This is a genomic window from Streptomyces sparsogenes (assembly GCF_001704635.1).
GTDB classification, from domain to species: Bacteria; Actinomycetota; Actinomycetes; order Streptomycetales; family Streptomycetaceae; genus Streptomyces; species Streptomyces sparsogenes.
In genome coordinates this window covers 1-111,004 of record NZ_MAXF01000084.1, presented here as the reverse complement: position 1 = coordinate 111,004, position 111,004 = coordinate 1, and the positions used below count along the sequence as shown (strand labels likewise).

111 protein-coding genes and 1 pseudogene (1 of these 112 cut by a window edge) are annotated in these 111,004 nt (G+C 71.0%); 28 read left to right on the top strand and 84 right to left on the bottom strand.

Annotated features, from left to right (window positions below; all coding sequences use genetic code 11):
- The 3 genes in view from BBH68_RS16675 to BBH68_RS16665 are tightly spaced (at most 37 nt apart) and all read right to left on the bottom strand, a layout consistent with a single transcriptional unit that may run on beyond the window.
- Positions 1-545, bottom strand: partial view of an aldehyde dehydrogenase family protein gene (locus tag BBH68_RS16675; protein ID WP_245738082.1) — the 5' portion only. Its footprint begins 1,003 nt before the window's first position; the window shows 545 of its 1,548 coding nt (coding positions 1-545); its start codon is at positions 543-545; its stop codon lies off the left edge, out of view.
- Complete coding sequence (locus BBH68_RS16670) at positions 542-1,696, bottom strand: acyl-CoA dehydrogenase family protein (protein WP_065963159.1); 1,155 nt, start codon at positions 1,694-1,696, stop codon at positions 542-544. The genes BBH68_RS16675 and BBH68_RS16670 overlap by 4 nt, the downstream gene beginning before the upstream one ends.
- A 37-nt stretch (positions 1,697-1,733) precedes the next feature.
- Positions 1,734-2,645 carry an SDR family oxidoreductase gene (locus BBH68_RS16665; protein ID WP_065963156.1) on the bottom strand — a complete coding sequence of 304 codons (912 nt, stop codon included), beginning with the start codon at positions 2,643-2,645 and terminating at the stop codon, positions 1,734-1,736.
- Positions 2,646-2,755: 110 nt separating this feature from the next.
- Here BBH68_RS16665 and BBH68_RS16660 point away from each other — a divergent pair, with 110 nt between their 5' ends.
- Positions 2,756-3,682 carry a cyclase family protein gene (locus BBH68_RS16660; RefSeq protein ID WP_065963153.1) on the top strand — a complete coding sequence of 309 codons (927 nt, stop codon included), beginning with the start codon at positions 2,756-2,758 and terminating at the stop codon, positions 3,680-3,682.
- Positions 3,683-3,927: 245 nt separating this feature from the next.
- On the opposite strand, the gene BBH68_RS16655 is transcribed toward BBH68_RS16660, so the two are convergent.
- From BBH68_RS16655 to BBH68_RS16645, 3 genes are all read right to left on the bottom strand, one after another.
- On the bottom strand, positions 3,928-4,491 hold the full coding sequence (locus BBH68_RS16655) for an ATP-binding protein (RefSeq protein ID WP_065963151.1): 564 nt from the start codon (positions 4,489-4,491) through the stop codon (positions 3,928-3,930).
- Positions 4,492-4,943: 452 nt separating this feature from the next.
- The gene (locus BBH68_RS16650) at positions 4,944-6,005 is read right to left on the bottom strand and encodes an acyl-CoA dehydrogenase family protein (protein ID WP_065963150.1); all 1,062 of its coding nucleotides are present in this window, start codon (positions 6,003-6,005) and stop codon (positions 4,944-4,946) included.
- A gap of 8 nt (positions 6,006-6,013) precedes the next feature.
- Positions 6,014-7,177: an acyl-CoA dehydrogenase family protein gene (locus tag BBH68_RS16645; protein WP_065963148.1), complete on the bottom strand. Its 1,164-nt coding sequence runs from the start codon at positions 7,175-7,177 to the stop codon at positions 6,014-6,016.
- Positions 7,178-7,353: 176 nt separating this feature from the next.
- On the opposite strand from BBH68_RS16645, the gene BBH68_RS16640 reads away from it, so the two are divergent.
- The gene (locus tag BBH68_RS16640) at positions 7,354-8,958 is read left to right on the top strand and encodes an AMP-binding protein (RefSeq protein WP_065963145.1); all 1,605 of its coding nucleotides are present in this window, start codon (positions 7,354-7,356) and stop codon (positions 8,956-8,958) included.
- A gap of 26 nt (positions 8,959-8,984) precedes the next feature.
- Here BBH68_RS16640 and BBH68_RS16635 read toward each other — a convergent pair whose 3' ends face one another.
- Together BBH68_RS16635 and BBH68_RS16630 are read right to left on the bottom strand one after the other, a co-directional pair.
- Positions 8,985-12,239, bottom strand: a complete 3,255-nt coding sequence (locus tag BBH68_RS16635; protein WP_065963143.1) for a protein kinase — start codon at positions 12,237-12,239, stop codon at positions 8,985-8,987.
- A 145-nt stretch (positions 12,240-12,384) separates the two neighbouring features.
- Positions 12,385-14,376 carry a serine/threonine-protein kinase gene (locus BBH68_RS16630; RefSeq protein WP_065963140.1) on the bottom strand — a complete coding sequence of 664 codons (1,992 nt, stop codon included), beginning with the start codon at positions 14,374-14,376 and terminating at the stop codon, positions 12,385-12,387.
- A gap of 162 nt (positions 14,377-14,538) precedes the next feature.
- Between BBH68_RS16630 and BBH68_RS16625 the strand changes: the two genes are divergently transcribed.
- Positions 14,539-15,816, top strand: a complete 1,278-nt coding sequence (locus BBH68_RS16625; protein WP_065963139.1) for a serine hydrolase domain-containing protein — start codon at positions 14,539-14,541, stop codon at positions 15,814-15,816.
- A gap of 54 nt (positions 15,817-15,870) precedes the next feature.
- Here BBH68_RS16625 and BBH68_RS16620 read toward each other — a convergent pair whose 3' ends face one another.
- Positions 15,871-17,577: a glycerol-3-phosphate dehydrogenase/oxidase gene (locus BBH68_RS16620; protein ID WP_065963138.1), complete on the bottom strand. Its 1,707-nt coding sequence runs from the start codon at positions 17,575-17,577 to the stop codon at positions 15,871-15,873.
- A gap of 235 nt (positions 17,578-17,812) precedes the next feature.
- On the opposite strand from BBH68_RS16620, the gene BBH68_RS16615 reads away from it, so the two are divergent.
- Positions 17,813-19,141, top strand: coding sequence for a nucleotide sugar dehydrogenase (locus BBH68_RS16615; RefSeq protein WP_065963137.1), 1,329 nt, complete (start codon positions 17,813-17,815; stop codon positions 19,139-19,141).
- 64 nt (positions 19,142-19,205) lie between these two features.
- Here the strand turns inward: BBH68_RS16615 and BBH68_RS16610 are convergent, their stop codons facing one another.
- Positions 19,206-21,602, bottom strand: a complete 2,397-nt coding sequence (locus BBH68_RS16610) for a DUF6049 family protein (RefSeq protein ID WP_104531316.1) — start codon at positions 21,600-21,602, stop codon at positions 19,206-19,208.
- Between the two features lie 164 nt (positions 21,603-21,766).
- Positions 21,767-23,011 carry a rod shape-determining protein gene (locus BBH68_RS16605; protein ID WP_065963134.1) on the bottom strand — a complete coding sequence of 415 codons (1,245 nt, stop codon included), beginning with the start codon at positions 23,009-23,011 and terminating at the stop codon, positions 21,767-21,769.
- A 340-nt stretch (positions 23,012-23,351) separates the two neighbouring features.
- On the opposite strand from BBH68_RS16605, the gene BBH68_RS16600 reads away from it, so the two are divergent.
- Positions 23,352-23,984 carry a hypothetical protein gene (locus tag BBH68_RS16600; RefSeq protein ID WP_065963132.1) on the top strand — a complete coding sequence of 211 codons (633 nt, stop codon included), beginning with the start codon at positions 23,352-23,354 and terminating at the stop codon, positions 23,982-23,984.
- Positions 23,985-24,057: 73 nt separating this feature from the next.
- On the opposite strand, the gene BBH68_RS16595 is transcribed toward BBH68_RS16600, so the two are convergent.
- The 4 genes from BBH68_RS16595 to BBH68_RS16580 form a co-directional block, all read right to left on the bottom strand.
- A complete protein-coding gene (locus BBH68_RS16595; RefSeq protein ID WP_065963129.1) occupies positions 24,058-25,185 on the bottom strand; it encodes a GuaB3 family IMP dehydrogenase-related protein in 1,128 nt (375 codons plus the stop codon).
- Positions 25,186-25,254: 69 nt separating this feature from the next.
- Positions 25,255-26,757: an IMP dehydrogenase gene (gene guaB, locus BBH68_RS16590; protein ID WP_065963127.1), complete on the bottom strand. Its 1,503-nt coding sequence runs from the start codon at positions 26,755-26,757 to the stop codon at positions 25,255-25,257.
- A gap of 160 nt (positions 26,758-26,917) precedes the next feature.
- Positions 26,918-27,529, bottom strand: coding sequence for a sigma-70 family RNA polymerase sigma factor (locus tag BBH68_RS16585; RefSeq protein WP_065963126.1), 612 nt, complete (start codon positions 27,527-27,529; stop codon positions 26,918-26,920).
- Positions 27,530-27,823: 294 nt separating this feature from the next.
- A complete protein-coding gene (locus BBH68_RS16580; RefSeq protein WP_003948568.1) occupies positions 27,824-28,435 on the bottom strand; it encodes a response regulator transcription factor in 612 nt (203 codons plus the stop codon).
- Between the two features lie 386 nt (positions 28,436-28,821).
- On the opposite strand from BBH68_RS16580, the gene BBH68_RS16575 reads away from it, so the two are divergent.
- Complete coding sequence (locus BBH68_RS16575) at positions 28,822-29,142, top strand: WhiB family transcriptional regulator (protein ID WP_065963122.1); 321 nt, start codon at positions 28,822-28,824, stop codon at positions 29,140-29,142.
- 143 nt (positions 29,143-29,285) lie between these two features.
- Here BBH68_RS16575 and BBH68_RS16570 read toward each other — a convergent pair whose 3' ends face one another.
- On the bottom strand, positions 29,286-30,281 hold the full coding sequence (locus BBH68_RS16570; protein WP_065963118.1) for a LysR family transcriptional regulator: 996 nt from the start codon (positions 30,279-30,281) through the stop codon (positions 29,286-29,288).
- Positions 30,282-30,362: 81 nt separating this feature from the next.
- On the opposite strand from BBH68_RS16570, the gene BBH68_RS16565 reads away from it, so the two are divergent.
- Complete coding sequence (locus BBH68_RS16565) at positions 30,363-31,091, top strand: MOSC domain-containing protein (RefSeq protein ID WP_065963116.1); 729 nt, start codon at positions 30,363-30,365, stop codon at positions 31,089-31,091.
- An 81-nt stretch (positions 31,092-31,172) separates the two neighbouring features.
- On the top strand, positions 31,173-31,946 hold the full coding sequence (locus BBH68_RS16560; protein ID WP_065963113.1) for an SDR family NAD(P)-dependent oxidoreductase: 774 nt from the start codon (positions 31,173-31,175) through the stop codon (positions 31,944-31,946).
- 133 nt (positions 31,947-32,079) lie between these two features.
- Here the strand turns inward: BBH68_RS16560 and groL are convergent, their stop codons facing one another.
- The 3 genes from groL to BBH68_RS16545 all read right to left on the bottom strand — a co-directional run bounded on the left by groL (position 32,080) and on the right by BBH68_RS16545 (position 35,240).
- Positions 32,080-33,702 (bottom strand): chaperonin GroEL, encoded by a 1,623-nt coding sequence (gene groL, locus BBH68_RS16555; RefSeq protein ID WP_065963110.1) that lies wholly within the window; start codon positions 33,700-33,702, stop codon positions 32,080-32,082.
- 91 nt (positions 33,703-33,793) lie between these two features.
- Positions 33,794-34,102, bottom strand: a complete 309-nt coding sequence (gene groES / locus BBH68_RS16550) for a co-chaperone GroES (RefSeq protein WP_003974211.1) — start codon at positions 34,100-34,102, stop codon at positions 33,794-33,796.
- Positions 34,103-34,298: 196 nt separating this feature from the next.
- A complete protein-coding gene (locus BBH68_RS16545; protein WP_076970843.1) occupies positions 34,299-35,240 on the bottom strand; it encodes a polysaccharide deacetylase family protein in 942 nt (313 codons plus the stop codon).
- 54 nt (positions 35,241-35,294) lie between these two features.
- Between BBH68_RS16545 and BBH68_RS16540 the strand changes: the two genes are divergently transcribed.
- Positions 35,295-36,485, top strand: a complete 1,191-nt coding sequence (locus BBH68_RS16540; RefSeq protein WP_065963105.1) for a class I SAM-dependent methyltransferase — start codon at positions 35,295-35,297, stop codon at positions 36,483-36,485.
- Here the strand turns inward: BBH68_RS16540 and BBH68_RS16535 are convergent.
- Positions 36,482-36,946, bottom strand: a complete 465-nt coding sequence (locus BBH68_RS16535) for an ATP-binding protein (protein ID WP_065963104.1) — start codon at positions 36,944-36,946, stop codon at positions 36,482-36,484. The two genes, BBH68_RS16540 and BBH68_RS16535, sit on opposite strands and share 4 nt — an antisense overlap.
- A gap of 163 nt (positions 36,947-37,109) precedes the next feature.
- Here BBH68_RS16535 and BBH68_RS16530 point away from each other — a divergent pair, with 163 nt between their 5' ends.
- From BBH68_RS16530 to BBH68_RS16515, 4 genes are all read left to right on the top strand, one after another.
- The gene (locus BBH68_RS16530; protein WP_065963103.1) at positions 37,110-37,961 is read left to right on the top strand and encodes a Scr1 family TA system antitoxin-like transcriptional regulator; all 852 of its coding nucleotides are present in this window, start codon (positions 37,110-37,112) and stop codon (positions 37,959-37,961) included.
- Positions 37,962-37,996: 35 nt separating this feature from the next.
- Positions 37,997-38,200 carry a DUF397 domain-containing protein gene (locus tag BBH68_RS16525; protein WP_065963101.1) on the top strand — a complete coding sequence of 68 codons (204 nt, stop codon included), beginning with the start codon at positions 37,997-37,999 and terminating at the stop codon, positions 38,198-38,200.
- Positions 38,201-38,228: 28 nt separating this feature from the next.
- The gene (locus tag BBH68_RS16520; protein WP_065963100.1) at positions 38,229-39,077 is read left to right on the top strand and encodes an arylamine N-acetyltransferase family protein; all 849 of its coding nucleotides are present in this window, start codon (positions 38,229-38,231) and stop codon (positions 39,075-39,077) included.
- A 79-nt stretch (positions 39,078-39,156) separates the two neighbouring features.
- The gene (locus BBH68_RS16515) at positions 39,157-39,534 is read left to right on the top strand and encodes a hypothetical protein (RefSeq protein ID WP_065963098.1); all 378 of its coding nucleotides are present in this window, start codon (positions 39,157-39,159) and stop codon (positions 39,532-39,534) included.
- A 59-nt stretch (positions 39,535-39,593) separates the two neighbouring features.
- Here the strand turns inward: BBH68_RS16515 and BBH68_RS16510 are convergent, their stop codons facing one another.
- Positions 39,594-40,247 carry a hypothetical protein gene (locus BBH68_RS16510; protein WP_211301790.1) on the bottom strand — a complete coding sequence of 218 codons (654 nt, stop codon included), beginning with the start codon at positions 40,245-40,247 and terminating at the stop codon, positions 39,594-39,596.
- 149 nt (positions 40,248-40,396) lie between these two features.
- Between BBH68_RS16510 and BBH68_RS16505 the strand changes: the two genes are divergently transcribed.
- Entirely contained in the window at positions 40,397-41,593 is a 1,197-nt protein-coding gene (locus tag BBH68_RS16505) for an RNA-guided endonuclease InsQ/TnpB family protein (protein ID WP_065963096.1), read from the top strand.
- Between the two features lie 260 nt (positions 41,594-41,853).
- Here the strand turns inward: BBH68_RS16505 and BBH68_RS16500 are convergent.
- The 5 genes and pseudogenes from BBH68_RS16500 to tsaB form a co-directional block, all read right to left on the bottom strand.
- Positions 41,854-42,285, bottom strand: a pseudogene (locus BBH68_RS16500) (SDR family NAD(P)-dependent oxidoreductase); the annotation flags it as partial.
- 47 nt (positions 42,286-42,332) lie between these two features.
- Positions 42,333-42,587, bottom strand: a complete 255-nt coding sequence (locus BBH68_RS16495; protein ID WP_065963094.1) for a hypothetical protein — start codon at positions 42,585-42,587, stop codon at positions 42,333-42,335.
- A complete protein-coding gene (gene tsaD / locus BBH68_RS16490; RefSeq protein WP_065963092.1) occupies positions 42,584-43,723 on the bottom strand; it encodes a tRNA (adenosine(37)-N6)-threonylcarbamoyltransferase complex transferase subunit TsaD in 1,140 nt (379 codons plus the stop codon). Before tsaD ends, BBH68_RS16495 begins: the two co-directional genes overlap by 4 nt.
- Positions 43,716-44,315 (bottom strand): ribosomal protein S18-alanine N-acetyltransferase, encoded by a 600-nt coding sequence (rimI, locus tag BBH68_RS16485; RefSeq protein ID WP_079151023.1) that lies wholly within the window; start codon positions 44,313-44,315, stop codon positions 43,716-43,718. The genes tsaD and rimI overlap by 8 nt, the downstream gene beginning before the upstream one ends.
- Before the next feature lie 59 nt (positions 44,316-44,374).
- Complete coding sequence (gene tsaB, locus BBH68_RS16480) at positions 44,375-45,043, bottom strand: tRNA (adenosine(37)-N6)-threonylcarbamoyltransferase complex dimerization subunit type 1 TsaB (protein WP_065963089.1); 669 nt, start codon at positions 45,041-45,043, stop codon at positions 44,375-44,377.
- A gap of 200 nt (positions 45,044-45,243) precedes the next feature.
- On the opposite strand from tsaB, the gene BBH68_RS16475 reads away from it, so the two are divergent.
- Positions 45,244-45,807 (top strand): L,D-transpeptidase, encoded by a 564-nt coding sequence (locus BBH68_RS16475; protein ID WP_174589033.1) that lies wholly within the window; start codon positions 45,244-45,246, stop codon positions 45,805-45,807.
- A 56-nt stretch (positions 45,808-45,863) separates the two neighbouring features.
- Here the strand turns inward: BBH68_RS16475 and BBH68_RS39390 are convergent, their stop codons facing one another.
- The 4 genes from BBH68_RS39390 to alr all read right to left on the bottom strand — a co-directional run bounded on the left by BBH68_RS39390 (position 45,864) and on the right by alr (position 49,428).
- The gene (locus tag BBH68_RS39390) at positions 45,864-46,103 is read right to left on the bottom strand and encodes a hypothetical protein (protein WP_076970845.1); all 240 of its coding nucleotides are present in this window, start codon (positions 46,101-46,103) and stop codon (positions 45,864-45,866) included.
- Between the two features lie 149 nt (positions 46,104-46,252).
- Positions 46,253-46,825, bottom strand: a complete 573-nt coding sequence (tsaE, locus tag BBH68_RS16470; protein ID WP_065963086.1) for a tRNA (adenosine(37)-N6)-threonylcarbamoyltransferase complex ATPase subunit type 1 TsaE — start codon at positions 46,823-46,825, stop codon at positions 46,253-46,255.
- Positions 46,826-47,047: 222 nt separating this feature from the next.
- A complete protein-coding gene (locus BBH68_RS16465; RefSeq protein WP_065963084.1) occupies positions 47,048-48,271 on the bottom strand; it encodes an alpha/beta fold hydrolase in 1,224 nt (407 codons plus the stop codon).
- A 2-nt stretch (positions 48,272-48,273) separates the two neighbouring features.
- On the bottom strand, positions 48,274-49,428 hold the full coding sequence (gene alr, locus BBH68_RS16460) for an alanine racemase (RefSeq protein WP_065963082.1): 1,155 nt from the start codon (positions 49,426-49,428) through the stop codon (positions 48,274-48,276).
- Between the two features lie 84 nt (positions 49,429-49,512).
- On the opposite strand from alr, the gene BBH68_RS16455 reads away from it, so the two are divergent.
- The gene (locus BBH68_RS16455) at positions 49,513-50,970 is read left to right on the top strand and encodes a bifunctional ADP-dependent NAD(P)H-hydrate dehydratase/NAD(P)H-hydrate epimerase (RefSeq protein ID WP_065963178.1); all 1,458 of its coding nucleotides are present in this window, start codon (positions 49,513-49,515) and stop codon (positions 50,968-50,970) included.
- 11 nt (positions 50,971-50,981) lie between these two features.
- On the opposite strand, the gene BBH68_RS16450 is transcribed toward BBH68_RS16455, so the two are convergent.
- On the bottom strand, positions 50,982-51,548 hold the full coding sequence (locus tag BBH68_RS16450) for a GNAT family N-acetyltransferase (RefSeq protein ID WP_065963080.1): 567 nt from the start codon (positions 51,546-51,548) through the stop codon (positions 50,982-50,984).
- Positions 51,545-52,831, bottom strand: a complete 1,287-nt coding sequence (locus tag BBH68_RS16445; protein ID WP_065963078.1) for an NsdA family TPR-like regulatory protein — start codon at positions 52,829-52,831, stop codon at positions 51,545-51,547. Before BBH68_RS16445 ends, BBH68_RS16450 begins: the two co-directional genes overlap by 4 nt.
- A gap of 298 nt (positions 52,832-53,129) precedes the next feature.
- On the opposite strand from BBH68_RS16445, the gene BBH68_RS16440 reads away from it, so the two are divergent.
- A complete protein-coding gene (locus BBH68_RS16440) occupies positions 53,130-53,447 on the top strand; it encodes a hypothetical protein (RefSeq protein ID WP_065963076.1) in 318 nt (105 codons plus the stop codon).
- A 100-nt stretch (positions 53,448-53,547) separates the two neighbouring features.
- On the opposite strand, the gene BBH68_RS16435 is transcribed toward BBH68_RS16440, so the two are convergent.
- Positions 53,548-53,751 (bottom strand): hypothetical protein, encoded by a 204-nt coding sequence (locus BBH68_RS16435; RefSeq protein ID WP_141713008.1) that lies wholly within the window; start codon positions 53,749-53,751, stop codon positions 53,548-53,550.
- A 79-nt stretch (positions 53,752-53,830) separates the two neighbouring features.
- Between BBH68_RS16435 and BBH68_RS16430 the strand changes: the two genes are divergently transcribed.
- Positions 53,831-54,079, top strand: a complete 249-nt coding sequence (locus BBH68_RS16430; RefSeq protein WP_065963073.1) for a hypothetical protein — start codon at positions 53,831-53,833, stop codon at positions 54,077-54,079.
- Between the two features lie 7 nt (positions 54,080-54,086).
- Here the strand turns inward: BBH68_RS16430 and BBH68_RS16425 are convergent, their stop codons facing one another.
- Together BBH68_RS16425 and BBH68_RS16420 are read right to left on the bottom strand one after the other, a co-directional pair.
- Entirely contained in the window at positions 54,087-54,986 is a 900-nt protein-coding gene (locus BBH68_RS16425; RefSeq protein WP_065963071.1) for a serine hydrolase, read from the bottom strand.
- The gene (locus BBH68_RS16420; protein ID WP_065963068.1) at positions 54,983-55,864 is read right to left on the bottom strand and encodes a LysR family transcriptional regulator; all 882 of its coding nucleotides are present in this window, start codon (positions 55,862-55,864) and stop codon (positions 54,983-54,985) included. The genes BBH68_RS16425 and BBH68_RS16420 overlap by 4 nt, the downstream gene beginning before the upstream one ends.
- A gap of 120 nt (positions 55,865-55,984) precedes the next feature.
- Between BBH68_RS16420 and bla the strand changes: the two genes are divergently transcribed.
- On the top strand, positions 55,985-56,914 hold the full coding sequence (gene bla / locus BBH68_RS16415; RefSeq protein WP_065963066.1) for a class A beta-lactamase: 930 nt from the start codon (positions 55,985-55,987) through the stop codon (positions 56,912-56,914).
- A gap of 95 nt (positions 56,915-57,009) precedes the next feature.
- On the opposite strand, the gene BBH68_RS16410 is transcribed toward bla, so the two are convergent.
- Both BBH68_RS16410 and glmS read right to left on the bottom strand, forming a co-directional pair.
- Entirely contained in the window at positions 57,010-57,378 is a 369-nt protein-coding gene (locus tag BBH68_RS16410) for a holo-ACP synthase (RefSeq protein WP_065963064.1), read from the bottom strand.
- Between the two features lie 4 nt (positions 57,379-57,382).
- A complete protein-coding gene (gene glmS / locus BBH68_RS16405) occupies positions 57,383-59,230 on the bottom strand; it encodes a glutamine--fructose-6-phosphate transaminase (isomerizing) (protein WP_065963062.1) in 1,848 nt (615 codons plus the stop codon).
- Between the two features lie 169 nt (positions 59,231-59,399).
- Here glmS and coaA point away from each other — a divergent pair, with 169 nt between their 5' ends.
- On the top strand, positions 59,400-60,503 hold the full coding sequence (coaA, locus tag BBH68_RS16400; RefSeq protein ID WP_076970847.1) for a type I pantothenate kinase: 1,104 nt from the start codon (positions 59,400-59,402) through the stop codon (positions 60,501-60,503).
- 21 nt (positions 60,504-60,524) lie between these two features.
- Positions 60,525-61,466: a DUF389 domain-containing protein gene (locus BBH68_RS16395; protein ID WP_065963061.1), complete on the top strand. Its 942-nt coding sequence runs from the start codon at positions 60,525-60,527 to the stop codon at positions 61,464-61,466.
- A 95-nt stretch (positions 61,467-61,561) separates the two neighbouring features.
- Here the strand turns inward: BBH68_RS16395 and glmM are convergent, their stop codons facing one another.
- From glmM to rplM, 3 genes are all read right to left on the bottom strand, one after another.
- Complete coding sequence (gene glmM, locus BBH68_RS16390) at positions 61,562-62,920, bottom strand: phosphoglucosamine mutase (protein ID WP_065963059.1); 1,359 nt, start codon at positions 62,918-62,920, stop codon at positions 61,562-61,564.
- A gap of 155 nt (positions 62,921-63,075) precedes the next feature.
- Entirely contained in the window at positions 63,076-63,579 is a 504-nt protein-coding gene (rpsI, locus tag BBH68_RS16385) for a 30S ribosomal protein S9 (RefSeq protein WP_065963057.1), read from the bottom strand.
- Between the two features lie 41 nt (positions 63,580-63,620).
- Positions 63,621-64,064, bottom strand: a complete 444-nt coding sequence (rplM, locus tag BBH68_RS16380; protein WP_065963056.1) for a 50S ribosomal protein L13 — start codon at positions 64,062-64,064, stop codon at positions 63,621-63,623.
- 368 nt (positions 64,065-64,432) lie between these two features.
- Between rplM and BBH68_RS16375 the strand changes: the two genes are divergently transcribed.
- Positions 64,433-65,278, top strand: coding sequence for a hypothetical protein (locus tag BBH68_RS16375; RefSeq protein ID WP_065963174.1), 846 nt, complete (start codon positions 64,433-64,435; stop codon positions 65,276-65,278).
- A 57-nt stretch (positions 65,279-65,335) separates the two neighbouring features.
- Here the strand turns inward: BBH68_RS16375 and BBH68_RS16370 are convergent, their stop codons facing one another.
- Positions 65,336-66,109, bottom strand: a complete 774-nt coding sequence (locus tag BBH68_RS16370) for a hypothetical protein (RefSeq protein ID WP_245738081.1) — start codon at positions 66,107-66,109, stop codon at positions 65,336-65,338.
- A 484-nt stretch (positions 66,110-66,593) separates the two neighbouring features.
- Here BBH68_RS16370 and BBH68_RS16365 point away from each other — a divergent pair, with 484 nt between their 5' ends.
- Positions 66,594-68,678 carry a glycosyltransferase family 4 protein gene (locus BBH68_RS16365; protein ID WP_065963053.1) on the top strand — a complete coding sequence of 695 codons (2,085 nt, stop codon included), beginning with the start codon at positions 66,594-66,596 and terminating at the stop codon, positions 68,676-68,678.
- Here BBH68_RS16365 and BBH68_RS16360 read toward each other — a convergent pair.
- Positions 68,662-69,201, bottom strand: coding sequence for a CGNR zinc finger domain-containing protein (locus tag BBH68_RS16360; protein ID WP_065963052.1), 540 nt, complete (start codon positions 69,199-69,201; stop codon positions 68,662-68,664). The two genes, BBH68_RS16365 and BBH68_RS16360, sit on opposite strands and share 17 nt — an antisense overlap.
- Positions 69,202-69,227: 26 nt before the next feature.
- Between BBH68_RS16360 and BBH68_RS16355 the strand changes: the two genes are divergently transcribed.
- Entirely contained in the window at positions 69,228-70,337 is a 1,110-nt protein-coding gene (locus BBH68_RS16355) for an EamA family transporter (protein ID WP_079151018.1), read from the top strand.
- Positions 70,338-70,404: 67 nt separating this feature from the next.
- Here the strand turns inward: BBH68_RS16355 and BBH68_RS16350 are convergent, their stop codons facing one another.
- From BBH68_RS16350 to BBH68_RS16325, 6 genes are all read right to left on the bottom strand, one after another.
- Entirely contained in the window at positions 70,405-71,085 is a 681-nt protein-coding gene (locus BBH68_RS16350) for a hypothetical protein (RefSeq protein WP_141713007.1), read from the bottom strand.
- Between the two features lie 54 nt (positions 71,086-71,139).
- The gene (locus tag BBH68_RS16345; RefSeq protein WP_065963048.1) at positions 71,140-71,397 is read right to left on the bottom strand and encodes a hypothetical protein; all 258 of its coding nucleotides are present in this window, start codon (positions 71,395-71,397) and stop codon (positions 71,140-71,142) included.
- Positions 71,398-71,571: 174 nt separating this feature from the next.
- Positions 71,572-72,102: an Imm21 family immunity protein gene (locus BBH68_RS39385; RefSeq protein ID WP_076970848.1), complete on the bottom strand. Its 531-nt coding sequence runs from the start codon at positions 72,100-72,102 to the stop codon at positions 71,572-71,574.
- 17 nt (positions 72,103-72,119) lie between these two features.
- Positions 72,120-78,851 (bottom strand): polymorphic toxin-type HINT domain-containing protein, encoded by a 6,732-nt coding sequence (locus BBH68_RS16335; protein WP_141713006.1) that lies wholly within the window; start codon positions 78,849-78,851, stop codon positions 72,120-72,122.
- Positions 78,852-79,046: 195 nt separating this feature from the next.
- Entirely contained in the window at positions 79,047-82,679 is a 3,633-nt protein-coding gene (locus tag BBH68_RS16330; protein WP_245738080.1) for a LamG-like jellyroll fold domain-containing protein, read from the bottom strand.
- Positions 82,680-82,714: 35 nt separating this feature from the next.
- Positions 82,715-84,148: a hypothetical protein gene (locus tag BBH68_RS16325; protein WP_245738079.1), complete on the bottom strand. Its 1,434-nt coding sequence runs from the start codon at positions 84,146-84,148 to the stop codon at positions 82,715-82,717.
- 485 nt (positions 84,149-84,633) lie between these two features.
- On the opposite strand from BBH68_RS16325, the gene BBH68_RS16320 reads away from it, so the two are divergent.
- Together BBH68_RS16320 and BBH68_RS16315 are read left to right on the top strand one after the other, a co-directional pair.
- Entirely contained in the window at positions 84,634-86,754 is a 2,121-nt protein-coding gene (locus BBH68_RS16320; protein WP_065963040.1) for a glycosyltransferase family 4 protein, read from the top strand.
- On the top strand, positions 86,751-87,665 hold the full coding sequence (locus BBH68_RS16315) for an alpha/beta hydrolase (protein ID WP_065963038.1): 915 nt from the start codon (positions 86,751-86,753) through the stop codon (positions 87,663-87,665). Before BBH68_RS16320 ends, BBH68_RS16315 begins: the two co-directional genes overlap by 4 nt.
- A gap of 3 nt (positions 87,666-87,668) precedes the next feature.
- Here the strand turns inward: BBH68_RS16315 and truA are convergent, their stop codons facing one another.
- The 32 genes from truA to rpsJ form a co-directional block, all read right to left on the bottom strand.
- Entirely contained in the window at positions 87,669-88,544 is an 876-nt protein-coding gene (gene truA, locus BBH68_RS16310) for a tRNA pseudouridine(38-40) synthase TruA (RefSeq protein ID WP_065963036.1), read from the bottom strand.
- Between the two features lie 118 nt (positions 88,545-88,662).
- Positions 88,663-89,196, bottom strand: a complete 534-nt coding sequence (gene rplQ / locus BBH68_RS16305) for a 50S ribosomal protein L17 (protein WP_065963033.1) — start codon at positions 89,194-89,196, stop codon at positions 88,663-88,665.
- A gap of 125 nt (positions 89,197-89,321) precedes the next feature.
- Positions 89,322-90,344: a DNA-directed RNA polymerase subunit alpha gene (locus BBH68_RS16300; RefSeq protein WP_065963030.1), complete on the bottom strand. Its 1,023-nt coding sequence runs from the start codon at positions 90,342-90,344 to the stop codon at positions 89,322-89,324.
- Positions 90,345-90,480: 136 nt separating this feature from the next.
- Positions 90,481-91,107 carry a 30S ribosomal protein S4 gene (gene rpsD / locus BBH68_RS16295; RefSeq protein WP_065963028.1) on the bottom strand — a complete coding sequence of 209 codons (627 nt, stop codon included), beginning with the start codon at positions 91,105-91,107 and terminating at the stop codon, positions 90,481-90,483.
- A 28-nt stretch (positions 91,108-91,135) separates the two neighbouring features.
- On the bottom strand, positions 91,136-91,540 hold the full coding sequence (gene rpsK / locus BBH68_RS16290; protein WP_009715860.1) for a 30S ribosomal protein S11: 405 nt from the start codon (positions 91,538-91,540) through the stop codon (positions 91,136-91,138).
- A gap of 66 nt (positions 91,541-91,606) precedes the next feature.
- Positions 91,607-91,987 (bottom strand): 30S ribosomal protein S13, encoded by a 381-nt coding sequence (gene rpsM / locus BBH68_RS16285; protein WP_060945198.1) that lies wholly within the window; start codon positions 91,985-91,987, stop codon positions 91,607-91,609.
- Positions 91,988-92,181: 194 nt separating this feature from the next.
- Complete coding sequence (rpmJ, locus tag BBH68_RS16280) at positions 92,182-92,295, bottom strand: 50S ribosomal protein L36 (RefSeq protein ID WP_003956441.1); 114 nt, start codon at positions 92,293-92,295, stop codon at positions 92,182-92,184.
- A gap of 29 nt (positions 92,296-92,324) precedes the next feature.
- Positions 92,325-92,546: a translation initiation factor IF-1 gene (gene infA, locus BBH68_RS16275; protein WP_003956442.1), complete on the bottom strand. Its 222-nt coding sequence runs from the start codon at positions 92,544-92,546 to the stop codon at positions 92,325-92,327.
- Between the two features lie 185 nt (positions 92,547-92,731).
- Positions 92,732-93,568 (bottom strand): type I methionyl aminopeptidase, encoded by an 837-nt coding sequence (gene map / locus BBH68_RS16270; protein ID WP_065963026.1) that lies wholly within the window; start codon positions 93,566-93,568, stop codon positions 92,732-92,734.
- A 132-nt stretch (positions 93,569-93,700) separates the two neighbouring features.
- Complete coding sequence (locus tag BBH68_RS16265; RefSeq protein WP_065963023.1) at positions 93,701-94,357, bottom strand: adenylate kinase; 657 nt, start codon at positions 94,355-94,357, stop codon at positions 93,701-93,703.
- A complete protein-coding gene (gene secY / locus BBH68_RS16260; protein WP_065963021.1) occupies positions 94,357-95,670 on the bottom strand; it encodes a preprotein translocase subunit SecY in 1,314 nt (437 codons plus the stop codon). Before secY ends, BBH68_RS16265 begins: the two co-directional genes overlap by 1 nt.
- A 205-nt stretch (positions 95,671-95,875) precedes the next feature.
- On the bottom strand, positions 95,876-96,331 hold the full coding sequence (rplO, locus tag BBH68_RS16255; protein ID WP_065963019.1) for a 50S ribosomal protein L15: 456 nt from the start codon (positions 96,329-96,331) through the stop codon (positions 95,876-95,878).
- Position 96,332: 1 nt separating this feature from the next.
- Complete coding sequence (rpmD, locus tag BBH68_RS16250; protein ID WP_065963017.1) at positions 96,333-96,515, bottom strand: 50S ribosomal protein L30; 183 nt, start codon at positions 96,513-96,515, stop codon at positions 96,333-96,335.
- 2 nt (positions 96,516-96,517) lie between these two features.
- A complete protein-coding gene (rpsE, locus tag BBH68_RS16245) occupies positions 96,518-97,123 on the bottom strand; it encodes a 30S ribosomal protein S5 (protein ID WP_030835127.1) in 606 nt (201 codons plus the stop codon).
- Positions 97,124-97,169: 46 nt separating this feature from the next.
- Positions 97,170-97,553, bottom strand: a complete 384-nt coding sequence (rplR, locus tag BBH68_RS16240; RefSeq protein ID WP_065963014.1) for a 50S ribosomal protein L18 — start codon at positions 97,551-97,553, stop codon at positions 97,170-97,172.
- Between the two features lie 3 nt (positions 97,554-97,556).
- Positions 97,557-98,096: a 50S ribosomal protein L6 gene (gene rplF, locus BBH68_RS16235; RefSeq protein ID WP_065963012.1), complete on the bottom strand. Its 540-nt coding sequence runs from the start codon at positions 98,094-98,096 to the stop codon at positions 97,557-97,559.
- A gap of 21 nt (positions 98,097-98,117) precedes the next feature.
- Complete coding sequence (gene rpsH, locus BBH68_RS16230; RefSeq protein WP_065963010.1) at positions 98,118-98,516, bottom strand: 30S ribosomal protein S8; 399 nt, start codon at positions 98,514-98,516, stop codon at positions 98,118-98,120.
- A gap of 211 nt (positions 98,517-98,727) precedes the next feature.
- The gene (locus BBH68_RS16225) at positions 98,728-98,913 is read right to left on the bottom strand and encodes a type Z 30S ribosomal protein S14 (RefSeq protein WP_003948630.1); all 186 of its coding nucleotides are present in this window, start codon (positions 98,911-98,913) and stop codon (positions 98,728-98,730) included.
- Positions 98,914-98,915: 2 nt separating this feature from the next.
- Entirely contained in the window at positions 98,916-99,476 is a 561-nt protein-coding gene (rplE, locus tag BBH68_RS16220; RefSeq protein WP_065963009.1) for a 50S ribosomal protein L5, read from the bottom strand.
- Positions 99,476-99,799, bottom strand: coding sequence for a 50S ribosomal protein L24 (rplX, locus tag BBH68_RS16215; RefSeq protein WP_065963007.1), 324 nt, complete (start codon positions 99,797-99,799; stop codon positions 99,476-99,478). Before rplX ends, rplE begins: the two co-directional genes overlap by 1 nt.
- 3 nt (positions 99,800-99,802) lie before the next feature.
- Complete coding sequence (gene rplN / locus BBH68_RS16210) at positions 99,803-100,171, bottom strand: 50S ribosomal protein L14 (protein WP_003998823.1); 369 nt, start codon at positions 100,169-100,171, stop codon at positions 99,803-99,805.
- A gap of 95 nt (positions 100,172-100,266) precedes the next feature.
- Positions 100,267-100,551 carry a 30S ribosomal protein S17 gene (gene rpsQ / locus BBH68_RS16205; protein ID WP_065963004.1) on the bottom strand — a complete coding sequence of 95 codons (285 nt, stop codon included), beginning with the start codon at positions 100,549-100,551 and terminating at the stop codon, positions 100,267-100,269.
- On the bottom strand, positions 100,551-100,775 hold the full coding sequence (gene rpmC / locus BBH68_RS16200) for a 50S ribosomal protein L29 (protein ID WP_065963002.1): 225 nt from the start codon (positions 100,773-100,775) through the stop codon (positions 100,551-100,553). The genes rpsQ and rpmC overlap by 1 nt, the downstream gene beginning before the upstream one ends.
- On the bottom strand, positions 100,775-101,194 hold the full coding sequence (gene rplP, locus BBH68_RS16195; RefSeq protein WP_065963000.1) for a 50S ribosomal protein L16: 420 nt from the start codon (positions 101,192-101,194) through the stop codon (positions 100,775-100,777). Before rplP ends, rpmC begins: the two co-directional genes overlap by 1 nt.
- 5 nt (positions 101,195-101,199) lie before the next feature.
- Complete coding sequence (gene rpsC / locus BBH68_RS16190; protein ID WP_065962998.1) at positions 101,200-102,030, bottom strand: 30S ribosomal protein S3; 831 nt, start codon at positions 102,028-102,030, stop codon at positions 101,200-101,202.
- The gene (gene rplV, locus BBH68_RS16185; protein WP_030835105.1) at positions 102,030-102,377 is read right to left on the bottom strand and encodes a 50S ribosomal protein L22; all 348 of its coding nucleotides are present in this window, start codon (positions 102,375-102,377) and stop codon (positions 102,030-102,032) included. The genes rpsC and rplV overlap by 1 nt, the downstream gene beginning before the upstream one ends.
- 46 nt (positions 102,378-102,423) lie before the next feature.
- Complete coding sequence (gene rpsS / locus BBH68_RS16180) at positions 102,424-102,705, bottom strand: 30S ribosomal protein S19 (RefSeq protein ID WP_014178772.1); 282 nt, start codon at positions 102,703-102,705, stop codon at positions 102,424-102,426.
- Positions 102,706-102,717: 12 nt separating this feature from the next.
- A complete protein-coding gene (rplB, locus tag BBH68_RS16175) occupies positions 102,718-103,554 on the bottom strand; it encodes a 50S ribosomal protein L2 (protein WP_065962996.1) in 837 nt (278 codons plus the stop codon).
- 47 nt (positions 103,555-103,601) lie between these two features.
- Entirely contained in the window at positions 103,602-103,928 is a 327-nt protein-coding gene (gene rplW, locus BBH68_RS16170; RefSeq protein WP_065962994.1) for a 50S ribosomal protein L23, read from the bottom strand.
- Positions 103,928-104,581: a 50S ribosomal protein L4 gene (gene rplD, locus BBH68_RS16165; RefSeq protein ID WP_065962992.1), complete on the bottom strand. Its 654-nt coding sequence runs from the start codon at positions 104,579-104,581 to the stop codon at positions 103,928-103,930. The genes rplW and rplD overlap by 1 nt, the downstream gene beginning before the upstream one ends.
- A gap of 8 nt (positions 104,582-104,589) precedes the next feature.
- Entirely contained in the window at positions 104,590-105,234 is a 645-nt protein-coding gene (rplC, locus tag BBH68_RS16160) for a 50S ribosomal protein L3 (RefSeq protein WP_065963171.1), read from the bottom strand.
- 13 nt (positions 105,235-105,247) lie between these two features.
- On the bottom strand, positions 105,248-105,556 hold the full coding sequence (gene rpsJ, locus BBH68_RS16155; protein WP_003948644.1) for a 30S ribosomal protein S10: 309 nt from the start codon (positions 105,554-105,556) through the stop codon (positions 105,248-105,250).
- 575 nt (positions 105,557-106,131) lie between these two features.
- Here rpsJ and BBH68_RS16150 point away from each other — a divergent pair.
- Positions 106,132-106,887 (top strand): DUF3152 domain-containing protein, encoded by a 756-nt coding sequence (locus BBH68_RS16150; RefSeq protein ID WP_065962990.1) that lies wholly within the window; start codon positions 106,132-106,134, stop codon positions 106,885-106,887.
- Between the two features lie 3 nt (positions 106,888-106,890).
- Here the strand turns inward: BBH68_RS16150 and BBH68_RS16145 are convergent, their stop codons facing one another.
- Together BBH68_RS16145 and BBH68_RS16140 are read right to left on the bottom strand one after the other, a co-directional pair.
- Positions 106,891-107,478: a Uma2 family endonuclease gene (locus tag BBH68_RS16145; RefSeq protein WP_065962988.1), complete on the bottom strand. Its 588-nt coding sequence runs from the start codon at positions 107,476-107,478 to the stop codon at positions 106,891-106,893.
- A 231-nt stretch (positions 107,479-107,709) separates the two neighbouring features.
- Positions 107,710-108,294 carry a TetR/AcrR family transcriptional regulator gene (locus tag BBH68_RS16140; protein ID WP_065962986.1) on the bottom strand — a complete coding sequence of 195 codons (585 nt, stop codon included), beginning with the start codon at positions 108,292-108,294 and terminating at the stop codon, positions 107,710-107,712.
- Positions 108,295-108,412: 118 nt separating this feature from the next.
- Here BBH68_RS16140 and BBH68_RS16135 point away from each other — a divergent pair, with 118 nt between their 5' ends.
- The gene (locus BBH68_RS16135; protein WP_065962984.1) at positions 108,413-109,300 is read left to right on the top strand and encodes an NAD(P)-dependent oxidoreductase; all 888 of its coding nucleotides are present in this window, start codon (positions 108,413-108,415) and stop codon (positions 109,298-109,300) included.
- Positions 109,301-109,374: 74 nt separating this feature from the next.
- Here BBH68_RS16135 and BBH68_RS39375 read toward each other — a convergent pair whose 3' ends face one another.
- Both BBH68_RS39375 and BBH68_RS16130 read right to left on the bottom strand, forming a co-directional pair.
- Complete coding sequence (locus tag BBH68_RS39375; protein WP_076970851.1) at positions 109,375-109,563, bottom strand: DUF397 domain-containing protein; 189 nt, start codon at positions 109,561-109,563, stop codon at positions 109,375-109,377.
- Positions 109,560-110,390 carry a helix-turn-helix domain-containing protein gene (locus BBH68_RS16130; RefSeq protein ID WP_065962981.1) on the bottom strand — a complete coding sequence of 277 codons (831 nt, stop codon included), beginning with the start codon at positions 110,388-110,390 and terminating at the stop codon, positions 109,560-109,562. Before BBH68_RS16130 ends, BBH68_RS39375 begins: the two co-directional genes overlap by 4 nt.
- Positions 110,391-111,004 lie beyond the last annotated feature (614 nt).

The following is a 111,004-nucleotide window of genomic DNA, read 5'->3' as shown; positions in this document are numbered from 1 at the left end:
CAGCCCACCACACCCATGGGGCGGCGGATCGCGGCCGCGCCGATGAGCCCGCCGGGAGCCAGCGGCGTGGCGGCCACGGGCACGGGAGCGAGCGGGACCGTGTCGGGCTCGACGGCGCCGCGCGCGTACCTGCGGAAGCGGTCGGCGGCCGGGGGCACCTGCATGGCCCTGGCGACGCGCAGGGTCGCACCGGTCTCGGCCTGGGCGAGCGGGACCAGGTCGGGGGCGTGTTCGGCGATCAGGGCGGCGGCGCGGTCGAGCACGGCGGCGCGCTCACGGGGGGCGGTGCGCGCCCACCCCTCGTAGGCGTCCCGTGCCGCGCTCACGGCGGCGTCGACGTCGGCCGCGTCGGCCTCCGGGGCGTGGCCGACGGTCTGCTCGGTGGCGGGGTTGGTGACCGGATAGTGGCCCGGTCCTGGCCGCCGCCAGCCGCCGCCGATCCAGTGCCCGTACGCCGCCCGGCCCTGCCCCGCCCGCTCCTGCGCCGCCCGTCCCCGCCCCGCTCGCGCGGGCGCGCTGTCCGTCTTCGGCCCGTCCGTGTTCATCCGCGTGATTCCTTAGGGAGGTTGAGAACGCGCTCGGCGATGATGTTCCGCTGGATCTCGTCCGAGCCGCCGTAGATGGTGTCGGCGCGGGAGAAGAGGAAGAGGCGCTGCGCGTCGTCGAGTGCGTACGGCCGGTCGGCGGTCCACCGCTCGGGACCGAGCGCGGCCGCGGCGCCCCTCACCCGCACGGCCAGTTCACCAAGCCGCTGGTGCCAGCCGCCCCACAGCAGCTTGGCGACGCTGGGCGCGCCGGGGTCCTGCGCCCCGCCCAGGGTCCGCAGCGCGTTCCAGCGCATGGTCTTCAGCTCGGCCCACTGACGGGTGAGCCGATCGCGCAGCACGGGGTCGGCGGCGGCACCGGTGCGCAGGGCCAGCCGCACGACCCGGTCGAGCTCCCGGGCGAAGCCGATCTGCTGGGCGAGGGTGGAGACGCCGCGCTCCGTGGCGAGCAGACCCATGGCGACGCGCCAGCCCTGGCCGGCGCCGCCGACGAGGTGTTCGGCGCGTGCCACCGCGCCGTCGAAGAAGACCTCGTTGAACTCGGCGTCACCGGTCAGCTGCCGGATCGGGCGCACCTCGACCCGGCCGGGCTGGTCCATCGGTACGAGAAGAAAGGAGAGACCGTGATGGCGGTGTGAGTCTTCCTCGGTGCGCGCCAGGACGAAGCACCAGTCGGCCTCGTGGGCCAGGGAGGTCCAGATCTTCTGTCCGGTGACGCGGTAGGTGCCGTCGCCCGGGTCGCGGACGGCGCGGGTCCGCACCCCGGCGAGGTCCGATCCGGCCCCGGGCTCGCTGTAGCCCTGGCACCACAGCTCCTCGCCACGGGCCACGGGGGGCAGGAAGCGGGCGCGCTGGGCGTCGTCACCGTGGGCGAGCAGGGTCGGGGCGAGGAGGTTCTCGCCAATGTGGCCGAGCCGGGCGGGGGCCCCGGCACGGGCGTACTCCTCGGCCCAGACGACCTGCTGGGTCAGGGTGGCGGGCCGGTTGCCGTAGGTGCCGTGCGTACGGTCCCAGCCGAGCCCGATCCAGCCGTCGGCGCCCAGCTGCCGCTCCCAGGCGCGGCGGTCCGCCGATCCGTTGGCGTGCTCGCCGAGCCAGTCGCGGGCGCGGGTGCGAAAGCGTTCGTCGTCCGGTCCGAAATCGAAGTCCACGGCTTCTCCCGTCTCCGTCCCGCGCCCGCGGGGCCGGTCACGCGTTGGGGCGTTGGCCCTCGGCCGCGGCCTTGGCCATGGCGTCGAGCTGCGCGAGCATCGGCATGGGGTCGGTCCCGACCGTGCCCGGGAGGAAGTCGGCGATCTTCTCCGGGGTCCAGGCGCCTTCCGCGTATCCGGCGCGCAGCTCCCGGGGCTGGGCCCAGACCGCGATCTTGGGCCCCGCGATCGTGTAGACCTGTCCGGTGATCTTCTCGTCCCGGGCCCGGTCGCTCAGCAGATAGACGACCAGCGCCGCGACGTCCTCCGGCTCGCCGATCTCCTTGAGCTCCATGGGCACGTTGGCCGACATCCGGGTCCGGGCGACCGGCGCGACGCAGTTCGCGGTCACCCCGTACTTGTGGAGGCCCAGCGCGGCGCTGCGCACCAGGGAGATGATCCCGCCCTTGGCGGAGGCGTAGTTGGCCTGCGCCACGCTGCCCTGGTGGTTGCCGCTGGTGAAGCCGATCAGGGTGCCGGAGCGCTGGGCGCGCATCACCGCGGAGGCCGCCCGGAAGACCGTGAAGGTGCCCTTGAGGTGGGTGGCGACGACGGGGTCCCACTCCTCCTCGGTCATGTTGAAGAGCATCCGCTCGCGCAGGATCCCGGCGACGCACACCACGCCGTCGAGCCGCCCGTAGTGCTGGAGCGCGGTGTCGACGATCCGCTGCCCGCCCGCCATGGTGGAGACGTCGTCGGCGACGGCCACCGCCGTGCCGCCCGCCGCCTCGATCTCCTTGACGGCCGCCTCGGCGACCTCGCTGCTGGGTTCGCCGCCCTCGATCGAGACCCCGTAGTCGTTGACGACGACCTGGGCTCCTTCGGCCGCGCACGCCATAGCCACGGCCCGGCCGATGCCGCGCCCGGCCCCGGTGACGGCGACCACCTTGCCGGCCAAGAAGTTCCCCACGCCGCGTCCCCTCCCGGAGTATCTGACGGTTCGTTAGATTTTTGAGCAGACGCGGCCCGAGTACAAGCCCCCGGCGAAAACCCGACCGGAAGCCGAACCGAGGAGGTTCCATGGCCCTGCCGCCCGAATTCCACGACATCGCCAAGCGCGTCAACAACTGGGGCCGCTGGGGGGAGGCGGACGAGATCGGCACGCTCAACCTGATCACCGACGAGGTGGTCAGGGACGCCGCGGCGACCATACGCAGCGGCCGCCGCATCCCGCTCGCGGTGCCGCTCCAGCAGGACGGGGTGCAGACCGGGGTCATCCCGGGCCGGGTCAACCCGCTGCACACCATGGTCGCCGTCAACCTGGAGATGTTCGGCCCGGGCACCGTGGCCACCAGCGACGACGCGGTGACGATGGGCCTTCAGGCGGGCACCCACTGGGACGGGCTGACCCATGTCTCGCACTCGGGCCGGATCTACAACGGCCGCCCCGCCGGCTCCGTCACCGCCCACGGCCGCGCCGCCTTCAGCGGCATCGACAAGGCGCGGCACATCGTCTCGCGCGGGGTACTCCTCGACGTCGCCCGCGCCAACGGGCTCGACCGGCTCCCCGACGGCCACGCCGTCACACCCGAGGACCTGGAAGCCGCCGAGGCGCTGGCGAGGACCACCGTCCGCCCCGGCGACATCGTGCTGGTGCGCACCGGCCAGATCCGGCGCTATCTCGCGGGCGAGAAGGAGGCGTACGCCTTCCCGTCCCCCGGACTGTCCCTGCGCACCCCGGAGTGGTTCCACGCCCGGGACGTGGCCGCGGTCGCCAACGACACCCTCACCTTCGAGATCTTCCCCCCGGAGATAGAGAACCTGTGGCTGCCGGTCCACGCCCTGGATCTCGTCGAGATGGGGATGCAGCAGGGTCAGAACTGGAATCTGGAGGGGCTGTCGGAGGCCTGCGCGGAGGAGGGGCGCTACACGTTTCTGCTGTCGGCCACGCCCGAGCCGTTCGTCGGCGGCGCGGGGAGCCCCGTCGCACCCGTGGCGGTCCTGTAGTCCCGCCGAGAGTTCGGGTACGGGGGCGAGGGACGGGTCTGTCGGGCGGCGGCGCGCTCATGCGCACCCCGAGCACGGCACCGCGCACCGCCACCCGGCTCCGGCGCCGATGCCCTGTCACGCGCCGGGCAGCGACCCGCACTCGCCGAGGAACCGGCCCGGGAGCACACGGCCCCCAGGAGCCCCGGAGTCCTCGACGTCCCCTCGCGACGAATCGCCGATCCTAGAGTGATCAAGCAACCACATCACGTCAACACCTGGTCTGGACTTTGTCGACTACGCCCGATTTGTGACGGCGCATGGGGGCTCGTGCGCCCCGTCAGGGCCACGTCCTCATGAGTTCCGTACGCCCCAAGTCCCCCACGGGCACCTCGGTCCACCTCGCACCAGATGCGCTTGCCCGCGCCCTCCGGATGCCAGCCCCACCGGTCCGCCAGACCGTCGACCAGCTCCAGGCCGCGCCCATTGGTGGCGTCCTCGCTCGCGCACCGCCGCCGCGGCGCCCGGTCGCTGGTGTCGGCGACCTCGACCCGGACCGTGCCGCAGCCCGGCCCACGACCGCCCCGGCCGCCCGCGCCTGGGCCGCCGCCCTCACCCTGCGCGGGGAAGAGCATGCGCAGCACCGCAGGGCAGCCCGTGTGCACCACGGCGTTGGTCACGAGCTCCGAAATCAGCAGGATCAGCGTCTCGGCAAGCGGCTCGTCCACCCCTATCCCGGACCCGGCGAGCCGCGAACGCGCCCACCGACGGGCACGACTCACCTCCGCGGGGTCGGGCCGGACCTCCATCTGCACCTGAAGCACCTGCACCGCTCACACCATCCGAACCGGCGGACACATCGCCTCGTACCTCCAAGAGGTCACGGAACGTGACTCCCCTGCGAGACAGCATGGTTGACGTACAGTCACCCCAACAAGCGCTTCGGTCATATTCCAGCGCCAAGGAGTATGCATGCGGCATACTGTGCGACGCGCGCTGCTGGGAGTCGAACACCGGGGCGCCAGGACGGCACACCCCGTGTGAGCGGGGCACATCGGCATGCCCGGAGTCGCCCCACGGGCCACACCGGGATCGCCGCACCTCAAAACCGCTCGCACGCAACGGAGAGTACCGGAGCGCGGGCCCGACTCCCTCGTGTGACGAGTCACGCCTAGGAAACAACCCGGTATCAACGCTCGGTCACCTCTAGACCCTGGGGATTCCCCCAGGAATCGCGACATCTGAACAATTCAGGCGTTTCCACGAAGTCGGGCGACAAACCTCATGCACCGAAGCGCAGCAGCCCGGCCGCCAGTTCCTCCTCGGCATCGGCCGCCCTCTGCCACTGTTCGGCCCGCACCCAGGCCCGCTTGAGGTGCAGATGGACATCGGCCTCCCAGGTGAAGCCCATCCCTCCATGGACCTGTAGGCAGTCCCGGGCGTTATGGACCGCGGCCTCGTCGGCGAGCAGCTTGGCGGCGGCCACTTCACCCGCGTCTTCTGTGACCGCGGCGGCGTAAACCACGCTTCTGGCCGTTTCCGCGCGCACCAGCATCCCGGCGCACAGGTGCTGCACGGCCTGGAAGGCGCCGATCGGGCGGCCGAACTGGAAGCGCTCCCGGGCGTGGCGCACGGCCATCTCGACCGTACGGGCGGCGCTGCCCAGTTGCAGGGCGGCGGTCAGCAGCACCGCCTCCCGGCGGTACCGGCCGGCGGACCGGGGCCCGGCCGGCCGGGCCGAGGCGGCCAGTCGGCCCGGGCAAGCCACGCGGCCCGGGTGGGGCACGCGGTCCGGGTGGGGCACGCGGTCCGGGTTGGGCACGCGATGCAGCGGGGTCGCCGGGTCCACGGACCGTACCGGCCGCGCCGCGCGGGCGAGTCCGGCGGCGGGCAGCGCCTCGACGTCGCCGTCGCCGGGGGCGCCGATCGCCAGCACGGCGTCGGCGGACGCCAGATGCTCGACCAAGGCCCCCGCCCCGTCCCCCACCCCGACCCCGTCCCCCGCCGTGTCCAGCGCCGTGACCACGGCCCGGCCCTCGGCCGCACCCTCCACCACCCCGGCCGCCAGGTGCGTGGCGACCAGCGGCCCGGGCAGCAGCGCCCGGCCGGCCTCCTCGAAGGCCAGCACCGCCTCCGGCAGGCCGAGCCCCACCCCGCCGTCCGCCTCCCGCAGCCGCAGGGCGAAGAACCCGGCGCCGCCCAGCTCCCGCCACAGCGCCCGGTCCACGACGGGCGGCCCGCCGTCCACGGCCGCCCGGAGCCGCTCCCGGGGAAACCGCCCCTCCAGCAGTTCGCGGACGCCCGCCCGCAGCGCCCGCTGGTCGTCCGTGAGCCGGAAGTCCACGCGCTGGCTCACCGTCCCTTCGGCAGGCCGAGGATGCGCTCGGCGACGATGTTGTGCTGGATCTGGGAGGTGCCCGCCGCGATGGTGTACGAGAGCGAGGACAGCCGGTCCGCCACCCACGGGTGGCCCGCGTCCAGCGCCCCGGCGCCCAGCACCTCGGCGGCCGCGTCGTACAGTTCCTGCCGCGCGTGCGAATAGCGCAGCTTGAAGACCGAGCCGCCGGTCCCCGGCACCCCGCCGGCGCGCTGCGCCTCGCTCACGTTCCACTGGGTGAGCCGCCACAGCGCGGCGAACTCGGCCGCGAGCCGCCCCAGCCGGCGGCGCAGCACCGGGTCGTCCCACCGCCCGCCCGCCTTCGCCTCGCGCGCGAGGGCCGCCAGCACCCGGCGGCAGGCCACCACCTCGCCCACGAACGCCGTGCCGCGCTCGAAGGAGAGGGTCACCATCGTCACCCGCCAGCCGTCGTTCTCCGCCCCGATCCGATGGGCGACCGGCACCCGCACCTCGTCCAGGAACACCTCGGCGAACTCCGCGGTGCCGGCGAGCGTGCGCAGCGGCCGCACGGTGACCCCCGGCGCGTCCATGGGCATCGCCAGCCAGGAGATGCCGCGGTGCGGGGGCGCCCCGTCGCCGGCCGGCGCGGTGCGGACCAGCAGTTCGCACCAGTCGGCGACCTCGGCGTGCGAGGTCCAGATCTTGCTGCCGGTGACGACGTAGGAGTCGCCGTCCCGCACCGCCCTGGTGCGCAGCGAGGCCAGGTCGGAGCCGGCCTCCGGCTCCGAGAAGCCCTGGCACCAGACCTCGTCCCCGCGCAGGATCGGCGGCAGCCAGCGGGCCCGCTGCTCGGCGTCGCCCTCGGCGGCGATGGTGGGGCCCGCGTGGAGCAGCCCGACAAAATTGGCGCCCACGTAGGGCGCTCCGGCCCGTTCGGTCTCCTCCAGGAAGATCAGGTGCTGAGTGGGGGTCGCCCCCTGGCCTCCGGCGTCCTCGGGCCAGTGCAGCCCGGCGTAGCCCGCGTCGTACAGCATGCGCTGCCAGCCGCAGTCGTACGCGCGGCGGGCGGGCCAGTCGGCGGGGTCCGGCGGGTCGGGCAGCTTGGGCAGGACCTCGGCGAGCCAGGCGCGCAGCCGCCGCCGGAAGTCCTCCTCCGCCTCCGTGCAGTCGAGATCCATCCGAGCCCCCTCACCCTCCACGGATCTACCCGGATCCGGATCTGACTGATCGTCAGATTCATCGCAAGACTAACCGCGTGAGCCCTGGACCGACAAGGCGCCGGGTCCTACGCTCGAACGATCTGACTAGTCGTCAGATACGTCAGCCCCAATGGCGCGCGCCCCGGGAGGCCGGCATGACCGACACCGCCCAGGAAACCGACACGGCGCACCAAACCGACATCGCGCGGCAGCTCGGCACATCGGCAACGCTGTGGGAACTGGTCGAGCGGCGCGCCGCGCTCACCCCCGACGCCCCCGCCCTGCTGCAGGCCGCCGCCTCCGCCCGCGACGACCGGCGGGTGACCTTCCGCGCGCTGCGCACCCGCGCCGAGCGCACCGCCGCCGGGCTGTACGGGCTGGGGGTGCGCCCCGGCAGCCGCGTCGCCTGGCAGCTGCCCACCCGCGTCGAAACGGTCGTCCTCGCCCTGGCCCTGGCCCGTCTGGGCGCCCTGCAGACCCCGCTCATCCCGTTCTACCGCGACCGGGAGGTCGGCTTCGCGCTGCGCGCCTCGGGCGCCCGCTTCCTCGCCGTCCCCGGCCGCTGGCGAGGCTTCGACCACACCGCGATGGCCCACCGCCTCGCCGCGGCGCTGCCCGACCCGCCCCTGGTCTTCGAGGCGTACGACACCCTCCCGGAGGCCGACCCGGCGGCCGTGCCGCTGCCCCCGCCGCCCGCCGACGGGACCGCCGTCCGCTGGATCTACTGGACCTCCGGCACCACCTCCGAACCCAAGGGCGTGCTGCACACCGACCGCAGTCTGATCGCGGCCGGGGCCTGCCTGGCCCACGCGCTGCGGCTGCGCCCCGACGACGTCGGCTCCATGGCCTTCCCGTACGCCCATGTGGCCGGGCCCGACTACACCGTGATGCTGCTGATGTACGGCTTCCCCGCCGTGTTGCTGGAGCACTTCGCGCTGCCCGACTCGCTCGCCGCCTACCGGCGGCACAAGGTCACGGTCGCGGGCGGCAGCACCGCCTTCTACTCGATGTTCCTCGCCGAACAGCGCAAGGACCCCTCCCGCAGGATCGTCCCCACCCTGCGGCTGCTGGCCGGGGGCGGCGCCCCCAAGCCGCCCGAGCTGTACTACGAGGTCGTCCGCGAGCTGGGCTGCCGGCTCACCCACGGCTACGGCATGACCGAAGCCCCCATGATCACCATGGGCGCGCCGGACGACACCCCCCACCACCTCGCGACCACCGAAGGGCGACCGCCGGCGGCCATGGAAATCCGCATCGTGGACGGGGACGGACGCCCGCTGCCGCCAGGGGTCGACGGAGAGGTACGGCTGCGCGGCGAGGCCGTCTGCGCCGGTTATCTGGACGAGTCCCAGACCCGGGCGGCGTTCGACGCCGACGGCTTCCTCATCACCGGCGACCTTGGCCACCTCACCCAGGAGGGCTATCTCGTCCTCACCGGCCGCGCCAAGGACGTCATCATCCGCAAGGGCGAGAACATCTCCGCCCAGGAGGTCGAGCAACTCCTCTACGAGCACCCCGGCGTCGGCGATGTCGCCGTGATCGGCCTGCCCGACGCAGAGCGCGGCGAGCTGGTGTGCGCCGTCGTCGAACAGCCCGCCGGCGCGGAACCGCTCACCCTTGAGGACGCGGTCTCGTATCTGCGCGCCCAAGGGCTGTCCGTGCACAAGCTGCCCGAACGGCTCGAAATCGTCGATGCGCTGCCGCGCAACGACACCCTCCGCAAGGTGCTCAAGTACAAGCTGCGGGAACGGTTCGGCTGACCGGCGCCAGGGGCCCCGCCGCTCGGTCAGCCGCTCGTCGTGCTGTACGTCGCCGTGGCCTGCTCGAAGTAGCGGGCCACCGCGCGGCGCTCGTCGGCCGGTCCGATGACCAGCACGACGTGGTACCGGCCGCCGATGAGCATCGCCAGATTGCGCGCGTACACATCGCGGCCGCTGCTGTCCCGCCAGCTGAACTCGCCCTCGGCCATCGCCGTCCGCCCCACGTCTATCCGGCGCAGCCCGGAGGACGACGCCCAGGAGGAGGCGCGGAACGCCGCCAGCTCGGGCTCCTTGTTCTGCTGGTACGCCATGGGGTCCGCGCCGAACTCGGACGCCTTGTCCCGCCCCGCCACCACCAGCAGCTCGAAGTCGCCGCCGACATAGCGGATCTGGCCGCGGGTGTTCTCCCCGCGCCGGGTCCAGGACTCGTCCACCGCGACCTTGAACCCCTTCGGGTCGTTGCGGACCACGAAGCCCTTCGCCAGCCCGGCGGGCGGCGTGGACTGCGGCTGCTGGTCGTCCGGGGAGGAGGTGCCCGAACCCGCCCCGTCCCCGCTCGGCTTTCCGGCCGACGGCTCCCGCGAGGCGCTGGGCGCGTCGCTCCGGGAGCCCGCCGTGCCCGTACGGTCCTGGCCGTTCTTCTCGCCGTCCTTCGGCATGAACAGCATCGCGTACAGCACCGCCGCCGCCAACGCCAGCAGTATCAGCGTGAGCAGCACCCGCCCCAGCCGGCGCGGGCGGCGCTCACGCGTCTGCTTGCCGCGCTTGTGCCGGCCGTGCGCGGCGACCGGCGCCGCCGCCCGGCCCCGGCGCACCAGCCAGCCGCGGCGGCGCACGATGGGCAGCCGCCGAGGGTCGGACGCACCGCCCGGCCCCGTGGACGGCACCGTGACCGTGCTGCTGCCGACGTCCGGCTCCGGCGCCGACCGGATCAGCGACCGCAGCCAGCCCCGCAGCTCCTCGAAGTCCGGCCGCTCGGTGGGGTCCTGGCGCATCAGCGACTCGACCACCGGGCGCAGCGGGCCGCACTCCTCCGCGTACGCGGGCGCCTCGGAGCACACCAGCTGCACCAGCTCTGCGGCGCTCTCCTCGGGGTACGGGGCGTGGCCCTGCACCGCGCGGAACAGCAGCACGCCCACCGCCCACAGGTCGGCCGCCGGGCCGACGGGCGGCGCGAGCCGCCAGTTCTCGTGCACCGGAACCGCCTGTTCGGGCGCCCACCGCTCGGTGACGGCCCCGACCACGACGATCCGCGCCTGCCGCGCGCGCTCGGCGGCGAGCGCCGTCGCGGGCCCGCGCCGCGCGCCCTGACCGCCCGCCGCGTCGTCGTCCCACGAGCCCGCGCGACCGGGGGTCCGGTCGGCGCCGCCCCGATCAGCCCCCGGCACTCCGGGCCACGAGCCGCCGGCGGGGGCGATGTCCGGGACGCCGTACGACGCCTGGGACGGCTGTCGGCTCGGGTCGGCGTAAGGCGCCGGGACCGCCCGCCGGTCCGGGGCCGGGGTCCCGTTGGGGGCGGCCGGTCGGCCTGGGTCGATGTACAGCGCCCGGCCCCTGTCCGGGTGCCGGTCGGCCCGGCGCGGGGCCGGGCTCGCGCTGCGGTCTGCCTGAGCGCCCGGATCGGCCTGAGCACCCGGATCGGCCTGCCGGTTCGGACCGGCGTACGGGTCCAGGTCGGCGTACGGCACCGGGGCGGCGTACGGGCTCCGGTCGGCCTGGCTGTTCGGCGCCGGGCCCGCGTCCCGGTCATTCCGCCGGCCCGCGTCGGCGTAGGGGTCCGAGGCGGCGGCGCCGTGGGTGTCGGGCGTGGGGCGCGGCGCGCCTTCCGCACGCTCGGACGCGGGGCCGCTCCGGCCGTCGGCCGCGCCGGGGCGCGCGATATGGGGCGCGGGGCCCTCGACATGCGCCCGCGCGGCGGCGCGGGCGCCCGCCGCATAGGCGGCGATCGCGCTGGCACGTACGGCGCGCGCGGCGGTGCCCTGCGGGTCGCCGGGCGCCGGGGCGACTGGGTGGCCCTCAGAGGCCGGTTCACCCGACCGGGCCCCGGGTACGCCCCGGCCGGCGCCCTGCGTGCTGTCCGGGTCGTCCGGAGTGCTCACGCCGGTCGGGCCGTCCGGCCGCCCGTCTTCGACGCGCTCGGCGGGCCGCCACTCCGACCCCGGGGGGAGCCGCAACGCGGGTCCGGGGGAGGGCTGTTCGAGCGCACCGCGCGGCCCGGGGAGCACGCCCGCCGGGCCGCCCTGTGGGCCGGGGCGCGACTCGTCCTCACCCGGCGCCGTATTCCAAACACCCGAAGCGCCAGGCGCACCCGAAGCACCAAGCGCGCCAGGCGCATCCGCCGCGCCCGGCGCCCCGCTCGCACCGGGTTCGCGCGGGGCGGGGAAGCCGTCCACCGCGATCTGGTCGCGGTAGAGCGGCCCTGTCACCCGGCGGGGGAAGCCGCCCGGCAGCGAGGCATCGCCCTCCCCGGAAAGCTCCTCGCCGGCCGCGCCGATCCCGCCGACCGCGTCGCCCGCGCCCCCGGCACCGTCCGCGCCGTCGTACGCGCCCTCGTCCGCCTCCGCCGGGGCGGAAGGCCCGCCCCGCACAGGCCAGTCGGCCGCGTCAGCCGGGTCGTCCTGGTGAGCCGCCTCGACCGCGTCGGCCGCGTCGACCGGGCCGGCCGGCGGCCGGGGCACCGGGTCGTAGCCGCACAGGGCCTCCTCCGCCGCGCCCGCCGCGAGCCCGGTGAGCATGGCACGCCCGTCGTCGCAGACCAGGACGGTCCGGGCGGTGATGTTGCGGTGGATCCAGCCGTCGGCGTGCAGGGCGCGCAGCGCGGTGAGGATGTCGTGGGCGAGTTCGGCGGCCCGGTACGGGGACAGCGGCCGCTCCGCGAGCAGCGCGGCCAGCGGCCGGCCCGCGACCAGTTCGCTGACGATCCACAGGCTCCCGGCCTCTACGAAGACGTGGAAGACCTGGTCGAGCCGTGGGTGGTCGGGCACCCGCGCGGCCGCCGTCGCGGCCTCGACGGCGCGGCGCACCGCCGGGTCGGCGCCGCCGCGGCCGCCCCGCCCCATGCCGTACGCGCCGGTCCCGCGCCCCGGAGCGGCGCCCGGGTAGCGCCCGTCGTCGCCGACGACCTCCGCCTCGACGGTCTCCGGGAGCGGTATCTGCCTGAGGTGGACTTCCTGTCCGCTGTAGGTGTCGAAGGCGCGGGTCTCGACAAGCTCGTACTCATCGGCCGGCGGCAGGGGCAGGCGATAGCGGTCGGCGAGAACCCGACCCGCGTATTCGTCCACGACGCCTCCCCGAGCACGCGCTGCACACCCTCATCCGCACCGCACCACACCGTCAACCATAGGGGTTTTGCCCGCCCTTGCCGCTGCGCACGGTCCACGGCCTCTCACGATACGTGCCCGGGGCGCGCCGTGCCGACCGGAGTGCTCAGTCCGTGACGTCGAAGGTGTCGAACGCCGTGTCGCGCAGCGTCTTGCACTCCTTGTCGTCCCACTTGCTCTTCTCGCAGGTGATCATGATGGCGAAGCCATGGCTGCCGTCCACCCGGAAGCCGCGGTTGAGCACCCGGACCCGCTTGCCGCCCTTGTCGCGCTCGAACTGCCAGTCGGCGACCGTCGGGTAGCCGTGCCACTTGACCGACTCGATGCCGATGAGCCTGTAGCCGGGCGTGGTCCTGCCCACCTGGCCCTCGCTCTTGCGCCACTCCGCCGCCGCGTCGGACTTCGGGGAGTCGGTGAAGTCGACCTGGATCCGCGGGACCTCGGGCCCGCCGTAGTAGATCTTGCTGCCGCCGTAGGTACCGGCGTGAACCTTCCACCCCTTGGGCATCGCCATGGTGAACGGGAAGTCGGAGCTCTTGACGGTCTCGTACCCGCCCGGCAGCGAGCCCTTGCCGCCGCTGTCGTCACCGCCCTTGCCGCCGCTCCCGTCGGCGTCCCCGTTCCCGTCCTTGTCCTCGTCCTTGTCCGAGCTTCCGGAGCCGCCCTTGGTCGCGTCGTCCGTCGGCTTCTCGCCGGAGGTCTGGGCGTCCGGGGACCGGCCGGACTGGCCGCCGGAGTCCTTGGTGTCGCCGCCCGCGCCGGCCGAAGCCGTCGGCCGGTCACCGGACTTGCCCTGGTCACCGCCGTCGTCGCCGCTCAGCGCGATCGCGAGCACCGTGCCGAGGACCGCGAGCGCCACGACCACCGCGATGATCACCAGCGTGCGCTTGGGCACCACGTCCGTGATCGGGGCGCGCGGCGGCTGCGGGGCGGGCGGGATCTCGGAGCCCGCGGCGGGGGTCGCCGCCTTGGCGGGCCTGCCGCCCGACGACGAGGACTTCTTGCCGCCGGACGCACCGGACGCGCCCGACGCACCGGACGCGCCGGACGCGGCCGAGCCCGCCGGGGCCGCCGACCCGCCCGATCCGCCCGATCCGGTGGCGGCGGCCGCCGCCGAGGCTTTCCGTACGGACCGCAGCGCGCCCCGCACCCGCTCCGCGGCGGCGTCGGAGGCCGCGGGGGCGTCCTGGGCCGGGGCGGGCGGCAGGGACATGGTGCGGGTCGCGTCGGCGGCCGCGGGCTTCGACCGCCCCTCGTCGGGGGCGTCCAGCGCCTGGTTCAGCAGCGCCCGCGCGCCGGCGTCGTCGAGCCGCCGCTCGGGGTCCTTGGTGAGCAGCCCGTAGATGACCTCCTCCAGCGCGCCCGCGTTCTTCGGCGGCTCGACGGGCTCGGTCATCACGGCGGTGAGCGTCGCTATGGCGGTGCTCTTGTCGTACGGCGGCACGCCCTCCACCGCCGCGTACAGCAGTCCGCCCAGCGACCACAGGTCGGCCGGCGGGCCGGGCTTGTGGCCGCGGGCGCGCTCGGGCGAGATGTAGGAGGGGGCGCCGACGAGCATGCCGGTGGAGGTGACGGAGGGGTCGCCTTCGACCTGCGCGATGCCGAAGTCGGTGAGCACGACGCGGCCGTCGTCGGAGATCAGGACGTTGGAGGGCTTCACGTCGCGGTGCAGGATGCCCGCCTGGTGGGCGGCGCGCAGCACGTCGAGCACGGCGAGCCCCACCTCGGCGGCGCGGCGCGGGGTCAGCGGGCCGTCGTCCCGTACGACATCGGCGAGCGAACGGCCCTCGATCAGCTCCATGACGATCCAGGGACGGTCGTCCTCGTCGACCACGTCGTAGACGGTGACCGCGCCGTTGCTGCGGATGCGGGCGATCGCTTTCGCCTCGCGCAGCGTGCGGGTGATGAGCCGTCTCTTCTCGTCCTCGTCGACGCTCGACGGGAAGCGCAGCTCCTTGACCGCGACCGTACGGCCCAACGTCTCGTCGCTCGCCCGCCAGACCGTGCCCATCCCGCCCTGGCCGAGAACTTCTCCGAGCCGGTACCGCCCGGCGAGGAGGCGTCCGGTCGAGCCCTGCGTCCGCTCCGCCTCCGACATGCGTCCCCTCTGCAAATCAACCCGCCCTGAACCCACCCTGGGAGAGCACCCATTGTCTCTCATCCGCGGACCGGTGGAAGTCCGGGGTCCGGGGCCGGGCGTGGCGACCTCGGCCACACCTGCGAACATCTGGGTCCACCACCTGACGAAAGGCCCTCCGACATGCCGATCCGCGCCCGGTGGCGGAAGTGGCCCGGCCGCGTGACGGCCCGGGCGCTCGCGCTGGCGGCGCTCCTGGGCGCCGCCGTTCCAGGCTGCGGCGCCCCGGCGGCTCCCGGCGCGGCGGCCCCCACACCCGGCGCGGCCCACACGCGCGGCGTCGCCGCGGCGGCCCCGCGCGCCGGCGGGGGGAACACCGAGGACGAGCTGCGCGCGGCCGTACGGCGACTGGTGGCCGGGGGCGGCGCGCCGGGCGCCGCCGCGCTCGCCCGGGACGGCGCCGGGACGCGCTTCGCCTCGGCCGGGTTCGCGGATCTGCGCACCGGGCGGCGCATTCACAAAAGCGATCGTTTCCGCGCGGGCAGCGTCACCAAGACCTTCGTCGCGACGGTGGTCCTCCAACTGGCCGGGGAGCGGAGGCTCGCCCTGGACGACACCGTGGACACCTACCTCCCCGGGCTGGTACGCGGCCACGGCAACGACGGCCGGAAGATCACCCTCCGGCAGCTTCTCACCCACACCAGCGGCCTGTTCGACTTCGCCGCCGACCAGCGGGTGGCCCGCCGGCTGTCCGGACCGCCGCCCGGCTCCGGCCTGACGCCGCGCCGGCTGGTGCGCACCGCCGTCGCCCACCGGCCGTGGTTCGCCCCGGGCGCCGGCTGGTGCTACTCCAACACCAATTACGTCCTGCTGGGCCTGGTCGTCGAGCGCGTCACCGGCCGCCCCTACGCCACCGAGACCGAGCGCCGGGTGCTGGGCCCGCTCGCCCTGCGCGGCACGTCCTTCCCCGGCACCCGCGCCACCCTCCCCGCCCCGCACGGCCGCGCCTACACCGTCCACCCCGGCGACCCCCGCACCGGCAGCCCCCGCGACCCCCGCCACCCCCGCCCCGCCGACCTCCGTGACGTCACCGGCCTCCGCGATGTCACCGACCTCGACCCGTCCGCGGCGGGCGCCGCCGGGGAGGCCGTCTCCACCCTGGACGACCTGGCCCGCTTCTACGGCACGCTGCTGCGCGGCGGCCTGCTGCCACCGGCGGCGCTGCGGCGGATGCGCGACACGACCGCGTCGGACGGGCGGTACGGGATGGGCCTCTTCCCGGTGCGGCTGTCCTGCGGGGTGACGCTGTGGGGCCACAACGGCCGGATCAACGGCTCGTACGTCCAGGTCGTCGCCACCCCCGGCGGCCGCCATGTCCTGGCGTACCGCCTCAACAGCGACGCCGACCCGGCCCCCTCCGCGGAGCGGCGCCTCCTGACGGCCGAGTTCTGCCGGGGCTGACTGCTCGCGCCCCTCCCGTACCCGCCCCGGCCTCAGAGGGGCCTCAGAGGGGCCTCAGAGCGGGACGATGTCCGGCGCCCCCAGCCGGGCCGCGTCCGCCGTCAGGTCGTCCGGCTGGCGCTGCGACTCGCGCTCCGCCTCGACGCGCTTCTCGTAGTGCTGGACCTCCTTGTCGACCTGCTCCTGTCCCCAGCCCAGCACCGGCGCCATCAGCTCGGCGGCCTCGCGGGCGCAGCGGGTGCCGCGGTCGAACGTCTCGATGGAGATGCGGGTGCGCCGCGTCAGGACGTCGTCCAGGTGCCGGGCGCCCTCGTGGGAGGCGGCGTAGACGATCTCCGCGCGCAGATAGTCGTCGGCGTGCGTGAGCGGTTCGCCCAGGGAGGGGTCCTCGGCGATCCGCTCCAGGATCTCCTCGGCGAGCGAGCCATAGCGGTTCAGCAGGTGCTCGACGCGGGCGACGTGCAACCCGGCGCGCTGGGCGATGCGCGCCCGCGCGTTCCACAGCGCCTTGTAGCCCACGGCGCCGGCCAGCGGCACCTCCTCGGTGACGCAGGGGGCGACCCGCTGGTCGAGGCCGTGCACCGCCGCGTCCGTGGCGTCCTTGGCCATGACCCGGTAGGTGGTGTACTTGCCGCCCGCCACGACCACCAGCCCCGGGGTCACATGCGCGACCGTGTGCTCGCGCGACAGCTTGCTGGTCGCCTCCGACTCGCCGGCCAGCAGCGGGCGCAGCCCGGCGTACACGCCCTCCACGTCGTCGCGGGTGAGCGGCACCGCGAGCACCTCGTTGACGTGCTCCAGCAGATAGTCGATGTCGGCGCTGGAGGCGGCGGGGTGGGCCTTGTCGAGGTCCCAGTCCGTGTCGGTGGTGCCGACGATCCAGTGCCTGCCCCACGGGATGACGAACAGCACGCTCTTCTCGGTGCGCAGGATCAGCCCGGTCGTGGAGTGGATGCGGTCCTTGGGCACGACCAGGTGGATGCCCTTGGAGGCGCGCACGTGGAACTGGCCCCGCTCCGCGATCAGCGCCTGGGTCTCGTCCGTCCACACCCCGCTGGCGTTCACCACCTGGCGGGCGCGCACCTCGAAGTCGCCGCCCTGCTCCAGGTCGTGGACGCGGGCGCCGACGACGCGCTCCCCCTCCCGCAGGAAGCCCACCACCCGCGCCCGGTTGGCGACATGGGCGCCGTACGAGGCGGCGGTGCGCACCAGCGTGGTGACGAAGCGCGCGTCGTCCACCTGAGCGTCGTAGTACTGCAACGCCCCGACCAGCGCGTCCTTGCGCAGACAGGGGGCGACCCGCAGGGCCCCGCGCCGGGTCAGATGGCGGTGCGCCGGCAGCCCGCGGCCGTGCCCGGAGGAGATCGACATGCCGTCGTACAGTGCCACGCCGCTGCCCGCGTACAGCCGCTCCCAGCCGCGGTGCTTGAGCGGGTAGAGGAACGGCACCGGCTTGACCAGGTGCGGGGCGAGCCGCTCCAGCAGCAGGCCGCGTTCCTTCAGCGCCTCCCGTACGAGGGCGAAATCCAGCATCTCCAGATAGCGCAGGCCGCCGTGGATCAGCTTGCTGGACCGGCTGGAGGTGCCGGCCGCCCAGTCCCGCGCCTCCACCAGGCCGGTCGCGAGGCCCCGCGTGGCGGCGTCCAGGGCGGTGCCGGCCCCGACCACCCCGCCGCCCACGACCAGCACGTCCAGCTCCTGGTCCGCCATCCGGGCCAGCGCCTCGCCGCGCTCGGCCGGCCCCAGTGTCGGTGTCCTCACCGCTGCCTCCCGTGGTGATCGAGACGGTGATCGAGATCACACGTTCTTGATTGATTTTCCTGGCTTTCCGCTCGTGACGCCATGCCGGAGCGCGCACCGGGGCCTCGCCCGGGGTCTCGACACCCGCACCTCAACACCCCGCCTCAATACTGAATACGAGTCATATTTCCGCTTAGTCTTCATTCACCTCATTTCGCGCCCTCCGAAATCACCTCGGGAAGGACGGCACGAAGTCATGCCCGCAGATCTCGCCGTCATCGGACTCGGCCACCTCGGCATCCCCCTCGTCCGGGCCGCCACCGCCGTCGGCGTCCGCACCCTCGGCTACGACCCCGATCCCCGCGCCGCCGCCGACCTGCGCGCCGGAAGGCTGCCCTCCGGGGCCTGGGACGGCGCGCTCACGGCCGCCGACCTGCGCAGGATGGCCGCCGGCGGCTTCCGGACCACCACCGACCCCACCCAGCTCGGCCGGGTGCACACCGCCGTGATCTGCGCCCCCACCCCGCTCGGCGAGGACGGTACGGCCGCCCTGGCGGCGGTGGGCGAGGCCGCCCGCGCGCTGGCCGCGCACCTGCGCCCGCACACCACCGTCGTGCTGGAATCCGCCGTGTACCCCGGCACCACCGAGGAATTCCTGCGGCCGATCCTGGAGGACGGATCCGGGCTGCGGGCCGGGCGCGACTTCCACCTCGCCTACTCCCCCGGCCGCCTCGACCCCGGCAACCGCACCTACGGCTACGCCAACACCCCCAAGGTCATCGGCGGGCTGACCCCCGCCTGCACCGAGGCGGCCGCCGCCTTCTACGGCCGGCTCACCGAGAAGGTCGTACGGGCCCGGGGCCCGCGCGAGGCCGAGACCGTCAAGGTCCTGGAGACCAACTACCGGCACGTCAACATCGCCCTGGTCAACGAGATGGCGGTGTTCTGCCGGGACCTCGGCGTCGATCTGTGGGACGTGATCCGCTGCGCCGAGACCAAGCCCTTCGGCTTCCAGGCCTTCCGGCCGGGGCCAGGCGTCGGCGGCCACGGCGTGCCGATGGCCCACGCCCCCTCGGGAAGCGACGCGCCGTCCCGCGAGGACCGCCCCGGGCCTCCCGGCCGCCCTGGCCGCTCCGGCCGCTCCGGCCGCCCCGGCCGCCCGCTGGCCATGGTGGAGCTGGCGCAGCAGGTCAACGGGCGGATGCCGGGCTATGTCACCCGCCGCTGCGCGGCCCTGCTCAACGAGCACGGGAAGTCGGCGCGCGGCGCCCGGGTGCTGCTGCTGGGGGTGAGCTACAAGCCCGACGTGGGCGACCAGGAGGGCGCGCCGGCGGGCGAGATCGCCTCGCGGCTGATGGACCTGGGCGCCCAGGTCAGTTTCCACGATCCGTTCGTGGCGCGGTGGCAGGTGCTCGGCCGGCCGGTGCCGCGCGCGGACGCGCTGTACGAGGCGGCGGCCGATGCCGACCTGACCGTGCTGCTGCAGCACCACCGCACCTATGACCTCCAGGGCCTGGCCGTGAAGGCGCAGCTGTTGCTGGACACGCGCGGGGCGAGCCCGGCGGGCACGGCGTACCGGCTCTGAGCTGCCGCGCCCGTAAACCCGTCTCACCCCCGCACGCCCGGCGCCCCGCCACGTCACCCCCTGGTCACCCTCCCGCGTCCGGCGCCCCGCCGTCCCGCGCCCGCGCGCGGCGCAGCCGGAAGGTCGCGGCCAGGGCGATCAGCCCCACGCCGCCCGCCACGAACGCGACCGCCCCCGAGGGCACCGAGCGGACCTCGGCCGTGAAGGTGATCGGGCGGCCCCAGGGCTTGCCGTCGGCGCTGGTGTGGAGCCGGGCGGTGAGCCGTACCGGCCCGTTGGCATGGGCGCGCACCCGGACCCGCACCGTACGGCTGACCGCCCTGGACGCCCGCACCCCCACCGCCCGGTCCACCGCGTCGAGGCGTTCCGGCCGGCTGGAGGAGACCCGCAGCTCCACGCCGGTCAGATCCTGCTGGAGCCCGTTGTCGACCGTGACCGGGATGGTCGCGGACTGCCCGGCGACCGTCACCGTCGATTTGGGCACCAGCCGCACCGAGTCGATCGAGGCGGACAGATAGCGGCTCACGCCGCGCCGGTACGAGCGCGCCGCCGCCGGGTCCCCGCGCCAGCTCGTGGACAGCGCGCGGACCATCGCGGCGTGCGCGGAGGCGGCGGTGCCACCCGGGTCGGACAGCACCTTCGAGAGGGTGCGCAGCCGCCGCTCGTCCCGGGCGACCGCCGCGAGCGTACGGGCGGGCAGCTCGGAGGCGCGCAGCGCGACCGGGTAGCCGGTGGCGTCGCGCAGCTGCCCCGGCTCCGGGTCCTGGGCCGCCGCCTCCAGCCGGGACGGCTCCAGCCAGCCCGCCTTCCGCCCCTCGGACACCGCCTCGGCCAGCGCCCGCGCCGCCCCGGCCGACATCCGGCGCGGCGGGACGACCACCAGCGCGCGCGGGGCGTACGGCAGCTCCCGCACGGCCGTCAGGCTCTCGGCGAGCAGCCGCTGCCGCAGCGCCAGCCGGCCCGGCGCGCCCGCCGCGCCGGTGCCCGGCCGGCTCCGCGCCAGCAGCGAGGCGATGGTCGTGTCGTGCGTCAGGGCGGTCAGCCGCGCGCCGAGTGTGGCCGCGCCGTCGTCCGTGGCACCGGCGGTGAGCAGCGCGCCGGAGGAGCGGCGCACCCCGTCTCCGGAGGCCAGCACCGTCTCCAGGCCGAGCCGCTCGGCGTAGGCGGCGATCCCGGCGTCCACCGCGCCACCCGCCGGCCAGGCCACATCCGCGCGGGCGTCGACGTGCAGCTCCCGGTCCACCACGTCCTTGCCCGCCCGGGACGCCCGGCGCAGCAGCCCGGCCAGCGCCTCGCCGCCGTCGCCGGCGCGGGCGAGCGAGGCCAGGTCGGGGTCCGCGTACGGCAGCGCGATGACGTCACGCCCGCGCACCGCGCGCTTGAGCGCGGCCAGCCAGTCCGCCGCCGCCCGCCCGCCCCGGCCGGCGGTGGTGTGGCGCGGATCGGTGGCGCCGGGGGTGCGGGCGACCCGGTAGCCGTCCGCCATCGCCCTCGCCTGTGCCACCAGGTCGGGGTCCACCATCCAGGTCACCGGCTGCCGCGCGCCCGTCTCGACCAGCCGCCGCAGCCGCCCGCCCTCGGCGAACGCGGCGGCCAGCGCGTCGTCGCGGAAGACCGGCCGCACGCTGCCGGGGGTGCGCAGGGTCAGCGCCTCCATGTGCGGGGTGTCGGTCACCGGCCACAGCACGGCGGTGCGCAGCGGCTCGAACGCCGTACCGTCCGGATACACCGGCAGAAAGGTGCGGGCCAGCCCGAGGACGGCCCCGTCCACGCGGGCCACGTGCACCGTCAGCCCGTACGCTCCCGCTCCGCCGAGCCGCAGGTCCGCCACCGGCACCCGCAGCCGGAAGTCGCGGGCGGCGCCGGGCGGGAGGGAGGGGAGCCGGTGGGTGTGGTGGGGGATCTCCTCGCCGTCGGCGCGGACGAGGGCGGTGCGCCCGGCCGTGAGCGCGAGTCCGCTGCGGGTGCCGAGCGCCGCCGGCCCGGTCCGCACACCCACCCGCGCGCCGGTGACACGGTGCCGCGAGGTGTTGACCACGGTTCCGCTGAGCGTCAGCTCACCGTCCGGGCGCCGCAGCACGGCGGGGCCCAGCGACGCCAGCCGGACGGCCACGGCGTACGAACCCCGGTGGCGGGGGCCTTGGCTGATGCCGTGGCGGGTGTCCTGGCTGATGCCTTGGCGCGCGCCTTGGGGCGTGCCCTGGCGGGTGTCCTGGCCGGGACCGTGGCGGGGGCGGTCGCGGGGACCGTGGCCGGACGGGGCCGGGGGCGAGTCCCCGTACGACGGCAGGGCGGGCCCGTACGAGGGGGCGGCCGCCGCGTACGACGGCAGAGCGGGCCCGCGAGCCGCCCCGGACGCCGGGACGGCCGCCGCCGGCAGTCGCATCGGCGCGAGCAGCACCGCGCTCAGGGCCACGAGCGTCGCGACGACCGCTCGCGCACATCTCCCGTCGCGTGCCACTGCCCGCCACCTCGACGTCGGTTCGTGCCGCCCCCTCCCGCCCCCGTGGACGGACGCGGTGTCACCAGACCACCACGGCCCGGCCCGTCCCGCATGTCCAAGGGCCCCACCCGGGCGGGCCCGCGCCCCCGCCCCCGCCCAGGCGGCGAGGGGCGGGCCCGGCGTCAGATCCGCGCGCCGGCCAGCCCGCGGGGCCGGGCGTCCAGCACGGTCCGCAGCGACTCGAAGTCCTCGACGCACCGGCCGGTGCCGAGGGCCACGCAGTCCAGCGGGTCGTCGGCCACCAGCACCGGGATGTCCAGCTCACGGCTGAGCCGCACATCGAGGCCGCGCAGCAGCGCCCCGCCGCCGGTCAGCACGATGCCCCGGTCCATGATGTCGCCCGCCAGCTCCGGCGGGGTCTCGTCCAGCGTGGCGCGCACCGCCGCGACGATGCTGTCCACGGGCTCGGCCAGCGCGTGCCGCACCTCGTCCGCCGTCAGCTCCAGGACCTTCGGCAGCCCGGTGACCTGGTCCCGGCCGCGAATGGTGCAGCGGTCGGGCGGCAGCAGCGTCTGGGTCCGCTCGGGGTCCTCGCCCGTGCCGAGCCTGTCGCCCGTGGCGAGCACGCCGAGCGTGTCGGCCTGCTCGGGCGTGTCGCCCTTGTCGAGCGACAGACCCTCGCCGCTCCGCGCGGTGGACACCACCTCCACATTCCGCTCCGACAGCCGGGCGGGCGTCCCGCCGGGCGCGGACCAGGCCCCGACCGGTACGGCGGACCCGATGCTCACCTTGATCTCCTCGGCGGTCCGCTCCCCGATCGCCAGCGCGTAACGCTTCTTCACATGCGCGGTGATCGCGGCGTCCATCGCGTCGCCCGCCATGCGCACGGACCGGGCGGTGACCATCCCGCCCAGCGAGACCACGGCCACCTCCGTCGTCCCGCCGCCCACGTCGACCACCATGCAGCCGGTCGGCTCGCTCACCGGCAGCCCCGCGCCGATCGCCGCCGCCATCGGCTCCTCGATGAGGTGGACTTGGCGGGCCCCGGCCTGGGAGGCGGCCTCCATGACCGCCCGCCGCTCGACGCCCGTGATGCCCGAGGGCACACACACCACGACGCGGGGGCGGGCGAGCCGGCGGTTGCCGGTGACCTTCTTGATGAAGTGCCGCAGCATCCGCTCGGCGATCTCGAAGTCGGCGATGACCCCGTCCCGCAACGGGCGGACCGCGACAATGTTGGAAGGTGTACGCCCTATGGTCTCCTTCGCCTCGGAGCCCACCGCGAGCACGCTGCCGTCGGTCGTGCTGACCGCGACGACCGACGGTTCGTTGAGCACGATCCCCCTGCCCCGTACGTACACCAGGGTGTTGGCCGTGCCGAGGTCGATGCCGATATCACGTCCCGTGAAAGTCTTGTTCTGCGCCATAAGTTGACATTATTGCTTATGCCGGATTCCCATTCGGCACTGACGTCGGCCGCGCCCCGCATTGGCCGACGGCTGCTACCTTTTCGATCATGATCCCCAGGTCACGACAGGGCCCGAGAGTTACCTGACCACCCGACAGGTCACGGAATGAGGGGTGTCAAATCCACATAAGGGCGGACAGGTTGTCTCCGTCCGGTCGCAGGCGTGTTACGGACGACAGACACGACTTGTCTGATTGTCATGCCCGACTGTTAGTTTTATGGCTCGAACTCTTCGTCCGCGCTCCCAGCAGCACATGTCCCCGGAGCACGGACCATCACCTCATCCCCGGGGGATCTCCATGAGCCAGAACTGGCAGCAGCCTCAGCAGCCGCAGCCGCCCCAGCAGCCCGGTGGCTACGGCTACCCGCAGGGCCAGCCGCAGCAGCCGCAGTTCGGCGGCCCGCAGCAGCCGCAGTTCGCCGGCGGCTTCCCGCCGCCCGCGCCGCCGGTCGGACGCCCGGGCAACCCCGCCCTCGCCGTCCTCGCCGCCGTCGTCGCCGCCTTCGTGGGCGGGCTGCTCTACGCCTTCCTGCTGAGCGCGTTCGCTGACACGGACGGCCAGGAGCCCAAGGTCACCCAGTTCGCCTACGCCGGTGTCGTCGTCGGCGCGCTCGTGGGTTTCGTCATCGCCAAGCTGGGCGGCCGCAACCCCGCGCTGTGGGTGGTCGGCGCCGTGCTGGCCCTGGCGGCGGTGTGGTTCGGTGAGCTGTACGGCTACGCCATGATCGCGTCGGACTACGTCAGCAACCTCGCCGACAAGTACGGCAACGTCGGCAACGTCGACCTGCCGACCGCGAACGACTACTTCTTCGACCACTTCAGCGACCTCTTCGACGGCTGGAAAGAGGACTCGGACGCCCTGACCTACATCTTCATGGCGCTTTCCCCGGTGGCGGCCGTCTCCACCGCCTACCGCCTCAGCAACCGCTGACGCAGCCGGCACACCAACGGGTTGGGCCCCGACCGCATCGCGGTCGGGGCCCAACCCGTTTGCGTCTGCGCGCTCAGCGCTTGTCGTGCTGCGAGGGGGCGACCGTCACCTCGACCCGCTGGAACTCCTTCAGCTCCGAGTAGCCCGTCGTGGCCATGGCCCGGCGCAGGGCGCCGAAGAAGTTCATCGAGCCGTCGGGGGTGTGGGAGGGGCCCAGCAGGATCTCCTCCGTGGTGCCCACGGTGCCCAGGTTCATCCGCTTGCCGCGCGGCACCTCGTCGTGCACGGCCTCCATGCCCCAGTGGTGGCCCCGGCCCGGCGCGTCCGTGGCGCGGGCCAGCGGCGAGCCCATCATCACCGCGTCCGCGCCGCAGGCGATGGCCTTCGGCAGGTCGCCGCTCCAGCCGACGCCGCCGTCCGCGATCACATGCACATAGCGGCCGCCGGACTCGTCCATGTAGTCCCGGCGGGCGGCGGCGACATCGGCGACGGCCGTCGCCATCGGCACCTGGATGCCCAGCACATTGCGCGTGGTGTGGGCGGCGCCGCCACCGAACCCGACCAGCACCCCGGCCGCGCCCGTCCGCATCAGGTGGAGCGCGGCGGTGTAGGTGGCACAGCCGCCCACGATGACCGGGACGTCCAGCTCGTAGATGAACTGCTTCAGGTTCAGCGGCTCGGCGGCACCGGAGACATGCTCGGCCGAGACCGTGGTGCCCCGGATCACGAAGATGTCGACCCCGGCGTCCACCACGGCCTTGGAGAACTGCGCGGTGCGCTGCGGGGAGAGCGCGGCGGCCGTCACCACGCCCGAGTCGCGCACCTCCTTCAGACGCTGCCCGATCAGCTCTTCCTTGATCGGCTCCGCGTAGATCTCCTGCATGCGCCGGGTCGCGGTCCGCTCGTCCAGCTCGGCGATCTCCGCCAGCAGCGGCTCCGGGTCCTCGTACCGGGTCCACAGGCCCTCGAGGTTGAGCACCCCGAGACCGCCCAGCTCACCGATGCGGATCGCGGTCCTCGGAGAGACCACCGAATCCATCGGGGCGGCCAGGAACGGCAGGTCGAAGCGGTATGCGTCGATCTGCCAGGCGATCGAGACCTCCTTCGGGTCCCGGGTACGACGACTCGGCACAACGGCGATGTCGTCGAACGCGTACGCCCTGCGGCCGCGCTTGCCGCGCCCGATCTCGATCTCAGTCACGTGGGTGCCTTTCGCTCTTCAGGTCTGCCGTCCCAGTATCCCTGCCCCTTCGCCGCCGCTTCGTACTGGCTAGCGGGCGGAGTAGTTCGGCGCCTCGGTCGTCATCTGGATGTCGTGCGGGTGGCTCTCCTTGAGGCCGGCCGCCGAGATCCGCACAAAGCGGCCCTTCTCCTTGAGCTCCGCCACGTTCGCCGAGCCGACATAGCCCATCGACGCCCGCAGACCGCCCACGAGCTGGTGGGCGACCGAGGCGAGCGGGCCACGGTAGGGCACCTGGCCCTCGATGCCCTCGGGCACCAGCTTGTCCTCGGAGAGGACGTTGTCCTGGAAGTAGCGGTCCTTGGAGTACGAGCGGGCCTGGCCGCGCGACTGCATCGCGCCCAGCGAGCCCATGCCCCGGTAGGACTTGAACTGCTTGCCGTTGATGAACACCATCTCGCCCGGCGACTCCTCGCACCCGGCCAGCAGGCTGCCCAGCATGACGGTGTCCGCGCCGGCCGCGATCGCCTTCGCGATGTCGCCCGAGTACTGCAGACCGCCGTCGCCGATCAGCGGCACCCCGGCCGCGTGGCACGCCTGCGCGGCCTCGTAGATCGCCGTGACCTGCGGAACGCCGATGCCCGCGACCACTCGGGTGGTGCAGATCGAGCCCGGGCCGACGCCGACCTTGACCCCGTCCACACCGGCGTCGATCAACGCCTGGGCGCCGTCGCGGGTGGCGACATTGCCGCCGACCACATCGACCGAGATGTTGGACTTGACCTTGGCGATCATGTCGAGGATGCCCCGGCTGTGGCCGTGTGCGCTGTCGACCACCAGAAAGTCGGCCCCGGCCTCGACCAGCGCCTGCGCCCGCTCGTACGCCTCGTCGCCGACGCCGACCGCCGCGCCGACGATCAGCCGCCCGTCGGCGTCCTTGGCCGCGTACGGATACTTCTCGGCCTTCACGAAGTCCTTGACGGTGATCAGGCCCTTGAGCACGCCCGCGTCATCGACCAGCGGCAGCTTCTCGATCTTGTGGCGGCGGAGCAGCTGCATCGCGTCCTCGCCGGAGATCCCGACCTTGCCGGTGACCAGCGGCATCGGGGTCATGACCTCGCGGACCTGGCGCCCCCGGTCCGTCTCGAAGGCCATGTCGCGGTTGGTGACGATGCCCAGCAGCTTGCCCGCCGCGTCCGTGACCGGCACACCGCTGATCCGGAACTTCCCGCACAGCGCGTCCGCCTCGGCCAGCGTGGCGTCCGGCCGGACCGTGATCGGGTCGGTCACCATGCCGGACTCGGACCGCTTGACCAGGTCGACCTGGTTGGCCTGGTCCTCGATCGACAGATTGCGGTGCAGCACACCGGCGCCGCCCTGGCGGGCCATGGCGATGGCCATCCGGGACTCGGTGACCTTGTCCATGGCGGCGGACAGCAACGGCACGTTCACCCGGACGTTGCGAGAGACCCGGGACGAGGTGTCGACCGCGTTCGGCAGCACCTCGGAGGCGCCCGGCAGCAGCAGCACATCGTCGTACGTCAGCCCGAGCATCGCGAATTTCTCAGGCACTCCGTCGACGTTGACAGTCATGACACCCTTCCAATGGTCTTGCCCCAGCGCGGACTCCCATGCTAACGGGCTCCACAGGTGTCCCATTCCTCCCTGTGGAAAACCACGGGGAGCCGCGGAAAGCCGCGGAAAGCCGCGGGAAGCAGCGGCGAGCCGCAAGAAGCAGGCCGATGCCGGGCGGCTACTGCTCGGCGAGCGCGCGGAGCCGGCTCAGGGCCCGGTGCTGGGCCACCCGCACGGCGCCCGGCGACATCCCGAGCATCTGCCCGGTCTCCTCCGCCGTCAGTCCGACCGCGACCCGCAGCAGCACCAGCTCGCGCTGGTTCTCCGGGAGATTCGCCAGCAGCTTCTTGGCCCACTCGGCGTCGCTGCTGAGCAGCGCCTGCTCCTCGGGCCCGAGCGAGTCGTCCGGCTGCTCCGGCATCTCGTCCGAGGGCACGGCCGTGCTGCCCGGGTGGCGCATGGCGGCGCGCTGCAGATCCGCGACCTTGTGCGCGGCGATCGCCACGACGAAGGCCTCGAAGGGCCGGCCCGTGTCGCGGTAGCGCGGCAGCGCGCACAGCACCGCGAGGCAGACCTCCTGCGCCAGGTCGTCCACGAAATGGCGGGCGTCGCCCGGCAGCCTGGACAGCCGCGTGCGGCAATAGCGCAGGGCGAGCGGGTGAACATGGGCGAGCAGGTCGTGGGTGGCCCGCTCGTCCCCCTCGGCGGCGCGCCGGACGAGGGCTCCGATGGCCCCCTGGGTCCCTGGGCCGCCGGCCTTCGGGGACCCCTGGGTCTCGTCGTCGCGCATCCGTCCATGGTGCCTTGGCGGCGTGGCTTCCGCGGCACCGCGTCCGTAGTTGTGCGCTGAAGCGTTATGAGCAGGTGCGCCGGCTGTCGTCACGTCCTGCGCTCTCCCCTCACGCCCGACCGACTTGTCCCCGAGGAACTCCACACCTTCAAGGATGCGGCATCGCCCGGCGAAGTGACATAAGCCGCTACCGCGGCGGGGACATAAGCCGCTACCAGCCGCCGCCCCTCGCCCCGCCCGTCACCTGACGGGCGGGGACCGTCGGCCCCCGTCAGGGCGATCGTGGACCCGGGTCTAGCGGACCAGGCCCCAGCGGAAGCCGAGCGCCACCGCGTGTGCCCGGTCCGAGGCGCCGAGCTTCTTGAACAGCCGCCGGGCGTGCGTCTTCACCGTGTCCTCGGACAGGAACAGCTCGCGGCCGATCTCCGCGTTGGACCGGCCGTGGCTCATGCCCTCGAGCACCTGGATCTCGCGGGCGGTGAGCGTGGGGGCCGCGCCCATCTCGGCGGAGCGCAGCCGGCGCGGGGCGAGCCGCCAGGTGGGGTCCGCCAGCGCCTGGGTCACGGTCGCGCGCAGCTCGGCGCGCGAGGCGTCCTTGTGCAGATAGCCACGGGCGCCGGCGGCCACGGCCAGCGCGACGCCGTCCAGGTCCTCGGCGACCGTGAGCATGATGATCCGGGCGCCGGGGTCGGCCGACAGCAGCCGCCGCACGGTCTCGACGCCACCGAGGCCGGGCATCCGCACGTCCATCAGAATCAGATCCGAACGGTCGGCCCCCCAGCGGCGGAGGACTTCCTCGCCGTTGGCCGCCGTCGTCACACGCTCGACGCCGGGCACGGTCGCCACCGCGCGGCGCAGCGCCTCTCGGGCAAGCGGGGAGTCGTCGCAGACGAGGACGGAAGTCATGGCCGCCCTCCGCAGCTGATGCGCGTCACCTTGAGCCTCCAGGCTGGTACATATCGTCACCTGTGCGATTGACAGCCTCGGACACTTGCCCGAGAGCTTTACCCATCAACCGCCTCCGCACTCTCAACGACGGTCACCCGAAAGAGTTACGGGGTCCCGCGGCCACCTTCGACACTCTACGTGAGGGCTCGGACACGGAGCTGCTTCATCGCGCTCGCCGCGCCCATTCCCGCCCCCGCCCTCTCGGTGGTATTTGGCGACCTTGCTTCCAATTTGGGGGTCTCTGTGGCTAGATTCGCAATGAGTCATATTTACATCTACTTACACAGTAGGTGCACGACCCAGGACACAGCGTCCGCACCAGATCGCTTCGAGGAGATAAGGCAATGGCAGATTTCTCCCGTCTTCCCGGTCCGAACGCCGACCTGTGGGACTGGCAGCTCCTGGCCGCGTGTCGCGGGGTCGACAGCTCGCTCTTCTTCCACCCGGAGGGCGAGCGCGGCGCTGCCCGCAGCGCACGCGAGATGTCAGCCAAAGAGGTGTGCATGCGATGCCCCGTACGCGCCGAGTGCGCGGCGCACGCGCTGGCCGTGCGGGAGCCCTACGGCGTGTGGGGCGGACTGACCGAGGACGAGCGCGAGGAGCTCATGGGGCGGGCACGCCACCGGACCGTGGCCACCTCGGGCGCCGGCGCTCCCGGCGCCTGATCCAGCCGCGCGCCAGAAGCGGAGAAGTACCGCAGAAACGTTAAAGCAGAAATATCGAAGCAGAGCGCGGAGTACCGACCGTGACCCCCGCGCGGCCGCCGCCGTCGGCCGATTCCCGGCCGACGCCGTTCAGCGGCCGCAGGTCACGGCCTTGGTGCGCGCCGCGCCGCCGACTCCAGCCGGTCCAGCGTCGCCGCCACCGCCGGGACCCGCGCGAGGTCCGGCAGGGTGAGGGCGACGACCTCCCGCCGCACGGCCGGCTCCACCTCCACCGTCGCGGTCCCCTTCGCCCGTACGGACTCCAGCGCCAGCTCCGGCAGCACCGCCACCCCGAGCCCGGCCGCGACCAGCCCGATCACCGCCGGGTAGTCGTCCGTGGCGAAGTCGATCCGGGGCGTGAAGCCCGCCGCCTCGCACACGTCGACCAGATGCCTGCGGCAGCGCGGGCACCCCGCGATCCACGGCTCCCCGGCCAGCTCCCCGATGCCCACCGCCCCGGCGCCCGCCAGCCGGTGCCCCTCCGGCACCACGCCCACCAGCCGGTCGCTCAGCAGCGGCCGTACGACCAGGTCGTCCTTGCCCCACGAACCCTCGGCCGTGCCCTCGGCCGGGGCACCCGGCCCCTCCGCGTCCACCGCCGCCCCGACGCCCGCCACCGCCCCGGCGCCCGCCGCCCGCTGGACCTCCGGGTAGCGGAAGGCCACGGCGATCTCGCAGTCGCCCGCGCGCAGCATCTCGACCGAGCGCGGCGGCTCGGCCTCCACCAGCGAGACCCGGGTCCCGGGGAAGGACTCGCGCAGCTCGGCGAGGGCCGTCGGCACCAGGGTCGAACTGCCGCTGGGGAAGGACACCAGCCGCACCCGGCCGGCCCGCAGCCCGGCGATCGCCGCGACCTCCTCCTCGGCGGCGGTCAGCCCGGCCAGGATCCCGGCCGCGTGGCGCACCAGCGCCTCCCCCGCCTGCGTCAGCCGCATCTCCCGGCCGGTGCGGACCAGCAGCGGAGTGCCCGAGGACTGTTCGAGGGCCTTCATCTGCTGGCTGACGGCGGGCTGTGTGCAGCCCAGCTCACGGGCGGCGGCGGAGAAGGAGCCGGTGGCGGCCACGGCGCGCAACACCCTCAGATGGCGAGGCTCGATCATGCTTCGAGCATAAGCGACCCTTGGGTGAGGCCCGGTTTATCGCGATCGACGCTTTGAACCGCCGTCGTCTAGCGTGCCGCCATGACGCGTATCTCCGAGGCCGGGTCTCCGCACCCGCCGACCGTGCTCACCGTGAACCTCGGCCGCCTGAAGCGGGTCGACTACACCGACGCCCCCTCGGGGGGCACCGGCATCGACAAGCGCCCCGCCGACGGGCCGGTGCGGGTGGTGGCCCCGGGCCCCAAGGGCGAGGGCGGGAGCGGGCTCGTCGGCGACACCGTCAGCGACACCCGCCACCACGGCGGGAACGACCAGGCGGTCTACGCCTACGCGCGGGAGGACCTCGACGCCTGGGAGCGCGAGCTCGGCCGCGAGCTGCCGAACGGCGTCTTCGGCGAGAACCTCACCACCAGGGGCCTGGACGTCACCGGCGCCCGGATCGGCGAGCGCTGGCGGATCGGCCCCGACCTGCTGCTCGAAGTGGCCTCCGCGCGCATCCCCTGCCGGACCTTCGCGGCCTGGCTGGGCGAGGAGCGCTGGGTGAAGCGGTTCACCCGGGCCGCCGTCCCGGGCGCCTATCTGCGGGTGCTCGAACCGGGCGAGATACGCGCCGGGGACCGGGTCGAGATCGTGCGCCGGCCCGACCACGAGGTGACCGTCGGATTCTCCTTCCGCGCCGCCACGACCGAACGGGCGCTGCTGCCCCGGGTGCTCGCGGCGGGCGAGGCGCTCCACCCCGAGCTGCGGGAATCGGCGCTCTCGTATTCCGGGACCCTCTCCGTCGCGCTGGAGAACCGATCCGGGAACTGATCCGGGAACTGACCCGCGAATCCGGACAACTGATCCGGACGACTGCGCTCCGACCCCCGCCGTGGCCGCTAACGTGCGCGTATGACGACTGCGTTGATTACGGGATCCACGGCGGGCATCGGCGCCGCCTTCGCGAGCCGGCTCGCCGCGGACGGGCACAACCTGGTGCTCGTGGCGCGGGACGAGAAGCGGCTGCGCGAGCAGGCCGCCGACCTCCACGACCGGCACGGGGTGGAGGCGGAGGTGTTGCGGGCCGACCTGTCCGAGGACGATGGCATCGCGGCGGTCGAGGCGCGGCTGTCCGACCGCAAGCACCCGGTCGATCTGCTCGTCAACAACGCCGGCTTCGGCAACAAGGGCCGCTATCTCGAGGTGCCCCTGGCCGACGAACTGCGGATGATGAAGGTGCACTGCGAGGCGGTCCTGCGGCTGACCACCGCCGCCGCCGAGACCATGCGGGCCCGGGGGCGCGGCGGGGTGATCAACGTGGCCTCGATCGCGGCGTTCTTCCCGCGCGGCACGTACGGGGCCAGCAAGGCGTGGGTCGTGCAGTTCACCCAGGGCGCCGCGAAGGACCTGGCGAGTGCCGGGGTGCGGCTGATGGCGCTGTGCCCCGGGTTCGTACGGACCGAGTTCCACGCGCGGGCCGGGATCAAGCCGGACAGCGTGCCGAGCTGGATGTGGCTGGACGCGGACAAGCTGGTGACGGCGGCGCTCAAGGACTTCGCGCGGGGCAAGGCGCTGTCGATTCCCGACCCTCGCTACAAGGCGATGACGGGACTGGCGAAGCTGGCGCCCCGGGCGGCCGTCTCGGTCGTCTCCTCGAACGTGGGCCGGCCGCCCAGGAAGCGCTGAGCCCGGCGCCGGTCCGGCCTCCGGGGGACGCGCGCCGGCCCGGGCCGCCCGGAGAACGCGCGAGGCGCGGCCACCCCCGCGAAGGGGTGACCGCGCCTCGGCGGTGCGCGGTGCGCGGTGCGCGGTGGACGCGTCAGTGCGCGTGACCGTGGCCGTGCCCGGCGGCCTCAGGCTCCTCCTCGGCCGGCTTCTCGACCACCAGCGTCTCGGTGGTGAGCAGCAGGGAGGCGATGGACGCCGCGTTCTCCAGGGCGGAGCGGGTGACCTTGACCGGGTCGATGACGCCGGCCTTCACCAGGTCGCCGTACTCGTCGGTGGCCGCGTTGTAGCCGTGGCCCTTCTCGAGCTCGGCCACCTTGGAGGTGATGACGTAGCCCTCGAGGCCCGCGTTCTCGGCGATCCAGCGCAGCGGCTCGACGGCGGCGCGGCGGACGACCGCGACACCGGTGGCCTCGTCGCCCTCCTTGCCGAGGTTGTCCTCGAGCACCTTGACGGCGTGGACGAGCGCGGAGCCACCACCGGAGACGATGCCCTCCTCGACCGCGGCGCGGGTCGCGGAGATGGCGTCCTCCAGACGGTGCTTCTTCTCCTTCAGCTCCACCTCGGTGGCGGCGCCGACGCGGATCACGCACACGCCGCCGGCCAGCTTGGCGAGCCGCTCCTGGAGCTTCTCGCGGTCCCAGTCGGAGTCCGTGGCCTCGATCTCGGCCTTGATCTGGGCGATCCGGCCGGTGACGTCCTCGGCCTTGCCGCCGCCGTCGACGATGGTGGTGTCGTCCTTGGTGACGGTCACGCGGCGGGCGGTGCCCAGCACGTCCAGGCCGACCTGGTCGAGCTTGAGGCCGACCTCCTCGGCGACGACGGTGGCGCCGGTGAGGGCGGCCATGTCGCCGAGCATCGCCTTGCGGCGGTCGCCGAAGCCGGGGGCCTTCACCGCGACGGCGTTGAAGGTGCCGCGGATCTTGTTGACGACGAGGGTGGACAGGGCCTCGCCCTCCACGTCCTCGGCGATGATCAGCAGCGGCTTGCTGCCGCCCTGGATGACCTTCTCCAGCAGGGGCAGCAGGTCCTGGATGGAGGAGATCTTGCCCTGGTGGATGAGGATGTACGGGTCCTCGAGGACGGCCTCCATGCGCTCCTGGTCGGTGACCATGTACGGCGACAGGTAGCCCTTGTCGAAGGCCATGCCCTCGGTGAAGTCCAGCTCCAGACCGAAGGTGTTGGACTCCTCGACGGTGATCACACCGTCCTTGCCGACCTTGTCCATCGCCTCGGCGATGAGCTCGCCGACCTGCTTGTCCTGAGCGGACAGCGCGGCCACGGCGGCGATGTCGGACTTCTCGTCGATCGGGCGGGCGGTGGCCAGCAGCTCGTCGGAGACCGCCTTGACGGCCGCGTCGATGCCCTTCTTCAGGGCGGCCGGGGAGGCGCCGGCGGCCACGTTGCGCAGGCCCTCGCGGACCAGCGCCTGGGCCAGCACGGTGGCGGTGGTGGTGCCGTCACCCGCGATGTCGTTGGTCTTGGTCGCCACCTCCTTGACGAGCTGGGCGCCCAGGTTCTCGTACGGGTCATCGACCTCGACCTCGCGGGCGATGGTGACACCGTCGTTGGTGATGGTCGGAGCGCCGAACTTCTTGTCGATGACGACGTTGCGGCCCTTGGGGCCGATCGTCACCTTGACGGTGTCGGCGAGCTTGTTGACGCCGCGCTCGAGGGCGCGACGGGCGTCCTCGTCAAACTTCAGGATCTTCGCCATGGGTTGCGTGTGTCCTCTCGAACGAACCGCGCCCCGGCCCCGGTATGGACAGGGGCACCGGGGCGCGGCTCACAGGCAAAACTTCGGTGACTTACTTCTCGACGATCGCGAGGACGTCGCGAGCCGAGAGGACGAGGTACTCCTCGCCGTTGTACTTCACCTCGGTACCGCCGTACTTGCTGTAGAGCACGACGTCGCCGACGGAGACGTCGAGCGGGAGACGGTTACCGTCCTCGAAACGGCCCGGGCCCACGGCCAGGACGACGCCCTCCTGGGGCTTCTCCTTGGCGGTGTCCGGAATGACCAGGCCAGAGGCCGTGGTCTGCTCGGCGTCGAGCGGCTGGACCACGATGCGGTCCTCGAGCGGCTTGATGGCAACCTTGGAGCTGGTGGTCGTCACGATCCGACCTCCCCCTTCGGAGATCTCACGGGGTTAACTGTCTGAGGTGGCGACCAGGTGGATCCGTCGTCGCGGGTGCCGGACCTGCCCGTCGCTGTGTTTGGCACTCCTCACTGCTGAGTGCCAGCCACGACATTATGACGCGGTTAGCACTCAGTCAACCAGAGTGCCAAGTGACGGGTGCCGCGGCACCCCGTCAGAGGTAGTCCTCCAGCCGGGCCACCGCGAATCCCTGCGCCTGGATCTCCCGCACCAGTGAGGTCATCACATCGGTCATCGTCAGCCCGTTCTGCTGGGAGGGGCCCCGGAAGTGGGCCAGGATGATGTCACCGGAGTGCAGCCGGTCGCCGGAGGCGTACTCCAGCCCGCCGGCCTTCATCTCGGCCGACCACATCACCAGCGCCCGCACCCCGCAGGCCGCCGCAGCGCGCACCGTGTCGTCGTCGAGCGCCCCGTACGGCGGGCGGAACAGATACGGCCGGGTGCCGAACTGGCGGGTGAGGATCTCCTGCTGGCCGCAGATCTGGTGGGCCTGCCCCTCGTACTCCATCCCGGCCAGCCGCGGGTGGGTGAGGGTGTGGTTCTGCATCCCGTTGCCGAGCCGGCGCAACTGGCCGAAGTAGTCGTAGTCGCCGGCCACCTCCTCGTCGGTCAGGAACCCGGTGATCGGCAACCCCAGGTCCCGGACCTCCTGGACGAAGGCCGGGTCCTTCTCGGTGCCGTCGTCGATGGTGACGAAGACGACCCGGTCGCGGGTCGGCACGTGGTCGACGATCGGCGGCCCGGCGGGCGCGCCCGCACCGGGCGGCACCAGGGACGGCTTGGTCCGGGGCGGCGGCGCCGCCTCCAGGGGGCGGTCGAGCCCCCAGCGGCGGTAGCCGTCGGGGGGCGGGACGGGTGGGCTGGGCAGCCCGGAGGCCGAACCGGACGCGGACCGCGCGTCCGGCGCCGGGCCGGATTCCCGGCTCGGACCGGGGGCGTGGTCCGCGGCGTCCGAGGACGACTTCGACGACGTGGACGTCATGGACGGCTTGGACGGCACAGCCGTCCCGGCACCGTCCTCGTCCCCGCAGCCCGCGAGCAGCGCCGCGGCCGCGACCAGTACGAGACACCTCGAAAGGCCAGTCTTGATCATCATCACATAAGCGATCTTCAGCCGGGTGTCGCGAACGCGCTCGCTGGAGCGGGGAGAATGGGCGACGTGGACGTTGACGCCTTCGACTCACTGCTCCGCGACGAAGGGCAGGCACTGCTGAGCGAGCTGCGGGACTACGACCCGGCGCGGGAGCTCGCCACGGCGACCCGGCTGCGCCGCGACCACCCCGCGGAGCTGGTCTCGGCGGCCCTCACCCAGGCGGGGCTCAGACAGCGCGCGGCCGCGAAGTTCGGCGCCGACGACGCCCACCGGATGTACTTCACGCCGCACGGCGTCGAGCAGGCCACCCGCGCGTCCGTGGCCGCCTACCGCGCCGACCGCTTCGCCGAGCTCGGCGTGCGCCGCGTCGCCGACCTGTGCTGCGGCATCGGCGGCGACGCGGTCGCGCTGGCCCGCGCGGGGATCTCCGTGCTGGCCGTCGACCGGGACCCGCTGACCTGCGCGGTCGTCCGGGCCAACGCCGAGGCCCTGGGGCTGTCCGAGCTGATTGAGGTGCGCCAGGCGGACGTCGCCGAGATCGACACCTCCCGGTACGACGCGATCTTCGTGGACCCCGCCCGGCGCGGCGGCCGCGGCCGCGTCTTCGACCCCGAGGCGTACTCCCCGCCGCTGTCCTGGGCCGTCGAGGCGGCCCGCACCGCCCCCCACGCCGCCCTCAAGGTCGCCCCGGGCGTCCCGCACGAGGCGGTCCCCGAGGACGCCGAGGCGGAGTGGATCTCGGACCACGGCGATGTGAAGGAGGCCCTGCTGTGGTTCGGCACGGCGCGCCCCGGCATGCGCCGCGCCACGCTGCTGCCCGACTGCCACTCCCTCCTCGGCACCCGGCTGCTGCCGGACCCGGAGCCGGGCCCGGTCGGCCGCTGGCTGTACGAACCGGACGGCGCGGTCATCCGCGCGCACCTGGTCGCGGACGTCGCCGCCCGGATCGGCGGCCGCCTCATCGACCCGACGATCGCCTACATCACGGCGGACGACCTGCGGCCGACGCCGTACGCCACCGCGTACGAGATCACGGACGTGCTGCCCTTCAACCTCAAGAAGCTCAAGGCGCTGCTGCGCGAGCGCGGGGTCGGCGTGGTGACGGTCAAGAAGCGGGGGTCGGCCGTCGAGCCGGAGGAGCTGCGGAGGAAGCTGCGCCTCGAAGGGGTGAATTCGGCCACGGTCTTCCTCACCCGGGCCGACGGCGCCCCGACGATGCTCCTGGGCCACCCGGCCCGGCGCGGCTAGGCGGTGCCCCGGGTCCGCAGCTCGAACCAGACGCCCTTCGCGTACATCCCGGTCGGGTCCCCGTCCGCCGTGCCCCACTCGTCGGCGAGCGCGGCGACCACCCCGAGCCCGCGCCCGTACATCCGGTCGCCGGCCGGCAGATACGCCCCCGTCGGCAGCTCGGTGCTCGCGTCGTACACGCTGATCCGCAGCCTCGGTTGCTCGATCATCACGCGCAGCATCAGGGAGTCGCCCTCGGCGTGCAGATAGGCGTTGGTGGCCAGCTCCGAGGTGCAGGCCGTCGCCGTGTCGACGAGGTCCTCATGGCCCACGGAGTTCAGGACGCAGGCGACGAAGTCCCGGCAGATCTTGGGGGAGGTGGCCCGGCGGGTGCTCTGCAGCGTGTAGACGTACGGCTCTTCGGGACCGGGGGCGGGCGAACTGCCTGTGGGGCCGTCGTCGGGCTCGTGGTCGGGTCCCATGTCAACTCCCTGCGACGGGGCCGTTGGTGCGCGTACCGTTACGATGATCAACGCTTCGTAGCGGCGACACCACCTACCGTAGGACAGCGCTGCAAACAAGTGCTACGGATTCGTTGAATTTCCCCGACATATAGCCCTCGAGGGTGACACGCATGGGAGGGACATGCCGCCCAGGACTGCCCCAACCGCCCGTCAGCAGCGGTTGGGTACCGAGTTGCGGAGGATGCGCGAGGACGCGGGCCTCAGCATCCAGGAGGCCGCCGACCGGCTCGGGATCAACCGCACCCACATCACCAATCTGGAACTCGCCCGGTTCGGGGTGAGCGAGGAGCGCGTACGGACCCTGGCCGCCATCTACGCCTGCCCCGACGGCGCGTACGTCGACGCCCTCGCCGCCATGACCCATGAGCGCCGGGGCGGCTGGTGGGAGGAGTACCGGGGGCTCATCGCCACCAGCGGGCTCGACCTGGCCGAAATGGAGCACCACGCCTCCCGCCTGCGCGTCGTCGGCCTCATCCACATCCCCGGGCTGCTCCAGACGGAGGAGTACGCGCAGGCGGTGATGGGCCACGCCGTGCCCCCGTGGTCCCCGCCCGAGCTGCGCCGCAGGCTCTCCCACCGGATGAGGCGCCGGGACATCCTGGACCGGGACGACCCCCCGCCGTGCACCTTCATCGTCCACGAGGCCGCCCTGCACACCCGGTTCGGCGGTACGCGGGTCCTGCGCACCCAGCTGGAGCGGCTGCTGGAGGCGTCGGAGCGCGAGAACATCACCGTACGCGTCATCCCGCTCGCCACCGAGGGCTTCCCGGTCGCCGGCGCGACCGTCACCTACGCCTCGGGGCCCGTGCCGCAGCTGGACACCGTGCAGTTCGACTCGGCGCTCGGCTCGATGTTCCTGGACGCCGAGTCCCAACTGCGCAAGTACCGGGGGGTTCTGGACCGCACCGAGGACGTGGCCCTGCCCGTCGAGGAGTCGCGTGACGTCGTACGCGCCATCGCTCGACGCATGTGAAGCATGTGAGGCATGTAAAGCAAGAAGGCAAGGTAATGCGCACCATCAACTGGCAGAAGTCCTCCTACTCCGCCCAGAGCGACGGAGACGCCTGTGTCGAGGTGGCATCCATAGGCGACGACATAGGACTCCGCGAGAGCGACGACCCCGACAGAGTCGTGACCACCACCCCCGCGAAGCTCAGGTCGCTCCTCGTCGGCATCAAGGCCGGCGAGTTCGACCATCTGGCGTCACGATGACCTTCCGGGGGTCGTTACGTTGACCACCATGACCAAGACGACCACCGCGACCGACGCCCCCGCCGAGCCCCGGCTGGACCTCGACGCCTACCTCGCCCGCATCGGCCGGCCGGGCGAGCGCCGCCCGAGCGCCGCGGCCCTGCGCGCGCTGACCTTCGCGCACGTGACGTCCATACCCTTCGAGAACCTCGACCCGCTGCTGGGCTCGGCGCCCTCGCTCGCCCTCCCCGACCTGGAGGCCAAGATGGTGCGCGGCCGGCGCGGCGGCTACTGCTACGAGCAGAACACCCTGCTCGCCACCGCCCTGAAGGCCCTCGGCTACCACGTCACGGGCCTGGTCGCCCGGGTGCGCACCGGAGCCCGGGGCGCCCTCCGCCCCCGTACGCACATGCTGCTGCTCGTCGAGGTCCCGGACGATGAGCGGTCGTACGTGGCCGATGTCGGCTTCGGCCACATCGGGGGCCTGCTGGAGGCGGTGCCGCTGGTCGCGGACACCGAGTTCCACGACGGGCCCCGCCGCCACCGCTTCGTCCGCGAGCCGCACCACGGCCTCGAGGACCTCTGGGTGCTCCAGGCCTTCCTGGGCGGGGAGTGGGAGGACCAGTACGCCTTCACCCGCGAGCCCTGTGAGCGCCCCGACTACGAGGTCATCAACTGGCACACGGCGACCAACCCCCGCTCGCCCTTCCATCACACCCTCTTCGCCCAGCGCCCCGCCGACGACCGCCATCTGGCGCTGGTCGGGCGCACCCTCACCGAGACGTACCACGACGGGACCAGCAAGCGGCGCCAACTGGCGGACGACGCCGAGGTGATGGCGGTGCTGAGGGCCGACTTCGGTATCGAGCCGCCCGAGGGCCTCCAATTGCCGGGTTGAACCGGGTAGCCCTTCGGACAGGCCCCCTCCCATGGCACGATCATCCCGCTAATGGGCGGATGAGAGGGTGGCAGGGGGCATGGGCAAAGAAAAACTGTCCGTATCGGATCAGGATCTGACAAGCCTGATCAAAGACCTGGAGGGGACGCTGAGCTACGTCGAGACGAAGATCAAGCGTCTCGACCTCCTGGTCGAGTCCGTCGACAAGGACGAGAAGGGGCCCGCGGCCGCCGCCCACAAGAAGCTACGGCGCGATGTGAGCATGGACGCGGTGCGGATCAGGCAGATGCTGAACGCCGTCGAGGAGGCGACGAAGGCGCAGGGGGCGGACACCCACCCCCAGTACCTGGAACTGCTGCACCGGTTCCAGGCACTGCAGAAGTCGTCGGAGGGGCAGCGGGAACCGGGGAGCGCGGACGGCCACGGCAGCCACGACGAGCCGGACCCCGCCGACTGACCCCCGCCGCCGCCACGCGCCCCCGCGACGGCCGGAAGTCCCTCGTGGCGGCCGGAAGCTCAGGGCAGCTCGTGCGGCGGCTCCTCCACCTCGGGCACGGGGGTGAGTTCGCGGCTGACCAGGCGGTAGTAGCCGACCGCCTTGGCCATCCCCAGCGCTCCCGTCCCCGCGAGGAGCACGGCGAGCCCCAGGGTCAGGGCGGAACCGTCCCCGGCGGCCGTCATGGCCGCCGAGGCCGACCCGAAGCAGCACAGCACGAGGGACGGCAGCAGCCAGAACAGGGCGCGGCCCGGGGAGTGCCACCGGGCCAGCGTGTCCCGGTCCCGCGCCGACCGGGCCCAGGCGCGCAGCCGTTCCCGCGCCTCCAGGTCGTCCCGGGCGCCTGAGGCCACGGCCAGCGTGGAAGGCACCGCCAGCCCCGCCGCCAGGGCCAGCAGGAAGACGCCCAGCGCGACGCTGACCACGTCGCCGGCCGCCACATAGCGCCAGCCCGCCCAGGCCGCGGCCCACCCCGCCGCGACGAGCCCGGTCGCCAGCCACAGCAACAGCGCCCGCCGCCGGGCCAGATACCGGGCGGTCAGCTCCCGCAGCTCCTCGGTCCGCTCGGCGAGCAAGTCGGCACGGTCGGCGTCACGCGCGGTGGGGGTGTCAGCATCCGGCGCGGCGTCGGGGTCCATGTGGGCGTCGGGCGGGGGCAGGGGGCGGGCGCTCATCGGGGCTCCTCCGCGGATACCCCGGCCTTCAGGCCGCGGGGAAACGGACTCCTGCGGAGCAGGGCAGAGGGCGCCGAATCAGCGCCAGGGCGATTCGGCGCCCACCGCCAACGAGTCGGTTCACGCGCTGACGCGCTACCTTGTGAGCCGTGACCATTCCTGTGAAGCGGGCGTTCAAGTACCGCTTCTATCCGACCGATGCGCAGGCAGCCGAGCTGTCGCGCACGTTCGGATGCGTGCGGAAGGTCTACAACCTCGCGCTCGCGGCGCGCACCGAGGCGTGGGCGCTGCGGCAGGAGCGGGTCAACTACAACGCCACCTCGGCGATGCTGACGGCGTGGAAGAAGACCGAGGAACTGGCGTATCTCGGCGAGGCCTCCTCCGTCCCGCTCCAGCAGGCCCTGCGCCACCTCCAGACGGCCTTCACCCACTTCTTCGCCAGGCGCGCCGGGTATCCGCGGTTCAAGTCGCGGAAGAAGTCCCGGAAGTCCGCCGAGTACACCACCAGCGCCTTCCGCTTCCGCGCCGGCGAGCTGACCTTGGCGAAGATGACGGAGCCGCTGGAGATCGTGTGGTCCCGCCCCCTTCCGAAGGGCGCGTCGCCGTCCACCGTGACCGTGTCGCAGGACTCGGCCGGACGCTGGCACGTGTCCCTGCTGTGCGAGGACCCCACCGTGGGGCCGCTCGCCCCAACGGATGCGGCGGTCGGCGTGGATGCCGGACTGGACCACCTGCTGACCCTCTCGACGGGGGAGAAGATCTCCAACCCCCGGCACGAGCGGCGCGACCGTACCCGCCTGGCCAGGGCCCAGCGGCACCTTGCCCGCAAGGCCCCGGGCGAGGGCGCGAACCGGGCCAAGGCGAGGCGGAAGGTCGCCCGTATCCATGCCCGCGTCGCCGACCGCAGGCGCGACACGCTGCACAAGATCACCACTCGGCTCGTTCGTGAGAACCAAACGATCGTGATCGAGGACCTCACCGTTCGGAACCTGCTGAAGAACGGCAAGCTCGCCCGCGCCATCTCCGACGCGGCGTGGAGCGAGTTCCGGAGCCTGCTGGAGTACAAGGCCCAGTGGTACGGCCGCGAGGTGATCGCGGTCGACCGCTGGTTCCCCTCCTCCAAGCTGTGCTCCGTGTGCGGCACCCTGCGGGACAAGCTGCCGCTGCACGTCCGTACCTGGACCTGCGACTGCGGCACGACCCACGACCGCGACGTGAACGCGGCACGCAACATCCTGGCCGCCGGGCTGGCGGTATCGGCCTGTGGAGCCGGTGTAAGACCTCAACGGAGCACTCCGGGCGGGCAGTCGGCGACGAAGCAGGAACCCCCACGGCGCGAGCCGTAGGAACCCCCTCCTTCAGGAGGGGGAGGAAGTCAACTCTTTCCTTCGCACAGCAGCAGCGCAGCCGCAGCAGCAGCGCGCGCTAGCGGCGCGACAGGACTCGGCAGGACTCCTCAACGCAGTCTCTCAGCCCGCGCCGTCGCGCCGCCCAAGGGTCCCGGAGACGCGAGACCCCGGCCCGCCGAGGGCCCCGGCCCATTAAGGGGCCCGGCCCGCCGAGGGCCCCGGCCCATTAAGGGCCCCAGCCCGCCGAGGGGCCGCCGTCAGCCGCTGTGGACGACCTCCCGCTGCCACCGCTCCCGGGGCTGGGTGTGCAGCCGCCAGTAGTGCTCGGCGATGTCGTCCGGGTCGAACGGCGTGCCTGGGGCGACCGGCCCGGCCACGGTGACGGTGGCGACATGGACGCCCGAGGGCCCGTACTCCTTGTCGAGCAGCTCCACCAGCGCCCGCACCCCGGCCTTGCCGAGCGACAGGCCCACGTACTCCGGCTTCGCCTCGGGCATTCCGCCGGTGACGATGAACGACCCGCCGCCGCGGCGCGCCATCCCCGGGGCGACGTGCGCCGTCGTGGTGAGCGCCCCGACCACGTTGACCGCCCAGGCGTCCAGGTGAGCGCGTACGGACAGCTCGCCGGGCCGGTCGGGCCGGACGAGCGCGGCGTTGTGGACCACGACGCCGGGCGGGCCGAGTTCGGACGGCGCCGAGGCTAAACCCTGACATAGATGTCAGGGGGGGTTTAGGGTCAGTCGTCGAGAGCCTCGAACCGCCACCGGTGCACGGCCCGGCGCACCAGGTCCTCCCCCGGCTCGGGGAGTTCGGGCAGGTCGGCGTCGTACGGGGCGTCCCACCAGGTGATGACCAGCACGCGGTCCGCGGGGGCGCGGAAGGTCTCACGGCGCAGCGGTGCCGGGTCGAGCCGCCGGCCGCGGGCCCAGGCCAGCAGCCGCTCGCCGCCGCCCTCGACGGCCCGCGCCTCCCACATCAGCGCGACCGTCATGCGTACAGGTTCTTCCGGCTCAGCTCGTGCACGTGATCGTGGTCGTGCACATGGCCGTGGTCGTGCACGTGGTCGTCGTGGTCGTGGCCGGCGGGGGCCGGGACGTGCGGGTCGGTCACCGGCAGCGAGGAGTCTGCCGACAGGTCCCAGGCCGACGCGGCCCGCCCGCGCGCCACCATCTCCGCGCCCAGCGCCGCGACCATCGCGCCGTTGTCCGTGCACAGCTTGGGCCTGGGCACCCGCAGCGTGATGCCCGCGTCCTCGCAGCGGCGCTCGGCCATGGCGCGCAGCCGGGAGTTGGCGGCCACGCCGCCGCCGATCATCAGGTGCTCGACGCCCTCGTCCTTGCAGGCCCGTACGGCCTTGCGGGTCAGCACGTCCACGACCGCCTCCTGGAAGGAGGCCGAGACATCGGCGACCGGGACCTCCTCGCCCGCCGCCCGCTTGGCCTCGATCCAGCGGGCCACGGCGGTCTTGAGACCGGAGAAGGAGAAGTCGTACGGGGCGTCGCGCGGCCCGGTCAGCCCGCGCGGGAAAGCGATCGCGTCCGGGTCGCCCTCGCGCGCGATGCGGTCGATGACCGGCCCGCCCGGGAAGCCGAGGTTCAGCACGCGGGCGATCTTGTCGAACGCCTCGCCCGCCGCGTCGTCGATCGTCGAGCCGAGCGGGCGCACGTCGGAGGTGATGTCGGGCGCGAGCAGCAGCGAGGAGTGGCCGCCGCTCACCAGCAGGGCCATCGTCGGCTCGGGCAGCGGGCCGTGCTCCAGCTGGTCCACGCAGATGTGCGAGGCCAGGTGGTTGACGCCGTAGAGCGGCTTGCCCAGGGCGTACGCGTACGCCTTCGCGGCCGACACGCCCACCAGCAGCGCGCCGGCGAGCCCGGGGCCGGCCGTGACCGCGATGCCGTCCAGGTCGGAGGCGGCGACCCCGGCTTCCTTCAGGGCGCGCTGGATGGTGGGGACCATCGCCTCCAGGTGCGCCCGGCTGGCGACCTCGGGGACGACGCCGCCGAAGCGCGCGTGCTCGTCGACGCTGGAGGCGACGGCGTCGGCGAGGAGGGTGTGGCCGCGGACGATGCCGACGCCGGTCTCGTCGCAGGAGGTCTCGATGCCGAGTACGAGAGGTTCGTCAGCCATGGGTCTTCGTTCCTTGTACGGAGCCTTGTGCGGAGCTGGGGACGGAGCCTTGTGCGGGGCCTGGTGCGGAGCTGGGTACGGAGCCGGGTGAGCCTGGTGCGGGGCTCGGCGCGGCGAGTGACGCGGCGGGCGTCGCGGGTTCGGCGGCCGCCGCCGGGTCGGCCAGGCGCATCACCAGCGCGTCCACGTTCCCGGGCTGGTAGTAGCCCTTGCGGATCCCGATGGGCTCGAAGCCGAAGCGCTCGTAGAGGCGCTGCGCGCGCCGATTGTCGACGCGCACCTCAAGGAGCACCTCGCGGCATTCGAAGGAGGTGGCGGCCGTGATGAGGTCGGTCAGCAGGCGGGCGCCGAGCCCGGTGCCCCAGTGGTCGCGGGCGGTGGCGATGGTCTGGACGTCCGCGGTGCGGTCGACGGCGGCGAGCCCCGCGTAGCCGACGAGCCGGCCGCCCGCCTCCGCGACCACGTAGTGCCGGGTGGCGGCCGGGCCGCGCGCGTGGGCCAGCTCGGACCAGAACATGCCGGGCGACCAGGCGTCCTCGGGGAAGAGGTTCACCTCGAGCCGCAGCACGCGCTCGATGTCCCACCAGCGCATCTCGCGCACCACCGGTACCTCGGGTGCCGCGGAGGGTGTCGCGGGAGGTGTGGCGGGGGTCACCGGGGCGTGACCACCTTGTAGTTGGCGGGCACCTGGGCGTCGGGGCGGCGCAGGTACAGCGGCCGGTTGGGCAGCAGCTCCTCGCCGCGCGCGAGCTTCTCGGCGGCCAGTGCCGCCAGCGCGCCCGCCGACTGGTGCTCCGGCATCCCGGCCGGTACGGCTCCGAAGGCGTCCGGGTAGAGCAGGGCGCCCGCGCCGACGGCCGGCAGCCCGGCCACCCGCTCGCCGAGGTCCGCGGGCCGGTCCACGGCGGGCTCGGTCACCCGGGTGCGGGCGTCGTCGTACCGCGCCCAGTAGACCTCCTTGCGCCGCGCGTCCGTGGCCACGACGAAGGGCCCGGTGAGCCCGGCCCGTCCGGCGGCGTACGCGATGCCGTCGAGCGTGCACAGCCCATGGACGGGGATGTCGAGGGCCGCCCCGAAGGTCGCCGCGGTCACCAGGCCGACCCGCAGCCCGGTGTACGGGCCCGGGCCCACGCCGACCACCAGGTCGGTCACCTGGGCCAGCACGGCTCCCGCCTCGGCCAGCACCTTGTCGACGGCGGGCAGCAGCAGCTCGCCGTGGCGCCGCGCGTCGACCTGACGCGACTCGGCGAGGACGTCGGTGCCGTCGTGCAGGGCGACGGTGACGGCGGGGGTAGCGGTGTCAAGCGCGAGCAACAGCACGAGGACAGCCTACGGCGCCCGCGGAGGGGGCCGCGCCGCCGCCGGGAGGAGCCGTGGCGCACGGCGGGGGCGCGCGCCGGTGCTACGGTCGGCTTGTCCCCTCGGGGTGACCGGGGAGACACCAGACCTGAGCGCGCACTGACCGCTACTGATCGCAGGAACTGGCCGCGGGAACCGACCGCAGGAGAGGGTGGCAAGCCGTGCCAAGGAGTACCGGGACCGTCGTGGCCGCGCTCACCGCCGCCGCGGTCGGCTGCGTGGGCTTCCTCGCCTACCAGGCCTCGGCGACCGCCCCCGAGCCCCCCTCTCACTCGCGGCACGCCGGCGACTCCAAGGGCAAGTCCAAGGGCAAGGACCAGGGCAAGCACGGGAAGAAGAAGTCCACCGCGCTGCCGGGCGACTCCGGCTCCGGCCTGCGCGTGGTGTACGCGCTGGAGGACCGGCGGGTGTGGCTGGTGGGCGCGGACGAGCAGCCCACCCGCACCTTCGAGGTCCACCCCAGCTCCGCGAGCCCCGCCCCGGGGACGTACGAGGTCACCTCGCGGCGGCAGAGCACGGTCGGCTCGGACGGGGTCAAGGTCGAGCACGTCGTCGTCTTCCACACGGAAGAGGGAGTCGTGTTCGGTTTCAGCGCGGCGATCGACGGCTCGACCCCCGACCCGAACGCGGCGAAGAAGACCGGGGGCATCCGGGAGAGCCGCGAGGACGCCTCGGCGATGTGGGACTTCGCGCAGGTCGGCACGAGGGTCGTGGTCATCGCCTGAGGCGCGCCCCTCGTGTCCCCGCGTCCCCGCGTCCCCGCGTTCTGGCCCCCGGCCCCCTACGCGGCGCTGCGGCGGCGCTCGCCCTCCGCCCCCGGCTCCCCCGGTGTGGCGGGGGTCGCGCCCGGCCCGGCGGCTTCGGATTGGGGGGATTCGGGCGGGGTGACTTCGGAGGTGGGTGTGGATTCGGGCGGGGTGGATACCGCGCTCGCCGCCGCGCAGGCGGCCAGCAGCTCCGTCATCGACGGGGGCCGGTCATCGCGCCGGGCCGCCTCGGCAGCGGGCTCTCGGGACGGCATGGATGCCTCCTAAGGGTCCTGGGGCAGTCGAGCAGGCCGCCAAGTTAGGCACACCTAACCTGCCCTGCCTTCCCATGTGACCACGGAGGATGCCCCTCGCGCAACATTTTGCCGACGCCTTGTCGGAATCTCACCCCGCCGAGCGGGTCTCAGCCCGCCAGCGAGGCCAGATCCTCCCCCGCCCAACGCGGCCCGACGCCGGTCACGACGACCCCCCGGACGTCCTCCTCGGGCGCGGCGGCCTGCTCCCCGGCCGGCTGCTCGCCATCCGCCTGCCCCCCGGCCGTCCGCTCGCCACCTGCCTGCTCGCCGACCGTCCGCTCGATGACGACGTGCAGCCGGTCCTCCGCGAGCCCCTCGACCTTCCCCTCGCCCCACTCCACGGCCACCACCGAATCCGGCAGCGACACATCGAGGTCCAGGTCCTCCATCTCGTCCAGCCCCCCGCCCAGCCGGTAGGCGTCCACGTGCACCAGCGGCGGGCCGTCGCCCAGCGACGGATGGACCCGGGCGATCACGAACGTCGGCGAGGTGACCGCGCCGCGCACCCCCAGCCCCTCCCCCAGGCCCCGGGTCAGCGTGGTCTTGCCCGCGCCCAGCTCTCCGGTGAGCAGCACGAGGTCACCGGGGCGCAGCAGTTTCGCGAGCCTGCGCCCCAGGTCCCGCATCTGCTCGGGGGAGGTGACGGTGAGACGGGTGGCGACGGTGTGCGGGGTGTGCATCAGTCTCCTGACGAGGGGACCACCGGCTTCAGCCAGTGGGGGAATCACTTCCCTGGCCTGTGCTAATTTTCGCGTATCTCGCAAGGGATCGGTCCGGGCTGGACCGCAACCTACGGGTTGGAAGCCCCCTCCTTGAGGTTGGGGAGCGGAGTCACACCCGCCGATGTTACGGGGCCGGGTCTCGCCCGCGGGCCAAGCGCCCGCGGGCCACACCGAGAGCCCTTACCCGCGCGCCGAGCGCCGCCGCCCGTCCCCGTCCGCCGTCGCCCGCGGGCTGTCCGTACCGGCCGCCTCCGCCAGCAGGTCGATCAGATGTCCGTTCACCACTTCGGGGTGCTCCAGCATCACCAGGTGCCCGGCCTCCTCGACGATCACCAGCCCCGCGCCGGGCAGCGCCTCCGAAATGGCCTCGCTGTGCTCCATGGGCGTGATGAGGTCCTTGTCGCCCGCCAGCACCAGCACCGGCAGCCCGTCGAAGACCGGCAGCGCCTCCGCCTTGTCGTGCTCGACGAAGGCCGGGTAGAACTCGGCGACCACGTCGATCGGCGTCGCCTCGATCAGCCGCTCCGCGAACCGCGCGACCCCCGGGTCCACGTCCTTCGACCCGAACGAATAGCGCTTGATCACGCCCGCGAACAGGTCGGCGGTGGCCCGCCGCCCCTTCTCCACCAGCTCCGCCTGCCAGCCCAGCGCCTTCAGCAGCCCTGGCAGCAGCCGCCGCACCGCGTTCACCCCGACCACCGGCAGGCCGAAGCTGACCTCGCTGAGCTTGCCCGCCGACGTACCGATGAAGGCCGCGCCGATCACCCGCTCGTGCACCAGCTCCGGGTACTGCGCGGCCAGCGCCATCATCGTCATGCCGCCCATGGAGTGGCCCACCAGCACCAGCGGCCCCTCGGGCGCGGCCGCGTCGATCACGGCCTTGAGATCGCGGCCGAGCTGGTCGATGGTGACCTGGGTGCCCTCCATCTGGGCGCAGCCGCGCGCGGACCTGCCGTGGCACCGCTGGTCCCAGTAGACGGCGCGGACCGCCCCGCGCAGCACCGCCCGCTGGAAGTGCCAGGAGTCCTGGGCCAGGCAGTAGCCATGGCTGAAGATGACGGTGACCGGGGCGGGCGTGCGCCGCCCGAACAGCCGCTTGCGGCGCGCGGGCGCCTGCGGCTGTATCTCCTCGACCTCGTAGTACAGCTCGGTGCCGTCGTCGGCGAGCGCCGTGCCGGGGGTGCCGCGCAGCGTGCCGAACGGGCCCGCGGCGTCCAGTTCCAGCCGCGCCTTGCGCCGTACCCCCCGGCCCACGGTCAGCCGCTCGAGCCCGACCCCCATGGCCGCGCCGGCCGCGATGACGCCGATCGCGACACCCGCGAACCCCGCGCCGCGACGCCACCCCACGGCCGTCGCCCCCGCCGCCACGCGGACCGCCGTCTCTGCCGTGCTGTCGCCTTCCATGGTCAGTTCCCTGTGCCCTCAGGGTGACCGACATAAACGCGCGGGACGCGGGTGCCGATCCGCGTGACGATTTCGTACGCGATCGTGCCGACCGCCCGCGCCCAGTCCTCCGCGGTCGGCTCGCCCCGGTCACCGGGCCCGAACAGCACCGCCTCGTCCCCCGGCGCCGCGCTGTCGCCGCCGAGGTCCACCACGAACTGGTCCATCGCCACCGTGCCCGCCACCGTCCGCCACTTGCCGGCGACCAGCACCGGGCCGGTCCCCGAGGCGTGCCGCGGAATCCCGTCGGCGTAGCCCACCGGCACCAGCGCCAGGGTGGTCGGGCCGGGGGTGACGTAGCGGTGTCCGTACGACACGCCGTGTCCGCCCGGCACCCGCTTGACCGAGGCCAGCGAGGCGGACAGCGTCATGGCGGGCCGCAGGCCGAAGTCGGCGGGGTGGCCGAGCTCGGGGCTCGGCGAGATCCCGTACATCGCGATCCCGGTCCGTACGAGGTCGAAGTGCGACTCGGGCAGGGTCAGGGTCGCCGGGGAGTTGGCGATGTGCCGCACCTCCGGGCGGATCCCCGCCTGCTCCGCCTGGGCCACCAGCGCCCGGAACACCTCGAGCTGGGCGGCGATCGAGGGGTGCCCCGGCTCGTCCGCGCACGCGAAGTGCGACCACAGGCCGGCCACCCGGACCGTGCCCTCCGCCTCGGCGGCGCGCGCGGCGGCGACGAGTTCCGCCCAGTCCTCGGGCTGGCAGCCGTTGCGGCCCAGCCCGGTGTCCGCCTTCAGGTGCACGCGTGCGGCGCGCCCGCACGCGCGGGCCGCGGCGACGGCCTCCCGCAGCGCCCACATCCCGCTCAGCGACACGTCGACGTCCGCCTCGATCGCCTCCCGCCACGGGCCGCCCGGCGTCCACAGCCAGCACAGCACCCGGCCCGTGTCCCCCGCGGCGCGCAGCGCCAGCGCCTCCTCGGGCGTGGCCGTGCCCAGCCAGCTCGCGCCCGCCTCGCGCGCGGCGCGGGCGCACGGGAGCGCGCCGTGGCCGTAGCCGTCCGACTTGACCACGGCCATCAGCTCGGCCCGGGGGGCCGCCGCGCGCAGCGCGCGCACATTGGCCCGCAGGGCGGCCAGATCGACCACGGCACGGGCGCGCATCGGTGTCTCGTTCATCAGCGTCAGTGTCTCAGGCCCGCCCCGCGCATGGAGCGTGTGCTTCCGTACGGCCTCCGGGGCATGTCCGGGAGACTGGTCGCCATGAGGATTGCCTACAGCGTCGAGACCGTACGGGCCGCGGAGCGGGACTTGATGGCACGGCTGCCCGAAGGAGCGCTCATGCAGCGCGCGGCCGCGGGCCTGGCGGCGGCCTGCGCCCGGCTGCTGGGCCGCGTCTACGGGGCCCGGGTGGCCCTCCTGGTGGGCAGCGGCGACAACGGCGGCGACGCCCTCTACGCCGGGGCCCGGCTGGCCCGCCGCGGGGCCGGGGTCACCGCCGTACTGCTGGCTCCCGACCGCGCGCACGCGGGCGGGCTGCGGGCGCTGCGGGCCGCGGGCGGCCGCGCGATCCCCGCCTCCTCCGCTTCTGATTCCGCCGAGACGGCCCTGGCCCGGGCCGATCTGGTCCTGGACGGAATCGTCGGCATCGGCGGCAGGGGCGGCCTGCGGCCGGAGGCCGAGCGGCTGATCGGGGCCGTGCGCGGCGCCGTGGTCGCCGTGGACCTGCCCAGCGGGGTGGACGCCGACACCGGCGAGGTGCGCGGCCCCGCCGTACGCGCCGACGCGACCGTCACCTTCGGCACCTACAAGCCCGGGCTGCTCATCGACCCCGCCCGCGAGCACGCGGGCGCGCTGCGCCTGATCGACATCGGCCTGGCCCCCCACCTGCCGTCCGTCCCCGACGTCGAGGCCCTGCAACACGGCGACGTGGCGGCCCTCCTGCCCCGCCCCGGCGTGGAGAGCGACAAGTACCGGCGGGGCGTCGTCGGCGTGGTGGCCGGCTCGGCCCGCTACCCCGGCGCCGCGGTCCTGGCCGTCGCGGGCGCCCTGCGCGGCGGGGCGGGCGCGGTCCGCTACGTGGGCCCGGCGGCCGACGCGGTCATCGCGCGCTTCCCCGAGACCCTCGTCCACTCCGGGCCGCCCCACAAGGCGGGCCGCGTCCAGGCGTGGGTGGTCGGCCCCGGCCTCGGCGACGACGCGGCCGCCCGCCAGTCCCTCGACGACGTCCTCGCCTCCGACGTCCCGGTCCTCGTCGACGCCGACGGCCTCCGTCTCCTCTCCCCCGGCGACCTGCGCTCCCGCAACGCCGCCACGCTCCTCACCCCGCACGCCGGGGAGGCCGCCGCGCTGCTCGGCGTCCCGCGCGAGCAGGTCGAGCAGAGCCGTCTCGCCCACGTCCGTACCCTCGCCGAGCGCTACGGCGCGACCGTCCTCCTCAAGGGCTCCACGACACTCATCTGCCCCGGCCCGGGCCCCGGCCCCGTACGTGTCAACCCCACCGGCACCGGCTGGCTCGCCACGGCCGGCAGCGGCGACGTCCTCTCCGGCCTCACCGGCTCCCTCCTCGCCGCGGGCCTGTCCACCCACGACGCCGCCTCCGTCGGCGCCTACCTCCACGGCCTCGCCGCCCGCCACGCCACGGCCCCCTCCGGCGCGCCCATCGCGGCCCACGACGTGGCGGCGGCCCTGCCCGAGGTGTGGCGGGACGTGCTGGGGTAAGCGCCGCGGGCCTACCCCCTCACGGCCCCCAGATCGAGGACCATCACGTCGTGCAGGGCGGCGCCGTCCCACGGGTGGGCCTCGCCCACCTTGCGGTACCCCCACGACCGGTACGCGGCCTGCGCGGCCTCCACGTCCGGCCGTGCGTTCAGCAGCACGCGCTCGGCGGTGGTGCCGTCCAGGACGGCCTCATGCAGCCGCCGAGCCACCCCCAGACGGCGCCAGGGCGCGCGTACGGCCAGCTCCATCAGCCCGAACGTCCGGCGGCCGTCCTCACGGCGCAGCTCCTCGCTCACCGGCGTGATCAGCCGGTCCCACCAGCCGGTGCTCGGGCTGAGCGGGTAGCCGTAGGCGATGCCGACGGGCTCGCCGTCGGCCGTACGGGCGAGGGCGCCCCGGAAGGTCGCCTTGCGGACCTGGGAACGGAACCGCCGGAAGTTCGCCTCGACCGATTCAGGGGTCTCCGCGTACGGCTCCTCCGCGAAGACTTCCGCGTAGACGAGCCTGAACTCCGCCTCGGCCTTTGCGGCAGCCGGGCCGTCCATGTGCTCGACAGCGATCGCCTCTGACACGGTCATGAGCAGCCTCCTTGTGTGGCCTCACGGATGCGGACGGACATGTCACGCGTCACGGCCGTGTCGATGGCCGTGACGGTCTCGCGGAAGGCGTCCACTCGATGTGTCAGGCGATCAGATTTGATCTCCCCATAGGCGTCCAGCACACCACCCATCTCCGCGCACGCCTCCTCCACCTCCCCCGCGTCAAGGAGCGTGCATGCGAGCTTCGACCGATACCAGGCCGTGTTGCGGGCATAGCCGCCGGCCAGTCCATCGACAGCGGCGCGCAGAAATGGCACGGCGCGCCGAGGTTCGCCTGCCCTCACGTACATGTCCGCTGTTGCGTAGTCGATCTCGATCGGACCGGCGAACCGGGCCCAGTCCGGCACGTCTACGTCCGTGTCGGCGCGGCCCTGGTATGAGAGCGCGCGGCTGAGTGCCCGACAGGCGGCGGTGGTGTCCCCGGCATACGTGGCCACGTTGGCCTCACGAAGAGCGATCACGAGGTGCACGGTCGGCCCCGCACCGTTTCTACCGGCGACGCCATACGCATGCTCGACCGCTGACGCGGCTTCCCATAACCGGTCCGCTTTGATGTCAATCAACACGAGCGTTTCCAGCGCCGATAGCTGCAAGAGACCGTCATCAATGAGCTGGGCGGCTGTCAATGCCTCCACGGCGGCGGTGCGTGCCTGCCCGAGCGGCCCGCTGTCATAGCCGTACCAGGCTTGGTTGCTGTGCAGTTCGGAAAGCATGGCCTGAAGGTCACGGCCCACTCGGCTCGTATAGACGCTGCGGCTCAGCACCTGCGTGATCTCCTGCTCCAACTGCTGGGCGCGCGCCTTGGCGGGAATGCCCCCGGAGCGGTGATCCACCGCATAGAGGTCGACGAGCCGGGTGCGTAACGCCGCCACCTCACTGGCACCGACACGCGGACCGTGCTGCTCGGGGAGCACCGTCGCGGCGGCGATAACCCCCGAACCCGTAACGAACGCTCGACGCTTCACCTCCCCATCGTCGCCGATCCTCTCGATCGTCGAACGCCGATGCGGAGGAACGTCGAACCCCATCTCCGCAAGCGGAAGTCCGAACATCGCTTCCAGCACTGCCTGCTGGCCCGGATGCGGCAAGGGCGGCGGGGACTCGCCTTCCCACCGCCGGAGTTGGCGGACGCTCACCGAGGCGTCGATGCCCAGCCGCGCGGCCTCGCGGGCAAAGGCGGCGGCAAACGTCACCTGGGTATACCCCGCCGCCTTCCGCAGCCCCGCAAGCCTGCTGACACCGCTGACACCGCTGTCCGCCATCGACCCTCTCCCCACGCGAACGACCGCACACTCAGCGTAGCGATACGGCCGACGCGCCGTCAGGAGAAAACGTCCGCCTAAACGTCCGGCCGAGAACGGCCCATCACCCCCGACGAGGCACTGCACTAATGGGCAGCGTGCAAGACCCCCGCGACGTTGTGCGACGTCCGGGGGCGTGGCCCACCAGCTAATGGGAGCTGATGAACATGAACCACCTTATGGCCCGTGCCCTCGAACGAGTGAGTACGGTTTCCGCCGCCCATGCGATCCGTCGGCGCCGGGTCACGGAGGCCCCCGTATGCGCCCGATGACCGGTCTCCGCCTGCTGCCCTGGTCTGATCCGGAGGGCAGGCCCTGTTACCTTTCCTCGGACAGCGGCGACAGTCCCCTGAACCGACGGGCGGACCAGATCGAGGCACTGCAACTGTCCATGGGAACGGAACTCCTCGGCCACGCCCACGCCCTGCTGGACGACCGCAAGGCGAACGCCGGAGAGCTGCGCTTCCTCGCGCAGCGGCTGTGCGAGGCGCTGTGCGACGCGCTGCGGGTGGCCGAGAGCAGAGGCAGGCGGCTGCCCGGCCGCAACGAAGACGAAGACCCGGGCGAAGCCTTATGACCGATTGACGGATCGGCCGGCCGCCGTCGGGAGGGGTCCCGGCCGGGCGACCGTACGGTGTGGGCCTTCCTGGCGCGTCCAGGAGAACCGTCTGGACCGCCTATGAGCCGAAGGAACACGACATGCGCCGTCTTCTGGCCTCCGTCACGCCACTTCTCCTGCTTCTGGTCGGCTGCGGCTCCTCGGCGGACAGCCCTCCCACCGCGCGGCCGAGCGCCTCGGGCACGCCGTCGTCCGTCCGCCCGTCCAAGAGCGTGCCCTCCAGGACGAGCACCCCCGCGCGCACCCCCTCCCCGAGCCCCACCACGCGCACCTCCGCGCCCCCAACGGCAAACCCCAAGGACTGTTTCGACGGATACTGCACGCTTAAGTTGTCGAAGCCCGTGACGATTCGGCTCGACACCACGAAGTTCTACTACCCCGAGATGACCGTGGTGGCGGTCGGCTCGGACACCCTCACCTACCGCGTCGACTATCCGCACGGTGGGGGCGCGCAGCAAATCCTGTCTCCAGGGGGCGGCTCGGCCTTCGGCTTCCGGTCGCACACCACCGTGGAGGTGAAGCTGGTGTCGATCACCGACGGAACGGCGCTGCTCGCCCTCTCGCCGGGCACGCCGGGCCCGCCGGACTGACCAGCGTTCACATCTGCCGGAGGTGGTCGCGCAGCGCCCGGGCGGCCTGGGACATGAGGGCGTCGGCGCCGGGTTGGGTGCCGGCGGGGACGAGGGACTCGGTGAGGGCGGCGATGGCGAAGGACTGACCGTCGGAGTGCTCGACGACGCCGATCTCGTGGCGGAGGTTGAGGAGGGTGCCGGTCTTGGAGGACCAGGTGGTGGCGTCGGAGCTGAAGTCCGGGGCGAGGCGGTGCCGGATCACGTTCTGGGACATGAGTCCGCGCAGGCGGGCGGCCACGTCCGGGTGGATCTTCGACGGGGTCCACAGGGCCTGGAGCAGTTCGACCCAGGCGCGGGCGCTGCCGGTGTTGGCGCGGGTGGTGTCGAGCTGTGGTAGGCGGTGGCCGCGGCCACTGGTGCCGGCGTCGATGGCGAGGGCGTGGGCGAGGTGCGCCTGGGTGGCGTCGAAGCGTTCGGCGGGGGTGTCGCCCAGTTCGCGCATGGTGTGCCGGACGGTGAGGCCGCGCAGGCCGAGCTCGTGGAGGAGGCCGGCGACCCGGGCGGGCGGGGTGAGGTCGAACAGCGCGTCGGCGGCCGAGTTGTCGCTCACGCAGGTGCTCAGATAGAGCAGGTCGTCGACGGCGATCCGGGCGGGGTGGCGGAATCGGCTCAGCCCGGTGGGGCCCGGGGTGGTGATCCCGCCGGGCCGCACGTCGAGCATCGTGGCCCCGTCCAGCTCGCCGCGCCGGATACGCTCCGCCGTCGCCAGGGCGAGCGGGACCTTGACGAGGGAAGCGGAGGGCAGGGGGACATCCGGGTCGATGCCCAGCTCCTCGCCGGTGTGCAGGTCCCGGACGAGGAGGTAGCCGCGCAGACCGCCGTCGCGCAGTCGGCCGCGCAGGTCGCGCAGCAGCGCCTCGGTCATGCGGGCGCCCCCTCCGCGCCGAGGCAGCGCGCGATCGCGTCCCCCAGGCGCGCCTGGAGGTGGTGGGGATCGCCGGGCGCGGCGGCGGTGAGGGCGTATCCGCGGGTGAGCGCGATCTCGCCGATGGGGCGCCAGCTCAGGGCGAGTTCCCGGGCCTGCGCGGGTGAGCACAGCAGCAGATCGCGGGAGCACAGCACATCCGCCGCGGCGGTGGTGAGGTCGTCCGCGACGGCGAGCTGTACGGGCCGCAGGCCGACGGCGTCGCGCAGCCGTGTCAGGGGGTCGCGGATGTGCGGGGCGTCGTCTTCGGGCTGGATCCAGACCCGGCGGGCCGGCTCGGGGTCGGCCCGGCCCATCCGCAGCGTCTCGAGGTAGACCCGCTTCACGCCGGGGTCCTGAGCACCCGCCAGGCCGAGCGGCACCGTCCACATCGCCTCGTCCCGCGCCACCGGGAGCAGCGCGGCGCGCACCTGTTGGGAGCGGATGAGTTCCAGCCGCCGTGGCGGCGGGCCGACACGGAGTTCCAGGGTGACGCCGAGTCCTCGTGCGTCGGCGACGAGGCGGGCGAGGTCGGCGGTGGGGCAGATCCCGGGCACGGCGAGCCGCCACGGCTTGCGCTTGGCGGCCTCCGCCTCGTGCAGCAGTACGTCGGCGGCGAGGACGAGCTGCCGGGCCGCCGGCAGCATCTCCCGGCCGAAGGGGGTGAGGACGGCACGCCGCGAGGTGCGCTCGAACAGCGGCTCGCCGACGTGTGCCTCCAGAGCCGCGATACGGCGGCTGGCCACCGGCTGGGACATCCGGGCGGCGGCCGCGCCGACGGTGAAGCTGCCGCGCTCACTGACGCTGACGAACGCGCGGCACGCCCCCACGAGATCCACAACGCCCGCCCCCTTATGTCACTTCGACATGGAAGTCGTCAGAAGCGTATTGGATCGCATGGGTGGCGCGAGGAGAGAGTGGCACGGTCACAGCCACACCCCCCGCAGGAGGACCTGACCATGCCGCACACCCGCGCCCGGCGCGCCCTTCGCGGTGCGCTCACCACCCTCACCCTCGTCCCGCTCGCGGCCTGCGGCCAGGACGGCTCCCCAGCCGCCGAGACGGCGCAGCCGAGCGCGGCCGGGAAGCCGAGTGCGACCGCGAAGCCGTACGTCGGCGACTTCAAGAAGCTCGAGCGCGAGTTCGGCGCGCGCCTGGGCGTCTACGCCATCGACACCGGCACCGGGCGGGAGGTGGCGTACAACGACGGCGAGCGCTTCGCCTACAACTCCACGTTCAAGGCCCTGGCCTGCGGTGTCCTCCTGGACAAGGTCTCGCTCGGCGGGATGGACAAGAAGATCACGTATGACCGGAGCGTGCTGCTCCCCAACTCCCCCGTCACCGAGAAGCACGTCGACACCGGCATGACCCTCGCCGAACTGTGCGACGCCACCATCCGCTACAGCGACAACGCCGCCGCCAACCTCATCCTCAAGGAGCTGGGCGGGCCCAAGGCCCTGGACGCCGCGCTGGAGGAGATGGGCGATGACGTCACCCGGATGGATCGCCCCGAGCCGTATCTGAGCCGATGGGTCCCCGGCGAGACGCGGGACACCACCACGCCGCGGGCGTTCGCGAAGGACCTGCGCGCCTTCGTGCTCGGGGACGCCCTCGGCAAGGCCGAACGTGCGCGACTCACCACATGGCTGCGGACCAACAAGACCGGCGACACGGTCATCAGGGCCGGGGTGCCAAAGGGCTGGGTGGTCGGCGACAAGACCGGGACCGGAAGCTACTACGGCGCCCGTAACGACATCGCCGTCGTCTGGCCCCCGCACAAGGCGCCCATCGTGATGGCGATCCTCTCCCACCGCACCGCCAAGGACGCCGAGCCCGACGACAGGCTGATCGCGAAGGCGGCGTCCGTGGTGGCCGGCACGCTGTCGTAGAGCCCACGGGCGGACTCCACGCACCACGAGGCACGCTGTCGTAGAGCCCACCGGCTGTCGTAGGGCCACCGGCGCGCCCCTACGAGCCGCGCAGCTCACCCCTCGGCGATCACCACCGCCGACGCGACCCCCGCGTCATGGCTGAGGGACACGTGCCAGGCCCGTACGCCCAGCTCCTCCGCCCGGGCCGCCACCGTGCCGCGCACCGAGAGCCGCGGCTGCCCGCTGGACTCCGTCAGCACCTCGGCGTCGGTCCAGTGCAGCCCGCCCGGGGCGCCGAGCGCCTTGGCCAGCGCCTCCTTGGCCGCGAAGCGGGCGGCGAGCGAGGCGATCCCGCGCCGCTCGCCGCTCGGCAGGGTCAGCTCGCGTTCGACGAACAGCCGGTCCGCCAGCCCCGGCGTGCGCCGCAGCGCGTCGTCGAAGCGGTCGATCTCGGCCACGTCGATGCCGACCCCGATGATCACCTCGTCACTCCACGGTCACCGACTTGGCCAGGTTGCGCGGCTGGTCGACCTCGTTGCCGCGCGCCGTGGCCAGCTCGCAGGCGAAGACCTGCAGCGGCACGGTCGCGACCAGGGGCTGCAGCAGGGTCGGGGTGGCGGGGATCTCGATCAGGTGGTCCGCGTACGGGGCCACGGTCGTGTCGCCGCGCTCGGCGATGACGATGGTGCGGGCACCCCGCGCCCGGATTTCCTGGATGTTGGAGACGATCTTGTCGTGGAGGACGGAGCGGCCGCGCGGCGAGGGCACGACCACCACGACCGGCAGGTCCTCCTCGATCAGCGCGATGGGCCCGTGCTTGAGCTCGCCGGCCGCGAAGCCCTCGGCGTGCATGTAGGCCAGCTCCTTGAGCTTGAGCGCGCCCTCCAGGGCCACCGGGTAGCCGACGTGGCGGCCCAGGAACAGGACGGTGTTCTTGTCGGCCAGGGTGCGCGCCAGCTCGCGTACCGGCTCCATCGTCTCCAGGACCTGCTCCACCTGGGTGCCGATCTCGGACAGCTCGCGGATCACGGACTGGATCTCGTCGCCCCATTTGGTGCCGCGCACCTGCCCCAGGTAGAGCGCCACCAGGTAGCAGGCCACCAGCTGGGTGAGGAACGCCTTGGTGGAGGCGACCGCGACCTCGGGCCCGGCGTGGGTGTAGAGCACGGCGTCCGACTCGCGCGGGATCGTGGAGCCGTTGGTGTTGCAGATGGCGAGCACCTTCGCGCCCTGCTCGCGCGCGTGCCGCAGCGCCATCAGGGTGTCCATGGTCTCGCCGGACTGCGAGATGGCGATCACCAGCGTCCGCGGGTCCATGATCGGGTCGCGGTAGCGGAACTCGCTGGCCAGCTCGGTCTCGCAGGGGATCCGGGTCCAGTGCTCGATGGCGTACTTCGCGATCATCCCGGCGTGGTAGGCGGTGCCGCAGGCCACGATGACGACCTTGTCGACCTCGCGCAGCACGGACGCCGGGATCCGGACCTCGTCCAGGGTGAGGCTGCCGGCCTCGTCGATCCGCCCCAGCAGCGTGTCGGCGACGGCCTTCGGCTGCTCGGCGATCTCCTTGAGCATGAAGTAGTCGTAGCCGCCCTTCTCGGCGGCGGAGGCGTCCCAGTCGACGTGGTACGCGCGGACGTCGGCGGGCGCCCCCTCGAAGTCGGTGACCGTCACCCCGTCCCGGCGCGCCTCGACGACCTGGTCCTGGCCGAGCTCGATGGCCTCGCGGGTGTGGGCGATGAACGCGGCCACGTCGGAGGCCAGGAACGCCTCGTCCTCGCCGACGCCGACGACCAGCGGCGAGTTGCGGCGCGCGCCGACCACCACGTCGGGCGCGTCCGCGTGCACGGCGACCAGCGTGAAGGCGCCCTCCAGCCGCCGGCACACCTGCCGCATCGCCTCGGCCAGGTCCCCGCAGGACGAGAAGGACTCGGCGAGCAGGTGGGCCACGACCTCGGTGTCGGTCTCGGAGGCCAGCTCGTGGCCGCGCTCGGCCAGCTCGGCGCGGAGCGCGGCGAAGTTCTCGATGATGCCGTTGTGGACGACGGAGACCCGGCCCGCGTTGTCCAGGTGCGGATGGGCGTTGGCGTCCGTCGGGCCGCCGTGGGTGGCCCAGCGGGTGTGGCCGATGCCGGTGCCGCCGGTGGGCAGCGGGCGGTCGGCGAGCTCCTTCTCCAGGTTGGCGAGCTTGCCGGCCTTCTTGGCGGCGGCCAGCCCACCGTCGGCGAGCACGGCGACGCCCGCCGAGTCATAGCCCCGGTACTCGAGCCGCTTCAGCCCGGCGAGGACGACATCGAGGGCGGACTGCCCTCCCACATAACCAACGATTCCGCACATGCACTGCAGCGTACGGCCCGTGGCCGCGCACGCCGACCACCACCCACGCCCATTGCGCCGCCCGCCGCACATCCGCCGCACATCCGGCGGCCGCGGTGCACTCCACGCGTGACGGACCCCACGCCCCGCCCCGCCCCACGCCCCCGGGCCGAGCCCCGACAATGAGAGGATGATCACGTCTCCCGCGCAGGACGCGCACCCCGCGCCCCCGGAGCACGACTCACCCTCGGAGCACGACTCACCCACGCAGCACGGCCCGCCCCCGGAGCACGACGCACCCCCGCGGCATCCCGCGCAGCCCTCCCGCGCCCCGCGGCGGCCCGAGCCGAGCCCGTACGTGGATCTGTCCCGCGACGAGTGGAGCGCCCTGCGGGACAAGACCCCGCTGCCGCTCACCGCCGAGGAGGTCGAGCGGCTGCGCGGCCTCGGCGACGTCATCGACCTCGACGAGGTGCGGGACGTCTACCTCCCGCTGTCCCGGCTGCTCAACCTGTACGTGGCCGCCACCGGCAGGCTGCGCGGCGCGCTCAACACCTTCCTCGGGGACACCAAGAAGGGCAGCGGCACCCAGCCCGGCACGCCCTTCGTGATCGGCGTGGCGGGCAGCGTGGCGGTCGGCAAGTCCACCACCGCCCGGCTGCTGCAGGCGCTGCTGGCCCGCTGGCCCGAGCACCCGCGCGTCGAGCTGATCACCACCGACGGCTTTCTGCACCCCAACGCGGAGCTGCACCGGCGCGGCCTGATGTCCCGCAAGGGCTTCCCCGAGTCGTACGACCGCAGGGCGCTGACCCGGTTCGTGGCGGATGTGAAGGCGGGCAAGGAGGAGGTGTCGGCGCCCGTCTACTCGCACCTGATCTACGACATCGTGCCGGGCGAGCGGCTGACCGTGCGCCGCCCCGACATCCTGATCGTCGAGGGGCTCAACGTGCTCCAGCCCGCGCTGCCCGGCAAGGACGGGCTCACCCGCGTCGGCCTCGCCGACTTCTTCGACTTCAGCGTGTACGTCGACGCCCGCACCGAGGACATCGAGAGCTGGTACCTGGGCCGCTTCCGCAAGCTGCGCGAGACGGCCTTCCAGGACCCCTCCTCGTACTTCCGCAAGTACACCCAGGTCTCCGAGGAGGAGGCGCTGGACTACGCGCGCATGATGTGGCGCACCATCAACAAGCCCAATCTCCAGCAGAACGTCGCGCCCACCCGGGGCCGTGCCACGCTGGTGCTCCGCAAGGGCCCGGACCACAAGGTCCGGCGGCTGTCCCTGCGCAAACTCTGACTCACGAACGGGAGCACCCCTGTGCTGCACCTGCGGCTGATCGTCCCGGCCGACCGCACCGACGAGGTGGTGCGCACCGTGGAGAAGACGGTGGGCACCACGCACCTCGTGGTGCTGCCGGGCGTGGCCCGCGTCCCGGCGGGGGACGTGGTGCTGGTCGACGTGGCGCGCGAGGCGGGCGACACCCTGCTGGCCGAGCTGCGCGCGCTGGGCCTGGACACCGACGGCTCGATCGCCGTGGAGAACATCGACCTGTCGCTGTCCAGGCGCGCCGACGAGGCGGAGGAGGAGGCCCCGGGCGAGGGCGCGGACGCCGTCCTGTGGGAGCACCTGACCGAGGCCACCCACGAGGAGTCCACGCTCTCCGTGACCTTCCTGGCCTTCCTCGTCCTCGCCACGATGATCGCGGCCTGCGGTGTGGTGCTGGACAACGCGATCCTGATCGTGGGCGCGATGGCGGTGGGCCCGGAGTTCGGCCCGCTGGCCGGGCTGTCCACGGCGCTGGTGCAGCGGGCCCCGCGGCTCGCCGCCCGCTCGCTGATAGCGCTGGTCGCGGGCTTCGTGGTGGCGATGGCGCTGACGACCGGCTTCGGCGTGCTGATGGACGCCTTCGGGCTGTTCCACAAGGACATGCTGGAGCGGGCGCGCCCGAACACCGACTTCATCTGGAAGCCGGACATGTTCTCCTTCGTCGTGGCCCTGCTCGCCGGCGTCGCCGGCACCCTCTCGCTGACTTCGGCGAAGTCCGGGGCGCTGGTGGGCGTGGCGATCTCGGTCACCACGGTGCCGGCGGCGGCCAACGCGGCGGTGGCGCTCGGCTACGGCGACATCGACCAGATGTGGGGCTCGACGGAGCAGCTGCTGCTGAACCTGGCCGGGATCGTGGTCGCGGGCACGCTCACGCTGCTGGCCCAGAAGTTCCTGTGGGCCAGGCAGCGCGGGCGGGCGCTCCGGCGCCCGTAGCCCGGCGTCCGGCGCTGGTTTGCGGTGAGTACGAGACAGCGACACGCCGTTACGTCGGCGTGTCGCTGTCCGATACTCACCGCAAGTTTCCGGGGCTAGCCCAGCGCCGACTTCACCACGTCCGCGAGGCGGCCCGCGACCGACCGGGCCTGGTCGATGTCCGCGGCCTCCACCATCACCCGTACGACGGGCTCGGTGCCGGACGGCCGCAGCAGCACCCGCCCGGTCTCCCCCAGCTCCCGCTCCGCGTCCGCCACCGCCGTGGCCAGCTCGGCGCTGGCGGCGACCCGCGACTTGTCCACGTCGCGCACGTTGATCAGCACCTGCGGCAGCCGCTCCATGACGCGGGCGAGGTCGGCCAGCGTGCGGCCGGTGGCGGCCACCCGCGCGGCCAGCAGCAGGCCGGTCAGCGTGCCGTCGCCGGTGGTCGCGTGGTCGAGGACGATGACATGGCCGGACTGCTCGCCGCCGAGGGCGTAGCCGTGCTCCTTCATCTCCTCCAGCACATAGCGGTCGCCGACCGCCGTCTGGACCAGCTCGACGCCCTCGCGGCGCATGGCGAGCTTGAAGCCGAGGTTGGACATCACGGTGCCGACGACCGTGTTCTCGCGCAGGGTGCCCGCCTCGCGCAGCGCGAGGGCGAGCACCGCGAGGATCTGGTCGCCGTCGACCTCCTCACCCGCCGCGTCCACGGCCAGGCAGCGGTCGGCGTCCCCGTCATGGGCGATGCCCAGGTCGGCCCCGTGCTCGAGGACGGCGGCCTTGAGCCGGTCCAGGTGGGTGGAGCCGTAGCCGTCGTTGATGTTGAGCCCGTCGGGATCGGTGCCGATGGTGATGACCTCGGCGCCGGCCCGGTTGAACGCCTCCGGGGAGACCCGGGAGGCCGCGCCGTGCGCCCCGTCGACGACGACCTTCAGCCCGTCGAGCCGGTTCGGGAGGACCCCGACGAGGTGGGCGACGTACTTGTCGAAACCCTCCCCGTATTCACGCACTCGGCCCACACCCGCGCCGGTGGGCCGGTCCCACGGCTCGCCGGAGGCGTGCGCGCGGTAGGTGGTCTCGATGCGGTCCTCCAGCTCGTCCGCGAGCTTGTGGCCGCCGCGCGCGAAGAACTTGATGCCGTTGTCGGGCATCGGGTTGTGGCTGGCGGACAGCATCACGCCCAGGTCCGCGTCGAGCGCGCCGGTCAGGTACGCCACGGCGGGCGTCGGCAGCACGCCCACCCGCAGCACGTCCACGCCCGCGCTCGCCAGCCCGGCCACCACGGCGGCCTCCAGGAACTCCCCGGACGCGCGCGGATCCCTCCCGACCACCGCCACCGGCCGATGGCCTTCGAAGGTTCCCGCTTCGGCGAGCACATGCGCCGCCGCGACCGACAGGCCGAGCGCCATCTCAGCCGTCAGGTCGGCGTTGGCGACACCGCGCACACCGTCCGTACCGAAGAGTCGTCCCACTGGTGTCCTCCGAGATTACGAGCCGGGGGTCGGCAGCTTGCTTGAAGGTATACGCCCCCGGGTGCCGATAGCCGAACGCCCCGGCGGCACGTGTGGTGCCGCCGGGGCGTTCGAACAGCGGGCGAAGCCGCCGTATGAGCAGCGAGGCCGCGCGATCAGCGCTTGCTGTACTGCGGCGCCTTGCGGGCCTTCTTCAGACCGGCCTTCTTGCGCTCGGTGGCGCGGTCGTCACGGGTCAGGAAGCCGGCCTTCTTCAGCGGGCCGCGGTTGTTGTCCACGTCCGCCTCGTTCAGCGCGCGGGCGATGCCCAGGCGCAGCGCACCGGCCTGACCGGAGACGCCGCCGCCCGCGATGCGGGCGATGACGTCGTAGCGGTCGTCCAGCTCGAGCACCTTGAAGGGCTCGTTGACTTCCTGCTGGTGCACCTTGTTGGGGAAGTAGTCCTCAAGGGTGCGACCGTTGATCTTCCACTGGCCGCTGCCCGGCACGATGCGGACGCGGGCGATGGCGTTCTTGCGGCGCCCGGTGCCGGCGGCCGGCTGGGGCTCGCCGAAGCGGGAAGCGAGCGACTCGGAGGTGTACTCCGACTCGATCGTCTCCACGCTCTCGGTGGTGTACTCCTCGACGTCGAGGGGGGTCTCGGCGGTGGTCTCGGCCACGATGCTCCTCAGATTCTCTTCAGTCTCAGTGGGTGGCCGGACTACTGCGCGACCTGGGTGATCTCGAACGGAACCGGCTGCTGAGCGCCGTGCGGGTGCTGGTCACCCGCGTAGACCTTCAGCTTCGAGAGCATCTGGCGGCCCAGGGTGTTCTTCGGGAGCATGCCCTTGATGGCCTTCTCGACGGCCTTCTCCGGGCTCTTCTCGAGCAGCTCGTCGTAGCGGATGGAACGCAGACCACCCGGGTAGCCGGAGTGGCGGTACGCCATCTTCTGGGTCCGCTTGTTGCCGGAGAGGTGCACCTTGTCGGCGTTGATGATGATGACGAAGTCACCAGCGTCGACATGCGGCGCGTACACCGGCTTGTGCTTGCCCCGGAGAAGGGTGGCGGCCTGAGAGGCCAGGCGGCCCAGGACGACGTCGGTGGCGTCGATGACGTGCCACTGACGCTGGACGTCGCCGGGCTTGGGGCTGTACGTACGCACGGTCGTAGCCTTCGCTTCTTCAGTGAGTGTGGTCCTGACAAGGCCACCACGGACGATCACGACAGCCTTGGCCGCACGTCGGTGACGCAAACCGAGTGCCTGCCGCTGGTCATCGGCCCGGTGGACCGGCGTAACGGCCTCTCACGTGAGAACGAGCAAGCCAATACGCATAACGAACTGGCAGAATACCGGCCCGCCCCCGGACGGGTCAAAACGCCCCCCGGCCCCGGCCCGCCGCGCTGCCACCCCACTCACGCCCCGGCCACGCCCCGGACACACAGCGTCACCCACCGAATCGTGACCTCCGAGCCACCCGAACCGGCCCCGAACGGGCCGGTTCCTCACCCACCCGGTCTAAAATGCGCGCCATGAGCTTTGGGCAAGGGGGGCCGTACGGGCCCGGGGGATCCCAGCCGCCGACGCCGGACTGGGCGGCGCTCGCCGACGACACCGCGCGGCGCGGCCGCCGACGCAAGCTGCTGTTCATCGGCGGCGGCGTGCTGGCGACGGCCGCGATCGGGGCGATCGTCGCCACGGCCGTGATCAGCAGCGGCGACAAGGGGAAGTCCTCCGACAACTCGGCCAGCCGGCTGCCCGCGCCCCAGGACCTGCCCAGCGAGTCCTCGACGCCCGAGCCGACGTTCTCCGACGTCGCCCCGCCGGCCCCGCCGAAGCCGCTGGACATCCTCTCCAGCGCCAAGCGGGACAAGGCGCCGCTCAGCGCGGCCACCCTCTTCCCCGGCGAGAAGGCCGTCGGGAACGGCCACACGTACACCAAGGGCGCGACCGCCGCCACCAGCGCTTGCGCGACGGCGGCCCAGGGCCGCCTCGGCCCCGCGCTGACGAACAACGGCTGCCGCTCGCTGTTCCGCGCCACCTACTCCAAGGACGGCGTGGCGGTCACCGTCGGCATCGCCGTGTTCGACACCAAGGCGGCGGCGGAGCGGGCCAAGGAGCAGGCCGGGCCCAATGTGGCCTCCCTGGCCGGCGGCGGCGTGCCGGTCTTCTGCCGCCAGGCGGACTGCCGCGCCTCGGCCAACGCCATCGGCCGCTACGCCTACTTCACCATCGCCGGGTACACCTCCGGCGCGGACGTGACCACCGCCGACACCAAGGCGCTCCAGGCCGGGCGGGACATCGCGGACTACGCCTTCCGCCGCATCCTGGAGCGTGGAAACCAGCAGGCGTCAGCGGCGGCCACGGCCACCGACTGACGCCTGCTCCACCTGCGTCCGCTCCTTGGCGAGTACTGGCGAGTACTCGGCGAGCGCCTACTTGGCGAGCGCCTTCTCCAGCTTGTTGACCTGCCCCGAGACCACGGTCTCCGGCAGAACCGGCTTGTTCGGGTTCATGAGGTCGACGCCGAAGATCACGGAGACGTGGGCGCCGGAGCGCACGACCGTGAACTTCACGGTGCCGCCGTCCTTCTTGTCCGCGTCGGTCACGGTGAAGGCCAGCGCCTCGTCGCCCAGCTTGGGCGCGGTGAGCTGCTCCACCTTCGCGACGTCCGACTTCTGGCCGGTCCCGTCGGTCGCGGCGAACCCGCCGGCGCAGGTCCCGAGGGCGCCCTTCAGGTCCTTCAGCGTCTGCTCGGCGCCGGAGTCCGCGTACGAGGACACCCGGATCATGCCCGTGACGCCCGCCCCGGCCTTCTCGTCGGACCCCAGGGCGCCGGCGGAGGCGAAGGTGACGTACGCCGAGGCCTTGGGCGCCGGGTTCGTCTTGGCCCCCATCAGCTGCGCCACCGGCTGGCACTCGGCCTTCGCGGCCTTCGCCTCCCCGCCGTCCGTGAACTCCTTCTCCGTCATCGTCTCGATCTCGAAACCCTTGACGTCGGACTTCGCGAGGACGGCCTTCTGCAGCGCGGCCTTGGAGAGCGGCGGCGCGGCCGGCTTCTCGCCGCCCGGCGTCTTCTCGGCGGTCTTCTCTGACGACTTGTCGGACTTCTTGTCCCCGTCGGAGTCGTCGCCACCACACGCGGTCAACAACCCCAGCGCCGCCACGGCCGTGGCTGCCAGCACGACGCGCGACACAGACTTACTCACGTTTTTATCCACCCTTGGTTGAATCTCCCGCGATCGCGGTTGGGTTCATGAAACAACGAGTTACCGGGTGTCGAACAGAAGTTTCCATGACGATCCGATATCACCGAAAAGGTTGTCCCGCGTCCGATCACGAGATCACAACGGACGGCCGCGTTCCGGTATGACGGAACAGCCCGGCCACGGCCGAGGCTGCCCCGCCCGCGGCCCTCTTCCCGCTCCACCTGGCCGCCCTCCGGACGACCGACCTCCACCGAAGGTTGCCCCCGCCCACCCGGATGTGGGCCATGCCATATCACCACCCGCATAAGCAACCTTTCCCGCGCCCAAGGGTCTTACCGACCGATCAGCCCTTACCGAGCCCATACCGGGCCCATACCGGCCTCATGTGGGGCCACTCCAGAGTGGTTTGTGAGTTGAGCGCATTACGGGAAGCCCAGGGGGAGGCAGCCGCGCGAAGGGCCACTGGCTCCGCGCGTACATCACCATGAAGATCTCTTTTCTGCTGCACAACGCGTACGGAATCGGCGGCACCATCCGCACCACCTTCAACATGGCAAGCGCACTCGCCGCCCGCCACACCGTCGAGATCGTCACCGTCATGCGCACCCACGACACGCCCAGCCTGCCCCTCCACCCCGCCGTCCGGATCGTCCCGCTGATCGAGCAGCGCCCGGAGGCCAAGGGCAGCGACGCGAACGACCCGCTGCTCACCCGCCCCACCTCCCGCATCCCCGCCGCCGAGGCCAAGGGCACCACCAACTTCAACGCGCTCACCGACCAGCGCGTCGCCGCCTACCTCGCGGACACCGACGCCGACGTGGTCATCGCCACCCGCCCCGGCCTGGTGATCTACCTGGCCGAGTTCGGCCAGGGGGCCCGGTATCTGCGGATCGGGCAGGAGCACCGGATCTACGGCACCCACCAGGCGGAACTGCGCGCCGCCTGCGACGCCGCCATCGCCCACCTGGACGCGTACACCACCGTCTCGGAGGCCGACGCGGCCACGCACCGCGCCCATCTGCCCGGCGTCACCACCCGCGTCGTCGGGCTGCCCAACGGGGTCCCCGCCACGGACGTCGAACCCTCCGACGGCTCGGCGAAACTCGTCGTGGCGGCCGGCCGGCTCATCCCCGTCAAGCGGTACGACCTGCTGGTGGAGGCCTGGGCGAAGGTCGCCGCCAAGCACCCCGACTGGCGCCTGCGCATCTACGGCCGGGGCCCCCAGCAGCCCGTGCTCCGCCGCCGCGTCGACGAACTCGGCCTGGCCGAGCACATCACGCTCATGGGCGCGCACTCCCCCATCGAGACCGAGTGGGCCAAGGGCTCGATCGCCGCCGTCACCTCGCGCGAGGAGTCCTTCGGCATGACGATCGTGGAGGCCATGCACTGCGGCGTGCCCGTCGTCGCCACCGACTGCCCCCACGGGCCCGGCGAGATCATCACGGACGGCCGGGACGGCCTCCTCGTCACCGTCGGCGACAGCGACGCCATCGCCAAGGGACTGCTCAGCCTCATCGAGGACGACGAACTGCGCCGCTCCATGGGCGCGGCGGCGCGCGAGTCGGCGCGGCGGTACGCGCCGGAGCGCGTGGCGCAGCAGTACGAGCGGCTGTTCGCGGAGCTGTACGAGGCGCGCGGCGCCACCGTCCCCGCCACCCGGCGCGGACGCGGCCCGCTCCTCGGCCTCCGCGCCCCGGGCACCCCCCTCAAGACCACCCTCAAGGGCGCCGTCAAACAGCTGATCCGCAAGCCCCTGCGCCCCACGGCCTCCTGCCGCGTCGCCCCGGACGGCAACCTGACCGTCCTGCTCGACCCCACCGACCTGCGCGGCAGCGGCCTCGCGCTCACCCTCACCCGCCGCGACGACCGCGACGCCCGCGGGGTCGCCCCCATCAGCCTGCCCCTGCGCCCCCCGGCCACCGCCCACGCCCCCTGGACCGCGCTGCTCGACCGCCGCGCCCTCGCCCTCACCGAAGGCCGCTGGGACCTGCACGTCACCCGCCCCGCCGACGGCGCCCGCCGCCGCGTGCACTGCCGCTACGCGGAGGGGCGCGGCCTGCTCGCCCTCGAGCCCCTGCCCGACGCCCCGTTCTCCTGGTGGATCCCCTACCGCACCGTCGACGGCTATCTCGCCCTGCGCACCTGGCACCGCCCCGCCCATGCCGAGGCCCGCACGATCACGCCCGACGCCGAAGCGCTCACCGTGACCGGCACCCTCTACGGCACCACCTTCCCGGCGAACGCGAACCCCACCGTCCTCGCCACCCCTCGCCTCGCCCCGTCCCGCCCCTTCACCCTGCCCGTCACGGCGCTCGGCCCCACCGACTTCCGCTTCACCATCCCGTACGACCACATCCGCGCCGCCCACGCGCCCTCGCCCAAGGCGCCGGTGTGGGACCTGACCCTCCGCCTGACCCCGGCCACCCCGGACGACACCGCTCCACTCCGCGTCGGCCGGATCACCGGCGACATCGTCGACCGCAACCGGACGGACCTCTACCCGGCCACCGACGGGATCCGCCCCTACCTCACCAAGGCCAACAACCTGGCCGTCACGATCCCCTCCTGACACCCCCTTCGCGGCGCCGGTCACGGTGACGCGCCACGGCGTCGTTGTTGGCGCACCGCACCGAACAGTAGGTGCGCCGGCCGTTGCGGGAGGTGTCGACGAACGCCAGACCACAGCCGTCGCGCGCACAGCGTCCGAGCCGGTCGGCGCCCGCGTAGCACACGACATAGCTGAGTCCGGCCGAGGTGACGGCCCGGACATGAGCGACCGCGTCGGCGTCCACGGCGCTGTAGTGCAGATGCGGGTGACCGTCGTGGAGCGAGATGTACGGCCGGCTAGAGGCGTCGGCGAGCAGGGCGTTGACCGCCTGGCACCGCTGGTCGAGGTCCTGGGGACCGAAGCAGGCGGCCAGGCGCCGGGACCACGCCCAGACCTCCTCCGCCTGCGACGCGGTGAGCGCGCGCCGCGCGATTCCGTGCACGGCGAGGAGCGGTTCGAGCTCTTCGGGTCCCGGTGGCGCCGTCAGGTTGGCCAGGTCCGCGGCCAGCCGGGCCGCCTCTCCGCCGTAATGGTTGAAGTGCACAAGAGCATTACAGCACCGTGTCACGCATGACGACGAACGCTCCCCACCCGTCGCGACGGGACGCCGCCATGGCCCCCGCCCTCATGCTCGGCCAGATCCTCAGCCTCCAGGCGGGCTCGGCCGTGGCCAAGGACGCCTACGCGACCGTCGGCCCCACCACCCTCGCCGGCATGCGGCTGGCCTTCTCCGCCGTGATCCTGGGCGCCCTGGTCCGGCCACGGCTGCGGGGGCTCACCGCCCGGCAGTGGCGGGCGGCGATCTCGCTCGGCCTGGTCCTCGCCGCCATGAACCTGGCGTACTTCCAGGCCATCGACCACCTCCCGATCGGCGTGGCCGCCACGCTGGAACTGCTCGGCCCCCTCACCCTGGCGGTCGCCCTCTCCCGCCGGGCCGAACACCTCGGAGCGGCGCTGCTGGCGCTCCTCGGCGTACTCCTCCTGGCCGCCCCGGGAGCCTCACTGCCCGCCGCCGGCCTCCTGCTGGGCGCCACCGCCGCGCTCTGCCGCGCCGCGTACGTCCTCCTGAACCAACGGGTCGGACGCCTGTTCCCCGACTGGACGGGCCTCTCCCTGGCCCTCGCCTGCGGCGCCTGCGTGCTCGGCCCGATCGCCGCCGTCACCGGAGGCAAGGACGTGACCGCCCACCCGACCGCCTGGGGAACCGGCCTCGTGGTGGCCCTGCTGTCCTCCCTGATCCCCTACTCACTGGACATGACGCTCCTGCGCCGCATCGACACCCGCGCCTTCGGCGTACTGCTCGCCCTCAGCCCCGCCGTGGGCGCGGGGATCGGCTTCCTCGCGCTGCACGAACACCTCACACCCCGGCAATGGGGCGCGGTGACACTGGTCGTCCTGGCCGCGGCGTGGTCGCTGCGCCGACGACCCGCAGCAGCGAGCCCCGAGCACGACCACATGGCCCATGACGTACGCGCCCGACGGCCGGCGGACGACCGCTGCCCGGTGTGCCAGTCCCCGACGCGGGCGGAGACACGTTGGTGGACCCGGCGCTCGCGCCACCTCACGTCCGAAGGCGAGGTCGAGTACTGCGTCGGCGGGTGCGGCTGCCTGGTCGTCCTGGTCAACGGCGAGATCGTCAAGACTCTCGCCCTCACCCGCCCGGGCCCCCAGAAATACTGACCCAAAACGCCACCGGCCCATCCGGGCCCCAGAAGTGCTGACCCGACGCGCCAGGCCCCGCCCCGGATCAGCTCGCGGTCTTCTCCAACTTGGCGATCTGCCGCACGACCATCGCCTCCGGCACGTCCACCGCCTTCGACCGCACGGCGTCCACCCCCTCATAGGCCACCACCAGCGGCCCGCTCCGCGCCACCACATACGTATGCGGCATCGACCGGCCACCGGGCAGCTCCACAGCGAGGCGATAGGCCACCACCTCACTCCCGGCCTCCACCCCTGCCAGGGGCCGGATGGCCGAGTAGCGCACCCCGTCCTCGCCGTCACCCCCTACGGCGAATCCACCCGAACACGCCTTCACCGCCGCACGGACCCTCCGAAGCTTGGCCTTCGCCTCGTCCTCTCCGTAGGACATCAGATGCGCGGTGATCCCATGAACACTCAGATCGTCCTTCGTCGCCTTGTAGACCCGATACGCCTCCGCCTTCGCCTTTGGCCCGTACGCCACCAGCGCGCTCGCCTCGGCCAGCGGCTGACAGGCCGGCTTGTCCGCCGCCTCCCGCGTCGCGAACTCGATCGTCTCCGCGTCGACCCGCTCCACCGAGAACCCCTCCGCCTCACTCGCGGTCAGCGCGGCGCGGTCCAACTCCCCCTCCGACAAGGCCCTCGTCGCCCTCCCGGGCCCCGCCTCCCCCTGGCGCCCCTCCGAGTCCCCACCACACGCGGCCAGCAGCCCCACCAGCGCCCCCATGAGAACCCCCACGGAAACCCGCGACACACGCCGGTCCAAGTTCAGCCCCTCATCTCATTCGTCAGCCCGGAGAGCGATTTGAACACGCTCGGGTGCCAAGCCGCCTTCCGTGAACACCTGCACATTCATGACACACGGCAGTCTTCTGATCTCCATGCGCAGGCTGGAGTCAGCGTCGGCAACCTCAACCCACCCCGCGGCCGACTCGAGCGCCCCCGAGTAAACGATCACCGGCAACGCAACCTCAGGCTCCCCCTGCCAGATCTCCACCGCCGTCAAGCCTTCGACGTCCAGCCTGGTCGCGATGGCCAATGAGTTTCCCTCAGCATGACATGCCTCGGTAGCCGGATCCCAGTCATCGTGCGCCTCTTCGGCATGGACATCACGGAGCCAGAGCGACCCATGCCCAATCGGGCCACGAAGGACCTCAGCAGCCGCGAGTCAGGCTTCACTTCGCCGCCCCCGCGACAATTCCGATCCACTCCCTCATCCCGGCGCCCCATCCTCGACTGGACGGAACTGATGCAAAACCCCGGCGATATCACCGCCGTCTGAGTATTCAGCGGTTAGACACTGATACCTCCCTGGCGGCAAGGAAAGTGTCAGCATTTCGTCTGCATCGAGGGATTCACCGGAAGCAGCGGCATCAAACATCACCGCTTGGTCTCGAAACTCGAAAAACGGTCCCTGCTGCCACACCAAGGGCCCCGCGATGGCGCTCCGAGCAGCAGACACAAGGGTGTGCTCCGACGGGGCATACTGCCACTGCAAAATGCACTGAATATCTGGAAGGTAGGCCGCGGGAAGAGGCTCGTCCGCAATAACGAGAGCCATCTCAACCTGCGTCGCGGCGGCCCCCGCGCAGACCAGACCAAGGTAGTCGCTCACTTCGCAGGCCGCATCATAGTCCGTCCCATGGCTTCCGAGCCAGTCAGGCAGTCGCGAAACAGGTAGAACCACGAACGGACCGCCGGAAGACTCGATCCACTGAAGCCCCTCTCGAGCGTGGAAATCCACACCGCCTCCCCTTACCTTCACTTCGCTCCATACAATTGCTTCATGACCGGGCCTAACTGCCGGGCCCACCCGGCCTGCTGTCGGCTGCACGGCAAACACTGCGGATAGAGGCGCTGCGGTGTACCGTCGGGTACCCAGGTACTGATCGGCTGATGATCAGGCACGAAGTTCCCTCTCTTAGAGAAGGGGTCGGTGGAACCACAGGTGTGACAGCCAAATTTTTGACCGAGATCATTAATTTGGCGTCGCTCTTCGGCCGTGAACCTCTGTGACTTACTCGCCGCAGGGATTGATTCCTGCGCAAAGTCACCAATGGTGCAGACCCCTTCAGGATCACTGCGGCCGCCTGCATTGTGCACCAGGACGGGCGTCGCCCCCGCCACCACATAGTACGTGTGCAGGTTCCCAACCGTGAGGTTGTAGACCGCAGCCCGCTGAGTCCATCGCTCGACTGCCGTGACCTGGACATACGTCCCTGCACTGGTCCGCAGCCACTCACCTCGCCCGAGCTCGCCGGCCTTGATCCAGGCGCGTAGCTCCGGCACCCAGAAGGGGTGTCCCTCGGTCGCGGTGACCGACGCTGTCTTCTTCCCCTTCTTGCCGTCGACGTCGACCGTGACCTTGACCAGGTGCTTGGCACCCTGTCCCTTGATCTCTGCGGTCACCGTTTCGGTCCGGGTCTTGCCGGTCTCGGGGTCGGTGGCGATGACCTTGTCGCCGATGTCGACGTCCGCGATGGCCTTGGTCGTGCCGTCCGCCATCAGAACCTGCGTTCCCGGTGTGAAGCTGTTGGGCTCACAGGCCTTCGCCGCGTCCTCCAGCTTGTCGGCCCGCTTGTCCAGCCTCCGCCAGGACTTGAAGTTGGAGAGGATCTTCTTCAGAAGACCCCACACCCGCTTCCCCAGTGCCGCCGCCTTGCCCCAGTTCGTCGGCCACGCATACTTCTTGGCGAATTTGAAAGCCAACCCACCGACAAACTCCGTGGCCACGTTGAGAATGGTCGCTCCGCAGGACCCGAGCGACCCCGTGGTGAAGCAGTCGAGCGCATCAGTGATGCCCAGCTCGTCCGCCGCGATCTGCGCGAGCTCCTTGGCTGCCAGGACCGCCCGGATCTTGGCTCGGTCCGCCTTCTCCCGTGCCACCGAGGCTTTCTTGCTCGCCTGCGTCTGCGGATACTGCGGCCGCCAGTTGTCGTTGGTCTCCATCTTCCAGCCGCCGTTGCCCGTGGGCGTGCAGCTGACACCGGCGTTGATGCAGTCGTCCGGCTTCATCCCGGAGGGGTCGCTGAAGGTGACGGGGTTGTTGTTGGCGTAGGCGTAGCCGTTGATCTGCTGTGGGTCGGTGAAGTCGATGACGGGGTCGGCCGAGATGAAGCGGCCGTTCTCCGGTTCGTATTCGCGGGCCCCGATATGGGTGAAGCCCGTCGATTCATCCACCGGTTTTCCGAGGAATCCCTTGTCGTCGACCCACGGCCGCTCCCCGGCCTCGCGACCTCGCTCGTTGCCGAACGGATCCATCCGGCGCCGCGCCGTCTTCCCCGTCTTGGCGTCGATCGCCATCTCCGCGGTGCCATGCGGGTCGCCGGCGAGGAAGCGCACGCCGTCCTTGGTCGTGCGCATGGCCACCGTCTGGCCGGCGAAGGAGTAATAGCGGGTGGCGGAGATGGACTTCGTCGCCGCGTCGAGGCGCAGCTCCATGCCCGGCATGTAAAAGGTCGTGCTGTCGGACTCCTTGCGCAGCACCCGCTCGCCGTCCGCACCGTACGCGAAGGTCGACGTCACTCCGCCCTTCTGCGAGGAGGCGAGCTTGCCCGTCGCGTCCCAGGTGAGGGACTGTGTGTCGCCGCCGATGACGCGCTTGTCCGTGTTCCCAGCCGCGTCGTATCCGAAGGTCTCCAGCGAGCGCACGGCCGGAGCGCCGCCCGCTGCGGGCTTGTTTTGGACGACCTTGGTGAGGTTGTGCGGACCGCCGTCGCCCGCCTCCCCGGCCGTGCCGTCCTGGTCGGCATCGCCGTACTCGTAGCGCCGAGTGGTGTCGCCCGTTCCGCCAAAACCGTGCATGACCTGCGTCTTGCGGTTTCCCGAGGCGTCGTAGGTGAACGACTGCCAGTACGGGGCCGGGCCGCCAATGGTGCTGGATGTGGGCCCCTTGGCGCAGGCAGCGTCACCGACACCCGAGCCGCCGGCGCCGTCTGACGCATTGCTGGTCGTCCACGCCTCGGACAGCCGCCGCTCCCAGTCATAGGTGAAACATTGGACATCGGCCTGGGCGTCGGCCGGGGTGTCGGCGATGCCGGTGACATTGCCCGCGGCGTCATAGGTCCGTCGTGCCTCGTAGGTGTAGCCGGTGGCGCCGTCGGTTGCGACGATGGTGCGGGTCAGCCGGTCCGTGCCGCGCTCGTAGTCGTATAGGAGCCCGGTGGGGCTGCTGTCAGCTCCACTCGTTTCGAGCTTGATCCGTCTCGGCAGATTGTTGTTGTAGTACTCGGCGTCGGAGACATACTGTTTTTCCGGGAGTGACTGCGTCTTCAAGCCCACCGGCCGCTGAAGGCTGTCGTACGCATACTTCAGCACCTCGGATGGAAGGCCGCCACCGGCGGGGAGCGTCACGCCCTGAACGGTGCCGTCACGGTTGTACTCGGTATGGAATACATAGGTGCCGCCCAGCTCCGGTTCGGCGGTCTTCGACAGCGTGTATTCAGTCTTGAGCGGCTGGTAGAAGTCGTCCAAGAGCGAATACACCGTTGATGACTGCACAGCGCCGTCGGCGTACTTGTAGTCGCCGTAGACCTGCCCCTTGGCCGCCGCGTCATACGTCGTGACCGTCTGTTTGATGCCGGTGTCCGGCTCCCCCTCCCAGGTCGACGTCTGCCGTCCCAGGTCGTCGTAGACCGTGGAGATCTTCTTCTTGCGAGCATCGGTCGTGGACGTCAGGCGGTCCATGGCGTCGTAGGCGAACGTCGACCTGCCCGTGTCCGGGTCCACCGCTGCGGTCTTCCGGCCACGCTGGTCGTATTCGTACGACCACGTGCTGCCGACCGCGTCCTTGACTGTCTTCAGCCGGCCGTCCGGGTAATAGGCGTAGACGGTCGACTCGTAGTCAGCAGGGGTACCGCTCGGCAGCGGGACCGCGCCCTTGTAGCGGCGGATCTCCGTGGTCCGGTCGCGGGCGTCGGTGATGGTCGTCGTCGGCGCCTGCCCGGCAGGCGGATCGACATGGACCCGGTCACCGCCGTAGGCGTACGTGGTACGCCACTTCTCCTTGTCCTGGACCTTGAAGATCTCAGCGGTTTTGCGCCCCGCGCCGTCGTACTCGGTGAAGGTCTGCGCGTCCACATCGCCGGGGACCGCCTTGAAGAGCTGGTCGCTCGGGGCACCCTTCGTGTAGTACGTGTCGTACGTCTTGGCGACGTTGCCGATGCCGTCGTAGAACGTGTCGGCGATCAGCCGCCCACCGTCCTGGCCCTCGGCCTGCTCCTGCCTCGGGCGCAGAAGGCCGTCGTACAGCGTGTACTCGAGACCGTATGTCTCGTCGTTCTCGATCTTCTCGGTCTTCACGGCCACGGACGCGTCCGTGCGGATCAGATAGCTGTACTTGATGCTCGGTGAGGAGCCCTTGGCATGCGACCGGTCCGGCAGCCACACGGCGGTGATCCGCCCCAGGGCGTCATAGCCGAAGTCACTACGTTTGCCGTTGGGGTCGGTCTCGGAGGTCTTCTGGCCCCATTCGGGCGCGTACTCGGTCCTGGTCGTCCAGCCGCGGGGATTGGTCTCGGTCTTCTCAGTCGTCAGGCCGTCGGTCTCGACGTAGGTGGCGGTGTTGCTCTTCCCCTCCGCGTTCGTGACCTTGGTGAAGCGCCCGTAGACGTCGAAGTCGGCCGGTGCGGTCTCGGTGACGGTCTGATACGTGGCCTTGGTGCCGTCATGTGAGGCGATCCGCTGCGTCTTGGTGGTGTCGCCTTTAGTGGGGGCCTCGCCCAGCGCCTTGCCGTCGTAGAACGTCAGGTTGTCGGAGATGACGTCTGTCTTACGGTCGGCAGCGGCAGAGCACGATACGGCGACCGTCTCAACGCGTGAGACGTACGACAGCATGTGCCGAGCGGTGTTGTCGGCGTACGAGGTCCGAGTGCACTGGTTGTCTCCGCCGACGCCCACCTCTCCGAAGTCGTCCGTCTCGATGACTCGGCCGGTTTTCTCGTCGTACTGATTGGTGCTCTTGACCTGCTGCCAGCCGCCCTTCTCCAGCGCGGTGTACGTCGTGGTCGACTCGGGCCGCACGTAGGACGCCTTGGTCGTGCCCCAGGTCTTGGTGCGGGTGGCGGTGGTGTGGGTCCAAGCGGTGTTGATGCTCTTGTCGACGATCTTGTCACTGGTGAATCCACCGTTGTACGTGGTGGTCTCCAGCTCGAACCCGGACAGCTCGTCGCTGTCGTCGTGGCTTCCACCCTCGGAGTCCTTGACCGGGTCGCCGCCGAGCCCCCGCAGGTAGGTGTGCTCAGTACGCGGGTTGTTGACGCTGTTGGAACCGTTGGACTGAGTGACGTGGACCTTGCCGTACCCCCGCCAGTCGCTGCGCGTCCGGTACTTGTCCTCGGTGATGCCATCGGCCTTGGCCATCTTCCAGCCGGCCCCGCCGATGTAGTCGTACGAGCTGACCATGTCGGGAGCTCCGCCGGTCAGATCCGTCTGGGTGACGTGGTCAACGACGTATTTGTTGAACCAGTCGGTGATCGGTTCTTCCTCGCCCGGTGGGTTCCACTTCACCGGGTAGCAGCGCTTGGTGGAGGAGTCGGGCTGGGGAAGGGTGGCGGGAGTGCACTCCGTGTCCTTGTAAAGGACATCGATCTGGCCCCCGGTCTCGTTGTCCACTCCGGCGAGCCGGAAGCGGTTCATGGCCTGGATGTTGTCGTCGGGCTTGTCGACCCGGTTGGCCAACTGCTTGCCGCGCAGCTTGACCGGCGGCATGGAGATGGTGGAGCCGCCGGCGTGGCCCGTGTGGTCGATGGCGCTCAGCCACAGCGCCTTCGAGCCGTCTCCGTTGTCGGTGAAGATGTGGGTGAGTTTCCAGGAATCGACATCCGTGTAGCCACCACCACTCTTGCGGATCTGTGTGGTGACCTTGCTGAGCTTCTTGCGGGTCCAGAAGGTCGGGGAGTTCTTCCCGGGACACTTTGTCTCGGCCTTGCAGTTGCGGTCCCAGGGGACGTCCGGCCAGTACTTGGCGGTGGAGTCGTTGAGGTCCCCGGGCTCGCAGTCGGCGGCCGCCTCCAGGCAGCGCTCGTCGATCGTGAAAACGGTACGGGCCGGCGCGTCACCTGAGTACACCTTGCCGTCGCGCTGACCGTAGTCGACTCGCTTGAGGTAACCCCCGCGTATGTACGACTTGCCGTTCTCGTCGGTCTTAAGGCCCTGTGTGTAGTAGTTGGTCTCACGGCCGTAGAAATACGTCATGACGTTGCCGTGCGGATCCTTGACGTAGTCGAGGTTCCACCGCCACGCCTGCGTACAGTAGGCGTCGGCGAACGTCGCCTTGTAGCAGGGTTCGTCCTTGTCGTCGCCGTAGACCGGCACCGTCCACGTCGAGTTGGTCTGCTTCTTGCCGCTCGCCCAGCCGGTGGGGCGGTCGAGCCCGAAGTAATACTCGGTGCCGTCAGCGGTGGTGACGCGCCAGTACTCGCCGTTGTCATCCTCGTTGGCACCGCCGGTGACGCGTTCCACAAGGGAGTTGTCGTCGGACTTGATGTGCCAGACGTCGCCGGTGGCGTCATCGTCCTTGATCAGCTCACCGGCCGTCCTGCCGGGAAGCTGAAGTGTGGCGTTGTCGTACGCCCAGCAAAGGTCACCGTTGGTCTTGTCGTGGCCGTCACTGGAGCAGGGCTTGTAACGCCGCTCGATATAGCCCGGCTCATAGGAAAAGCCCTCGCCGATCCACGAGCCCTGAGTGTTGGTCGCGGCCGTCTGCCCATCGGTGGCCTGGGAATTGTAGGAGAGGCCGACGGACGGCGTCCGACCGCCAGGTGTCGGTGGGACGCGCATCGGATAGGACCAGTTGAAGGCGCCGGAGGAGTTGGACACGCTCCACTCGGCGGACGGCGAGAGCGGGGTCGCGGTGTAATTGCCCTGGTCGCCCGAGGCCGCGGCGGTCGCGGCAAGGAGAGGCACACTGTCAGCCCCGCCGCCGGGGGCCGCGGTCACCTCCGCGGTAAGTGTCCGCTTCTTCGTATCGTTCTCGGTCGGTATCTCGTACGCCGTGGTGCACGCCTTCTTGTCCGGGTCGGTGAGAAGACACCCGGGATACTGGACGAAGCGGAGGCGGGAACCGTAGTTTCCGCCGTACGCCTCGGTGAAGCCGGAGTAGTCCAGCTCAACTTCGATCTTGCCCGGTTTCTGAGCGCTGTCCTCGCGTATGACCTTCATCAGCACGCCGTCCACGCCCGCCGCCCGGGTCTTGCTACGGCTCAGCATCTGGATGTCGACGTATCCAGGCGCCGTCTTGGCCATGGCTCGCGACGCGCCCACACGTAACGGGAGGCCATCCGCCTGTCTGAGACCGCCCGAGACGGCGATTCCAGCCTTTCCCGGCTTCGGCCAGCTGACCCTCGCGGGGCTCTTGACCGCGGCTTTGGCGGCGGGGTCAGCCTTGTGGCGTTTCGCTCGCGCCACGGTTCCGCGTACCGGTTCGCTGATCTCGTCCAGATCGGGTCGGCTGACCGTCTTCGCCTGCGCCGGCGGCGCGTACTGCGGGAGCATCCCCACAGCGAGCGCTGTGCCGACCGCGAGCGCGACACAGCGCCGACCGGTACGACCTCGTGACGCACGAATCGGGCGGAGCCAGGCAGGCCAGGACATCAACACTCCCGCGGGTTGGTATGGAACAGGCAAGTGATACAGACGGGCGCGGTGCCTTGCGCGGGAAGGTCCGAGCGCCTTCCCGCACACGGTGGCTCAGGAGGCCGGGGGGTCACCTGATTCCGCGAGGCTGGAGCCGGCTTCCAGGAGGTTGACCGCGGCCGTCGTGTCGTAGTCCAGAGCGCCTTGATACAGACGGACCTCGTCCAGGCCCCCGGAGAAGTAGTCACCGCCGGTCGTCCCGCTCAGTGAACGGCCGACCTGAATGCTTGCCCTGGACAGGTCCCAGGTGTTGCGCCACATGGTCTGGGCTCCGGCCAGCTGCCCATTGACGTACAGCCGCACCTCACCGAACACCGAGTCGTAGACAAGTGCCAGGTGATCGCCCTGACCGCTCACACTGGGAAGAACAGCCTTGTCCCTGGCGGTACTGACCGCCGACGACGCGGCGTCGTCCTTCGTCACCACAAGCTCCCAGCGATTCGCTGTGTGCGAGTAGCGAACGACGGCGGCCTGGGTCTTGCTCCCTGACAGGGCCAGAACCGTCTGGTCTCGGCCGGCTGTGGGTGACGACAGCCTCGCCCGGGCAGTGATCGAGAAGCTTCCCTCCGGCTCCAGCAGACCCGCCGCCCTGGTGGCGTACCCGGTTGCGCCGTCCAGCGCTAGGTGCCCGTTTCCCCTCAGCGCGTCGGAATCGGGGTCGAGCTGACATTCCGGATCGGTGCCGGGGTCACAGTCGTTGCTCGGCGTGTAGATGGTGGCTCCGCCCTTGAGCGAGATCGGCTCACCCGCCGACTCGGTCGCCCGCTTCGGGTCCTCATCGGGAGACAGGCCGTTCGCCGAGGATTCCATGGCCCAATAGGCGACCTGATGCGCGGGAGTGCCACCCAGCTCGCCACCCTCCTTCTCGGAGACGACGCGGTCGTACATCTTCACGTCCGCGACGCTCCCCTTGAGGTGGGCGGTGTATCCGGCCATCGAGAGAGTTCGCCCGATCTGCAGCCCGCCCCTGGCGTTCCACACGGTACGGCGCGGCTGGATATCGTCCTTCACCAGCAGGCCGTTCACATAAAGCCGCAGCTTGCCCTCGTCGCGGTCGTAAACACCGATCAGATGGGTCCAGGTCCTGGCGCGGGCGATGCCGCCGGACACCTTCCAGGACCCCAGCGACTCGATCTCGCTCACCGGGGTGCGGAAGGTCCACGACCTCGTGTCGTAGTCGTAACCGAGGACAAAGCCTGGCTCGGCCGTGCCGTCCTGGCTGACGACGGCCATGCTGCGGGTGGGGATCTCCGGCAGATAGACCCAGGCGGCCACGGAGAACGTCTTGCCGGTGTCGAGCGCTGGAGCGCCGACATCCAGATAGGCGTTGTCGGATCCGTCCAGTGCCGCTGCCTTGTCGATATCACCCCTCGGGCCGGTTTGGCCGAAGGTCACGCCGGACCCCGCGCGTGCGGCGGGAGCGCTGCCGCTGCCGGACGCGTGGTCCGAGCCTTCCGGGTCCCCCAACGACCAGGCGGCCTTGGGGGCGCGCCCCTTGTTCACCCAGAAGTCGTATCCGAAAGGTGTCTTCCCGGTGTTGCCGGCATTGTCGACCGCCTTGGCCTCCAGGAGGAAGAGGCCGGCGTCACTGGGCAGGAAGCGCACCGTCACCGGACCACCGAGGGAGGCGGGCTGTGCGGTTCTCCATCCCTGGCCGGTGAAACGATAGGTGTATTTCACCGCGTCCGAGGACGGCGAATCCAGGGTGCAACTGCCATAGTCCCCGGCTCCGTCGTGAGGCTTTTCGTCACTGGGGTAGGTAGCCGACGTGATACGCGGCGGCTTGGGAGCCGTCGAGTCATAGATGAATTCGCATCTGGTCGCTTCGTCACCGGCGCTGCTCCACGGCCCCCACTGTGTACCGTCGAACCCCTGTACTTCCCAGGCGATCACGGTGTTCTGGGGAATCGAGAAGGCGGGCTCGCCGTCCCCGGTGAGGTCTTCTCCCACCTTGAACTTGAAGTGCGCGGCTCCCACGTTGCCCTTGCGGTCGTAGTCATGGGTCGATTTGGGCTGCGCGGTGGCGTAGTACGTGTGGGTGGGGTTGCTCGACGGCCAGTACACCTTGAAACGGGCCTGGACAGTCTCCGTGTTGCCCCCCGCGTCGCCGTGGTCCGGGTCCCGGATCAGCGCGCTCAGGGTCGGTATCTCGGCGGCATACGGCCGGTCGGAGCCATACTCGCAGGAACCGCCGTCGCTCATACTCAGATGACTCATCAGGGGCTGGTATGGCGGCCGGTTGTAGGTGACTTCGAGGTGTGCGTTTCCGCAGAAGCGCTTCCAGTAGGCGTAGGAGTCCTCGTCGCCCGCCTTGAGCCGGAACGTCGTCGTGTCCCAGCCGCTGTCGGCGGCCTTCTGTACCGTCGATTTGACGTTGAAGCGCACGTTCTGATTGGTGGACGTACACGACCCGGCCGGATTGGTCGGCGACTGCGATGTGATCGCATCCTTGAGCGACGGCTGGTTGTTCCAGTTCGTTCCCGCGCTGATGGCGCTTGCGCCGCTGCTGTTGACCCGCCCCAGTTCGACGGATTTGCCGGTCTCGTCGTAGGTGTGCACCATCGTCACGGCGAATTCCGCCTCCACGATGTGCTTACCCTCGAAACTTCCCGTCGGAAGAGCGAAGAACTGGCGCTTGCGATCGTCGTTGCTGGAGCATCGGACCGACACATTCGCCGGACACCGGCCCACGCCCTCGTCACCCGAGAACTTCCAGAACTCGCTGTTGGAGTAGTGCGAGGACACCATGGTCCAGCCCGTGCGATTGGCCGTCTTCACCACAGGGTCGATATAGACCGGATACACGGTGTCGTGGCCCGTGAGCAGTCCCGTGTCGGGACTGAGCACCACCGAGTCGCCTCGCACATCCAGCCCGACGTCCGCGATCTGCGAGCCCTCCGGCGCGCCCGGACCCTCGTCCGACGCGGCACGGCGCGCCGCGGTACCGGCCTCCGCGTCGTGGCCTGAGTCCCACATCACCGGTGCGGGTGCCTCGAAGACGGCGCCCCCGGCCCCCTGGTCAACGGCTTCGAGGCCACCGTGCTCGGCAGTGGCCCGCACGGTCAGACCTTTCGTGCGTATCGGCAGTTCTACGCTGGCCAGGGCCGGGTTCGCGGCGGCTTTCGCGCTCTTCACCACGAGGAGGTGAGAGAAGCCCTCGGCCTCGGCGATCACCCGCAGGTCGACACCGGGCAGGACCTCCGGGTAGGTGGCAGTGTTCCCCTCCACCCGGGGCTCCGGCAGCTCATTCCGCCAGCCCACCGACATGGTGCGCCCGGAGCGCTCGATGGTGCCGAAGGTTCTGTCTCCGCCGCCGGAGAAGGCCATGGCGGCGACGGCGGCCCGTGGCGCGTACGACCCGTCCGGCCTCCTGATCAGCGTGGTGTCGATGTCCTTCCACTGCCCGTCCTTCCAGGCGCGGATCGGCTGGACGTACTCCTTCGTGGTGAAGGTCCCGTCGGCGTTGGCAACCGTCTCGGTCCGCTCGCCCCGCAGACTCCGCACCTCGACCGGGTCACCGGATTCCATGGCCTTCGCCTGCGCGGCTTCCTCTGTGGCCGCGGACTTCGCAGCCCCCGCCGTCGGAGCACTGACCGGGGCCTTGCCCGCGGCGGCCGCCGTGGCGGAGCCGCTCACCGGGAGACCACCCGTCCCGCCGGTGAGCAGCGCCGTGAGCGCGCCTATCACGAGGGCGGTCCGTCCGAGTGGTCTGCCGCCGGAGCTCATCTGAGCACCGCCCCGAAGGCCCTGCCCGCGTCCGGGATTCCGCCGGCCCCCGGCTCGTATGCGCGTACGGGTTCGGTCCCGCCCGAGAAGATGTTCTTCCACGGCACCACGTAGACGACTCCTCTGGGCTCGTCACCGGACTTGCTGTACGGCACTCCCACATACAGGTCGGCCGAGGTCCCCATGAGCCCCATCCCCGCGTAGTCGCGTTTTCCTGCTGGGCCCGGGAGAACACCATCTCCCCGAGTCAGGATCCGGTCGCCCGTTCCGACGGGTCCCAGGGCCGGGAAAACCTGCACGGCGCCTGCCTCGGTGGCGGTCCCCGCGTCGTGACCCGGCGCGCTCGCCGCCAATCGCATCGTGCCCGCCGTGCCGACGGCTCCCGGGCTCATGTTCGCCAGCGCCACCCGCTGCCCGAGAAAGTCCCCGGCGACCGGTGCACCTTCCACATCCGCGGTGCTCCGGTCGATGGCGTTGATCTCCGTATAAGCTCCGGAAGCCGCGATCTGCAGCACCTCGACGCTTCCGGCGTCGGCGACGTCCCCGATGTCCTCGGCCGGCGTGCCGATCGCCAGCATGGCATCCGTCTCGGAGGACGCCCCCGCGGGACGGTAAGACACCAGGGAGACCGCCGATCCGAAACCGTCACCGGTCTCTGCGGCTCCAGCGACACCGGGCTGGTCCTGGTCCAGACCCGCGAGCGCCGTGGGCACACCGTCGGCGATCGTGTGGTTGAACACCGCCACCGCGCCCGCGAAGGTCTCCTCGCCGATCGCCTCGCCCGGCGCTCCTACCGCCAGGTAGCGTGAGGTTCCGGACAGGGCATAACCGAACCGGTCGTGCGCCTCGGGCTCGCCCGGCACACCGGGGCTGCTCTGGGTGACCCTGCTCCTGACGGACCCCTGAAGGTAGTGGACACCTCCCGCGTCGGCGGTGTCCCCGATGTTCTCTCCGGGCACCCCGACGGCGAGATACGGCTTGTCCGAAGAGGTCTTCCCAGCCGCGAGGGCGTAACCGAACCAGTCGTACGCCTCGTTCACGGCTTCCGGATCCAACCCCGCCTGGGTGTAGCTGTCGACCTTCGAGCCGGGGCCGATGCCGGCCGACGTGCCGTGAATGACGTAGACGGCCCCCGCGTCGGGAAGTGTGGTGCCGTCCTTGGAGACATCCTCATATGGCGCGCCGACCACCAGGTCCGTGCAGCCGTCCGCGTCGGCGTCGTACGCGGCCAGCGCATAGCCGAAGCGGTCGCCGCGCTCAGGCTTGGCGATCATGTCCGGCATCGCCTCCGAGATCTCGAAGACTCCCTTGCCGCCGGCCAGCACGACCCGGACCAGTCCGGCCTGTTCCGCGCCGCCGACTGTGGCCTCCGGGTCGGCGATCGCGGTGTCACGCAGACCGTCCCCGTTGAAATCGCTTTCAGTCCCCACCGCACAACCGGCTGCCGAAGCCACAGGAGCACCGAAGGGCGGCATCCCGCTTGCCGTCGTCGCGGCACACAGCAGCACCACTCCGAGCATCTTCGTGCGTAATCGCACGCCGCACCCCCCGTGATCGACCCCTCGACTCAGAGTGAACGGCGGCAAACTTATGGGACGCGACCATGAACTTGTCAACCCCCAATCGAAAAAAGAACGTGTGCATGCGTTAAGGGAATTGAAAAGATCAAGCCAACACGCCGGGGTACATCTCCGACAAAGCGACCGAGCCGCCCACCGGGTTGCTTGACAAGCCCTTTCCGTGTCCATCTAAAGTGCAGTCACTGAATGCAGCGAGCGCCCCACCGCCCGCTACTGTCACTGCTTTCGGCACGCGCTGCGCATAAGGCCGCACAACGGGTGCCGCAGCTCACTAACGGGTTCGGGGAGGGGCCCGCGTGGCGTCCTCGGGGGGGGCATCACGCGCTCAGTCGCGCATGAAAATCTCGTTCTTACTGCAGAATGCTTTCGGCATCGGTGGCACCATCCGCTCCACCTTCAACCTCGCCGGGGCACTCGCCGCCCGCCACGACGTGCAGATCGTGTCGGTGCTGCGCACCCAGGACCAGCCACGATTAACCCTGGCCCGGAAAGTTCGGCTCCACTCGCTCATCGACAGGCGGGAGTCCGCCACCGCGAGCGGCCCGGAGAACGCGCTCTTCAGCGCCCCCAGCGTGTTGGTGCCGGACCCCGAAGCGGCGGATGCACAGTTCAACCGGCTCACCGACCAGCGCGTCGCCGAACACCTCGCCCAGACCGACGCCGATGTCGTCGTGGCCACCCGCCCCGGGCTGGTCCTCTACCTGGCGGAGTCGGGCCGCGGACGTTACGCGCGAATCGGCCAGGAACACCGTATCTATGACACGCACGGCACCGGAGCCATGCGCACGGCATTGGATGAGGCGATCGCCCGCCTCGACGCCTTCGTCGCCGTTTCGGAGGCGGACGCAGCCATCCATCGCGCCCATCTCGCGCACGCCTCTACGCGTATCAACGGCATTCCCAACGCGGTCCCCGCCCCAGGGGTGGAGAGATCGACCGGAACCACCAAGCTCGTCGTCGCTGCCGGCCGCCTGGTGCCCGTCAAGCGTTACGAACTTCTCGTAGAAGCCTTCGCCAAAGTGGCGTCCGAACGACCGGACTGGCGCCTGCGCATCTACGGCCGAGGCCCCGAGCGCCAGCGGCTGCGCACCACCATCGACGAACTCGGTCTGAGCGACCATGTGTCACTGATGGGCGCCCACTCCCCCATCGAGACGGAGTGGGCCAAGGGCTCCATCGCCGCCGTCACGTCCGACGAAGAGTCCTTCGGCATGACGATCGTCGAAGCGATGCACTGCGGCGTGCCCGTCGTGGCCACCGACTGCCCCCACGGCCCCGGCGAGATCATCACGGACGGCGAGGACGGCCTCCTCGTCCCCGTCGGTGATACCGATGCCATCGCGTCAGCCCTCCTCGGGCTGATCAACGACGACGAACGGCGCACCGCCATGGGGGAGTCTGCGCAGTCATCCGCCCTCCGGTACGCGCCGCGCACCGTAGCAAGCGCCTATGAGGCCCTGTTCACAGAAGTCCTCAAGGAGCGCGAATCCGCCATGGCCGAGCTGACCAGACGGCTGCGCCGCGGCGTCGGCAGGCTCATACGCCCAGCACACCGTCTCCCGGCGGAATCCCCCCAGGCCGATGCGCCGACCACGACATCCGGACGGGCGTCGCTGGGACCGCTCCGCCCTACGGCCTCGTGCCGGATCACCGTCGGCGGCGACCTCCATGTCCGGCTGAACGACTCGGGTCTGTCCGGCGAGGACCTGTCCTTGATCCTACGCAGACGCGGCGGTGAAGAACTGCTCCGCACGCCTCTTCAGCCACCGGCGACAGGCGCCGACAAGACGCAATGGACAGCGCTGTTCCCGCGGTCCGAGCTACTCCACCTCGCCGAAGGCCGCTGGGACTTCCGGGCCGAGCGCGCCGACGACGGGACGGGCCGCCGCGTCACAGCCCACTTGGTCGAGCAGCGCGGCCTCCTGACGTACCGACCGCGACCGAACAGCCCCTTCTCGTGGTGCATCCCCTACCGGACCAGCGACGGCTACCTCGCACTGCGCACCTGGCATCGCACGGCGCATGCGGAGGCCGACACGCTGCGGGTCGGCCATGAAACCCTCACCATCCACGGGACCCTCTACGGCGCCGAGTTCACCAGCACCGCGGCGCTCGCGGGCTTGGCCGTCTCTCGGGCCGGGAACGCCCACAACTTCACCGCCGACGTCGATCCCCTCGATCGGACCCGCTTCCGCCTGACCGTGTCGTACGCACGCGCGCTGGCCGCCCTCAGCGGCGACCGCGATGTATGGGATCTGGCCCTGCGACTCGCTCCGGGCAGTGAGCCGGTCCGCATCGGCCGGATCCTCGGAGACCTCGTCGAGCGGAAGAAGGTCGACAGCCATCCCCCGTCGGTACTGGATTCTCCAGGCCGTGGGCCGACTCGGTTCAAGCCCTTCTTCACCGTCACCAACGATCTGGCCATCAGCGCCGCAGACCTCGCGGAGACCGAATGAACAGCCGAAGACACCCCGCATTCCCTCGTCTGCTGCTGTGTCTCGGCCTCATCTCGGCACTCATCGCAAGCTACTTCACATTCGGCGCCGCACCCAGCCGGGCGGCAGGCCGTTCCGAGGTCTCGTACGAGTACGGCAGCCACGAGCGCCAGCAGCTCAAGGCCTACTGGCACGCCAAGAACGCGACGCAACCCGGAATCGTCATCCTCCACGGCGGTTACTGGTACGAGGACTCCGGCTGGGCGACCTGGTCCCGAACCTTTTCCGACGCCGGCTACGCCGTGTTCGACGTGGACTACCGCCTCAATTTCGACGCACCCTGGCCCGCCCAGCGTGACGACGCGCTCAGCGCCATCTCCTGGATCAAGCAGCGGGCGGCGAGCTTCGATCTCGACCCGGACCGGATCGTGGTGCTCGGATCGTCCGCGGGAGGCCACATCGCGACAGCTGTCGCCACCTACGGCGCGGGCGCCTCCCGGGTGCGTGGGGTGGTCGGGCTGTCTCCGGTGGCATCCCCATACCGTGCGTGGGTTGACGGAAACGCGGCGGGCAGCACCGCGAAGGAGAAGAAGGTACGCGACAACGCCACCATCCTGGCACGCTGCTTCCCGGATTCAGCCGATACCGACACTTCGATGCATCCCAGCTGCTGGGACACCTGGCGGGACATGGTCACCAAGAACCGGGCCTCCGGCGCCGACGACGCGCCTATGTATCTCCTTCACTCCGAGGACGATTTCGTCCCCGCCGCCCACTCCACCGACCTGGAGGCGGCCGAAGAGGCGAAGGGCATGCCGGACGCGGACGTCACCACCGAGATCCTGCCCGGTTCGGCCCATGGCGGAGGGCTTCTCGACGAGGCCGGCGTACCCGCCGAAGTGCTGGGCTGGATCGGCGCCCGGACCCGCTGACGCTCAGCAGCACCCCGCCCCCGCCGGGCCCGCCAGCGGAAGGGTCCGCTTGTTGCGGGACTCGCGGTTGCGCGCGGCGAGTTGGTCGTCCGGCGGGTAGCCGACTTCTTCGAGGGTCAGGCCGTGGGGGCGGACGACGTGGACCGCGGAGTCGCGGATGCCGACGGCCAGGACCTTGGCGGGCCAGTCCGGGGGGCGGTGGCCGTCGCCGACGAAGAGGAGGGCGCCGACCAGGGAGCGGACCATGTTGTGGCAGAAGGCGTCGGCGCGGACGGTGGCCGTGATGACGCCGTCGGGGCCGCGCTCCCAGGTGAGGCGCTGGAGGGTGCGGATGGTGGTGGCGCCGTCGCGCTTCTTGCAGTACGCCGCGAAGTCGTGCTCGCCGAGCAGCTTCTCGGCGGCCGCGTTCATGGCGGCCACGTCCAGGGGCCAGTCGTGCCACAGCACATGGCCGCGCAGCAGCGGGTCGACGCCGCCGGGGTGGTCGACGACGCGGTAGGCGTAGCGGCGCCAGATGGCGGAGAAGCGGGCGTTGAAGCCGGGTGGGGCCTGGGCGACGGACCAGACGCGGATGTCGTGCGGGAGCCGGCCGGCCAGGCGGCGCAGCAGCTTGTCGTGGTGTTCGGCCCAGATCGGCTCGGGGAGGTCGACGTGGGCGACCTGGCCGCGGGCGTGGACGCCGGCGTCGGTGCGGCCCGCGACCGTCAGCTCCACGGGGTCCTGCATGCGCATGACGATGCGCATGGCGTTCTCCAGCTCGCCCTGCACGGTGCGCACCGTGTCCCGGCCGCGCTGCTTCGCCCAGCCGGAGAAGTCCGTGCCGTCGTACGACAGGTCCAGCCGGACCCGTACGTAGCCTTCGGGCGCCTCGTCCGTCACCCGCGGTTCCTCCGTGAATCTCTCTGCGTGTGGGACGGGCCCGCCCCCCAGGTTCCCGGGGGCGGGCCCGTCTCGTCAGCCGATGAAGGTGTCACCCCGCGCAAGCGGGGAGACCGGCTCAGGCGTCCTTCGACTCCTCGGCCGGGGCCTCGGCGGCCTCGTCCTTGGACTCGGTGGCCTCGGCCTCGGTGGCCTCGTCCTTCTTCAGGCCCTCGAGCGCCTGGTCGCCGGCGGCGTCCTTCGCGGAGCGCTTGGTGGCGGCCTCGGCCTCGCCGACGGCCTCCTGCTGCACGGTCAGCGCCTCAACCAGCTCGATGATCGCCATCGGCGCGTTGTCGCCGCGACGGTTGCCGATCTTGGTGATGCGGGTGTAGCCACCCGGCCGGTTCTCGTAGCGCGGCCCGATCTCCGTGAAGAGGGTGTGGACGACGCTCTTGTCACGGATGGTCTGGAGCACCAGGCGGCGGTTGTGAAGGTCGCCCTTCTTCGCCTTGGTGATCAGCTTCTCCGCGACCGGGCGCAGGCGGCGGGCCTTCGCCTCGGTGGTCTTGATCCGGCCGTGCTCGAACAGCGAGGTGGCGAGGTTCGCCAGCATCAGCCGCTCGTGCGCTGCGCTGCCGCCCAGACGGGCACCCTTGGTGGGCTTCGGCATTGTTTCTCCTTCGGTCTGCACCGGCCGTATGAGGTACCGGTGTCAGTCACCGACGGGCAGGAGCGCCCGCCGGAAGTTTCAGTCGAAGCTCAGGGCCCCGAGCGCTCAGCTCGGGGCCCCGCAGCTCAGTACTGCTCGGTCTCGACGAAACCGGCGTCCGCGTCGTCGTCCGCGCCGAAGGCGTCGGCCGCGGCGGTCGGGTCGAACCCGGGCGGGCTGTCCTTGAGGGCCAGGCCCATGCCGGCCAGCTTCGCCTTGACCTCGTCGATCGACTTGGCGCCGAAGTTGCGGATGTCGAGCAGGTCCGCCTCGGACCGGGCGACGAGCTCACCCACGGAGTGGATGCCCTCGCGCTTGAGGCAGTTGTACGAGCGGACGGTGAGCTCGAGCTCCTCGATCGGCAGCGCCAGGTCGGCGGCCAGGGCGGCATCCGTCGGGGACGGGCCCATGTCGATGCCCTCGGCGTCCACGTTCAGCTCACGGGCCAGGCCGAACAGCTCGACCAGGGTCTTACCGGCCGAGGCCATGGCGTCGCGCGGGCGCATGGCCTGCTTGGTCTCGACGTCGACGATCAGCTTGTCGAAGTCGGTGCGCTGCTCGACACGGGTCGCCTCGACCTTGTAGGTGACCTTGAGGACCGGCGAGTAGATGGAGTCGACCGGGATCCGGCCGATCTCCTGGCCGACCTGCTTGTTCTGCACGGCGGAGACATAGCCGCGACCGCGCTCGACGGTCAGCTCCATCTCCAGCTTGCCCTTGCTGTTCAGCGTGGCCAGGACCAGGTCGGGGTTGTGCACCTCGACACCGGCCGGAGGGGCGATGTCGGCGGCGGTGACCAGGCCGGGGCCCTGCTTGCGCAGGTACATCACGACCGGCTCGTCGTGCTCCGAGGAGACGACCAGCTGCTTGATGTTGAGGATGAGGTCGGTGACGTCCTCCTTGACGCCCGGCACGGTGGTGAACTCGTGCAGGACCCCGTCGATCCGGATGCTGGTGACAGCCGCACCGGGGATCGAGGAGAGGAGCGTACGACGCAGGGAGTTGCCGAGGGTGTAGCCGAAGCCCGGCTCCAGCGGCTCGATCACGAACCGGGAGCGGAATTCGTCGACGACCTCTTCGGTCAACGAAGGACGCTGAGCGATCAGCATGGTGTTTCGATCCTTCAGTCGTGGGCGCCCGCTATATGACGCCCTCTGTACTGACGATGGTACGGGCGGCACGGGCCAAACGGCTCGTACCGCCCGTAGCCGGAGCTACTACTGTCCGTAGTACCGCGAGGAGCGGTTACTTCGAGTAGAGCTCGACGATCAGCTGCTCCTGCACCTGGGTGTCGATCACCTGGCGCTCGGGCAGCGAGTGGACGAGGATCCGCATCTGCGACGGAATGGCCTCCAGCCACGCCGGCACGGTGCGCTCGCCGGCCTCGGCCTGAGCCACCTGGAAGGGGGTCAGGGTCCGGGACTTCGAGCGGACCTCGATGATGTCGTTCACGGCGACGCGGGCCGACGGGATGTCGGTCTTCACGCCGTTCACGGTGAAGTGGCCGTGGCGAACCAGCTGCCGGGCGTGGTCACGGGACTTGGCGAAGCCGGCCCGGTAAACCACGTTGTCCAGCCGCGACTCGAGGATGCGAAGGAGGTTCTCACCGGTCTTGCCGGTCTTCCGGTTCGCCTCCGCGTAGTAACCACGGAACTGCTTCTCAAGGACACCGTAGATGCGGGTGGCCTTCTGCTTCTCACGGAGCTGCAGCAGGTACTCGCTGTCCTTGGTGCGCCCGCGACCGTGCTCACCCGGGGGGTAAGGACGGATCTCGATCGGGCACTTTGCGCTCTCGCACTTGCTCCCCTTGAGGAAGAGCTTCTGCTTCTCCCGACGGCAACGCTTGCAGTCGGCCCCGGTGTAACGCGCCATTTTCTGGTTTGTCTCCTACTTCAGCTGGTCAGACGCGCCGACGCTTGGGCGGGCGGCATCCGTTGTGCGGAGTCGGAGTGACGTCCTGGATCGAACCCACCTCCAGGCCGGTGGCCTGGAGCGAGCGGATCGCGGTCTCACGGCCGGAGCCCGGACCCTTGACGAACACGTCGACCTTGCGCATGCCGTGCTCCTGCGCCCGGCGGGCGGCCGACTCGGCGGCCATCTGCGCGGCGAAGGGGGTGGACTTGCGCGAGCCCTTGAAGCCGACGTGGCCGGCCGAGGCCCAAGAGATCACGTTACCGGTCGGGTCGGTGATCGAGACGATGGTGTTGTTGAACGTGCTCTTGATGTGAGCGTGCCCGTGGGCGACGTTCTTCTTCTCCTTGCGGCGCACCTTCTTGGCGCCGGCCGTACGGCTCTTCGGAGGCATTCGGTGTATCTCCCGTGGAGGTGGTCGGTCCTACAGCCGGACCGCTTGAAAAGCGTCCGGTGCGGACTACTTCTTGCCCGGCTTCTTCTTGCCGGCGATGGCGCGACGCGGGCCCTTGCGGGTGCGGGCGTTGGTGCTGGTGCGCTGGCCGTGGACCGGCAGGCCGCGGCGGTGACGCAGACCCTGGTAGCAGCCGATCTCGACCTTGCGGCGGATGTCGGCCTGGATCTCGCGACGGAGGTCACCCTCGGTCTTGATGTTGTTGTCCACGTACTCGCGGATCTTGACCAGGTCCTCCTCGGCCAGGTCGCGAACGCGGGTGTCCGGGTTCACGCCGGTGTTGGCGAGGGTCTGCTGGGCAAGGGTGCGGCCGATGCCGAAGACGTAGGTGAGGGCGACCTCGACGCGCTTGTCGCGCGGGAGGTCAACGCCTGCGAGGCGTGCCATGTATCTGGCTCCAGATGGTTGTCGGAGGTCTTCCGCAGCACCACTCCCGGCCCGCCGCGGGCGGCCTCCGGGTCCCCGGCCTCCGACCGGGGGTGTCGTCCCCGCCGGAGCGGGCACGGGTGACTGCGTATGTACGTATTGACGCGTCGCGCGAAGATACTGCGAGGTGCAGGGTCGTGCGTGCCGGGCAGATGTCAGCCCTGGCGCTGCTTGTGGCGCAGGTTGTCGCAGATGACCATGACCCGGCCGTGGCGGCGGATCACCTTGCACTTGTCGCAGATCTTCTTGACGCTCGGCTTGACCTTCATGGGATGTCAGGTTCTCCGGGTCGTGAGATCTACTTGTAGCGGTAGACGATCCGTCCGCGCGTCAGGTCGTACGGAGACAGCTCCACGACGACCCGGTCATCCGGCAGGATGCGGATGTAGTGCATACGCATCTTGCCGCTGATGTGCGCGAGGACCTTGTGACCGTTCTGAAGCTCCACCTTGAACATCGCGTTCGGCAGAGACTCGATCACGGTGCCCTCGATCTCGATGGCGCCTTGCTTCTTGGCCATGTCCTACTTTCGGGATCGGCTACCTTGATCGGTTCGCGACATGCCGAAGGACATGCGTGAGCCGACGTGTCAGTCTACGTCAGCGCATCCAGAAACACGAATCCAGGGCAGCCTGCCCGCATACAGAGATCATTACGCCGGTCGGTGATCTTACGCGAGGGCGTGTCGGACGTGCGCGGGGAGCGTCAGGCCAGCGGGTCCGGGGCCGTCTCGATGCCGTACTCGGCCAGCTTGGCCTTTCCGCCGTCGACCGCCGTGAGCACCAGCGGGCCCTCCTCGGTCAGCGCGACCGAGTGCTCCCAGTGGCTGGACCAGGTCCCGTCGTCCGTCTTGACCGTCCAGTCGTCGGACAGCACGTGGGTCTTCGCGGTGCCCAGACTCACCATGGGCTCGATCGCGATGCAGAAGCCCGGCACCAGCCGCGGGCCCTTGCCGCGCTTCTTCGAGACGTAGTTCAGCAGGTGCGGGTCCATGTGCATCTCGCTGCCGATGCCGTGGCCGCCGTAGTCCTCGATGATCCCGTACTTGCCGGAGGCCGGACGCGGCTGGCGCCGGATGTAGCCCTCGATGGCCTTGGAGATGTCGACCAGGCGGTTGCCCTTGCGGACCGCGGCGATGCCGGCCCACATGGACTCCTCGGTCACCCGGCTCAGCTCGTACAGCTCGGGCGCGTGGCCGGTGCCCACGAAGGCGGTGAAGGCGGCGTCGCCGTGCCAGCCGTCCACGATCGCGCCCGCGTCGATCGAGATGATGTCGCCGTCCTTCAGGACGGTCTCGCGGTCCGGGATGCCGTGCACCACGACATCGTTCACCGAGGTGCAGATGGTCGCGGGGAAGCCGCCGTAGCCGAGGAAGTTCGACTTGGCGCCGTGGTCCGCGAGCACCTTGCGGGCGACGTCGTCCAGGTCCTTCGTCGACGCGCCCGGAACGGCCGCCTCGCGCGTCGCCTGGTGGATGGCCGCGACCACCAGTCCCGCCTCACGCATCTTCGCGATCTGCTCGGGGGTCTTTATCTCCACCACTAGGACTACCTTCCCGCGTTTCCGTGGTTGCCACGCGCCGGGGCGCTCTGCTCAACAGTACGGCCGCGACGCCCGACGGGCACCGCGGCCGTGTACCGGATCGTCTCCGGGGGCCTGATCGCCTCCGCGGCCTCAGGCCGCCTTGGCCGCCAGCGCGTCCATGGCCCGCTGGGTGACCTCGGAGACCTTGCCCAGCGCCGGGATCGTCACGACCTGGCCCTTGGCCTTGTAGTAGTCGATGATCGGCTCCGTCTCGCGGTGGTAGACCTCCAGCCGCTTGCGAACGGTCTCCTCGCTGTCGTCCTCGCGCTGGTACAGCTCGCCGCCGCACTCGTCGCACACGCCCTCGGTCTTCGGCGGGGCGCCGGTGACATGGAAGACATGGCTGCTGTCGTTGCGGCAGATGCGCCGCCCGGCGATCCGCCGGACGACCTCGTCCTCGGGGACCTCCAGGTCCAGCACCGCGTCCAGCGCGATCTGGTTGTCCCGGAGGAACCCGTCCAGCGCCTCGGCCTGCGCCAGATTGCGCGGGAAGCCGTCGAGCAGGAAGCCCTGCGCGGCGTCCGGCTGGCGCATCCGGTCTTCGGCCATGCCGATGGTGACCTCGTCCGGGACCAGCTGCCCGGCCCGCATGTACTCCTGCGCCTGTCGGCCGAGCGGCGTGCCCTGGCTGATGTTCGCGCGGAAGAGGTCGCCCGTGGAGATGTGCGGGATCGACAGGTTCTTGGCAAGGTACGCGGCCTGCGTACCCTTGCCAGCCCCAGGAGGCCCGACGAGGACGATTCGCATCAGCGGAGGAACCCTTCGTAGTGTCGCTGCTGAAGCTGGCTCTCGATCTGCTTCACGGTCTCCAGGCCGACACCCACGATGATCAGGATGCTGGTCCCGCCGAACGGGAAGTTCTGATTCGCCTTGAGCGTCACCAGCGCCACCGTGGGCACCAGGGCGATCAGTCCCAGATAGAGCGAGCCGGGCCACGTAATGCGGTTCAGCACGTAGCTCAGATACTCCGCCGTGGGGCGACCGGCCCGGATGCCCGGGATGAACCCACCATACTTCTTCATGTTGTCGGCAACTTCTTCGGGGTTGAAGGAGATGGCCACGTAGAAGAAGGCGAAGAAGACGATGAGCAGGAAGTAGGTGGTGATGTAGTAGGGGTGGTCGCCCCTGACGAAATTGGTCTCGATCCACTGCGCCCAGCCCGCTTTGGAGTTGCTGAACTGAACGATCAGCGCGGGAATGTAGAGCAGGGACGACGCGAAGATGACGGGAATCACACCCGCCTGGTTGACCTTCATCGGAATGTAGGTCGAGGTACCGCCGTACGAGCGACGGCCGATCATCCGCTTGGCGTACTGCACCGGGATCCGGCGCTGGGCCTGCTCGACGAAGACCACCAGCCCGACCATGACCAGGCCACACAGAACGACCAGGCCGAACTCCAGCCAGCCCCCCATGATCTTGCCCTGCTGCTTGATCGTCCACATGGCGCTCGGGAAGCCGGCCGCGATCGAGACGAACATCAGGATCGACATGCCGTTGCCGATGCCGCGGTCCGTCACCAGCTCACCGAGCCACATGATCAGCGCGGTGCCTGCGGTCATCGTGATCACCATCACGACCGTGGTGAAGATCGCGTCGTCCCGGACGATCTGGTTGCCGACCGTGCAGGCCTGGAAGAGCTGGCCGCTGCGGGCCGTGGCCACCAGGCCGGTGCCCTGGAGGATGGCGAGCGCCACGGTCAGGTAGCGGGTGTACTGTGTGATCTTCGCCTGACCCGACTGACCCTCCTTCTTGAGGGCCTCGAGGCGCGGGATCACCACGGTCAGCAGCTGGAGGATGATGCTCGCCGTGATGTACGGCATGATCCCGAGCGCGAAGATGGTGATCTGCAGCAGCGCGCCGCCACTGAACATGTTGACCAGGCCGAAGAGCCCCTGTTGGCCCTTGGCCTGATCGATGCAGGTCTGGACGTTGCGGTAGTCGATGCCCGGGATCGGGATGTGTTGCCCGAGCCGGAAGAGCACGATGATACCCAGCGTGAACAGCAGCTTCTTGCGCAGGTCGGGCGTCTTGAACGCCCGGGCGAACGCGGTGAGCACGGTGCCTCCTGCGCCCCCCGCGTCAGGCGCGAGAGGTGATGGTCTTGGAAATCGACGAATACTTATCAGTCAAGGCCCGCGCGAGCACGGACCGCGCGGAAGGTAACAGCGCACGCCACCTTACCGGCGACCTGGCCCCCCTTGGAACGACCAACCGGGGATGCCCCGTATCTGGGGCATCCCCGGCCAGGTGTGCCACCGAATCTCAGACGAGTTCGGTGACGCTGCCTCCGGCAGCGGTGATCTTCTCCTTGGCGGAGCCGGAGACGGCGTCGACCGTCACCTGGAGCGCCACGGAGACCTCACCGGTACCCAGCACCTTGACGAGCTGGTTCTTGCGAACCGCGCCCTTGGCGACCAGGTCGGCCACCGTGACCTCGCCACCCTGCGGGTAGAGCGCGGCCAGCTTGTCCAGGTTGACGACCTGGTACTCGGTGCGGAACGGGTTCTTGAAGCCCTTGAGCTTCGGGAGCCGCATGTGGAGGGGCATCTGCCCACCCTCGAAGCGCTCCGGCACCTGGTAGCGGGCCTTGGTGCCCTTGGTACCACGACCAGCGGTCTTACCCTTGGACGCCTCACCACGACCGACACGGGTCTTGGCGGTCTTGGCGCCCGGGGCGGGCCGGAGGTTGTGGACCTTCAGCGGGTTGTTCTCCGCCATGTCAGTCGACCTCCTCAACCGTCACGAGGTGCCGCACGGTGTGGGCCATGCCGCGGAACTCGGGGCGGTCCTCCTTGACAACCGTGTCGCCCAGCTTCTTCAGGCCGAGCGAACGCAGGGTGTCGCGGTGGTTCTGCTTGCTGCCGATGTACGACTTCGTCTGCGTGATCTTCAGGCGGGCCATGCTCACACACCCACCCCGGCACGCGCCCGCAGCAGAGCGGCGGGGGCGACGTCCTCGAGCGGCAGACCGCGACGGGCGGCGATCTCCTCGGGGCGCTGCAGGCCCTGGAGAGCGGCCACCGTGGCGTGCACGATGTTGATCGGGTTCGACGAGCCGAGCGACTTGCTGAGCACGTCGTGGATGCCCGCGCACTCCAGCACGGCGCGCACCGGGCCACCGGCGATCACACCGGTACCGGGCGAAGCCGGCTTGAGCAGCACGACACCCGCGGCCTCCTCACCCTGGATCGGGTGCGGGATGGTGCCGGCGATCCGGGGGACCTTGAAGAAGTGCTTCTTGGCCTCCTCCACACCCTTGGCGATGGCGGCCGGCACCTCCTTGGCCTTGCCGTAACCGACACCCACGGTGCCGTCACCGTCGCCCACCACGACCAGCGCGGTGAAGCTGAAGCGACGACCACCCTTCACAACCTTGGCGACGCGGTTGATCGCGACAACGCGCTCGACGTAAGCGGTCTTCTCGGCAGCTGCGCCGCCGTCCCGCCGGTCCTTCCGGTCCCGCCGCTCGCCGCCACCGGCGCCGCCACCGCGGCGCTGGGGTCCAGCCATTGGAATTACCTCTCTCGTTTATGTCCGCTGTGCGTAGGGACCTGGGCTAGAACTTCAGCCCGGCCTCGCGGGCGGCGTCCGCCAGAGCGGCGATACGCCCGGCGTACTGGTTGCCACCGCGGTCGAACACGACGGCCTCGACGCCCGCCGCCTTGGCCCGCTCGGCCACCAGGGCGCCGACCTGCTTGGCCTGCGCGCTCTTGTCACCCTCGCCGCCACGGATGGACGCGTCCAGGGTCGACGCCGAGGCCAGCGTGTGGCCCGCGATGTCGTCGATGACCTGCGCCACCATGTGACGGTTGGAGCGCGTCACCACGAGGCGGGGACGCTCCGGGGTACCGGAGATCCGCTTGCGGACGCGGATGTGACGGCGCTTGACGGCGGCAGCCTTACGGGCGTTGCCCTTGGCGATCTTCACACCGTATGCCATGGCTTACTTACCAGCCTTTCCGACCTTGCGGCGGATGACCTCGCCCGCGTACTTCACGCCCTTGGCCTTGTACGGGTCGGGCTTGCGCAGCTTGCGGATGTTCGCGGCGACCTCGCCGACCTTCTGCTTGTCGATGCCCTCGACGCTCAGCTTGGTCGGGGACTCCACCTTGAAGGTGATGCCCTCGGGGGCCTCGATCAGGATCGGGTGGCTGTAGCCCAGGGAGAACTCCAGGTTGGAGCCCTTGGCCTGGACGCGGTAACCGACACCGCTGATCTCGAGCGCCTTGCTGTAGCCCTGGGTCACGCCGGTGATCATGTTCGCCACCAGCGTGCGGGACAGGCCGTGCAGGGCCTTGTTCTGACGCTCGTCGTTCGGGCGGGTGACAACGAGCGTGTTGTCCTCACCCTTGGCGACCTCGATGGGCGCGGCGACGGTGTGCGAGAGAGAACCCTTGGGGCCCTTCACTGCGACCGTACGGCCATCGATGGTGACGTCCACACCGGCGGGAACCTGGATGGGCAGCCGTCCAATTCGCGACATGGCTCTTCCTCCGTTCCCTGGTTACCAGACGTAGGCGAGGACTTCCCCGCCCACACCCTTCTTGCTGGCCTGCTTGTCGGTGAGGAGCCCGTGCGACGTGGAGATGATCGCCACGCCCAGGCCGCCGAGCACCTTCGGCAGGTTGGTGGACTTTGCGTAGACCCGCAGACCCGGCTTCGAGATCCGCTTGATGCCGGCGATCGAGCGCTCGCGGTTGGGGCCGAACTTCAGCTCGAGGACGAGGTTCTTGCCGACCTCGGCGTCCTCGACCTTCCAGCCGGTGATGTAGCCCTCCTGCTGGAGGATCTCCGCGATGTGCGACTTGATCTTGCTGTGCGGCATGACGACGGAGTCGTGGTACGCCGAGTTCGCGTTTCGCAGACGCGTCAGCATGTCTGCGATCGGATCGGTCATGGTCATGATGGCCTTCGGCCTCTCTCGCCGGGGTTTCCTATCTGCGCCATCCCTCTCACCCGCTCACTGGCGGGCACGGGTGCGGCGCGGGGACCTACGGCGTAGTAAGACGAACGTGGGCAACGGGTGCCCAACCCCACAAGCCTAAGGGATGTGGGGCGGGCATCCCGCCATCCATTTCCTTACCGAGAGCCCTGGTTCATCCCGCTATGGGGAATTACCAGGAGCTCTTGGTCACGCCCGGCAGCTCGCCACGGTGAGCCATCTCACGGAGGCACACGCGGCACAGGCCGAACTTGCGGTACACGGAGTGGGGCCGGCCGCAGCGCTGGCAGCGGGTGTACCCGCGGACGCCGAACTTCGGCTTGCGGGCGGCCTTAGCGATCAGAGCCTTCTTCGCCACGGTCAGTTCTCCTTGAACGGGAAGCCGAGGTGACGAAGCAGGGCGCGGCCCTCCTCGTCGTTGGACGCCGTGGTCACCACGGTGATGTCCATGCCCCGCACCCGGTCGATCTTGTCCTGGTCGATCTCGTGGAACATGACCTGCTCCGTGAGACCGAAGGTGTAGTTGCCCCGGCCGTCGAACTGCTTGGGCGACAGACCACGGAAGTCGCGGATGCGCGGGAGCGCGAGCGACAGCAGGCGGTCCAGGAACTCCCACATGCGGTCACCGCGGAGGGTGACGTGGGCGCCGATCGGCTGGCCCTCGCGCAGCTTGAACTGCGCGATGGACTTACGGGCCTTGGTGACGGCCGGCTTCTGGCCGGTGATCGTGGCGAGGTCGCGGATGGCGCCCTCGATCAGCTTGGAGTCGCGGGCGGCGTCGCCCACACCCATGTTGACCACGATCTTGGTCAGACCCGGGATCTGCATGACGTTCTCGTACGAGAACTGGTCCTTCAGCTTGCCCTGGATCTCTTCGCGGTAGCGCAGCTTGAGGCGCGGTGCAGTGGTGGTGGCAGTCATCAGATGTCCTCACCGGTCCGCTTGGCAACGCGGATCTTGTTGCCCTCGTCGTCGAAGCGGTATCCGACGCGGGTGACGACCTTCTTGCCGTCCTTCTCCACCACGAGCTGCACGTTGCTCACGTGGATCGGGGCCTCGGTCGTCACGATGCCGCCGGTCTTCGAGCCACGAGCGGTCTGGCCGGCCTTGGTGTGCTTCTTGACCCGGTTGACACCCTCGACCAGGACGCGGTCCTCGCGCGGGAAGGCCTGGATGACCTTGCCCTGCTTGCCCTTGTCCTTGCCGGTGATGACCTGAACCAGGTCGCCCTTCTTGATCTTCATCGGTTACAGCACCTCCGGCGCGAGGGAGATGATCTTCATGAACTTCTTCTCGCGCAGCTCACGGCCCACGGGGCCGAAGATACGGGTGCCGCGGGGGTCGCCATCGTTCTTGAGGATGACGGCCGCGTTTTCGTCGAAGCGGATGTACGAGCCGTCCGGGCGGCGGCGCTCCTTGACGGTGCGCACGATGACCGCCTTGACGACGTCACCCTTCTTCACGTTGCCACCGGGGATCGCGTCCTTCACGGTGGCGACGATGACGTCACCGATGCCCGCGTAGCGGCGACCGGAACCACCGAGAACACGGATGCAAAGGATTTCCTTCGCCCCCGTGTTGTCGGCGACGCGCAGTCGCGACTCCTGCTGGATCACGTCTATCTCCTGATCGTCTGCCGGTTCCCGGCAGGGGCCCTGGGGCCCCTGCCGAGCCTGGCGGAACTGGCCTGAGGGCTGCTGCCCTCAGGGGGTTACTTGGCCTTCTCGAGGATCTCGACGACGCGCCAGCGCTTGGTCGCGGACAGCGGCCGGGTCTCCATGAGGAGGACGCGGTCGCCGACACCCGCGGCGTTCTGCTCGTCGTGCGCCTTGAGCTTGTTCGTACGGCGGATGACCTTGCCGTACAGGGCGTGCTTGACGCGGTCCTCGACGGCGACGACGACGGTCTTGTCCATCTTGTCGCTGACGACCAGACCCTCACGGGTCTTGCGGAAGCCGCGCTGCTCGTTCGTTTCAGTCACATTCGTCTCGCTCATCAGGCGCTCTCCACCGTCTCGATGCCCAGCTCGCGCTCGCGCATCAGGGTGTAGATCCGGGCGATGTCCTTGCGGACGGCCTTCAGCCGGCCGTGGTTCTCAAGCTGCCCGGTCGCCGCCTGGAAGCGGAGGTTGAACAGCTCTTCCTTGGCCTCACGGAGCTTGGCAACGAGGTCCTCGTTGTTCAGCTCACGCAGCTCGGACGCCTTGGTACCGGCCGCCATCACGACTCACCTGCCTCGCGCCGCACGATCCGGCACTTCATCGGGAGCTTGTGAGCAGCGCGGGTGAGCGCCTCACGCGCAATCTTCTCGTTCGGGTAGGACAGCTCGAACATCACCCGACCGGGCTTGACGTTCGCGATCCACCACTCCGGCGAGCCCTTACCGGAACCCATGCGGGTCTCGGCCGGCTTCTTCGTCAGCGGACGGTCCGGGTAGATGTTGATCCAGACCTTGCCGCCACGCTTGATGTGGCGGGTCATCGCGATACGCGCGGCCTCGATCTGACGGTTGGTGACGTACGCCGGGGTGACGGCCTGGATGCCGTACTCGCCGAACGCCAGCTCGGTACCGCCCTTGGCCATACCCGACCGCTTCGGGTGGTGCTGCTTGCGGTGCTTGACCCTGCGAGGGATCAGCATGTCGGTCAGGCCTCCGTTCCGGTGCTCTCAGCAGCCGGAGCAGCAGCGGCGGCCTCGGCCTTGGGGGCCTCGGCAGCGGCGTTCTGCTGCTGCGGCTTACGGCCGCGGCCACCGCGCTCGCCACCACGGCGCTGCGGGCGGTCGCTGCCGCCACCGCGCGACGGGCGGTTGCCGGCGCGGGCGGCGGCGTTCTCGGCGCGGACCTCGGCGATGTTCTTGACGTCGCCCTTGTAGATCCACACCTTCACGCCGATGCGGCCGAAGGTCGTACGGGCCTCGAAGAAGCCGTAGTCGACGTTCGCGCGGAGCGTGTGCAGGGGCACGCGGCCCTCGCGGTAGAACTCCGAGCGGGACATCTCGGCGCCGCCGAGACGGCCACCGCACTGGATCTTGATGCCCTTGGCGCCGGCCTTCATCGAGCTCTGCATCGACTTGCGCATCGCACGACGGAAGGAGACGCGGGAGGACAGCTGCTCGGCGACGGCCTGGGCCACCAGCTGAGCGTCCACCTCGGGGTTCTTGACCTCGAGGATGTTCAGCTGCACCTGCTTGCCGGTCAGCTTCTCCAGCTCGCCGCGGATACGGTCGGCCTCCGCGCCGCGGCGGCCGATGACGATGCCCGGCCGGGCGGTGTGGATGTCGACGCGGACGCGGTCACGGGTGCGCTCGATCTCCACCTTGGAGATGCCGGCGCGCTCCATGCCCTTCGTCATCATCCGGCGGATGGCGACGTCTTCCTTGACGTAGTCCTTGTACAGCTTGTCGGCGTACCAGCGGGACTTGAAGTCCGTGGTGATGCCGAGCCGGAACCCATGCGGGTTAACCTTCTGGCCCATTACCGGGTTCCTTCCTTGCTGCTGACGACCACGGTGATGTGGCTGGTCCGCTTGCGGATCCGGTAGGCGCGGCCCTGGGCGCGCGGACGGAACCGCTTCAGGGTCGGGCCCTCGTCGACGTAGGCCTCGGAGATGTAGAGACTGTCGGCGTCGGTGTGGTCGTAGTTGTGCGCGGCGTTGGCGATGGCGCTGTCCAGCACCTTGCCGACCGGCACGCTCGCGGCCTGCGGAGCGAATCGCAGGACCGCCTGAGCCTCCGTGGCACTCATGCCACGGATGAGGTCCACCACGCGGCGGGCCTTCATGGGCGTGACGCGGATGTACCGCGCCTGGGCCCTGGCTTCCATGGTTGTCCCTTCGGTGTCTGTCTGAGTCATTCGCTTGTTCCGCTGATCAGCGACGACGCGACTTGCGGTCGTCCTTCTCATGGCCGCGGAAGGTGCGGGTCGGCGCGAACTCGCCGAGCTTGTGGCCGACCATCGACTCGGTGACGAACACCGGGACGTGCTTGCGGCCGTCGTGCACCGCGATCGTGTGGCCGAGCATGGCCGGGACGATCATCGAGCGGCGGGACCAGGTCTTGATGACGTTCTTGGTGCCGGCTTCGTTCTGGACATCCACCTTCTTGATCAGGTGGTCGTCGACGAAGGGCCCCTTCTTGAGACTGCGCGGCATCTAAACCCGCTCCTAGCGCTTCTTGTTCGTCTTGCGGCGGCGGACGATGTACTTGTTGCTGGCCTTCTTCGGCGAGCGAGTACGGCCCTCCTTCTGGCCCCACGGCGAAACCGGGTGGCGACCACCGGAGGTCTTGCCCTCACCACCACCGTGCGGGTGGTCGACCGGGTTCATCACGACACCACGCACGGTCGGGCGGACGCCCTTCCAGCGCATACGGCCGGCCTTGCCCCAGTTGATGTTCGACTGCTCGGCGTTGCCGACCTCGCCGACGGTGGCGCGGCAGCGGATGTCGACCAGGCGGACCTCACCGGAGGGCATGCGCAGGTGCGCGAAGGAGCCCTCCTTGGCCAGCAGCTGCACGGAGGCACCCGCGGAGCGGGCGAACTTCGCGCCGCCGCCGGGCCGCAGCTCGATGGCGTGGATCGTGGTACCGACCGGGATGTTGCGCAGCGCCAGGTTGTTGCCCGGCTTGATGTCGGCCCCGGGGCCGTTCTCGACCCGGTCGCCCTGCGACAGGCCGCGCGGCGCGATGATGTAGCGCTTCTCGCCGTCGGCGTAGTGCAGCAGCGCGATGCGCGCGGTGCGGTTGGGGTCGTACTCGATGTGTGCGACCTTCGCCGGGACGCCGTCCTTGTCGTGACGGCGGAAGTCGATCACGCGGTACGCACGCTTGTGACCGCCACCCTGGTGGCGGACCGTGATGCGGCCGGCGTTGTTACGACCACCCTTGCTGTGCAGCGGGCGGACCAGCGACTTCTCCGGCGTGGACCGCGTGATCTCGACGAAGTCGGCGACGCTGGAGCCACGACGGCCCGGGGTCGTCGGCTTGTACTTGCGGATACCCATTTCTCAGTCCTCGGAAGATTCCGGACTTCTGGACGCTCCGATCCCCGTTAGGAGACCGGGCCGCCGAAGATGTCGATTCGGTCGCCCTCGGCGAGGGTCACGATGGCGCGCTTGGTGTCCTTGCGCTTGCCGAAACCGGTGCGGGTGCGCTTGCGCTTGCCCTGCCGGTTGATCGTGTTGACCCCGGTGACCTTGACCGAGAAGACCGCCTCGACGGCCTGCTTGATCTGGGTCTTGTTGGCGCCGGGCGCGACGATGAACGTGTACTTGTTCTCGTCGAGCAGCGCGTAGCTCTTCTCGGACACGACCGGCTTGACGAGAACGTCGCGGGGGTCCGTGAAGGTCTTGCTGGTGACAGCGGTCGCCTCACTCATCAGGCGGCGCTCCCTTCGGTCTTCTCAGCGGCCTTGGGACCAGCCACGAAGGACTCGAAGGCGGCCTTGGTGAAGACCACGTCGTCGGAGACGAGCACGTCGTACGTGTTCAGCTGGCCCGGCTCCAGGATGTGCACCTGGGGCAGGTTGCGGGCGGACAGCCACGCGGCCTCGTCGGTCCGCTCGGCGACCAGGAGCAGGTTCTTCCGCTCGCTGATCTTGCCGAACAGGCTCTTGGCGGCCTTGGTGGAGATCTCGCCCTCGACCACGCCGGTCACGACGTGGATGCGGCTGTGGCGCGCCCGGTCCGAGAGGGCACCGCGCAGCGCGGCGGCCTTCATCTTCTTCGGGGTGCGCTGGCTGTAGTCGCGCGGCACGGGGCCGTGCACGACGCCACCGCCGGCGAACTGCGGAGCGCGGGTCGAGCCCTGACGGGCGCGGCCGGTGCCCTTCTGGCGGTACGGCTTCTTGCCACCGCCGCGGACCTCGCCACGGGTCTTCGTCTTGTGCGTGCCCTGACGGGCAGCGGCCAGCTGGGCGACGACGACCTGGTGGATCAGCGGAACGCTGACCTGCGCGTCGAAGATCTCCGCGGGGAGCTCGACGGTCCCGGCCTTGTCGCCTGCCGGCGAAAGGATGTCAATGGTGCTCATCGGTTACCTCAGGCCCCCTTGGCCGCGGTACGGACCAGGACGAGGCCGCCGTTCGGACCAGGAACCGCTCCCTTGATCAGGAGCAGACCCTTCTCCGCGTCAACGGCGTGGACGGTCAGGTTCTGGGTGGTGACCCGCTCGTTGCCCATGCGGCCGGCCATGCGCAGGCCCTTGAACACGCGGCCCGGGGTGGCGCAGCCACCGATCGAGCCCGGCGAGCGGTGCTTGCGCTGGGTGCCGTGGCCGGCGCCGAGGCCGCCGAAGCCGTGGCGCTTCATGACACCGGCGGTGCCCTTGCCCTTGCTGGTGCCGGTCACGTCGACCTTCACACCGGACTCGAACACCTCGGCCGTGACCTCCTGGCCGAGCGTGTACTCGGAGGCGTCGGCGGTGCGCAGCTCCACCAGGTGGCGCCGCGGGGTCACGTCGGCCTTGGCGAAGTGGCCCTTGAGGGGCTTGTTCACCTTGCGCGGGTCGATCTCGCCGAAGGCGATCTGGACGGCGTCGTAGCCGTCCGAGTCAGCGGTACGGACCTGGGTGACGACACAGGGGCCGGCCTTGACGACGGTGACCGGGACGACGCGGTTGTTCTCGTCCCACACCTGCGTCATGCCGAGCTTCTCGCCCAGGACGCCCTTGATCTGCTTAGCCATCTCGCGCGTCACCTCAGAGCTTGATCTCGATGTCGACGCCCGCCGGCAGGTCGAGACGCATCAGGGAGTCGACGGTCTTCGGCGTGGGGTCGAGGATGTCGATGAGGCGCTTGTGCGTACGCATCTCGAAGTGCTCGCGCGAGTCCTTGTACTTGTGCGGCGACTTGATGACGCAGTACACGTTCTTCTCTGTGGGCAGCGGCACCGGGCCCGCGACCGACGCACCAGTGCGGGTCACCGTCTCGACGATCTTCTTCGCCGAGGAGTCGATGACCTCGTGGTCGTAGGCCTTGAGCCGGATGCGGATCTTCTGTCCCGCCATGGCTACTTCGTAGTCCTGTCTCTCGTAACGCTCCGGAACCCGGTCGGCTCACGCCCCTCCCCGCCTCACCTCCGACCCACGCGGTCGGGCGTGTCGCGCCCCTTCCGGCAAGACTCCGCAGGAAGATTCCCTTGTGGAAGGGGGTTGTGGGGGAAGAACACCCACCGGGTGCCTGGCCGGGGCCCCGCTGACGCTTCCCGGAAGATTCCCGTACTTCCGCCCCTGATGAGGGGCGACGAGTACTGTGGGACTCGCTTCCGGTCCTCCCGGCGGGAGGCGCGCAGCATCGGCACTCAACCGAGCAACCCGGACAGTCTGCCACACGGGGCCTGCCGGATGCCAATCAGGAAGCGGGGAAGCGTACCCCTTGCGGGGGGTTCTTCAAACTCGCCGCGCTCACGACAGCCGCGGAGCGGCGCGTGACGGTGTGCGGCGAATCAAAGCGGACCGGACGGCGGCACCGGATGTGACCCCGGCCACAGCGGTGCCAGGAGCCAACCCCCGCCCCTCCCCCCACGTCTTTCTCCGGGGGAACGAGGGAACGACGACGCATCCACACTCCGGGGGCCACAGACATGTTCACGCGGTCCGGCACCTCCCCCGCGCAGGCCCCCGAGCGGACCACCGGCCCGTCCGACCCGCCACCGCGGCGGGGCACCCGCCTGCGGACCGTCGTGGTAGCGCTGGCCGCCGGTACGGCCCTGATCGCCGGGCTCGTGTTCGCGGCCCGGACCGTCTTACGCGACGACGACGGCGACGGCGCGGCCCGCCCGTCGGGCGGCGTCTTCGTCACCGCGAAGTCCTCCGGCAAGGTGATCGGCGAGGGGAGCCGTCCGCGGCGGTTCGAGGTGCAGGTGGAGAAGGGCACCGGTGTCGACCCGGAGCGCGCCGCGGCCGAGATCTCGGCGGTCCTCGCCGACAAACGCGGCTGGACCCGGGACCGCCGCCACTCCTTCCGGCTGGTGTCCGACGGCCCCTCCGACTTCCAGGTGAAGATCGCCACCCCGGCCACGGTCGACGAGATCTGCGGCAAGGCGGGCCTGGACACCCACGGCGAGGTCAACTGCGACGCGGGCACTCAGATCATGGTCAACCTCAAGCGCTGGAACACCGGCTCCCCGGAGTTCTCCGGCCCCATCAGCGGCTACCGAGCCCTGATCATCAACCATGAGGTCGGCCACCGCATCGGCCACGGCCACGAGGCCTGCCCGGGGAAGGGGAAGCGGGCGCCGGTGATGATGCAGCAGATATACGGGCTGAAGGGCTGTGTCGCGAACGAGTGGCCGTACGACGCGAAGGGCCGGTACATCGGGGGCCCGGCGGTGCCGTAGCGACTACAGGTGGTCGATCTCGGTCAGGTCGATGTCGATGGTGAAGGGGACGGTCAGCTTCAGCCGCTCGTGATGGATGCCGGTGATCGCGTAGGACTTGGTCACGGGGTCCAGCTCGTAGGTGCGCACCGTGGGATGCTGCCTCTCCCCCGCCATCTCGACCAGCCAGAAGTGTGGAATACCGGCGGCGGCGTACTTGCGGGGTTTGGCATCGCGGTCGCGCTCCTCGGAGTCCGGCGAGACGACCTCTACGGCGAGCACGACGTCGGCTGCCTCGTACCGGGTCTGCTCGCGGCTCCGCACCGCTTCCGCGCGCAGCACCAAGAGATCCGGTTCCGGGGCGTTACGGGGCCCCAGCACGACGGTCATCTCCCGGCGCACCCGGAACTGCTCCGGGACGGTCCTGCGCAGTCCGGCTTCCAGCAGATACATCGCCAGAGTGTGGAAATCCCGCTGCGGGCTCACGAAGACCAAGCTCCCGTCGATCAACTCAGTGTGCGGCGGGAGGTCGGGCAGATTGAAGAGATCGTCCACGGTGTAGCCGTCCGGCGGCGGCACGGGCCAAGTGGTGTGCTGCGGTTCGGCGGTCATGATTCCTCCCATGGACGAGATCTTCGACCGTGTACCCACGGTAGCGCCCCCGTTCGCGACAATGCCGCACATACGGAGGAAACGCATCGCAGCAGGTTGACGGCTGCCCGACCGGCGGGCAACGCATAGGCTCGACGTTCGTGATCACCGCCCCCTGGCCCTCCCACCCGCTCCGCGTCGCCGCCGCCCAGGCGTGTCCCGCGCCGGGCGATCCGGCCCGGCCATGCCTCGCTAGCGGGACGGCGAGACGCCGTACGAGCGCACCAGGCGGGCCAGTTGCCGGCCCGCCGCCAGCAGGGGTTCCTCGCTGCGGACGACCTGCGCCGTGACCTCCGCGCCCTCCAGGGCGCCGACGATGGTGGTCGCCAGCTCCCGCGCGTCCTGAGCCTGGAAGCCGCAGCGCAGCAGCTTGTCCACGACCAGCCGCTCCCAGCCGCGCAGCGCGTCCGCGCACGCCCGCTGGATCTCCGACTCGGTGCCGAGCGTCTCCAGGGCCGCCGCCGTGACGGGACATCCATCGATCCAGCCCGACTCGCGCAGCTCCGTGGCGAGCCGCCGGGCGCAGGCCTCGATCGCCTCCGCCGGGTCCTCCGCGCTGTCCAGCGCCTCGCCGAGCAGCGTCGCGAACTCCCGGTCGCTGTGGGCGATCGCCGCGACGGCCACGGCCTCCTTGCCGCCGGGGAAGAAGTGGTAGACGGAGCCGAGCGTGGCCTGCGCCTCCTTGGCGATCTGCTTGATCCCCGTGCCGACGTAGCCCTGCCGCTGCAGGAGGCGTGCCGCCGCGACGACGATCCGGTCCCGGGTGCTGGTCTGCATGCGATCACCGTACCGGGCGACTGAGTAGAGCGTTCGTTCTAGAGCGTGATACGTTGCCGCCCACCCTCTGAGTAGAACGTTCTTTTTAGTGAGAGATCGAGGTCTCGACATGAGCAACATGAGCAGTGACAACCAGCGGCAGTCGGTCACCGTCATCGGACTCGGCCCGATGGGCCAGGCGATGACCACGGCCTTCCTGGACCGGGGGTATGAGGTCACCCTGTGGAACCGCACCCCGTCCCGCGCGGACGCCCTGGTGGCCCGGGGCGCGACGCTCGCGCCGAGCGTCGCGGAGGCGCTCGCGGCGGGCGAGGTGGTGATCCTCAGCCTGACCGACTACGCGGCCATGTACGACGTGCTCGGCCCGGCGGAGACCGCGCTGACCGGCCGTGTCCTGGTCAACCTCAGCTCCGACACCCCCGAGCGGGCCCGCGCCGCCGCCCGCTGGGCGTCCGACCGGGGCGCCGTCCACCTCACCGGCGGCATCACCGTGCCGCCGTCCGGCGTCGGGCAGCCCGAATCGCTCACCTTCTACAGCGGCCCGCGCGAGGCGTTCGAGGAGCACCGGAACGCACTGGAAGTCGTGACCGGCCGCACCGACTACCGGGGCGAGGACCCGGGGCTGGCCGCGCTCTTCTACCAGCTCGGCATGGTCATGTTCTGGACCTCGATGCTCAGCTACTGGCAGGCGATCGTCCTCGCCCAGGCCAACGGCCTGGCGGCGGCCGACATCCTGCGGCACGCCACGGACACGGCGAACTCGCTCCCCGGCTTCTTCGCCTTCTACGCCGAGCGCATCGACGCGGGCCACCACGCCGGCGACGTGGACCGGCTGGCGATGGGCATGGCCAGCGTCGACCACGTCCTGCACACCAACGCGGACTCGGGCGTCGACACCACCCTCCCGGCCGCCGTCGCGAACCTCTTCCGACGCGGGATGGAGGCGGGCCACGCGGCGGACAGCTTCTCCAGCCTGCTGGAGGTCATGCAGAAGGCCGAGGCGTAGCGCCACCCCGCCCCCGGCGGGAGCCCCGGGCCCGCCGGGGCTCCCGTTGAAAGAGAACGCTCAGCAGCGTGCGATCAGCGCGCCGACGCGTAGGACAGGAAGCGGCTCCAGGCGTCCGGAGTGAACGCGAGCGCGGGGCCTTGCGGAGCGGTCTTGGAGTCGCGGACGTGGATGGTGCCAGGGGTGGTGGCGACCTCGACGCATGAGGGGCCATCGGCTGTGCTGTAACTGCTCTTTATCCAATCAGAAGGCTTGAGGGTCATGTCTCTCCCAGCACTTTCTCGATGAAGGCCAGGGACTCCCGTGGCGTGAGGGCCTGCGCCCGGATAGCCCCGTAACGGATGTCAAGGATCTGGGCCGCTTTGGGTTCGGCGATCAAGCTGCTGATGAGTTGGATTTCGTTCAGCCCGACCGTCGCCCCTTCCTTGAGTCTGAGCAGCCGGAACGAACCGTCGACACCGGCGTTCTCCTCACGGTTCAGCGGCAGGACCTGGAGGTCCACATTCCGCAACTGTCCGATCTCCAACAGTCGTTCGAGCTGCCGTCGCAACACCATTCTGCCCCCGAGCGGGCGACGCAACGTCGACTCGCACTGCACGAAATTGAAGAGCGGCCGCGCTGTCGTGGCGTCGATGATCTCCTGGCGGGCCATGCGCGCCGCCACCCGGCGCTCCAGCTCATCCTCGGTGAACGCCGGGCGTCGGTCGCCGAAGACCGCACGCGCGTACTCCTCGGTCTGCAACAACCCATCGATGACCGAGTTGTTGTAGGAGCCCAGCTCGACCGCCTCGGCCTCCAACTTCTTTACGTCCCGCACCTTCTTCGGATACCGCGCCTCCGCGACGTCCTTCTTCATCGCGGCGATCTTGCCGCCCGCCCCCAACACCTTGTCCGCGTTGTCGAGGAACTCCGGCCGGGGAATCCGCCGCGCCCGCTCGACGGCCGAGACCAGCTCCTCCCCATAACCGATCGCGGCCCCCAACTCCGCCTGCTTCAGCCCCGCAGCCTCCCGCCACAACTTGATCTGACGGCCGACGGCCCGCATGACGGCCCCGCTGTCGTCTTCTTCCAGCCCGTGGTCCTCACTCATGTCTGCCCCACCTTCGACGATCACCACGCGTGTCCGCGTCGTTACGTTTCAGCCTAGGCGCGCCTGACCACACCGAATGACAGAAGCCCACAGTTCACCCGAACAGAGACTTCCGTTTCCACTCCCACCCCCGCCGTCCCCGAGGGCCGGAAAGACGGGCCCCGGTGTCCCGTGCGACCCGGCCTCGGGCAGTCAAAGACAAAGAACCCCTGGAAAGAACCCACCCAACCCAACCAAACCTCACCCCCGTCACCCGCGCGGGTGATTCCGCCCCACCGGGCTGGCGCTGGGGCGGTTCGGCGGGGCAGGCTCGGGCTCGACAACCCCAGACATGCGACGGCCCCCGGCCGGGACTCGCACTCCCGATCGAGGGCCTGACCACCGAGGAAGAGGCAACTTCCCGATGGCTGAGCAGCAGCTTAGCGCGCACCCGCGCGCCCGTTCCGTCGTTCGCCCAACCGCAGGCGGAGTCACCCAGATGCGTGACTACCAGCCCAGGCGGTACACGATCATCGGCGACCACCTCACCCAGCACCGCGACCTCTCCCTGACCGCGATCGGACTCGGCGCGCACATCCAGTCGCTGCCCGACGGCGCGGCTGTGCCGGACGCTG

Excerpts from the sequence above, each read along its gene's own strand:
- BBH68_RS16335 (WP_141713006.1), bottom strand. The coding sequence starts at position 78,851 with ATGCTCCCGCAGTACGCGCCGCCGGCGCAGGCGAAGACGGTCAGCCGA.
- BBH68_RS16350 (WP_141713007.1), bottom strand. The coding sequence starts at position 71,085 with ATGGGGGCGCTGGTGGGGCTGCTGGCCGCGTGTGGTGGGGACTCGGAG.
- coaA (WP_076970847.1), top strand. The coding sequence starts at position 59,400 with ATGATCACGTCTCCCGCGCAGGACGCGCACCCCGCGCCCCCGGAGCAC.
- rpsS (WP_014178772.1), bottom strand. The coding sequence starts at position 102,705 with ATGCCGCGCAGTCTCAAGAAGGGGCCCTTCGTCGACGACCACCTGATC.
- BBH68_RS16320 (WP_065963040.1), top strand. The coding sequence starts at position 84,634 with ATGAAAATCTCGTTCTTACTGCAGAATGCTTTCGGCATCGGTGGCACC.
- BBH68_RS16465 (WP_065963084.1), bottom strand. The coding sequence starts at position 48,271 with ATGGAAGGCGACAGCACGGCAGAGACGGCGGTCCGCGTGGCGGCGGGG.
- rpsK (WP_009715860.1), bottom strand. The coding sequence starts at position 91,540 with ATGCCTCCGAAGAGCCGTACGGCCGGCGCCAAGAAGGTGCGCCGCAAG.
- BBH68_RS16530 (WP_065963103.1), top strand. The coding sequence starts at position 37,110 with ATGCCGCCCAGGACTGCCCCAACCGCCCGTCAGCAGCGGTTGGGTACC.
- BBH68_RS16525 (WP_065963101.1), top strand. The coding sequence starts at position 37,997 with ATGCGCACCATCAACTGGCAGAAGTCCTCCTACTCCGCCCAGAGCGAC.
- BBH68_RS16605 (WP_065963134.1), bottom strand. The coding sequence starts at position 23,011 with ATGGCGCAGAACAAGACTTTCACGGGACGTGATATCGGCATCGACCTC.
- rplX (WP_065963007.1), bottom strand. The coding sequence starts at position 99,799 with ATGAAGATCAAGAAGGGCGACCTGGTTCAGGTCATCACCGGCAAGGAC.
- tsaD (WP_065963092.1), bottom strand. The coding sequence starts at position 43,723 with ATGGCTGACGAACCTCTCGTACTCGGCATCGAGACCTCCTGCGACGAG.
- BBH68_RS16315 (WP_065963038.1), top strand. The coding sequence starts at position 86,751 with ATGAACAGCCGAAGACACCCCGCATTCCCTCGTCTGCTGCTGTGTCTC.
- BBH68_RS16495 (WP_065963094.1), bottom strand. The coding sequence starts at position 42,587 with ATGACGGTCGCGCTGATGTGGGAGGCGCGGGCCGTCGAGGGCGGCGGC.
- groL (WP_065963110.1), bottom strand. The coding sequence starts at position 33,702 with ATGGCGAAGATCCTGAAGTTTGACGAGGACGCCCGTCGCGCCCTCGAG.
- rplF (WP_065963012.1), bottom strand. The coding sequence starts at position 98,096 with ATGTCGCGAATTGGACGGCTGCCCATCCAGGTTCCCGCCGGTGTGGAC.
- BBH68_RS16265 (WP_065963023.1), bottom strand. The coding sequence starts at position 94,357 with ATGCGAATCGTCCTCGTCGGGCCTCCTGGGGCTGGCAAGGGTACGCAG.
- bla (WP_065963066.1), top strand. The coding sequence starts at position 55,985 with ATGCCGCACACCCGCGCCCGGCGCGCCCTTCGCGGTGCGCTCACCACC.
- BBH68_RS16365 (WP_065963053.1), top strand. The coding sequence starts at position 66,594 with ATGAAGATCTCTTTTCTGCTGCACAACGCGTACGGAATCGGCGGCACC.
- rimI (WP_079151023.1), bottom strand. The coding sequence starts at position 44,315 with ATGCGCTGGTGGGACATCGAGCGCGTGCTGCGGCTCGAGGTGAACCTC.
- BBH68_RS16455 (WP_065963178.1), top strand. The coding sequence starts at position 49,513 with ATGAGGATTGCCTACAGCGTCGAGACCGTACGGGCCGCGGAGCGGGAC.
- rpmD (WP_065963017.1), bottom strand. The coding sequence starts at position 96,515 with ATGGCCCGCCTGAAGATCACGCAGACGAAGTCGTACATCGGCAGCAAG.
- BBH68_RS16355 (WP_079151018.1), top strand. The coding sequence starts at position 69,228 with ATGACGACGAACGCTCCCCACCCGTCGCGACGGGACGCCGCCATGGCC.
- rplE (WP_065963009.1), bottom strand. The coding sequence starts at position 99,476 with ATGACTGCCACCACCACTGCACCGCGCCTCAAGCTGCGCTACCGCGAA.
- rpmJ (WP_003956441.1), bottom strand. The coding sequence starts at position 92,295 with ATGAAGGTCAAGCCGAGCGTCAAGAAGATCTGCGACAAGTGCAAGGTG.
- BBH68_RS16440 (WP_065963076.1), top strand. The coding sequence starts at position 53,130 with ATGCGCCCGATGACCGGTCTCCGCCTGCTGCCCTGGTCTGATCCGGAG.
- BBH68_RS16560 (WP_065963113.1), top strand. The coding sequence starts at position 31,173 with ATGACGACTGCGTTGATTACGGGATCCACGGCGGGCATCGGCGCCGCC.
- rpsD (WP_065963028.1), bottom strand. The coding sequence starts at position 91,107 with ATGGCGCGTTACACCGGGGCCGACTGCAAGCGTTGCCGTCGGGAGAAG.
- BBH68_RS16600 (WP_065963132.1), top strand. The coding sequence starts at position 23,352 with ATGAGCCAGAACTGGCAGCAGCCTCAGCAGCCGCAGCCGCCCCAGCAG.
- BBH68_RS16515 (WP_065963098.1), top strand. The coding sequence starts at position 39,157 with ATGGGCAAAGAAAAACTGTCCGTATCGGATCAGGATCTGACAAGCCTG.
- BBH68_RS16660 (WP_065963153.1), top strand. The coding sequence starts at position 2,756 with ATGGCCCTGCCGCCCGAATTCCACGACATCGCCAAGCGCGTCAACAAC.
- BBH68_RS16645 (WP_065963148.1), bottom strand. The coding sequence starts at position 7,177 with ATGGATCTCGACTGCACGGAGGCGGAGGAGGACTTCCGGCGGCGGCTG.
- guaB (WP_065963127.1), bottom strand. The coding sequence starts at position 26,757 with ATGACTGTCAACGTCGACGGAGTGCCTGAGAAATTCGCGATGCTCGGG.
- rplW (WP_065962994.1), bottom strand. The coding sequence starts at position 103,928 with ATGAGTGAGGCGACCGCTGTCACCAGCAAGACCTTCACGGACCCCCGC.
- BBH68_RS39390 (WP_076970845.1), bottom strand. The coding sequence starts at position 46,103 with ATGCCGTCCCGAGAGCCCGCTGCCGAGGCGGCCCGGCGCGATGACCGG.
- rpsM (WP_060945198.1), bottom strand. The coding sequence starts at position 91,987 with ATGGCACGCCTCGCAGGCGTTGACCTCCCGCGCGACAAGCGCGTCGAG.
- rplP (WP_065963000.1), bottom strand. The coding sequence starts at position 101,194 with ATGCTGATCCCTCGCAGGGTCAAGCACCGCAAGCAGCACCACCCGAAG.
- rpsJ (WP_003948644.1), bottom strand. The coding sequence starts at position 105,556 with ATGGCGGGACAGAAGATCCGCATCCGGCTCAAGGCCTACGACCACGAG.
- BBH68_RS16575 (WP_065963122.1), top strand. The coding sequence starts at position 28,822 with ATGGCAGATTTCTCCCGTCTTCCCGGTCCGAACGCCGACCTGTGGGAC.
- rplO (WP_065963019.1), bottom strand. The coding sequence starts at position 96,331 with ATGGCGGAGAACAACCCGCTGAAGGTCCACAACCTCCGGCCCGCCCCG.
- rplD (WP_065962992.1), bottom strand. The coding sequence starts at position 104,581 with ATGAGCACCATTGACATCCTTTCGCCGGCAGGCGACAAGGCCGGGACC.
- BBH68_RS16585 (WP_065963126.1), bottom strand. The coding sequence starts at position 27,529 with ATGCGCGACGACGAGACCCAGGGGTCCCCGAAGGCCGGCGGCCCAGGG.
- rplR (WP_065963014.1), bottom strand. The coding sequence starts at position 97,553 with ATGGCATACGGTGTGAAGATCGCCAAGGGCAACGCCCGTAAGGCTGCC.
- BBH68_RS16580 (WP_003948568.1), bottom strand. The coding sequence starts at position 28,435 with ATGACTTCCGTCCTCGTCTGCGACGACTCCCCGCTTGCCCGAGAGGCG.
- BBH68_RS16450 (WP_065963080.1), bottom strand. The coding sequence starts at position 51,548 with ATGACCGTGTCAGAGGCGATCGCTGTCGAGCACATGGACGGCCCGGCT.
- rplC (WP_065963171.1), bottom strand. The coding sequence starts at position 105,234 with ATGGCTAAGCAGATCAAGGGCGTCCTGGGCGAGAAGCTCGGCATGACG.
- BBH68_RS39375 (WP_076970851.1), bottom strand. The coding sequence starts at position 109,563 with ATGACCCTCAAGCCTTCTGATTGGATAAAGAGCAGTTACAGCACAGCC.
- BBH68_RS16535 (WP_065963104.1), bottom strand. The coding sequence starts at position 36,946 with ATGGGACCCGACCACGAGCCCGACGACGGCCCCACAGGCAGTTCGCCC.
- BBH68_RS16630 (WP_065963140.1), bottom strand. The coding sequence starts at position 14,376 with ATGTCGGAGGCGGAGCGGACGCAGGGCTCGACCGGACGCCTCCTCGCC.
- rpsQ (WP_065963004.1), bottom strand. The coding sequence starts at position 100,551 with ATGAGCGAGACGAATGTGACTGAAACGAACGAGCAGCGCGGCTTCCGC.
- alr (WP_065963082.1), bottom strand. The coding sequence starts at position 49,428 with ATGAACGAGACACCGATGCGCGCCCGTGCCGTGGTCGATCTGGCCGCC.
- BBH68_RS16540 (WP_065963105.1), top strand. The coding sequence starts at position 35,295 with ATGGGCGACGTGGACGTTGACGCCTTCGACTCACTGCTCCGCGACGAA.
- BBH68_RS16135 (WP_065962984.1), top strand. The coding sequence starts at position 108,413 with ATGAGCAGTGACAACCAGCGGCAGTCGGTCACCGTCATCGGACTCGGC.
- rpsC (WP_065962998.1), bottom strand. The coding sequence starts at position 102,030 with ATGGGCCAGAAGGTTAACCCGCATGGGTTCCGGCTCGGCATCACCACG.
- BBH68_RS16625 (WP_065963139.1), top strand. The coding sequence starts at position 14,539 with ATGCCGATCCGCGCCCGGTGGCGGAAGTGGCCCGGCCGCGTGACGGCC.
- BBH68_RS16445 (WP_065963078.1), bottom strand. The coding sequence starts at position 52,831 with ATGGCGGACAGCGGTGTCAGCGGTGTCAGCAGGCTTGCGGGGCTGCGG.
- rpsE (WP_030835127.1), bottom strand. The coding sequence starts at position 97,123 with ATGGCTGGACCCCAGCGCCGCGGTGGCGGCGCCGGTGGCGGCGAGCGG.
- rpsH (WP_065963010.1), bottom strand. The coding sequence starts at position 98,516 with ATGACCATGACCGATCCGATCGCAGACATGCTGACGCGTCTGCGAAAC.
- tsaE (WP_065963086.1), bottom strand. The coding sequence starts at position 46,825 with ATGCACACCCCGCACACCGTCGCCACCCGTCTCACCGTCACCTCCCCC.
- BBH68_RS16520 (WP_065963100.1), top strand. The coding sequence starts at position 38,229 with ATGACCAAGACGACCACCGCGACCGACGCCCCCGCCGAGCCCCGGCTG.
- BBH68_RS16150 (WP_065962990.1), top strand. The coding sequence starts at position 106,132 with ATGTTCACGCGGTCCGGCACCTCCCCCGCGCAGGCCCCCGAGCGGACC.
- rplV (WP_030835105.1), bottom strand. The coding sequence starts at position 102,377 with ATGGAAGCCAGGGCCCAGGCGCGGTACATCCGCGTCACGCCCATGAAG.
- BBH68_RS16510 (WP_211301790.1), bottom strand. The coding sequence starts at position 40,247 with ATGAGCGCCCGCCCCCTGCCCCCGCCCGACGCCCACATGGACCCCGAC.
- BBH68_RS16425 (WP_065963071.1), bottom strand. The coding sequence starts at position 54,986 with ATGACCGAGGCGCTGCTGCGCGACCTGCGCGGCCGACTGCGCGACGGC.
- rplQ (WP_065963033.1), bottom strand. The coding sequence starts at position 89,196 with ATGCCGAAGCCCACCAAGGGTGCCCGTCTGGGCGGCAGCGCAGCGCAC.
- rpmC (WP_065963002.1), bottom strand. The coding sequence starts at position 100,775 with ATGGCGGCCGGTACCAAGGCGTCCGAGCTGCGTGAGCTGAACAACGAG.
- BBH68_RS16130 (WP_065962981.1), bottom strand. The coding sequence starts at position 110,390 with ATGAGTGAGGACCACGGGCTGGAAGAAGACGACAGCGGGGCCGTCATG.
- glmS (WP_065963062.1), bottom strand. The coding sequence starts at position 59,230 with ATGTGCGGAATCGTTGGTTATGTGGGAGGGCAGTCCGCCCTCGATGTC.
- BBH68_RS16375 (WP_065963174.1), top strand. The coding sequence starts at position 64,433 with ATGAGCTTTGGGCAAGGGGGGCCGTACGGGCCCGGGGGATCCCAGCCG.
- BBH68_RS16300 (WP_065963030.1), bottom strand. The coding sequence starts at position 90,344 with ATGCTGATCGCTCAGCGTCCTTCGTTGACCGAAGAGGTCGTCGACGAA.
- BBH68_RS16565 (WP_065963116.1), top strand. The coding sequence starts at position 30,363 with ATGACGCGTATCTCCGAGGCCGGGTCTCCGCACCCGCCGACCGTGCTC.
- BBH68_RS16640 (WP_065963145.1), top strand. The coding sequence starts at position 7,354 with ATGACCGACACCGCCCAGGAAACCGACACGGCGCACCAAACCGACATC.
- infA (WP_003956442.1), bottom strand. The coding sequence starts at position 92,546 with ATGGCCAAGAAGCAAGGCGCCATCGAGATCGAGGGCACCGTGATCGAG.
- BBH68_RS16140 (WP_065962986.1), bottom strand. The coding sequence starts at position 108,294 with ATGCAGACCAGCACCCGGGACCGGATCGTCGTCGCGGCGGCACGCCTC.
- rplB (WP_065962996.1), bottom strand. The coding sequence starts at position 103,554 with ATGGGTATCCGCAAGTACAAGCCGACGACCCCGGGCCGTCGTGGCTCC.
- BBH68_RS16545 (WP_076970843.1), bottom strand. The coding sequence starts at position 35,240 with ATGATGATCAAGACTGGCCTTTCGAGGTGTCTCGTACTGGTCGCGGCC.
- BBH68_RS16615 (WP_065963137.1), top strand. The coding sequence starts at position 17,813 with ATGCCCGCAGATCTCGCCGTCATCGGACTCGGCCACCTCGGCATCCCC.
- BBH68_RS16145 (WP_065962988.1), bottom strand. The coding sequence starts at position 107,478 with ATGACCGCCGAACCGCAGCACACCACTTGGCCCGTGCCGCCGCCGGAC.
- BBH68_RS16570 (WP_065963118.1), bottom strand. The coding sequence starts at position 30,281 with ATGATCGAGCCTCGCCATCTGAGGGTGTTGCGCGCCGTGGCCGCCACC.